Origin of the sequence: Novipirellula galeiformis, assembly GCF_007860095.1 — a bacterium.
Lineage (GTDB): Bacteria > Planctomycetota > Planctomycetia > Pirellulales > Pirellulaceae > Novipirellula > Novipirellula galeiformis.
Genome location: NZ_SJPT01000007.1, coordinates 57,672 through 173,014 on the forward strand (window position 1 = coordinate 57,672; position 115,343 = coordinate 173,014).

A 115,343-nucleotide genomic window follows, 5' to 3' on the forward strand; every position below is an offset into this window, starting at 1 on the left:
AGCCGACACCAAATCAGCCCCCCTGTGAGGCTTAACCATGTTCGTCCCTTTAACCTGAGTTTTATCTATGAAATGGCTGCCTGTGATTCTGATGCTCGTTCTATTCACGACGACCAGTTCGCCATCGCTGTGCGCGGACCCACCTGAGCAACCGCCGCAACACCGCGTCTCGGCGCTGATGTTCATGAAGCTCGAAAAATCGAAATCCATTCTAGAAGGTTTAACGCTCGAGGATTTTGAAGCGGTTGCCAAAAACGCCAAGGCATTGAAGATACTGAGCTTGGAAAGTGGCTGGAACGTAATTCAAACGAAAGAATATGCGACTCAAAGCGACGATTTTCGCCGCACCGCGGACATGATTGCCGAAGCCGCCAACGAAAAAAACATGAGTCGGGCGACACTCGGGTACGTATCGATGACCGTTCGCTGTGTGGAATGCCATTCGTACATACGCAAGCACCGGAAGGAAAAGGAATAGCGGCCGTAGTCGCCTTGTGAATAGAATAAAGGGTGGTGTGGTACAGTCAGGATCTTTTATGCGTTTCGATTGAGCCTGTCTTGTTTACATTTTCAAAAGCGTTGTATTAAAAGCATCGGAGAGCGGTAGCCATGCCGAGTGCGAACCAAGGCATTGAGGAAGAGCGGATACGGTTTCTTTGTGAACCGTCGGCGTATCCACATCTCCACGATGCAACCGTCACGATGCACCAAACGCATATCTCGTGGGTGTTTCTCGTCGGTGAATTTGCCTACAAGATCAAGAAACCCATTGCCACGAGTTTCCTTGATTACCGAACGCTGGAGCGTCGACGTCAGTTGTGTGAGGAGGAATTGCGGCTCGACACTCGCTTTGCCAAGGGGCTGTATCTGGGCGTCGTCCCCATCACGCTCGTCGATGGTAAACCGTGTGTGGAGGGGCCGGGTGAGGCTATCGAATACGCTGTAAAAATGCGTCGTTTTCCTGAGGATGCCTTGCTCAGTACGCGATTGAAATCGAGATCGGTGTCATTGCCAGAGGTGCAACAACTGGCGACGTCGGTAGCCCGCTTCCATCAGCAAGCCACACGACTCGATGACGCCGCCCCGTGGGGATCGCCCGAATCGGTTCTGGGCCAAGCGATTGCCAATTTCGAGGAACTCGAGCCAGAGCTCCGCGGCGATGCCTTGGCGACCCTGCGTGCATTGCAGTCGTGGACGCTCACGTATTTCGCAGAACATCACCAAACGTTTCAGCAACGCGTGGCAAATGGTTTCATTCGTGAATGCCACGGCGATCTCCATCTCGAAAACATCGTCGACTGGGACGGACAATGGATGCCGTTTGATGGCATCGAATTCAACGACGAATTTCGTTGGATCGACGTGATGAGCGATGCTGCGTTTTTGGCAATGGATTTTGCGGCCAAAGGGCACCCGCAATGGTGTCGCAGTTTTATCAATAGCTACTTCGACCAAACCGGGGACCATGCATCGCTTGCGTTGTTGCGGTGGTACCTAGTCTACCGGGCCTTGGTGCTTGCTAAAGTGGCAGTGATACGCGCCAAGCAGCCCGGGATATCCCCCAGCGATCAATCATCCGCCTGGGACGATTGCCTAAGTCAGATCGATTTGGCCGAGCACTTTTCGTTACCCGAAACGCCTTGTTTGTGGATCACCCACGGGCTCAGTGGGAGTGGAAAAACGACCCAAAGCGAGCTGATTGTCCAACGCCGAGGTGCGATCCGGCTGCGTAGCGACATCGAGCGAAAACGGCATTTTGGTTTATCGCACCGAGAACACCCGGGCGAGAAAGCGAAACAGAGGATGTATTGCGAATCGGCCAACCATGCGACCTACACTCGCCTTCGTCGACTCGCGCAAGGCATCCTGCATGCCGGTTACTCCGTGATCGTCGACGCCACCTTTCTGAAACGCGATGACCGCCAACGGTTTCAACAGTTAGCCACGAGCGAAGGAGCAACCTTCGCGATTTTGGATTGCCATGCGGATGAGCAAACGTTGCGACGTCGGATTACGGATCGGCAGGTCAACGACGACGATGCGTCCGATGCGGACATCAACGTGCTGGAGTCACAATTGGCCTGCCACGAGCCGTTGACGCAGTCCGAGTCGGCTGACGTCTTGGAGCTCCCCGAGACAGTCAAAACAGCCAACACGCTATAAACCCCGCCCCCCTTTAATTTGAGAGACCGATGAGCATTGATTTAACCACCGACTACGGTGGCTTGAAACTCAATTCCCCCGTGGTGGTTGGCGCGTGTCCGCTGACGGCCGAGGAGCAGAGCCATGGTGCGATTGCGGCAGCCGGCGCAGGAGCGATTGTGCTGCCTTCGTTGTTTCAAGAGCAAGTCCTGCTTTGGAACGAGCGAGTCGGCCATCCGTTTACCGAGCACGATCAAAAGTTATTAGCCAGGTCCAAACGCGTCCCATCGGATGCGTCTGGGCACAATGCCGAGACGTATTTAGCGCTAGTCAATCGTGCGAGTGTCCAATCATCGATCCCCATCATCGCCAGCCTGAATGGAGAAAGCGGTGGCAATTGGCTCGACTTTGCCGGAGAGCTCCAGGAAGCGGGGGCTGCCGCTATCGAATTCAATGTGCATCATCCGCCACCCAATGAATATGCGGGGCCACGCGAACTGGAGGACGCGATCGTTAATTTGGTGGCTGAGATCGATGCAGCAATCACCATTCCGCTGTTCGTGAAGCTCGATCGTTACTACACAAGCCCCAGCCATCTAGCCCATCGCTTGCTTTCGGGAGCGCAGGGATTAGTGCTGTTTGGTCGAGCCCCCGATGTCGACATTTGCCTCGATAGTTTCCAATTGAAAACGTGTTGGGGATTAACGCAGGCCGGTTCGATCGTCCAATCACTGGGAAAAATCATGAGGATTCATAGTTATTGCCCCGCAATGCCGCTGGCCGCTTGCGGAGGAATTGGCACGCCGAGTGACGTGATCCGAGTGCTATTGGCGGGAGCCGATGTGGCGATGGTAACCTCGGCGGTCTATCGCGAAGGCCCCAATGTGATTCGCACGCTTGTTGACGGGCTGAGGATGTTTATGGACAAGCATCACTTGAAGTCGATCCTCGAGCTGGAAATGAAGCGGCCGATCGAGTTCGACTCCGAAGAGCAACGTCAAAATTACATCAAGACGCTTTCCAAGCGGCTCGAGGCAGGCGAAGTACTCCACGACACCGCGAACGCCGTTCAGGGAGATCGTTGGGGTCACTCCAATATGAATCCAGGTAATTCAGACCAATCAAGCTCGGCGTGAGTTGCTTGATTGCACCGCTTCGCACTTAGGATCGCCTCTCTCGAGATCGCCTCTCTCGTAGCGTTCGCAACGTGTACGGATCCGCCATGCAGCGATTCAATTGACGGTGCGTTGCCAAGTGCCGGGGATGACTTTCATCGTGACGGTATCGGCGTCGAAACCGGGGGGAGGATCGTTCACATAGATGCTGTTGTAGCTCAAGTTCAACGATGTGGCCTCGACCTTAATATCTTCTTGGGCGATGACGACACCGGTGATGTTTGAAGTGGCGGAAAATTTCAAGTCTTTGCTCGAATAAACCAATCCCGCTATTTTCGAAGGATACGAGTCCGTATTGGAAAAGGTCGAATTGGAGGTACCGCCGTTCATGGGATACGGCGTCTCGGGTGGATTCAAATTTGTGCCCACATCGGATTCGTTGAAGCCCGCCGAGGCGAGACCAATACGAAGCGTATCGTTGGTCAATAACGCGGGATAATTGAGCACCGCAGGTTCCCAGACCAACGGCCCCTTCACAATCGCATCACCGCCTGGGTTCAAAAAGACGAGCGTTCCCACGATCCGCGAACGGCCCACTTGGACGTCCTTGCCGGCGCAATCGATGATGTAGATCCCCTTGGCATTGGTGCCTCCACCAAAGGGATTGTGCGCCGGGCTGAGCAAGCCGTCGAGCACATACGAACCCGACGGGTAGGTCGTGTTGTCGAGGCTGACCGAATCCATGTAGTAGTCATTGGCATTGTTGATCGCCACACTCACGGTGGCTTGCGTCAACGTGCCCGACCAAACCGGCGTGATGGTACCCACCAACCTTCCCCATTTATTGATTTCCAGTGCAGTCAAGGGTGTTGTGAATGTTTGGGTCCCCGAGTCGGAACTTTCGAGCGTGACGACCGCTTGGGCCTGCGCATTCGCGGTGGGAAAGACATGTAGAGAGACTTGATAGGCATCACCGCTTCGCAGGCTATCCAAGGAAAGATTTTGTGCAGCAACGGCCGCAGAGTCCGAACGCGCCGTGACGCGCAAGGAATAGTTCCCGTTTTTATCCTGCGCGCCACTTCTTTGCAGCGTGCAGTTGCCGTTGGCGTACCAATGCTGCGTATCGGTCTCAAACGTGGTATTTTTCAGAATCTGTGGCTGGGGCCATGTTCTCAGCGCCGAGTAGTGGATGGTGGTCCCCTGCGCCAGATAATAGTCCATGGCATGCAAAGGGTCCGGCATATCTCGTTGCGTCGAACGCCGCTGAGTCGATTTTGTATAGGTCGATCCGTTGACGGATTCATACGCTTCGACATTCGCATTGACGATTGAGCTGCCCCCAGCGTCCACATCGTCGTTGGCGCAAACGGTTTGGTCGCTCGTGAGCGTGGCGTCGAAGATTTCGAGGTCGTCGCCGCTGATCATGGAAACCTCCAAACACGATCCCGTGCGAGGCCCGACTTCCAAACGCACCGAGGTTCGGAACAGCGCATCGGCTTGGCGTCCCGTCCCAGTCAGAATGATGGGGTGGTTGTCACCGATCGTAACATCGTTATCGATGGGATCGATGGCGGAAAGCGAGAAGGAACCGTTTCCGATCGCTTGGTCGCTAACCCAATCCCCGTTGCCCAAATGCGTTCGCCAAAACGAGTCATTTCTAATCTTGAGCATGCCAATCTCGAGTGCCGTTCGGGCATGCACGCGAGCGGCAATGAAGTCGGCACTCTCCTCGGCACTACGCCCTTGCAAACGCATGAGTTGCAGTGAAGCCAAGCCGATCGACGCTACGATTAGCGAAGAAAACAAAACAATCGCAGAAATGCCGCCGCGACGCATTTGTTTGGCGGTTGATCGATGTCGGCAGCTCACCATATCGAGTTCCATGAAATTTGGCTTAGAGGGAAATGACGGCTGTGAGCGCGGAGACTCCGACACCGCCACGGCCGTCATAAACCGTCAAGGTGCACGTGAAATTTCCCGGCGAGTTGTAACGATGAGTGGTGGTGATGCCCGTCCCTGTGTTGCCATCCCCAAAATCCCACACGTAGGACAGATAATCGCCGTCTTGGTCGCTCGAAGCATCGGCGGCAAACTCCGTCGTCTCTCCCACGTCACGAGACAGGTCGGGAGAGGTGGCGACCGCGACCGGGGCATGATTGCCGGTCGCATCCGATGGCGACGGAATCGTCTCGACCCAGCCGATGCTACGGTAGCTCACGAGCGAGTTGATCACGCGTCCGCTCTTTGCAACGGTGACGCGGATTTTCTTTAGCCCCGTTCGCACCGCGGCGGTCGCCTCTAGCGTCGCGGGGTCGGCCCAGCTGACATCGACACTACGGGTCCATTGGCTGAAACCAGGAATCGTCATGCCGTTACGCGACTGGGGCGGCGTACTAACCCAACCGTGAAAATCATCCACATCGTCAAACTGTGATCGATCCCCCGTCGATTCGTTGGGCTCCAAACCAAACGTCACCGCTTCATCGGTTTCCGGTTCATTGTAGGATTGTAACAGAATCTCATTCATCATCGCCCCCGACAACTGTTGTGCGAGCAAGCGGTCAAGGGTCGCAGTTTCGCGTCGTTTGGAAGCCCCGATGGTTTGCAACGATCCCACCATCAAGATGCCAACGAGCATGACAGCAATCACCGAATCGAGCAGACCAAATCCGCTGCAACCGGCGGCGCCCGAGCGAGGAACGTGGCGAGCAATGGTCATGGCTGCGGCTCCATCACCCGGATGCGAGCGTACGAAAACTCGGAAGTGCTGGTATCGGTTCCCAAACAAGCCGAACGATTGGAATCGCTCGATTGGAACGGACTCAACGCGAACGTTCCATATTGGATGTCATTCACACTTAGGCTAACACTCGAAGTGGCGGGTTCGATAATCAAGTGCAAGAGCACCGGTTGGTTCGGTAGCCCCGTAACACTGATCAAACGGCGAGTGGTCGCATCGTTGGATTTAGTCACCAACGTCAATGCTTGGCTGCCATCGGTTTGCTTCTGCAGGTAGGCTCGAACCGGAGCACAGGTGGATCCCGATCGCAGCGCATTGATTTTGAACGTGGCTCCATTACCGCCCACGCTCGTATTCTGGAATTTCACATCGACTACCGTGGTCGTGTCAAAGTCACAATTGGGGGTGGTATTCAACTGAGTCCCGCTGGTTCGCCACACTTCATTGACGAGCGAGTCCTGATCGAAGGTCCCTCCGCCATCGACGGACCAGTCGCCGCTCCCATCTCCATTGACATCCATGCGGGTTGGATTTTGCAAGAATTTCGTGACCCATTGATTCGCCAGTAGCTCGGGATGGTTCAGACAAGCGAGCGTCCACTGTAGCGTCGGCGTGTTGGCCTTCATCTGCAGCGTGACGTCCATCGAGGTCAAATAGGTGCTATTCACCGCTTGGCTGCCGCTAGAGCGAGTGAGTTTGCCGTACATGCGAGAGACCAAGGATTTGCTATTGTGGTAAGACCACGATGCGCCTGCGTTGTCGGTCTTGACCATTCCCGATGCCGCATTTGTGCTTTCGACGGTCAACGATTTCGAGGTGGTTCCATGCTCGAGCACTAAACAAATCGAACCGTCCGACGCGATCGGTTGAATATCCGAAAAATCAAACGAAGGCCACGAATAGTAACTCGGCAAGAGAAGGTTATATAAAGAATGCTGCTCGATGACGGTGCTCTGAGGCGTTAGGTTGATCGTCGCAGGACGCATTTGGACCGTAGTTCTGCTGAACAACGAGGTCCGCTTGGCCCTAAATTCGACTCGCGTCGGGCGCCAAGCATAAGCCCCCGCAGGCAACGTCATTGTGAAATGCTGGCCCACCCAGTCCGAGGATTCAATGTCGTTGTCATCGAGCCCGCTGGTTCCCGAGTAGTCGAGCAACAACGACTCCGAAGCGTCTTCCACCCCCACCGTCGGATAAGTCTCCGACACGCTCTTAAAGCTCGGTGTCAAATTGAATAGCTCGACCGCGTCAGCAATGGTCAGTGGCGCCGCGTCATTGTATTGTCGTGTCAGCGGTCCGCCGGGCGTTCCGGTCCAGGCGTAGCGAATTCGCTCCGCCAAACCGTCGCCGTTGCGGTCGGGCACCGTGAACCCAATCGTCGTAGCGGAACGCTCCGTAATATAAACCGCCGTTTCGAGTTCCGTGGTCAATTGATCGGCAATGCGAGTGCCACGCAGCGCCGAAGCAGTGCTGCCTTGCGAATCCGGCATGCTGCGAATCGCAATCGCTAAACTCGCGTGTAGCCCGGCGATAAGAAGCGTAGAAACGGCCAACGCGACCACCAACTCCAATAACAGCATGCCGTGGCGCGGCGAGCGCGGTCTGCAGCACGAAGCGGTTGAGCACGAACCGGTTGTAACGGAAGGCAACGTCATTGAATCACCGCCGTTCCGGAGATCGCATCCACCGTAATCGTCCGTTCCAAATTGCCTGAGGCGACGATGATATTGCCACCCTTGTCTGGGATGCCAAATCCATCAAACGTGATCGTCTGGGTCCCCGTGCCTCCCCAAACGGAGATCAACGACGACTTATAGGGTGCCTCGCTTAATGTCACCACATAGTCACCCGAGGGACGTTCAAGCGGCTTCACATCTCCGAGGGTGTATTGTCCGCGGCTCACATCAAACGTGACGGTCTTGGTGGTACTCGAACGAAACGCCGTCAATTGGGCGCGTTTCAGATCCGCCACCAACCGGTTGGCCGCATTCGCGACGCGATACCGTTGCAGCGAAGCGACCCAACGCGGGGCCGCAACCGCGACCATGATCGACAGGATCACCATCACGATCGTCACCTCGATCAGCGAAAACCCGGGGCGCATCCGCCCCCCACCGCGCCCACCGCAGCAAACCGGACCGCTCGACAAACGTGATGCTGCCGTACGATTCACAGCCCTCATCGAATTGCCTAGCGAAACAGAGAAAACGGACCTAACGACACCAATAAACCAGGCAACTCTAGCTCGCAATTGACGAACCCGCAAAAAGCTAGCAATGGCTAAGCGGGGAAAGGAGAAACGATTCTTCCGGTTTTTCTGGTCACGCCGGCAATAAGGGTCGATAAGCGTTGTAGCGATGATTCCTGATGTTTAACTTTGACGGGCTAAGAACCGCAAATGACCTTGCCGACGTTGCAAAATTCGAACTCCGGCATCTTCGGTTATCGTGGATTGGGTCACGCACTGGCGATCGTCCTGCTGATCGGAATGGGGGGAGCGAACCCTCCAGCCTTCTCCGCGCCCATTCCCGAGCAAATCCAGCTTAGCGACAAACCATCATCGGATGAGCCTACTGCGGCCAACCCCAGATTGGCTCCGCCGCAGGTCCAAAGGCAACTCGGTGCTGTGCCCGCGCCGGGGCGCCCTTCGATCGTCTGGCCGCCCCCCTCCTCCGCCTCATCCCATGGCGTTGGCGTGAATCCACCCTCGCAGGATGATGGAGCCTTGTACTCGTCGGCGAAAAACCATCGCATCTCTTGCAGCATCAAAGATGCCACCGTTGATAGCGTGCTGAATTTGATCGCCGAGCAACAGGGGCTCAATGTGATTACCAGCGGGGATGTCAGCCAGCGAATCACAGTGAAATTGACCGACGTGACGCTCTCCGATGCGCTCAATTCCATCTTGCCCGCCAACGGTCTGACCTGGACCCAGCAGAAGAACATCATCGTGGTCTCCAATATCATGGGAGAGAACAAGGGACCGGCAAGTCTTCAGGGACGTGAAATGCGGGTCTTTTCGCTGGACTACATCTCCGCCGAGGATGTGCAGAAAGTGGTCTCGGGGATGCTCTCTCCCGTCGGACAAGTGTTCGTCAATCAAGCCCTGACCTCCGATCAACGCCGAACCGAAGAGCAGTTGGTGGTGGAGGATTTGCCGATGTACTTGTGGCGAGTCGAGGAATACATCGCTCAGGTCGATCGTGCCCCACGCCAAGTGTTGGTCGAAGCCCATGTGTTACAAGTGGAACTCAGCGATGATGCCCGACACGGCATCGATTTGAATAATACGCTACGCATCGCCGGTTCGCCGATCACGTTGGAAGCGAAAAATTTCACTTCCGGAGAAACGCCCGCTGGATTGCTTAGTGTCAAGGGACACGATCTCAACGGCGTGCTCGAAGCGATCAAGAGCACGACCGATTCGAAGACGCTGGCCTCGCCTAAGGTGGCAGTGCTCAACGGGCAAGAGGCACGCATTCAAGTGGGAGGGCAAATCGGCTATCGGCTCACCACCACGACTCAAACCAGCACGATGGAAAGCGTCAACTTTCTCGATGTCGGCGTCATTCTTCAGGTGACACCGACGATTACCGCAGAAGGTCAAATTGTGATGCAGGTGCGTCCCGAGGTTTCCACCGGTCGAATCAATACCACCACCAATTTGCCCGAAAGCGAGACCACTCAATTAGAAACTCGCATCATGCTCGCGGATGGCGAGGCGATGTTGATTGGCGGATTGATCAAAGAAACCAACGTCAACACGCAAAGCCGGGTCCCGTGGTTAGGCGACTTGTGGTTGATTGGCAAACTGTTCCAACGCCACGATCGGCAACACAAACGAAGTGAAATCATAATCGCGCTACTGCCACGGATCTTGCCCGACGTACCGGGTTGTCGCAGTTTGCATCCCAGTCAGGTGGATCAGGCGATCACGCCGTTGTTCTATGAAGGCTTGCAGCCTGTTGACCGCCGCATGTGGGAGCCCGAACTACCCGATACCGACAACCAACGACGCCGATCGAGTTCGGCGTCACCCCATCAAGCGACATTGCCGGCCATGCCCGCCAGACGGCTTCGCGTCGACCAGTCCGCGGAGGCCGTCATCGTCGAAGATTATTCGGTGCTCGACGAATCTTATTCCGCTTCGCGTTAGTCATCGACGCCTCGATCCCCCAACCACCCCTAAAACGCAGTAGTGGATTTCTAGAACGGAGTAAACGCAACCATGCCCAACGATCCTGACGTTCCCGAGGAACTCTTGCATCTGCTGGAGAAACGGGACGCTCCCGAACGCCGCAAGCAAGATCGCCGCAAACAAGAGGTGACGCTGCCAAAATCACTCGAACGTCGCAGTTCCAAGCGACGGATAAGATTGCGGCGAAAAAAAGAGTCTTAGGCCGGCGCATCGGATCGTCATGCAAGCTATTGACTGAACGTCGAGTTGACGGCGAATCCAATCTCATCCCATGGTGAGAAACCGGTCATACATGCGGCATCCAAAGGAGCATCGGGATGCTCTCGATTGAATTGACACACGTCATTGATTTCTTCAGCACAATGCATAAACGCCTCAATGATGCGTGCGTCCCATTGTTGTCCTGAACCTGCCTGCAAAATCGCCGTCGCTTTTTCTCGCGGCATTCCCGTGCGATAGGGTCGATTGCTAGTCATCGCGTCATAGGCATCGGCTACAGCCAAAATCCTACCCATCAAAGGAATCTCCTCGCCCGCTAATCCATGAGGGTAACCGCTGCCATCAAAGGATTCATGGTGATGTAAGACACCGGGAAGCGCGAAGTGCAATTGCTTTAAATGCTGCAGTATCGAGACGCCGATCTCGGGGTGCAGTTTGACTTGGGCAAACTCCTCATCGGTTAATCGCCCTGGCTTGCTAAGCACGGCGTCGGGCAGACCAATTTTGCCGATATCATGCAGCAGCCCTGCCATATAGACATGGTGCTCTTCCTGTTTGGGTAGTCCTAATTGCCGCGTCAGCACTCGTGCCATCGCCGCCACGCGATCGCTGTGCCCACGGGTGTAGGGATCCTTTGCGTCGATCGAATTGATCATCGCGCGGATCACTCCGACCACGAGATCTTCGATCTCGCGAAAGGACTGTAGGTTGCTGGCGTGTGCGGCGAGGTTGACGCCGGCGGATTGCAACAATCCAGCTTCAAACGTGCCAAATTCACGCAACCCCAACGCGGTGTCGCCCAAGGCATCCGACGTCGGCTCATCACGGGCGAGCTTATTCACCATCACCAGCCAACCGAAACGCTGCGAATTGATGGCGATCGGAACTAGGACGCAACTCTGGATTCCCTCGAGTCGCTGGCCACCTTGGTCCATGGGAATGGAATTGCGAACCAGCGGATGCTCCATGGCATGGACGCCAAATTGGCTTACCAACGTTGCCATCGACGCGTCACTCACCCCCGTGACCCCAGCGCGGAATGCCAGCGCATCACTCCCGGAATGCGCATCCGTAAGAAACAGAAAAATCGCTTCGACCTGCAGAACGTCGCACAGGGGTGGCAGAATCTCGGTCGCGATGTGGGTCAAGTCGTTGTGCGGATGCCACAATTCGGGCATCTCCGCGAGCGAGCGCAGCCAGGACAGCTCTTCGAAGTCTTGGGTCACTTGGGACGCGTATTCGTTGAGTTGTTCGGCACACAAATCAAGCCGTTGCTGCTGATCAAAATTTTCAATCAAGGTTTGCGCCAAGGGGATCGCCAACCCCGCATCCGCGGCGGCAATCGTTCCTACCAGCGCCAGCTCCGTTTTGTGATGGCAGAGGGGGATCACGAAAATCGTGTTTTCCCCGCAAATCGGCTGTAGATGAAGTTCTCTCGCCGCCAACACCTCTGACAACGAGAAACCATCGGGGAGCTTAGGAGTCGGGCAACGCACCCCATCGGAGGTGATTGCCGGTGTCGTCCCCAGCGGGGTCCCGTCGTGGGTGACCAAATGGAACGGCGTCTGGAAATGTCGCTCTAGAAGCGTCGCGATTTCCCTTGCTCGATGGGTCTGTCTGCGGTCGAGAGCGGGTGTGCCATGGAGCGGGCGGGGATCAATGATTTCGGACATGAGCAACACTCCCAACGGTTGGATGCGTGCGGGTGAATTCGACGATCGACATCCCGCGATAGCGCAAGGTTAGCCCGCACTTTCAACATGAACCGGGAAATTTGCCTGTGAAATATTTACTCGACTTTCGTTGCAATCCTTAAACACGTCCTATGTTTCAAGAGTAAGCCGGGGCAAACGGTCATTCGGCATTTCAATCATATTCGCAGGGGTAGTTTAAAGTGTTCAAGAAACGAGATTCAGTACGAAAGGGTTTTACGCTGGTCGAGTTGGTCGTCGTGGTTCTAATCCTTGGAATCTTGGCAGCGGTGGCCGCGCCTCGCATGTTCGATACCGCCGGTAATGCGCGTGAAAACGGAACGCGACAATCACTTGTCGTTGTTCGCAATGCGATTGATTTGTATCGCGCCGAAAACACCGATTACCCTGCTGCGGCAACCTTGGCGACGCTTCTAAAGCCCTATTTGCAGGGAGCCTTTCCCCAGGCGCAGGTGGGAACCAACCAAGATGCCGTCGTGATTTCGACTAGTGATAGCCCGATTACCGAGGTGAGTGGTTCGGGAGGCTGGATCTACAACGAAGACACCGGCGAATTCTGTGTCAATGATGCGGCATACATTACCAAATGGTAGGTAGGGGCAATGAATCGCCGAATTCCGGCGATTCCACCCTTGATTTAATAAAACGATTCAGCGATTGCATTCACCGATTTCGGCTCGTTGAACGCGGTCTTTCTTTTCAGGCCATTTGAATGAGCGAACCCCAAAGACGAATCTTGGTAGCGGAGGACAATCGCGTTCTCGCCGATGTGCTGCGATTCAATCTCGAGCGTTCCGGTTTTAAAGTCACGGTTGCCTACGACGGCGACATGGCAATTGAGAATCTCGAGTCCGATTCCTTTGATCTGCTGATCACGGACTACCAAATGCCCAAGGTGGACGGGGCAGAGCTATGTCGCTTCGTTAGGCAGAATCCTGCTCTCGATGAGTTCCCCATCATCATGTGCTCTGCCAAGGGCATGGAGTTAAGTATCGAGCAGCTTCAAGATGATTGGAAAATCGCCAAGCTCGTTTTCAAACCATTTAGCGTTCGCGAAATCATCGCGGTGGTCAACGAGCTTCTCGCTCCTAGCGCGGCGACCAATGCCGTAGCTCCGTGATAAAAGTGCCGCCTCTATGAACAATCTCTCCAATGCGCTCCCGTCTCTAAGCAGTCGAATTGTTGACCGCTATTTGATGTGTGGTCTGGCGGCCATCTTTGGCGTGGTCAGCGTTGCGCTAACGCTCGCTTGGCGTGGCGCGTTGACCGAGTCCATTTCGGTGACCGTTGCGGTTCCCTTGTTCTTGCTGTTGGCGGGCAGCTATGTGATGCGTCGATCGGTGCAGGCCAATGAATCGATCGAAAATCAACTGCAACAATTTACCTCTGGACTTTACACGTCGCCGACGGAACTGACCCCTTTGGTCGCATCGACGCCTGTTGCCACCGGTTGGAACAAGTTGCTACAGCAAATCAATGAGCAGAGTACGTTGGCATCACTCGAACAACGACTCGGCGAAACACTTGACGCTTCTGCGGGAAAACGCTGGGAATCGATCTTCAATGCGCTGTCCGAAGGCGTCGCGTTAAGCACCCCAAACGGTCAAATCACATTGGCCAACAATGCGTTGATTGCGATGCTCGGCGTCGCATCATCCAACGACATTCAGGGGCGTGGACTCGACGAGTTACTCGCCATGTCGATTAGCCCAACCAGCGCGGCAGAATTCGTTAACCAGCAGAAAAAATCCAACAGTTTTACACTCGAACTGTTGTTGGGCAGCGAACTTTCCGCGGGCGTTTGGCGATTGAACCGAACCCCGCTGATCGGCAATGCATTCGAGCCGGGCAGCTCGCTGTGGACGCTGCGTGATGTCACGCAACAGAAATTGGCGGAAGAGATGCGCAACCAATTCGTGTTTACCGCAACCCATGAATTGCGCACACCGTTGGCGAATATCAAAGCCTACGCAGAAACCTTGATCGACAACGACGATATCGACGTGGAACGACAAAAAGGCTTCTACAACATCCTAATGTCCGAAGCGACTCGTCTGGCTCGCTTTGTTGACGACCTATTGGATGTCAGCCAGATGGAATCAGGTGCGATTTCGGTGGTTCGGCACGAAACCGACGTCGCAAGATTGATTGACGAGGTGATCGAAAACGTACAACCGCAGTTGCAAGAGAAGGCGTTGACGTTTGAAAGTAAGTTGCCAGCGAAAATGCCAAAGCTGGAAATCGACAAAGATAAAATCGCGGGCGTGTTGGTGAACTTGCTCAGCAATGCGGCCAAATACACTCCCAACGGAGGCACGGTACGGTTGCGGGTCGAAACCGATGCGGAATCGATTCAATTGCAAGTCGAAGATACCGGCATTGGAGTCTCGGCGGAAGAGTTGCCACGGCTCTTTGAGAAGTTCTTCCGCAGTCACGACGCTCGCGTTCAAGAGATCAGTGGCAGTGGTTTAGGCCTCGCGTTCTCGCAAGAAGTCGCGCGTCTGCATGGCGGCGAAATCTCCATTTCCAGCGAACTCAACGTGGGATCACGCTTCACCCTGACCTTACCTCTGAACTAATTGGAGATCATCGAATGTTTCAGTGCTCCAAGCAAGGCAGTGTGTTTGTGCTCTCGGGAAATGATCCGTTGAGCCGTGATCATACGCTCGAGTTAGCAGGTCATTGTGACAATTGCTTTGGTCACGGCCAACCTAAAATTGTCTTTGATTTACGCAACGTGCCGCTGCTTGATAGTGCGGGGCTGGAATTTTTGCTGGACCTTCGAGATCGCTGCCTGCGGCATGGCGGGGCGGTTCAGCTTGCGGCACCCAATCCGCTTTGCCAGGAAATATTACAAGCGACCGAACTCCAACGCGATTTCACGATCTGGGACGATCTGGTCTCCGCCGTGGGGAGTTTCTCGCGATGAGCACAATACTGGCACCTCCGGCTTCATCAAACTTGACGACGAGTGACACTGCGTTGCCACTGGGCGAGCGTTTGGTGCGTGCGGGGGTGTTGACCCGCGATGAGCTTGAAGCGGCGCTGACCGAACACACCGCCAAAGGGGCGCGGCTGGGCGAAACCCTGCTTGAACTCGGCTTGATCGATGAAGGCACGCTGCTGCGATTTTTGAGTCAACAGTGGGGATTCCCCTGTGCGTTACTTCGCGATGGGATGGTCGATCCGGCCGTTGTCAAACTGTTGCCAAAGGCGAAGGCCGAGGCCTTGCAAGCGATCGTGATGTTCAAGGTCCGTGGCACGCTCAGCGTTGCCATGGCCGATCCTCACAATCTCCAGCAAATCGATGAGATAGAACGCGTCACAGGTCTCCAGGTCAAGCCGGTGCTGACGCTGCGTTCGGTGATCGAACGCATGTTGCCTCGTTGCTACGAGAGCGACTTTGCCGTCGATGCGGTGACCGCGGACATGGATCCCGATGCGGTCAACCTAGAAGTCGACCACTTCAATATCGACATTGCCGATCTGCAGTCGCTGGCCAACGGCAGCCCGATCATCAATCTCGTCAATTACATGATCGTCAGTGCCGTTCGTCAGAAGGCGAGCGATATTCACGTCGAACCGGGGCAACGATGTACATCGGTGCGGTTCCGCGTTGACGGTCTGCTGCGTGAGACGCTACGCCCTCGCCGCGATTTTCACCCGGCGATCATTTCGCGACTCAAAGTGATGGCGAAACTTGATATCGCCGAACACCGAATCCCCCAGGACGGGCGCATTCACTTGACCGTCGAAGGACGCGAAATTGACTTGCGCGTCTCGACGCTGCCGACCAATCATGGCGAAAAAGTCGTGATCCGCGTGCTCGACCGCCAAAACGTCACGTTCAATCTCGATGAATTAGGCGTTCCCCCCAAATTGTTAGGCGACATCAAAGGCATGTTGCATCGGCCCCACGGCCTCGTCTTGGTAACCGGACCTACCGGTAGCGGGAAAACCACAACGCTCTACTCCGCATTGGAACTGATCAAATCGATCGAACGTAATATCGTGACAATCGAGGATCCGGTGGAATATGACTTGGACCAAATCGTCCAAGTGCCCGTGGGTGGGAACAAACCGATGTCGTTCCCAGGCGCCATGCGAGCGATTTTACGACAAGACCCCGACGTGATCATGGTCGGTGAGATTCGCGACGTGGAAACCGCGAACATCGCGATCCAAGCGGCACTGACCGGTCACCTCGTGTTAAGCACTTTGCATACCAACGATAGCTTCAGCGCGGTCACGCGGTTGTGCGATATGGGGGTCGAGCCCTTCAAGATCGGGGCGGCGTTACTCGGGGTGATCGCCCAACGGTTGGTACGGATGGTTTGCCCAACGTGTAAGGAATCGTACTTCCCCGCTCCCGAGATGCTCGATGCCTTCCAATACAAGGGAGACCGTCGCCGCACGTTCGTTCGTGGTGAGGGATGTCGCACCTGTTATGACACAGGGTCGCGTGGGCGGACGGGGCTCTACGAAGTCTTATGTGTAGACCGCAAGATGCGTGAGCTCATCTCTGACGGCGCCAATATCGACGCGATCCGCAATCAACATGTCCATCAATCTGGGACGTTTTTGGTGGATGAGGGAATTCGCTTAGCAGAGGAAGGTAGAGTTAGTCTCGAGGAAGTATCACGAGTGGCTTTCGTCGATTAAGCGGGCAAGAAATTCATGATCAAATTCACCTATCGAGCCAAAGAACGAAACGGCAACATTACGACTGGCGACATCGAAGCAAATTCGCTGGCCGAGGCGAGATCCGCGCTGCGTCAAAAGGGATTGTTCCTGTTGCAAATCGGAGTCGACCAGGGCGTTGCGGCACAACGACCAGGCTTCTCGCTGCGGAACCGCATCAAAAAGTCCGACGTGGTCATGATGCTGTCGCAGATCACGATCATGAGCCAATCCGGGGTGGATCTTTCGGAGGCACTAAAATCGGTCGCCACCCAATGTCCTAATCCGGCGTTGCAAACCGTCATGCATCGCGTCAGTGAAGATATCGAGGGAGGCTCGACCTTCGCCAGCGCTCTACGAAAGCACCCCCACGTCTTCGACGAAATGTTTGTCGCGGGGATTGCCGCAGGCGAGCAATCTGGTGCGATTACCGAGGTATTGGAGCGATTGACCAATCTGCTGCGTAGCGATATGCGCATGCGTCAAACGGTGATCTCCACGCTGATGTATCCCTTGGTGCTTTGCGCCGTCACGGTTGTGGTTCTGATCGTATTGTTCTTTTTCATCCTTCCACAATTCGCCAAAGTCTTTGCCGATCTCGAAAAAGCACCGCCACCGTTCACACAGATCATGCTCAGCACAGGCGAATTCGTGCGAGGAAACTTCTTTCTGCTCGGTGGTTTGTTGATTGCTCTCGCCGCGGTCACCTACTCATTGCGGAACGCCGAATTCGTACGCAATGCATGGGATTACGCTTCGCTCAATTTCACCTTTGCCAAGAAAGCAACGCGTTCACTATCCACCGGACGCACCTTTCGATTACTGGGCACCATGCTTAGTAGCGGCGTGCCGCTGGTCGATAGTATTCGCCTATGTCGGTCCGCATCGGGTAATAGTCTGTTTCGGTCCATGTACGAACGATTGGAATCCGAAGTCCTACGTGGAGAAGGTTTAGGCCCCACATTGCTCTCGTCTTCCTTTCTGCCTTCCGGGGCGGCGCATATGGTCGCCACCGCAGAGAAAACCGGAAAGCTCGGGGACGTCCTAAAGATGGTTGGAGAGTACTTCGAAGATCAAGGCGAACGCCAACTTCGAGACGTGGTCAAGTTGCTCGAACCCGTCGTGATTGTGTTTCTCGGTGTGGTCGTCGCCGGGGTCGCGTTCTCTGTGATCCTTCCACTACTAGACGTTTCGTCGATGCCACAATAACTCGGGGGCCTGATATGTCTGTATTAACAAAATTACGTCAGCGGGCGATGACTCCGTTTGCCGCTACTTCGCGGGGCTGGATTGGGATCGATATTGGTAGCCGGTCGATCAAACTTGCTCAAGTCGAACGTGTGGGCGACCAGTTTCATTTCGGTAATCGATGGACGGTGACGCGTCCTGAAAACTTGCTGGCAAGCAACGTGGACATGCCCAACGCGTTGGCAGGAAAACCGTTAGGGCTAGCCGAATTGCGTGAACTGTTCTCGCGATCCGAATGTGCCGCTGCGCTCTCAATGTCGTTCCATACCTTGCGTTCGATTGAATTACCCGCTGCTTCGGCGGAAGAGATGCGCGACATGGTTAACGAGGAATTAGCAGCGGAGGCGAGCAACGCCGAATCAGACTGTGTCTTTGATTTCTGGAACACCCATGAAGCAACCGACGAAGCGGCCCATGTGACCACGCTCAGCATGCCGACGAGCGTGGCCACGGGCGTCGCCAAAGACTTGCTACAGGCGGGTTACGAATGCCAAGTACTCGATGGGCTCCCCTGTGCGCTAGCGCGTGCCGTGACGATGGCCAATGACGATCATGATTCGCCCGTGGCCGCCTTGGATCTTGGCGATGGCGAATTTACGTTTGTATTGATCGCCAGGGGACAGCCGTTGTACACCCGTGTGCTGCGAGGTGGTGGGCTTTGTGCATTGCTACAACCGCTGAAGGACGCTCTGAATCTTTCGCACGAGCAAGCGATGCAATTGCTGATCCGCTATGCCGTTGGCTCGGGCGAACATGGCGGGCGGGCGATGAATTCGGGCCCCGCACAGTTGTTAGAGCAACCGATGATGTTACTCGTGCAAGAACTGAAGCGAACCCTCGACTTTGTTGCTCAACCGGTTCATCGTGAAAAACCGGCGGAGTTGATCTTGTTCGGAGGCGGGGCATCGATCCGAAATCTGTCGTCCTACCTCAGTCAACACTTAGGGCTACCCACCCGAAATTGGCGTTTGCCTTCCTCGACCCCGCAATTCGCCACGGATGATGCCCGCTATGGTGTCGCCGCCGCACTCTCGGTCCTGCGCTGGGAGCAACGCACATGTTCATAAACTTGCTGCCGCAAAAGCTAGTCATCAAGATGCTCATCCGTAGGCGACTGCGGCAATGGGCATTGATTTGGGCGGCGATGTTGATTGCAGGCTTGCTTGTCATGTCAGCCAATTATCGGTCCCTCAAACAATGCCAAGTACAACTCGATAGCTATCGGCAACGCGTCCGGCCCTTAGCGAGTTTGCAGTTGCAGACATCGGACATTGAAAAACGCCTCAAAACATTGCATCGCGAAGTCGAAGTGTTGGAAACGATTTCCGCACCTGACCGTTCGCTCGCCTTATTGGCCATTTTGGGTAACGCAGCCAAGTCGCCGCAATACAAAGTCCAGATTGAACGAATGAGTCTTGCGTCAACCGTAAATCGTGTGGCAACACAAAAACCACCGACTGAACCCTCCCACGCGATGCTCTCGAGCGTCTCGCTTCAAGGGATCGCAGATGGAGACTTCGGATTGGCAAACTTTGTTCAATCTTTGCGTGAATCAAATGTTTTTAGTCAGGTCGAACTGAAATCCTCTCTTCAGTACCAACGAGAGAATTTGACCGGTCGTCAATTCCAAGTGGAGTGCAAGTTCGCAGAGTAAATTGAATCATGAATGATATTTTTCAAACGAACCGATCGACCAATTTAGTGTTGCACGGCATCGGCGTCGTCGGCGTCGTCGCGATCGTCTGCTTCTTGCTCATTCTCCGCCAGGATGTCCACGCGAAGTTGCTAGACACTCATACCGCACGATCCGATGCAATCTCGCTATTAAACAATGGCGAACGCATCCATGCACAGCATCTGGACGGCGTCCACCGTGTTCAGCTTGCCGAGACGCGAGCAACGCAATTCAAAACCATGATTCCCGCCCAAGCGGGTGAGATTGATTTCTTGAGCGAGTTATCCGAACTCGCAAAGTCGACGCAGTTCCGGATTCGTGATTTTCGGCCAGGCGCAGTCGTCGTGCAACCGTTACACAAAGAGATGGAAGTTCGCTTTGTCGGTGAAGGATCCTATTCCGCACTTTGTCGATTCCTTGACGGGCTTCCCCAATTGCAACGCAGCTATCGCATTGCCCAATTGAATGTGACGGCACCTCGCAATGACGACCAAGACTTTTCAGCGGAGTGTCAATTGCGATTGCTGTTTGCCTTGAATCAGGACCTCACAAACCCGAGGAAAAAGAAATGAGTCGCAGCACATTCTTGTCGACATCAAGTCTTAGTCCACAAAAAATGGTGTTGATCTCGTTTTTGATCGGGATCCTAGGCTTTGTCGTGTTTTGGCCGGAGGAATCGAGCTCCGAGCTTGATATACCAACATCGCGTAGCTCAGCACGGCTGAGCCCATCGGCAGCGAACAAAGAAACGTCCGACAGCGAACATCCCCGAGCTCGTTGGCCGGAATATAACTTAGCGACCGTTTTGGCAGCCAATCCATTCGAAACGATTCTTGTCTCCGCTCCGCAACCCACGGTCGTGAAGACTGCTACCCCAAAAATCCCAGCGGCAAAGCCCGAAGAAAATCAGGAACCAACGCCCGAAGAAACCACGGCAATCGCTGAGGTGACAGCACTCGAGTTAACGCACAAAGAAGAACAGCAAGTAACGCCCGAGTTTGTCCCGCATGATAAAGTCGACATCATTTACGAAAATGCAACCGAGCGGGTCGCGGTGATTGATTCACGGCTTGTGCGTGTCGGGGACGTCTTGAGCGAGGGGCGAGTGGTCGAGATCACAGCCGACCACGTCATCATCGAAGTCGCCATGTCGGCCGACTAGTCGTTCCGGCATCCACGCTGGATCAACTCCAATGCTCATTGGGGGACTTCTCTGCCGCCCTCGTTGCTACGCCGTTTTTTCTTGCCTCCGACTGGTGCTCGGCTTCGAACTTCCGATAGCACATCGCTGCGGGGGCGGAGTGGCGATGCCCCGTATCGCTAGCAGCACCATGCTCGATCCGGCCGAAGTGCTCGGTACGGTACCGCGTGGTACACCGCGTCCAACGGGCTTTACATCTGCGGCGAGAATCGCCGGTGCGAAAAGCCGTGCGACATGGACGCAAATGAATTCGCCGCTTGCTCTCCAGCCTGGACTGCCAAATCATTGAGTTTGTCGTGTATTTCGGCTGCCCCTTGCTAGGAATTCAGCAGTCTGGGAACAACTTGCAAAACCCATTATTCTGTGCATCCGTTTCCCACGATGAACCGCACACGGAGCAACTCAAGAATGGCTGATTGGATCGAACCCGGAACCAAGGCACCCGCATTTACGCTCAAAGATGACGCGGGTAACAAGGTCAAACTCGCGGACTTGAAAGGCAAAATCGTCGTGCTGTATTTCTATCCTCGCGATGACACGCCGGGCTGTACGAAGGAAGCATGCAACTTTCGTGATCAATACAGCACGTTGAAGCAATTGGGTGTGGAATTGTTCGGTATCAGCACCGATACCGCAGAAAGCCACGTGAAGTTCCGCGAAAAATATTCGCTGCCCTTTCCGCTTCTCGTCGACGAGGATCACGCAATGTCAGAGAAATATGGTGCTTGGCGTGAGAAAAATATGTACGGGAAAAAGTCGATGGGCATTCAACGCTCCACCTACTTGATCGATGCCAACGGTAAGGTGGCAAAATTATGGAAACGCGTGAAAGTCGATGGCCATGATGCGCAAGTCATCGAGGCGGTCAATCAGCTTGCCTAAAGCAAAACGCAGGCACTGACACCGTTGGCGCACTATCGTGCGCCATCGTGTTAGCACATGGTTAATTTTGATGTAGCGAGCGTCGCACGATGGTGGCCCCCGTTCTGGGTGAACGTAGCTAGGGCTTGAATCCCACGTCATTTCTCAAATGGCTCAAGCCCCAGTAGATCTAGACCCGGTGAATCTAGACCCGGTGAATCTAGACCCAGCTCTCGCACCCAACCGGGGCGAACGCCGGGGCGCAACCCCAGCCGATTATTCTGGCGTCTTCTTGCGGAACACCGCGACCACGTCTTCGACCGGAATCACAAACAATTGATTGTCGTGTTCCAAATCAACAGGGATCATATTCTTGGGATGGAACAAGATTTTGTCGTACTGGCGTAACGGCAATTCTTCGTCGTTTTCCACCACGGCGCTGATCGTCACGATTCGGCCCGTGATTGTGGGGATCTCTGCTGCATCCGGCAACGCGATACCGCCGCGGGTTTCCCGCTTCGGCTCGTCTTTGCGAACTAAAACACGATCTCCGATTGGTTCAACGTACTCGAATGTTGCAGTCGAGTTCTTCTTCGCCATTACGATCCTAAACTAAAGACATGGTGTGAACGGATTGGTTAATCCGGCTTATTTTCACCTCTCCGCAAGGATCCGTCGAGGCGGCAGACGATTTAGCCAGCGTATTAATCGCTGCTAAGCGGTTGCGGGCTGGCCTAGTCTTTTCCTTCATGTTCGATTTGAGGCCAATATTCGTCTTCGAAGGCGTCATCGAGATGGAAATCAGGGCTATTGTCTAGGTCGTGACATTCCATGCACTTTTCCTTGGCTTTGGCCAGGGGCAATTTCATCGCATCACGAAGCAAATCCCGCTCCTTTTCGCCGATCGTCGCTCCAGCCGCCTCGGCCGCCGAATGCTCCGCACCGGGACCATGACAGTTTTCACAGCCGTTGCCCGTCAAATGAGGGGTACCCTCGAGCGACAAGTAACCCGACGTGTAGGGATAGTAGTTCTGAGGATTCCATCCCGTGACATGACAACTCAAGCATTCGGGATCGAAATGACGCGGCACGTCACTCCGCTCTCCAGGATGGACGAGTGATTCGGTCGCGTCAAAATGCGGCGAGTTTTCCCAGATGTCGTAGGCGGTCGTGTGGCACTCACCACATTTTTTACTGCCGACAAAACTGCGTCGCGTCGAGGTCGGAATCGGACGCAGGCCGAGTCCTTCGAGGCCAAGATCCCGCAGTTGATTTTGGTACTCCGCCATCAGACTTCGCATTTCTTTGGCGTCTTCAAATTCATCCGTCAACGGAACTCGGCAGTACTTCATCGGCGCGTTTCGGTACAACCCGACGAGCCCTACGTACATGCCCTTGTTGCCCGTCACCAGCATACGCGTTTTCGTTCCTTCGATCGTTTGCGCTTGATACGTGGGTTCGCCGTAGCCGCCCGCAACGACAACGATGTCGAAGCCTTGGACGTCGCGAACCAATTGTTGCGCCGCAGCCTCTTCACCATAAAACGTCAACACTCGAAATTCGGGCGACGCTTGATTGATGATTTCTAAAGCCGCTTTCGCAGCGGGGACCATTGGGTTGACGGCGACATCCGCAGAAAGCTCCCCTTCGACCGACGCCGGATCCAAGATCGTGGTCACGCCGACCTTCATCCCGCCCTTCTCGAACACTTTTTGTTGCGCCATAAAAGACGGTTCATCCAGTAAAACGACATTTGCCGAAACGTACAAAATGTCGTCGACCGAATCACTCGGTGGATTGGCGACCGAGAGTAACTCGCCCACTCCCAAACGCACATCTTCGGGGCCGAAGCCGACCGATTGGTAGTTCATTCGGCGCAGCGCTTCGGCGGTTCGTTGCAGCTTGATTTCGGCTTGGATACCAAAGCGTCGCACTTGGTTGCCCGCATCCAACGGCGCCAACGTCCAACCTTCTTTTTTCAACTGTTCGATGAATGTATAGCGACGAGCGACGCCCCCTTTTTGATTCGCCAGTCCGGTACAGCCACACGGCTCGATGTAACCATGTTGGTTACCCGAAAGCACCAAGGTGAGATCGGGAACCTTCCATTTGCGGTAATCTTCGGGCCCCAGTGAGTTTTCCGGGCCTTGATTTTTGTTGGGCTCGCCTCCCGCCTGTGCTGCGTTCGCTCCCACCCCCTCGGGTTTGGCGGGCTCAGGTTTAGCAGGCGCTGCGGCGGCCTTCCCAGGCAAGGTCCCAGCTTGGTTTTGCGTCTTGCCGCCATTTTTCATGGAATCACCCTTGCTAGGGCTCGTTCCAGAAACCGCACGGACGCCATCGGGCGTGGGAATGATTTCGATCTTGATCGGCGAGTTGCTACGGGGTGCTTGGGCATCAATCGTCCCAGCCAAGAACGCCATCAAGGTCACCGCACCAATGCCAAGCCCAACCGAACGTAGGCTTGGTTTTGCCGGGCGACCGTCCCGATCCATGGTTTGTCTCTGCTTCGCGTCGCGTGGGGCGGTTGAAAAACCGGACGGATCGGGCAAAGCAGGCTTCCTTACGTGATTCTTCATACGACCCAAATCTGTAATGCAACGAAGGGTTTATTTTGGTTCCATTGAAAATTTGACACCGATGACGAGTTGATCAACGGATTCACCATTGTCCGAAACAATCTGAATTCTGGCGTAATCCTCTTTGTTGCGTCCCAATCGCTGAATCCGCTGCGGTCCCGGAATCAATTTGATCTCCAGCGGACACAACGTCATTGAGGATCGAACGAGGTTTTCGCCAAAGCTTGCCTCGATCACTCCCTCCGGTTCCACACTTTCAATACTGAGCTTCCTATTGTCACGATCGGAGCCCTTTAGCACAACAAAGGTTTTCGCCGTAAAGGGACCTTCGGGGGGAACTTCTCCAAAATCGTAGATGTAGCTTCCACCTTTCGATCCAGTCAACTTGGGATTCGGGATCATCGTGATTGATCCTACGACCTTGCCGGTGATCGGAACCACGAGAGAGCGACGTTCCTCGTTACCATCCTTGTCATCGCCTGTGGTGTCGTCGGAATCACTGTCGGATTGCGGTCGCGTGAAGCTGAACGTGGCATTCTGAGAGACCGCGCCTTGTTTCATCCCCGGCTTGATCGTAATTTCGATATCGAATCCTTGCTTGGCACTGGAACTGGCGCCATCGGCCTCGGACAGATCAAACGGCTCGATTTTCACATCGGTAAACTCGTTGAGTTCGTCACTACTAAATGTGAACGTCGGATTCTCGATTGGCCGATCTAAGTAGCTATAAAGCTTCGCCGTCACGGTCGCCTCCTGATCGGACGAAATGTTTCCGAACGTCAATGCATCGGGAATCATTTCCAATTCGTTAACCACCCGACCCTCGATTTTCAGGTCGATCGCATAGTGCCGGGGATCGTTGGTAAGCAGTTGTGCGGATTGACCAAAGGTTTTTTGGTCCGTCTTCACATTCCACTCCATACGGACCTCGGTCTGTTCTCCAGTCTTTAGAACGTCGTTATCCAACGTTCCGAGCGTGCACTTACACGTCGTCGCTCCCAACCGGAGCCTGAGATCCCCTTCGCCAACATTCTTGATCACAAACGTATGACGGCCCTTCTCTTCAGGTGCCATGGTGCCGAAGTCAAAGGTGTCGCCCCCCGGCAATTCGACGATCGGATTCTTGGTTTGCTTGGCTTGCGCATAAAAGTCACTGATATTTTGGCCGGTGACTTCGCCGCCATAAATCATTTCTCCCATCCGAGCGGGGCGATGGCCAAATTCCGTGTAGTTGATCCCCCATCCGGCTGCCGAACCAGCGACTGCCACGAATGCTAACAGCACCCAAAATCTGCTCATAACTCGACCGTTCTAGTTCATTCGAGGGAAAAAGAGACGAGACCGACCATTGACGGTCATCCGGATGCCGGCCCATCAGCGGCGACAGCCCAGCATCTCCCAATAACAAGGAATCGCCCTACGGTACGTCCGTTAGCGGCGATTGGTTCATCAACAACTCGCTAGCGGGGCGCCGCTGCGGCTCAGTCGCAACTCGGATTCCAAGCGGACGAGCCTCAAGAATCATTTGATTGTCCAGCATTCGCCCCATATTAAATCCAAGTCCGGCGAGCCATTCCGCCCGCTTCGCCATCGTCGTCGCCAATTCTGCATCCCCAGCGGCCTTTGCCACTTCGGCCAATTGAGCTGCCATCCACTGATTCGACGGGCTCCAGCGCGCCGCCTCGGTAAACGTTTGCAAAGCATCCTGCAAATCATTGGGCTGCCCGAACCGCTGATAAACGTGGAGTTGCCCGGTACCCAATTCACGATAAAGACTGGGATCCTCTCCGCCACGCCGCTTGGTCTGCTCGACCAGGGCATGCCAAGTTTCGCGGAGTGCCGCGTTTTCGGGATTCGCGTTGTCCTCGGCCGCTCGCACAATTTGCCAGCGATACACATCTGTCCGCCAACGCGCGGCTTCGGTCGACCAAGGATCCGCCGCCATCGCTTGGCCGAGCAAGCGGTCCAGCGAAGCAAAATCCGCTCTCCCCCGCGTGTTCCCAATCGCACTCAGCAACCCTTGTTGTCGCGAGACCGGCAAAATTGAAACCAGCACAATTCCCCCCAGCAAAACCACCGCCAACACCGGCATCACGGCGTTCCATTTCGTGGATCGATTCTCGTCGCCGGAGCGATTTTCGTTGCCAGAGATTTGCCCAGCGGAACTTGGCTCGCGATCGAGATCGCCCTGCACACGCGTCTCGAATCCCGGTTTCAGCGTTTCACGCTCTCGCACTGCAACTTTGCGACAAATCACCGCGCTGATCAACCAAACTCCGATGGCCACCCCAGGCACCGTCCAACCGCCGGCGATCGTCAGATGAATCATCATTGCCACCAATGCCGCAGCCCCAAGCCAGTGAAGTTCACGGTCATTCATCCCGCTGAGACTGCTCCACGCCAACACCATCGCCGCGACAGACAACGGAATGCTGAACAAATTGGCCTCCAGATCAGGGATGCTCCAGCTCAGGAAACCGATCGCCCAAACCAGTAAAAAACTCAGCCCTGCTCCGAACCAAACGAACCATCCGGCATTGCCCCCACGTTCGCGTGGGGAACCGTCGGTGGCGTGGACGCCATCATTGATTTCTGGGGCCTGGAGATTTTCGCTCGGCTCGTTCTCCGCCAGCAACCGGCGCTGACGAACCCAACACACTCCCACCGCCCCCGAAAGCACGACCAATAATGCCGCCGCAATCCATCCACCACTGGCCAATGTTTCAAAAAAGAAGTTATGTGGCTCGGCGATTTGCTCATTCGCACTCGGCTCACGAAATTGCTCGTAAATCATTTGGTAGTTGCCGGGCCCGGCACCGAAGAGCGGCATCTCCTTGACCATGGCGATCGTCGACCGCCAATACTGCAACCGAAACGCCAATGACGCCGGAGCCTGTTCGAACCACTCGCGGTTACCCCACGTCAAGACTCCCCCCAACACGCCTCCCCCGAGCAATCCAATCGCCATCAACGCTCCGATCACCGTTCGTCGGTGACGCCCCAAATCGACCGAAGACAACAACAAAAACGCTGCCCCCAAAAAGCCTGCCACAATTGCGGAGCGGCTACCGGTCGCGATCAAGGAAGCGAGCAACGTAGCGGTCAATCCAATCCAGCCGACGCGTTGTGCTACCGACATCGAGGACCATCGGAACCACAACCCCGCCAAGGCAATCATCCCTCCCATCACGAGCACCCCCGCCAACGAATTGGCCAAGGCAAACGTGCCGGTGGGGCCGCCATCACGCAAGCGATTTTCGAAAACCATTCGCTCGGATGATCCCGGCGGCGCATCGATGCCAGCCAATTGCAGCATTTGTTCGGGGTTCACCTGATACGCGATTCGCATCTGGGGAAGACTGATAAAATATTGATGCAGTCCATGCACGCCTTGAGCGATCGCGCAGCCCAGCAACAACGTCACGCTGGCACGCACCCACATCGAATGAGCGAACAAGCGTCGTGCTGCATAAAAAATAGCCGCCGCGCTAATCCAGACCCAAGCTTCGTTGGTCCCCAACCGCAAATTCCCGATGTTGCTGCGTCCGAACGCGGCAATCATGATCCATCCACCGAGCAACCACGGCACTAGATCCAAAACGAGCGACAAACGCGACGACGATGCGTTTTGCTTGGGGTCTCGTGCTCCGAGTCGCTCCGCAAACGCAGTGACGATCAACACGAGCAAACAGAACACGCAAAACCAAAGCGCGTCCCCACGCTCGACCGCAACGCTATCGCTGGGGTGATACTGCGCATAAACCAAAACGCCCGCCAACACTGTGGCCGCAATGCCGCCGAACAGCGTCGATCGCACGGGCGTCTTCGAGCGCGCGGGCTTCATCGATGCTGCGGGCACAGCCTGAGAACCACGCTGAAGCGACGCTCTGGGATCCGCAGAAGCCGTCGACCGACCCCGATTCCGCTCGCTGGAACGCTCTATTTTTTGTCGCTTTGCCACTGAGTCGATTCCAAGATAATCACAAGCAACAACATGCACCCCACAATACCGATCACCATGATCGCTTGCGGCAATTCAACATGCGTCAACAAGATCGAGGCCAAACCGCACGTGGCGGTTACAAGATAAATCGTCAACACCGCCTGAGTCCGACTCAATCCCAATTCCACCAAGCGGTGTGAAAAGTGGCTGCGGTCACCCACGAACGGGCTTCGCCCCTGGCGAATTCGGATCCACAACACCGTCGTCATGTCATACAAAGGAACCGCCATCACGCAAAGCGGTGCAAACATCGCATGCGGTCGAGCCACGTCATTCGAAGCGAACGTCGCCATCAACATCGCAACGGCAATCAAAAACCCGATCAAATAGCTGCCTCCATCACCCATGAAAATTTTGGCGGGCGGTCGATTGTGCCACAAAAAACCGAGCAAGGAACCGCATACCACTAACAACAACGCAGCAACAAACAATTGCGGTTGCGAGGTGCCTGGATCGATCGTTGTCAACATCACGATCGCCATCGAGGTTGCAATGATGGCGGCGACGCCACCACTGAGTCCATCCATGTTGTCCAGCATGTTGAATGAATTGATCAGACCGACAATCCAAATCACCGACAAAATCTTCGTTAACCAAGCGATCCCGATGAACGCGGTCAAACCAAAATCCAATCCATAAACAACAAAACTTGCCACCGCAAATTCGACGAGCAATCTCAGCCAAGGATTCACACCTCCCCGATCGTCAATCACGCCCAAGACGGTCAACACCGTTCCGGCCGCCAACAGCCACCACAACGGAGCGACGCGTGACCAGATACCTTCCAAGTGCGGAATCACCTGAGCCGGCAGCAGCGTTTGCCAATCGGCGCTATCTCGCACCATTGCCACTGCGATCGTCCCCAGGGCAAATGTGCCCACGATGCCACACCAAATTCCGATTCCACCGCCCAGCGGTGTGACATTCGTATGGGTGCTGTGTCCACCCGGACGCGCAACCAACCCCAATGCCACGGCAAACCAGCGCACCGGATAGATCGAGAGCATCGAGATCATGAAAGGGGGGACGACCGTCACAGCGATCAACCATCCGAGCCACTGTGAAAGATCGAACAACGAAGGAACCCTATCAAGAAGATTATTGGAGCGACATTAATTTAGAGTATTAAAACATTGCGAAGCTTCGATTCGTAGCCCCGGCGGAGAAGGATTGCCCCCTAACGACACTGGACTGCAGATCGCAGCGTGGTGGGTCGTCTCGCGCGGACAGTTTACCGCGATGGGCGTGGGCTATCGCTGTTAGTACTTCATCTCGATTTGATTTTAGGGCAGCGGAACACGCGTGGGGCTTCGCATCGTTCGACAAGTGCAACGAACGTCTTGACGACTTCCGCTACGTCCCACTCGAATTTTCAATCCTGGCAAAGCACTAATCTCGATCTTCGTCCTTTTCTAACGGAGGCTTGGGCTGCGGAACCGCCGCCGGCACCCGATTCAACTGCATCGCGTGGCCCTGTGAAAACCACTTATGGGCTTCTGGGTTCTGCGTTTTCAATTCGTCGAGATTTTTATATGCCTTGGTCGGTCCCGGTTTGCCTGCGATGGTTTGCGTCACCTCGATACGGCCATCGGCTTTGCCCTCGACCTTGATCGACTTGTTGTTTTCAATCACTTCGACCGACTTGGTTCCGTTGACCACCGTGATCTTCACCGTTCTGCCCAAGCGAGCGGCGCCGTTAGCGGCTCGCAATTGAATTCGAACTGGCCGCCGAACGCCACCGCCACGCGGCATTTGGGCCATTCCCAACGCAGCTGCGATGGCAAGCGGCGGTTGACCTGGTGTAAGTTCGTCGGATGGCTCGAGTAACGTTGTCGCTTGCTTGGAGACGCGTTGGGAATCGCTTTGAGCAAGGGTTTCCAGCGTCGCCCGAGCTTCAAGCTCCATATAAGTATCGGAGCCGTTTAAATGTTGCTCAAAAACACGAAAGGCCCGCTCGCTGACTTCGCGACTCTCGCTATGCGTTGCCTGGGCGAGGCCTGCGATCGCTCGTTTTCCGAGCGAGCGAAGCTGGAGCGTCGCCCGTTCACGGCGTCCGAATTGATCCGAGTCCAATTGCTCGATCAGCGTCGAGACCGGATCCGGAGGGTTCGTTACCCGATACAGTGAATCCGCTGCGGCGCACCAGCGGACTGCGATCCCCGCGAACGGGATCGCCAATAGGAATGCGGTGATGAGTCTCAGTGCCATGAAATTTCTCAATTGAAATTGGAGTCGCGGCGTCCCTTCATTTAACCCGATCGAGGCTCATCACGCCATCTTCGCTCCCGGCTATCTTCGCTCCCGGCCATCTTCGCTCCCGGCCATCTTCGCTCCCGGCCATCTTCGCTCCCAGCGTGGTCAACACGCTTATCGACTCCCGTCGCTCTCCCCCCTCTTTCCCGAATACAGCAGCTTTCCCGAAAACTGCGGCAAACGCCATCCGCTAAGGATTTTCGGATCGATCCTAAGACAACACCCTGGGTTGCAGCGGGAAGACACGTTCGGGATACCACGAAGGGTCGTAGTCCTTGGTCTTTCCGCGAACAATCGCAATCAATCTTCCGTCGGACCGGATTGCGGCAGCCACTTTTTCGTCGGTGGGATTGTACGTCGCCGTGGGACCACGTTCGCCCGACAACGGATCGATTGGCGCATACTCCGCGACGCCAAACACGTTCAACCCATTGATCAATCGCGTTGCTTCGTCAAAGTCCACCGGCAACTGTGGCAGATGCTCGACACCTAACCGCGCGGGATGCAACAACGGCTCGAGCTCTTCATTTTTGACTTGATCGAGCGTGATCGCGTCGGCGATGCGAAACGGGCCCACACGCGTACGGACGAGGTGCGTCATCACCGCATGAGCTCCCACGACCGCCGCCAAATCGACACCGAGCGAGCGGACATACGTCCCCGAACCACACGTGATTTCGACATCAATCTGGGGGTAATCGTAACGCAGGATTTTGAAGGCGTGAACTTGTACCGTACGCGAAGGCACATCCACCTGCTCTCCATTGCGTATTCGGTCACAGGCTCGTTTTCCATCAATCCAGATGGCCGAATAGGCCGACGGCACTTGCTTGACCTCGCCGGTCAACGCGGTCGCCGCCGCCACCAGCGTTTCGAGCGTGGGCCGAGGGTCATCGGGATACAAACGGAGCGGTTGCTCAAGGTCTCCCGATTCACTCTCGGCGCCGAATCGGAATGACGCTAGGTATTGCTTGGGATAATCTTGCACAAACGAGGTCAACCGCGATGCGCGTCCCACTCCGAGTACCAAAACCCCTTCGGCCAATGGATCGAGAGTGCCCGAGTGACCTACCTTGTGAGGACGCACGCGACGCGATGCAACGTTGACAACATCACGTGAAGTCATCCCGGAGGGCTTCAAGCAATTAATGAATCCAAACACGAGGTCGTTTACTTTCCTTGGGGCCGAAACGCGACTAAACGCTCCGTTTTAGTTTCGATCCGAGGACCGTCGATCAAATCAATACAATAAGGGATTGCCGGAAACACAGCGTCCAAGCACTCGGCAATCGCCGACGGTTTACCGGGCAAATTGACGATCAAGCTGGAACCGCGAATGCCAGCCGTTTGCCGTGACAAGATCGCCGTCGGCACGTGTTCGAGCGACACTTTGCGCATCAGTTCACCGAAACCCGGCATCATTTTTTCGCAAACCCGCTCAGTGGCTTCGGGAGTGACGTCACGCTTCGCGGGGCCCGTGCCGCCGGTCGTCACCACCAACGAGCAACGCTCCCGATCACACAATTGAACCAACGCGTCTTGGATCCCCGCGACGTCATCCGAGACGATCCGAGGCACCGGCGTCCATTGGCAAGCAAGGATCTCGGCCAAGTAATCATGAATCGCCGGGCCGCCACGGTCTTCGTATTCACCGCGACTCGCCCGATCCGAAACCGTCAGGATGCCAATACGTATCGATTCCAAAGCGAAGCTTCCTTAGAGCAATTGATTCAGGGGTAAAAAAGACGATGCGCGACCTGCTCGTCCCCGCCTTGACGATCCGACGCCGTGAAGGTCCCCAATGCACCGCTCGGCGAAGCGGAGCCGGCAAACGAGGATGCGATCTCCGCCCCCGCTCGGGTTTGATCAGCGGTCATTTGTTGTGGAACCAGCACCGAAGTTGAGACAATCGTATTCAAGAACACTCGGCGGATCGCATCGTAACCGCGGTCATTCGGATCTTCAACGTTGCTGAAAAACCAATAGTGGGGATCGCGACGGTCGTAATGCGGCCGCCAAAATTGGCGACAATGCGAACCATGGCCGAGAAACGTCGTGTACAGATCAACGACGTGGACATTGTCACGCTGCGACGCGACGTCGCGGATGACTTGGTTGTATTGGGCATGAATCGCCAAGCCATCCGGCCAAGCGGGCAAAAAGATACTCGGAGCGTCACCGACCGCATCGGTAGGGTCATAAATATCGGCAATAAAAATTTCGCAGCCGAGCGGGAAGCGTGCATCGATCTCTTGGAACATCGTTTCCAAACGGGTGCGAAAGTTTGCGATCCACGGCTCGGCTTGCGCTAACGTAGCCGAGTACATGGCGCACTCACGAGCCGGACTGCGACCGTAGTTGTGAATCAAGTCGTTTCCGCCGGAGGTCATCAAGACGATGCCACGAGCATCCTCGTAGGTTGGAATGCGATCTTGAATGACATCGAGATGCGTTTTGGATTCCGAGCCTGAGATCGCGCAATTCTTGACCTTGAGATTCGGCAACACGGCCGAGAGGCAAACTCCCTGCATCTCCGCGAACTCATCGCTCGGGTTGGCAATGATTCGATTAAAAAAGCTGTAATCCGGCGACGTTGCCCCCAATCCCGCCGTGATACTGTCGCCGATCCCAATCACTTGAATCGGTTCTTCGCTCCACGTTTGACGAAATACCACAGCATTGACGGGTGCCCCCGCAGGTCCTTCGCCGATCGGACGCGAGAGATAGAACTCGATGTAGCCGGCCACGCCGAGGCACGTTGCCAACGCAAGCGTCAACAGCACAAAAAGCCGTTTTCGGCTCGATCGGGGCTCAGCCATGTTGCTCGGTCTCGCGTCGGTGCTCCAAAATCCTGCGATTGTAGGCGGCGATGGTTTCTTTACGCCCCAGGAATCCGAGCAACTTGGTGGGGTTTTCAGGGTCAATGACGGGCAATTCGTCCACGTTCAATGTCGTAAACTGTTGCATCGCAACATTCAAGTCGTCATCGGGCGAAACACGATAGAAGTTACTAATCATGACATCGCGGGCATTGGCTAGCCGCCATAATGTTTCGTCGTACAAGTAAGCGCGCACGTCATCAGCGGAAAACAAACCCACCATCGCATCCTGCGAATCGATCACGGGAAAATAATGCTGATTGGTTTCGGCCAAGCGGTGAACGATTTGGTCGAGCGAGGCTCCCTCGTGGATCATGACCAAACGTTGGCCCGAATGAAAGACGTCCTTGACCGCGAGTCCCTCCAGTACATCGACCAGGAAATCACCGCGGTGAGCGGGCGACTCCAACCGCGAACCCACTTGGTGCGTGTACAGAATCCACTTTGACGAAAAGACAAACGTCATCGCGCAGACCAACATGGTAGGCACCAGCAGACCAAAATCGCCGGTCAGTTCGCGGATCAGGATGATCGTCGAGATTGGGGCTCGCGCCACCCCTGAGAAAAAGCCCGCCATGCCGACGACGGCAAACGCGGCGGGATAGGGGACCCACTCGGGAAACAAACTGTGCCCGGCTTGGCCGAACGCCGCGCCCGCGCAACCGCCGATCACCATCAAGGGCCCAAACACGCCTCCCGATCCGCCCGAGCCAATCGATAACGAGGTCGTCAACATTTTACCAAACGCGATGATCGCCAAGACCCCGATCGTGATCCCGCTGCCTCCGGTCAAGGCGTTTTGCAAGCTTCGGTAGCCGGTTCCCAAAACGCCCAAGACTTCGGAGTTATGACCGCTGTAAACAAACAAACCGATGCCGAACAATCCGGCCAGCATGGCGCCGATGGCGGGACGTAGGTGAGGGCGAACCGGAAGCGATTCAAACAGTTTTTGCGTGGCATGAAAGAAACGCACATAAAATGCGGCCAAAAACAACAGCACAATCGCCAGCAACGTGTAGGGCAACAATTCCGCGGGCGAGTGAAGCGTGTGGGCCAAGTCGTTTCCGAAGATCGGTTGGAAGCGAACTTCCGCAGGGATCGATTGCGTGTAAACACTATAAGCCACGATCGAAGCGATCGCGCTGGGCACGATCACATCCGCTTCCATATCCGAATCGCTGTACAAAATCTCGGCGGCAAAAATCGCTCCGGCCAACGGAGCGCGGAACATCGCTCCGACTCCCGCTCCGACGCCCGCGGCCAGCAAGATTCGGCGATCGGTCGCGGACAGACTTAAACGGTCGGCCGTCCAAGCTCCGATGCCGGCACCGATTTGAGCAATGGGACCTTCACGACCTCCCGAACCCCCCGTCCCCAAGGTGACCGCCGAGGCGATCGTTTTGACCCATGGCACGCGCCAATTGATTTGTCCTTTACGGTTGTGAAACGCATCGACAGCCGCGTCCGTCCCCGCGCCACTCGCTTCGGGGGCGAACCAGTACACGAGCATCCCCGAAATCAAACCGCCCAAGGTCATGACCGAAACCACCATCCACGGTGAAAAGACGGTACCGGGAACCTCAAAGAAGTAGTGCTCGCCGACCGAACCTTCCTGCGGATAACCGGCGAATTGAACGAGCGTATAACGCCGCACCGCTTGCGTCATCCATTCAAACGCGATCGAAGCGAGGCCAACGACAAGCCCCACAAATAAGGCGAGCAAGGACCAGCGGCCTGATGCATTGAGTTTCAAGGCGCGAAAGGGCCGAGCGGGAAATTTCACCGAAACAGAGCTGACTATGAGAGGAGACGAATCGTTGGCACGCAGCGAGATCAAGCGAGATCGACGACGCGACCTGCCACTATGAGCGATGAGCCAATTCGACGAAAGGAGCCTTTTAGCGTGAGCGGTCATTTCGCCCGCTCGCCCGCCCGCTGCCGCGTCGCGGGCGCCCAAGACCCGCCAACGAAAATCGGCTATCCTGTGTTGGCAGTTCCCATTCGTTGGCAGCAATGATCGCCGCGGATTGGCCGCGTTTGTTCGATGGTTCTCCCCGAACCGTCGCCGTTGTTCCGGAGCGAAAGTCCGGTAGCCGAAATCTGCCATTTTTGTAAAACGATGCAGCACCGGCGAACCTTGCCCCAACGAGCCCCCAACGATCCGCCTCGCCCGCAAACCGGCCGCCTAGCCTCCAATCACCCCTGGCCCCCAATCCACATCGCCACTTCCCTCCCCCCCTTCCTCTTGCCTGCATTTTCTTGAAGTCCGCCGATGAACAATTCAACCTCTGCCGTCCCATCGTCGTCCCACGAATCGGATCTGCCTGGCGGCCCCAATCCCCCCGGAACGTCCGTCCCGATGCCCTGGTATCGCCGCGAAGACTGGGTAGCAGTTTTCCTCGGTTTGACGCTGTTAGCCGCTGCGGTAATCTGCATCTCGTTCGGACTCACTGAATCGGAGCTCGCTGGAAAGGGGCTCACTCACCCCTGGGGGAAATGGCTCGGCAAGCCGGGTTCGTGGCAATCTGATCCCCGCGATGCGTTCTCGGGCAAGGGGTATGCGATCCTCGGATCGCTGCTGGCTTGTTGGGTCGCATTTACGCTGGCCGCAGGCTTGACCGGCCGAAAAATCGGCCAATTCGCCATCGCATTTCCATGTATTTTTGCCTTGGGCACGTTGGCCTACGCGATGGAAGGGCAAACCACGGTCAAGCACCTGAATCTCTCCTCGGCGCTCTGGGCGATCGTCATCGGTTTGATCATTAGCAACACGATCGGAGTGCCTCGTTGGGTCCGTCCGGCCGTCGCGACGGAGTTGTTCATCAAAACCGGACTCGTTGTGCTCGGTGGTGAGATTCTATTTGACCGCCTATTGGCGCTCGGCATCCCCGGCATTTTTGTTGCCTGGATCGTAACTCCCGTGGTGTTGATCACGACATTTTGGTTCGGTCAACGCGTTTTGAAAATGGAATCAAAAACCTTGAACATGGTGATCAGTGCCGACATGTCGGTGTGCGGTGTTTCGGCGGCCATCGCGGCGTCGGCAAGCTGCAAAGCCAAGAAAGAGGAATTGTCGCTCGCGATTAGCATGTCGCTGCTGTTCACCGTCGTGATGATGATCGTGATGCCGTTTGCCATTCAATGGATTGGGCTCGACCCCATCGTCGGCGGTGCCTGGATCGGGGGAACGGTCGATTCCACCGGTGCGGTGACAGCGGCCGGGAAAGCGCTTGGCGAAGATGCCGAAAAGATCGCGGTGACGGTCAAGATGATCCAAAACATCTTGATCGGCGTCGCATCGCTGGGCATCTCGGTCTACTGGGTCGCCCGCGTCGAACCTCAAAGCGAAGGCAAATCGCCAGGCATCGGTGAAATTTGGCGTCGCTTCCCTCGCTTCGTCATCGGCTTCTTGATCGCGTCGGTGGTCTTCACCCTGCTAAATCAAGTCCTCGTCAACGGCGAAGAGATTATCCACGCAACCACCAAGCAAGCCACCAAGGGACTGCGTAACTGGTTCTTCTGCCTCGCCTTCGTCAGCATTGGGCTCGATACCCGTTTTGCGGACCTGTTGCCTCAGATCAAAGGTGGCAAACCCTTGATTCTTTACCTCTGCGGGCAAACGCTGAACTTAGTGTTGACGCTCGCAATGGCGTACTTGATGTTCGGAGTGATCTTCCGAGAATCGATCGAAGCCATTCTTGCCCAGTAATGTCGCGTCGCGGTTGGCCGCCCCTCGTTCCTCAGGCAATCGCGGGAGCACGAGGAGGTGGCACCGAAGAGATGCCAAGGAATTGCCAAGGAATCATGAACGATAACACCGCCACACCACCGAGTCCCAATGGCGGTCGCCTTCGCTTATTGGCTGCCGTGGTTTTGCTTGTCGTACTTTGGTGCGTCGTATTGCCGTGGGCAGGGACCACGGCATACTTGAAACCGATGATCGATCGCAACGAGCGTTGGGGGATCAATCCGACAGCGTTGTTCTACACCGACGTTGAGCACATGACGTACAAAGACCACCTGCTTCGTCGGCCCAGCGAGGAGGCCGTCCCCGCGAAACGTCCGCGTTAATGAATCGCCGGCGCTAACGCAACGTTTTCAAGGCCCCCGTGCACGCGGTCGTCCAAGGTGGTTTCGTGCTTACGCGTCAGATTATGAAAATCCCATCACAACCCGACGCGAAAGTTTTGAAGTTGCGTTTTTTTGAAGTTCCGGAGGCACAATCGCACTTAGCCTGGGGCGAAAGCCCGGCCGAATACGATGGGGTAGTCCGCAGCGTGAACGCCCCTGGCTTTTCCTGCTAGATTGTTCATGGCGCCGAAAAGGGAGACGCCGTCATGAGCGTTTCGTAGAACCATTGCAAAAAAAGAATGCATCGAACACAAACCATTTGCCTAGTCATCCTGGCGACGATCGCAGTCGGCTTCAGCCTAGCCTACTTAAAAACGGTTTTGCTTCCGTTTGTAATCGCAGCATTCATTGTGATTGGTTGTCGTCCGGTGCTCGAATTCATCGAACGTAAATTGCGGCTTCATCGGTTCTTTGCCTTTGTCGTCACGTTTGCCATCGGTGGCTGCTTGCTCGCCGCGTTCGCGATTTTGACTTGGGTCTCGATCGTGGATTTGTCGACGAACTCCGCCGCCTATGAACACCGCTTGAACAAGATCGCAACTTGGCTCGTGGACCACTTGCCGGACCCAAAGTCCGCAGACGCGCCACCCGACCGACGCGGCGAAGCCGCAATGGACCACGGACGAGCCACCGCCGCGGTGGATGCGTGGGATAAAGCGGTGACGCCCGATGCCATGGACCTGCCGGTGAATCGCGACACCCCGAGCGATCGCCACGGGAGCGTCTCCGACAGCGGAGCAGACACAGGCATGGTTGCTGCTGAGAGCTTGAGCCGTGACGAGCTTTCCAGTGAAGCGCGTTCCCACGAAGAATTGCCGGTCACGGTCACGGTCGCAAGAGACCCTTCGGCAGCGTTGCAAAGGTTGATTGCCGATTCGTCCAAGTATGTCCAACGCTACATGATCGAGATCGCCAGCGGGCTGCCGAATTTGATTTCTTATGCGGCGTTAGTACTGATTTTTGTCTTTTTCTTGCTGCTGGAAACCAGTACCTCGCCCGCTGCGGACATGAATCGGGGGCGAGATCAGCGGCTTGGTTTGCGAGGCGAAATCGAAGAACAAGTGCGTAAGTATTTGTTGATGAAAACGGTCTTGTCGCTACTGACCGGCCTTGCCTTCGGGTTCGTATTGTGGCTGTTTGGCGTCCCGCTGGCCGTCGTGTTTGGCTTCATGGCGTTTCTACTGAATTACATCCCTAACATCGGGCCGCTGCTTAGCTGCGCCTTGCCAGTCCCGTTTCTGGTGCTTAGTGCGGATATCTCACCGACCTCCGCGATCGTTTGTTTCATTCTGATTGCGTCGATCCAGTTCGTCAGCGGCAATGTGGTTGAGCAACGCTTGATGGGCAAATCGTTTGACGTCAGTCCCGTTGTATTACTGCTAGGTCTGATCTTCTTTGGTTTGATCTGGGGCATCGTCGGCATGTTCCTGGCGACACCGATCGTTTCAATCTTGAAGATTGTGCTGCAACAGAGCAAAGCAGGAAAGCCAATTGCGGAACTGATGGCAGGCCGTTTGGACCTTTCTTAGTTCGGCAGCTTATCGCCCACGCTAAGCGTTGCGTGGGGCGTTTGTCGTGAAAACGGCGGCCCATTTTGCGAACCGATGCCTGCCTAGGTGCTTAGCGCGGTGGCGTGTAACGGGTCGGCCCGTATTGAGGAGCCTCGTTTGCTGCAGCGCCACTGGATTGCGGACTGTAGCTCGGATAAGGTCCATAGTTCGCTTGCGGCCCGTTGTTATATTGCGGCGAAGCGGTAAATGGAGGCGCAGTGCTAGGACGCGAATTCGGCACAGGCCCATAATCGTTGTACTGTGATTGATACGGCCCCGATGCGGGATACGGCTGCGCAGTACTGGGATAGGATTGGGGATCGTAAGCGGGCGGATAGCTTTGCTGAGATCCGGGGCTGTTTGGATCGTAGCCCGTGGAATCATACCCGGAGGAATCGTAGCTCGGATTCGCAGCATCGCGTCGATCGAGGAACTCGCGTCCCTTATCAATGGCCCGTCGAGCATCGCTGCGAATTTCAGCGCGGTTGATGTCAATGGTTGTGTGTTCACCGTCACGCTGGATATTAAACCAGCCCGCAGCCGATGCAGCGGCAACAAACATCCCAATGATGATGAGATTACGCATGAGCGATTCCGTTCAAAAGAAAACTGTGAAACATCGTCGATGATCCTCTATCGGACGATCTTAAAGCGAGACCAGTTTCAGGGAAGAGCAATTCAGAATATCAGTTTTGCTAGCGTCCAAGTTACAACAACTTCTTCGCGGTACGCGCCACAGCCTTCATCGTGATACGACTCGAGGAGATACGGCGGCTCTCGATCAAGACACCGCGCTCGATCAAGACACCGCGCTCGATCAAGACACCGCGCTCGATCAAGACACCGCGCTCCATCAAGATATTTCGCTACATCAAGATATCGATGTAGCCTGCGGCGAGTTGTTGCTGCAATTCAACCGCTTGGTTGACGAGCTCGACGGCCGTGTTACCCGAATTGCTGGGGACGCGCGGTCGGTCCGAGGATGGCGAGTCCGCGACCCGATCCTCGCTCTGCTGCGTCAAGCGGCTTTTGGAGATCTCCTGGACCACCGATTTGTGCGGCGGAGGAGGTTTCGGAATGGAGTCGGGACGCTGAGAAAGCCCAAATGAATCGATCATTACAGCACACTCAAAAACGAGAATCACTCCCCGCCGATTGGTGGCGAGGAGTCGACAAAAAAACGGTTTTAAATCCCCATGCTTCTGCTCTCAAATTCTCGCATCGCCCCCGAATTTTGGCTCGGATGCATGCGAAAACTTTACCCGTATTCAAACTCTAGGTCGCAAATGCCCAAGAGGCTGGGAAAAATAAAAAAGGTTTGCGGAATCCATCGCCTCCGATTTCGCAACCTGCTTGCAACTGATGTGATTCGCCCCTCCCTGGCCCCAACACGCAGAGCATGGGTCATACCCCGGTTCTGATCACGCCCTCCCGCTCCGCTGGACCACCGTTGCCCAAATTTGAAAAAGAGCGACCTGAACCGCTGCAGCAATCCCCAAAATAAATCTGCTCCACCCCCGGGGCGCAACGCGCGGGCCGGATCGCCTTCATGCCACGCCATCCCCAGCCGAACGCCATCCCCAGCCGACCGTATCCCCAGCCGACCGTCGACGCCCCCCTCCATCTTGAGACACATCCAACCTTGAGATGCATCGATTTTGACAAGTGCCGATGGGCGGCTAAGATTGGCGAGGCAACATCACGAGCGTCGAATGCCAGCAAATGGGTTCGTTTCGTTTTCAAAAAGTGGCTTTCGGCTCAAGCCAGCCGCACCGGACTTTACGCGACCGGCATCGATCGCTTAAATCGTCACTGTGAGCTCAACAAAAATTTACTTACGCGAAAAGGATCTGAAACGCATGGTTTCTCGAATGGGTTTGATTGTGGCGCTGCCGGCATTGGCACTTGGCACGTTGTTGATCGGCAGTGGTGCGGTCGGCACCGCCACGACGGTTCTTGCTCAAACGCCGGCCGAGGGAGCCCCCGTTTACGTTCAGGTCGACACGACCGAAGGTGCATTCGTGATTGAGTTGAACGCAGAAAAAGCTCCTAAGACCGTGGAAAACTTTTTGAAGTATGCCAAAGAAGGCCATTACAACGACACGATCTTTCATCGCGTGATCGATGGATTCATGATCCAAGGCGGTGGGTTTACTGCGGATATGAATGAGAAGCCTGCCCCACGCATGGTGCGTAACGAAGGTGGCAACGGGCTCAACAACGACCACTACACGGTCGCCATGGCACGCACCCCCGCCCCCCACAGTGCGTCGAGCCAATTCTTTGTGAACACGGCTAAAAATGACTTCTTGAACCGAGCCAACTCGCAAGACGGCTTTGGTTACGCGGTCTTCGGCAAGGTCGTCGAGGGCAAGGAAGTCGTTGACCGAATCGGCAAAGCGCCGACGCAAGCCAAACCCAACCCGAAGGTCCGGGGAATGTTGATGCAAGACGTTCCAACGACTCCGATTGTGATCAAGAGCGTCCAAGTGGTCGAAAAGAAATAAGCAAACTCGCTCGGCACCCTTTGAACGAAAACGCATCGATGCCTCCTATCTCAGCGTGAGATGGGAGGCATTTTTCGTCCCCATTCACAACGCCGTGATCCGCTGGCCCCACAACGCACCGCCCCAACCAACCCCAAGCCGCTGCTACGACCGGTACGACCGTCAAGCTACGCCTGCGGCGCGGAAAGGAACGGCGTTTTGCCCACTGTGAAGAGTAGGTGTCGCTGGCATGCGTGAACTAGACTCAGAAGCGATCATTTTCGCTGAGCTATTTCGCTGAGCCATCGCCAAACCTGGGTTCTGAATCCGAATGAAATTGCCCCTCTTCATTCTACGCCTGGTCTATTCCATCATCCGTCGGCTCGAAATCGCCGATGCGACGCGGTTGCTGTATTTAGCAGCGGGTGATTCAAGCACCACTTCACTGCCGCCTCGGTACGAGTTGCGCACGCCCCAGCCCGACGAACTGTTGGAACTAATCCAATCAGGCAAAGCCCCGCCTTCGATTGGCAGCTCACGAAATCTAACCGAGCGGCGGCGGATCGTTGTCATTGTCACGCCCGAGCAAGAAGTGATCTCGTATTTGTGGCTGGCGACACAAACGGTCGACGCGGCGGACAACTTCTCGCGCTCTCCCCACTTGGGAACTTCCGTCGTTCTGCCGCCACGAGCCGCTTTCCTGTTCAACGCCTGGACCCACCCGGACCATCGCGGCAAGCGACTCATCGGCTGTATGATCTCGCACGTCATCGAGAACCGACTCGCGGGCACCGACACATTGATGACCACAATGGATTGGACGAACGATCGTTCGTACCTCGCGTTTGCCCACATCGGGATGCGGCCCATTGGGACCGTGATTCGACTTGGTCGCGGTCCGCTGCAGCTAAGTTTTCTGCCACGCACCGCAACCCAGTTCGGCTTTGAACTGGCCGGCCAAGCCCCCGGCTACAAGTTTGCTTTCTAGAGCGACTTGATAAATGAAGTGGGGAATCAAGCCGTAGCGGTATTCCCCAGACCGGGGCCCACCGCCGGGAGACGGTAGCTCCATCAAAATTAAAGACGCGTGCCCCAGAGTGGTTACCAATCAACACACCGGGGAAACGAAAGAGACAACTGCACCCGACTCGCTACGCAGCGGCTCGGTGTGCTTCGGGTTGCTGCGGTTGCCGTGCAAACGTATTTTCTTGCGCGATTACCTCATCAGCCAGAGCTCGATAATCAGCCGCACCGTTGCTGTCGGCCGCGTACTCGAAGATCGACTTGCCGAAGCTAGGTGCTTCGGCCAAGCGGACATTGCGGCGAACGCGAGTGTCGAAGAATTTAGCGCTGCGGTAAAACTCGCGTGCTCCCTTACTGGCTTCAAAAAACTCGTCGATATCGGTGCTGACTTCCGCAGCCAACCGTGTGTTGGAGTCGTACATGCACAGCATCACACCGGAGAGTCGCAAATCGCTGTTAAGCCGACGCGAGACGACCTCGATTGTACGAAGCAGCTTGCTCAATCCGTGCAGTGCCAAAAAGTGCGGCTGCAGCGGCAAAAAGACTTCGTTGACCGCAACCAGAGCGTTGACGGTCAAGACGCCGAGGCTGGGTGGGCAATCCAAAATAAAGTAGTCAAACGGCTCGTCATCTGCATCGAGCTTATCACGCAGGATCATTTCACGCCCCACTTCACTGGCTAGCTCCAGTTCGGCGGCGGCAAGATCCAAGTTGGCCGGAATCACACAAAGATTTTCGTTGACCCAGCAACGGGCTTGCGCGATGGTCGCTTCGCCGCAAAGCACCTCATACATGCTCGCTTCGCCATCGACGGCAGTGATGCCGAGGTGCAGCGATGCGTGGGCTTGTGGATCGAGGTCGAGCAGGCAAACGCGCCGGCCTTGGGCGGCGAGTGCAGAAGCAATGTTGACGGAGCTGGTTGTTTTGCCAACACCACCTTTTTGGTTAATCACAGCGATGGATCGCATGGTACATCATCCTTGATGGGCGAGTTAGCGTTCTTGAGCCCTTGCCTGAAAAGCAATCGGACTCGTTTTTTCGATCGTAAGAAAAATCAGCAAGCTGCGACAAGACAGCAATTGGTTTAATTCGAGGCGGCGAGGCTGCCGCTTCGCTGGCCAGCGAGTCGTTGTCGCCTCACCACCGGTAACGGCCCATGGGGGTCGCAGTGGCATTTGGAAGTGGGGCGGTGAACGCCCGTAAATCAAGCCGCTTCGTTGGCTCGGAATTGTTGGTAAGCCAAAAGCACGTCGTAAAGGTCGGCATCGATGCGGACGGTGTCCTCTTCGAAATCGCTAATCCACATCCGGTTGTTTCGTTCGGCATCGATCAACAACGGCACAATATGTTTGAGCGAGACGTCCACCGTTTTCGGCGCCGCGACGCCAGTGATGCGGTCCAGTTCGCGTTCCTGGCGTTCGGCAAGGTGCGGTGGATTGGAATTTTGACTTGCGGGCTTTGACGAGGTACATCCGTTCTCAGAAACAACGCGAAATTTCGATTCAGGCATCAGCTTCAACTTTAGTCGTGGATCAACAGCAGGCATCACCTACCGTCGAGAAACACCAGTGTTGCGTTCACATTGGCTTGGGCATGGCCATCCGTGGCCCTGTTCGGAACCGTCCGCGGTCAAAAGGAGACGCCGTCGGTTCCGTCTTGCTCCCTATCGAGTGATCGACTTTAACGGTTAGGGACTTAAGCCAAACTTTACCAATTTTCCCGGTGATATCGGTGGATTGCGATTTTATCGCTAGCCGCAGTGATTTCCCGGCCTTGGAGTGACTCCAACGGGATCGATCGAGCCATCGCGCTGTGTCGTATTCCCGGAAAAGTCCCGCGACCCCTCCGCCCTGGGACGGGCCTCGTTTCAGGCCAGACCAGAGAGCATAGGGGCGCGGAGAGATGAAGTACCACAGATGCCCCGAATTCCCTTAGCCCAATTCCGCTTCGAATTTGGAATGTCGAGTGGGCGAACTGTACATTCTGGCACGATTAAGGACGTGCTTTTCTTCCGGTTTCACGTAAAGGTAGCGAGTTGGAGCTTGCTCGTAGGTTGACATTTCTGCTCTCCGGCGCTATCTTCGCCCTCCGCGGCGGATCAATTTTTGTTGATCTGTTGATTGAAACTCCAGCAGAGCCGCTGTGAAACACCCAAAACTGCTGGCTTCCAAAATTGAAGGCGATGCTCCGACCCCCAATAATGTGCAGTGGAGACGGCTCCACCACGCTTATTGATCGTGTGCGCGCTAATGAATGAGACCGACTTGCGATGACTGTCGATCTAGAAGCAATTGCCCGCCGAGGGCGTTGCGAAGAATCAAGTTTACGAATTGCGTTGCCGCTACTTGAGCAAGGCTACTCGCCGCCATTTTTGGCGCGATATCGTCGCGACGAATTGAACGGCTTGGATGAGTCCAGTCTGTGGGCACTCGCTGAGGCGTTGCACGCCGAACAGCAGCTCGCTGCGCGACGCGCCGAATTGTTGGAGAGTTGGCGTGCGACGCCCATCGCCGACCCAGCGCTCGGACGTGCGATCGAAAAAGCAAATTCCAAGCGAATGCTCGAACGGCTCGGACGACGCATCAAACTGGAGTCGAGCGAAGCGGTCGATTCGGCGACTCGATTGTCCGTCCGCGTTCTTAATCCTCAAAAAGGGGATGGCGACGACCTGCATGCGATCGCTGAGAGCATGCAAGCGGTCGAGGATGCGAACGAGGCCAGTGCGAAACTCGAAAAATCGCTCGCGGGCCGCTTGGCGGGTGATCCTCGGATGATCAACGCTGCCGTCCAATGGCTCGGCAAAAATGCGAAAATTCATATCATCGAAATTCATGATCCGCACTCCAGTGCCGATCACGCAGACGAGAATTCCGAGGGCGATAGCAAGCCGAGCTCGACTAGCACGAAGGCGATCGACGCCAAAACGCCAGCGAAATCGGACAAATCAGCCAAGTCGCTGACCCAGGTTGCGGACGAAACACCTGCCAAAGCAAGCGAAACCGAGGCGGTCACCGCCAAGGCGGAACCAAATGCAGCGGAACCGAACGCAGCGGAATCAACCACCCCCGAAAGTGCGGGCGACGTAGCGAACTCCGCCGACAACACGGACGCGGAAAAGGTCGAGGCTGTCGCCGAAGCCGCTGGCACCGACGCGCCCGCTGCGGAATCCGACAGCAAGCCTGCGACCGACGCGGCAACCGACGCTAGCGAAACGTCCCCGGCGGCGACCGCCGAATCGTCTGACGCCGAGGCGACGACTGCAGAAACCCCGGCAACCGATAAGGCTGCCGACGAGATCGGATTCACTCCCGATACCACCGCGAAAGCGAAGGCAGAAAAGAAGCCCGAGCCTGCTCCAGCGAAGAAGCAAAAGAAGGTTTCGCCTCGCCAACGTCGACGCCGTTGGTTGATGAGTGTCCTGAAACCGTTGCAAGGCAAGCGGATTCCGGCCAGCAAGCTCAGCTCGTTCCAAACGGTCATGCTCGCTCGCGCTCTGCGTAGCCAAGTCGCCAATTGCTCCTTCGAATACGATGCGAACCGCTTGGTTGCGGAGTTGCAAAGCACCGCCGAGCGAATCAATCCTCGCTTGGCCGATATGCTGCGAAGCATCTTGATTGAAAACGAAGCGGAAATCCGCGCTGCCGCGGAAGCCGCTTGGTGGGATGAGCTGAAAGAACGAGCGTCCAGTCGCTTGTTGGGAATCGCAGCGGATCATTTGCGAATGCAAGTGAACCGTAGCGGTGTCGAAGCCAAAGTGGTGATGTCGATTGACGCCGTCGGTCCTCGAACCGCAGCGACTACGATTGTTTCGAGCGATGGACGACTGCTGCATTGCGAAGACCTGCCTTGCCAATTGTCGGCCGGAATGCGATCCCAGGCCGTCTTACGAATGGGCGAATTGATCCATACGCACCATGTCGATTTGATCGTGGTGAGTAACGGTCCCGCTCGACGTGGATGTTTGGTCGCGGTGAGCGAGTTGGTAAAACAATCGCCTGAGAATTCGATCCGCTGGACCCTGGCCGACCGCAGCGGTGCGGACACGTACGCGGGTAGCCAAGTTGCGGATCAAGAAATGCGAACGACGCCTCGTCGTTTCCGCAGTGCAGCTTGGATCGCGTTTTCGATCCTTCAACCTGCCGGAGCGATCGCAAAAGTCGATCCGTTGAAATTGCGTTTAGGCTCGTTCCAACGTGAACTCTCCGACCAATCTTTGATGGAAGTGCTCGATGACGTCATGGTCAGTGGCGCATCACGCGGTGGCGTCGACGTCAACTCGGCTCCAACATCGTGGTTGTGTCGCCTACCCGGCGTCACGCCCGAGGTGGCAAATGCACTCGACGCCGCTCGCCGAACCGAGCTGTTTCAATCACGAGCTCAGATCGAAGAGCTAGAACAGTGGGGAGATGTCGCGTCGACGCGACAAGCACTACCATTTTTGCGAGTCTTCGGTAGCCAAGAGGTACTCGATGGAACATTGATCCATCCTGAGGACTACCCGTTGGCGAAAAAGTTGGCATCGACTTTGGAGATCGAACTTCCACCGTCGACCCCACCTGGCTACGAAACTCCGAACTTTGACGAAGACGCGACGCCCAACTTGAGCGACGTCGTTGACCCGGCCCAAACCGGCAACGAAGCCGCAGCCGACGCAGCGAGTCAGGTCGAGGAAAAGCCTTTCGGGTTAACCGCCGAAGCGGAAGCTTCGGAGACGGAGACCACCGAGGCGACGAGCGAAGAGGGCCAAGCCGACACGCCACAACCGGCGCCGGAAACTTCGGCTGCCGAAGCCGTGGCGACCTCCGAATTAAGTGCGGAAGCGTCCGATGAAGCCTCGCCGGAGACCGCGACAAGCGAAACGGCTGAAACACCTGAAACGCCGGCCGCGGAAACAAGCGAAGCAGCACAGCCAACCGCCCCAGTCTCGCTGAGAGTCGTTCGCCCTCGCCCTGAAAAAGCGAAAATCGACAAGTGCATCAAGGAATGGCAGATCGGTGCTCGACGCGCACGCCAATTAGTGAGTTGGTTATGCGATCCATTTGGAGATAGCGACGTCGCCGACGGAGCTTCCAATGCCGTGCTGTCGACGATGCCAAACTTGAAGACCCTGAAGACGGGTGACCAAGTGATTGGGGTCGTCGTGGGTGTGATGCCCTTCGGTGTGTTTGTTGAATTGGCCCCCGATTGCAGCGGTTTGATCCATGTCAGTCGTGTCTCGGAACAATTCATCGAGGACCTTCACGAAGCAATCCAAGTCGGTGATGTGATCACGACATGGGTGACCGGGATCGATACGAAACGCCGACGCGTTGCTTTGAGTGCGATCTCACCCGAGCGTGAAGCCCAACTCGAAGAACTACGTCAAAAGAGGAATGAACGTCCCGCTCGCGGATACAACTCACAAAACCGTGGGGGCAACCGCGACGGAGCACCTGGACGCGGGAACGCATCCGGTGGGAACGCTCGATCGGGCGGGGGTCAAGCTGGACAAGCCAACCGTGGCGGCCGCGGTAAAACCGGTGCGGCTTCGGGTGGTGGTGGACGAACCAGCGGTGGAAACGACCGTGGAGGACGCCAAACCGGCGGACAACGGGGTGGTGGACGTGACGGTGGACGCGGTCGCGATAATCGTGGACGCAAACAAGCCGAAACCTACCGCGTCGTTAGCAGTAAACCGGTCGAACCGATCAGCGACGCGATGCTCAAAGGCGACGTTCCGCTTCGTTCCTTCGGCGATTTGATGCAATTTGTCTCCAAGGACAAAGTCGAACCGGCCAAGGCTGAAAAAGCGAAGGCGAAACCAGCCAAAGAGCCTGCCACAAAACCCGAGAACGCTTCAACGGATGAATCCAAGCCGGAAAATCCCGTTGCGGCTCCTGTGGTAAGTGAAAAGGCCGCTGAGGTAACCTCCGAGAAGCCAAAGTTGGAAACGCCAGCAACCGCGGCCGATTCTGCTGGCGATCAGCAAAACTCAACTCCAACGGATCCATCGGCCTGATTTGATGAGCGACGATTTTAACGAAAGGCTCGAGTCTGCAATCCAACGTGGCAAGCAGCGAGCGGAAAAGCAAGCATCCGTCGCGCGTCAACAGGAAATGTCAGCCGAAGAGCTGAGGCGATTGCATACGTCGTATCGATTGTCTCTATCGGAGCATATCGAAAAGGCGGTGCACCGCGTTGCGGACCATTTCCCCGGTTTCCGGACCGAATCACTGTTCGGTGAAAACGGCTGGGGAGGTGCCTGCTATCGCGACGATTTACGAATCGAAGCGGGCAAGCGGAGCAATAACTACAGCCGCTTGGACATGATGGTTCGGCCCTTCAGCGATTTGAATGTGCTCGAACTCAAGGGCAAGGGAACGGTCATGAATCGCGAACTGTTCAACCGCAATCACTTTGTTTCCATTTCGGAAGCCAATGAAAGCGAGTTCCATCGCTTGATTGACACGTGGGCGATTGAGTTTGCCGAAGTCTACGCAGCGAAAAGCGCGTAACCCTCATCATCTTAACACGGGTGGGTGACCGTTTCGGACCTGAGATTGTTCCAATCTCGGCCCACCCCGGTGGTGAGAACCCCCGTCGTCTTTGCGAACGAGACCGAACGATGACCGTAACGGTCCGTCATCGCGGACGGCGGGCCACTTCTTAGCGGGCCACTTCTTAGCGAGGCTTGTTGGGGGCCCAGCCATAGACCTCCGTTAACGCGCCGAGCACAACATCGCATAACTGGTGCAAGCGAATCGGCTTGCTCAAGACTTGATAGGCCTGCATCGACTCGGCTTCGCGACGAATCGCCTCGTCCATCTCCGCCGACATCAGCACACACGCTGGCCGATCGGGGGTGTCAGCTAGCTGACGCATCAGCTCAAGCCCGGTGACGCGTGGCATATGAACATCAACCAACGCCAAATGGACTCGCTTGCTACGAATCACATGCAGTGCTTCGTCACCATCGGAGGCTTCACTCACTTCGAACCCGCGGCGCATTAAACCTTCGCACACGACACGTCGAAATGCCGAATCATCATCGGTGACAAGTAAGTTAGGTACAATCATGGGGACATCCTTGGCTTGCACTGGCGAAACAGACACTGCCACCCAGGCAGCCAACCAGTACACTATTGTAGCTCAGCAACTTTGGTGCCGGTGCCATCACTGCCCTCCGATTATCGCCGATTCGATCAGGACGCCTGTGAGTTCCTCTTCTCCCAATCCCTCTGTAACGACTGTACCGATTCGCGGGGGAGCCTCTCCTGCCGCTGCGGCGGCCGTCGGGGAACTCGCCAAACGCATTATCGGCAATGTCGAATTGGCCATCGTTGGCAAGCGAAAACAGTGCGTTTTGTCGCTGGTGGCCTGGCTTAGCGGCGGTCATATCCTGTTGGAGGATGTCCCGGGGGTGGCCAAAACCATGCTCGCCCGGGCGCTCGCCCGCAGCGTGGGATGCAAATTCAAACGAGTTCAATGCACCCCCGATCTACTGCCTTCGGATGTCACGGGCACCTCGATTTTCAATCAGAAAACGGCGGAGTTCGAGTTTCGCCCTGGACCGGTATTTACGCAAATCCTGTTAGCCGACGAGATCAATCGCGCCACCCCCCGAACCCAAGCGTCGCTGCTCGAAGCGATGGCCGAAGCGTGCGTCACGGTGGACTCGACGACGCATTCGCTCCAACCGCCCTTCCTCGTCATCGCCACGCAAAATCCCGTCGATCACGAGGGCACCTTTCCGCTGCCGGAAGCTCAGCTGGATCGTTTCATGATGCGTTTTTCGCTCGGTTACCCGTCGATGGACGAAGAGTTTCGCATGCTCGAGATGCTGCAAGGCGCTCATCCGATCGACACGTTGAAAGCGGTCGCCGCAGCGGAAGAACTTGTGCAAGCGCAAGCTGAAATCAGGAAGATCCATGTCGATCCCCGCGTTCGCCAATACTTGCTACAGATAGTCCACCAAACGCGACGACACGAGGATCTAGCGCTCGGCGGCAGTCCGCGAGCGACGATCGCTTTGTTCCGATGTTCGCAAGCGATGGCAGCGATCCGAGGGCGAGCGTTTGTGTTGCCCGATGACGTCAAGCGGATCGTCGCCCCCGTGATGAATCACCGCTTGATCGTCCGCCCCGAAAGTCGGCTGCGCAAGGTCACCGCTGAGAAAATCGTTGAAGAGATCCTCAGCGAGATCGCTGTCCCCACGATCGAGGCCGAGTAGGGCCAACGCAATCATTGGCATCCTCTGCAATCAGAAATGGACCAATCCACAGGCCCCTGAATCGTCCGGCAAATTGCCCCCGCAGCAGACTCCTTCTGAGCGGTGATTCAAGCGAGACGCGACTTAATCCACCGCGTTTTTCGAGTTGACCGATCCGCCCCAACCCAATTTGTCTCGCAGGGTCCGATAGTCGTTTTGGCCTGGGACCTCAAGCATCTTAAACGTTTGGTCGGCACGCTCGACGCGCACCCGATCGCCGGCGTGAAGCGAACTTAGAATGCGTCCGTCGACGACCACGCTGGTCGAATCGTAGGGTTCAGTCACCGTCAACTCGAGAACCGTTTCGGCCGAATCGACAACCGGCCGATAGGTCAACGTATGCGGGCTGATCGGTGAAATCACGATCGCTTGCAAGTTGCGCCGCAGGATCGGACCGCCGGCGGAAAGGTTGTGCGCGGTCGAACCGACCGGGGTCGCAATGATCAATCCGTCACATCGGTAACGGGTCGCCAGATGACCGTCGGCGTAGAGATCGATGTCAAGAATGCGATAGGGTGCCCCTCGCAAGATTGCAACTTCATTGAGAGCGAGTTGGTCTGCGACCGCTTCGCCCCCGCGAAACACCGTGACCTTGATCATGATATGGTCGATCACTTCGGATCCACCACGCATCACCTCAGGCCACACGCTCAAAAAGTCGTCGGGCGACAATGCCGCCAGAAACCCCAGTCGGCCGCAATTGATTCCTAGCACCGGGGATTGCGACATGCCCATTTGACGAGCCGCTTGTAAAATCGATCCATCACCGCCCAGCACCACCACTAGGTCGAACCGTTGGTCATTGAAATCGTATGAAAACGTCAGATCTTCGGCGACGATGTTCGCCGTGGCTGCGATCACGGGACGCAAACGCTGCAATTCGGTGCGCACGCGATCGCGATCGGGAGCTCCCAAAATCACCACGTTGGGGCGCCGCCCCTCACGATGCCAATCGACAACTTGGTTCACAGCCATCAGGTTATTGCACCGGAATCGGTTGTGTTCTGGCAGCCTCACGACACAACGCTGCGATCGGCTCGGCGCCGAGGCCGTGTTCGGCCAACAACTCTTCGCGATCGCCATGTTCGATGAATTCATCGCGGAGGGCCACGATGTGAATTTTACGCGTGTCGAGGTGTTCTTCGCAGGCCGCTTCGAGAAACGCCGAACCAAAGCCTCCCATCTTCGCATGCTCTTCGAGCGTGACCACAAACTTGTCTCCCGACATCGTCTCGCGAATCATCTCGCGGTCGATCGGTTTGACAAACCGGGCATTGATGACGCCGACATCCAAATCATCCGCCAACAAATCGGCTGCAGCAAGCGCTTGATCGAGCATCGCACCGTAGGCCACGATCGTGCCATCGCTGCCTTCACGAATACGCTCGCTCTTTCCGATCACCACCTCATCCGGGATGCGATCCAATTCCAGCGCCGATGCCTTCGGATAACGCATTGCCGAAGCGTGATCGTGCTCAATCGCCTTGGCCAACATCAAATCGACTTCGCCCGCGTAGCCGGGGGCCATCACGACCATGTTCGGGAAGACACGCAGGTAACCGATGTCAAAGATACCGTGATGCGTCGGCCCATCCGGCCCCGTCAATCCAGCGCGGTCCATCAAAAACACGACCGGTAAATCTTGCAGCGCAACCTCTTGGAAAATTTGATCATAGCTGCGTTGCAAGAAGGTGCTGTAGATATCGACGATCGGACGCATGCCGTTTTTGCATTGTCCTGCTGCGAAAGCGACTGCATGCGATTCACAAATTCCCACATCAAAGAAGCGATCGGGGAACTGCTCTCGAATCGGCTCGAGTTTGTTTCCTTGGCACATCGCCGCCGTGATGATCGTGACCCGTTTGTCTTGCGACATTTGGCGACGGATTGCATCACGCGCATGAACGGTGAATGGCGGGCAACCCGAACTGCCTAACGAAACCGGTTTGCCCCGCTCGTCTTTGAATGCCGGCGGCGTGTGAAAGAAAACCGGATCCTCCGCAGCAGGCTTGTAACCGTGACCTTTCTCGGTCACCACGTGCAACAACACCGGCCCCTTCATCTCGCGGACCATCGCCAAGTATTTACGCATCATCGTCACGTCATGTCCGTCGATGGGACCGACATAGCGGATATTCAACTCCTCGAACAACATCCCTCCCAACAAGCCCGCCTTGACCCCTTCCTTCATCTGGGCGAGCAAGCGTTCGGTCGGGTCACCGAACATTGGGACGAGATCCAAGAGCCGCGTCACTTCGTGCTTCAGCCCGTTGTAATACGGGTTGGAGCGTAGCCGATCCAAGTACGTCGCCACCGAACCGACTCGCGGACAGATCGACATTTTGTTGTCATTCAAGATGATCGTGAGGTCATCTTCGAGTTCGCCAGCGTTGTTCATCGCTTCGAACACGATGCCGCTGGGAAACGCGCCGTCACCAATCACCGCCACGGTGCGGCGATCGCGGTTCCCCGAAAGCACATCGCCGCTGCGCAGTCCCACCGCGGTGCTGACACTGCACCCGGCGTGTCCGGTCATGAACAAGTCGTACTCGCTCTCGACCGGATTGGGATACCCCATCAAACCGCCGCGGGTTCGAATCGAAGGGAAATCATGATAGCGCCCAGTCACCAATTTGTGAGGATAGATCTGATGGCCGGTATCCCAAATCAAGCGGTCATGGCGAAAATCGAACTCACAATGCAATGCGATACAGAGTTCGACGACCCCCAGGTTCGACGCAAAATGCGCCGTGCGGGTTGCCAACAGATTGCAGAGCACATCGCGAATCTCGGCTGATAAGGCCTTCAATTCGTCACGTGACATCGACTTTAATGGACTCGCGTCCGACAAACTGGCGAGCAAAGGATGGTTCATTGGCGGGGTTGTCGTTGGTTGTGATTCACTCATTATTTCATCCACTCAGTTCTGCGGCCTCGGGCTAGGCCATGGCAACCCAGATCATTGGGTTCGTTCTAAAACATAATCAGCCAAACTTGTTAACCGCCAACCCGCTGGGCCAAAAAACAACGCGTGGCTTCGTGCCGACTCCACCAACTGTTCCGCTTTCGCGCGGGCAGCCTCGATGCCTAAAAGCCCAGGGTAAGTCAGTTTACCTCGGCCGACATCTTTTCCCGTTCGTTTTCCAAGAGTTTGTTCATCTGCCGTAAAATCTAGTAAATCGTCAACCACTTGGAACGCCAATCCCAGATCACTCGCGTAATTCGAGAGCACTTGTCGCGATTTTTGGTCGCCACCGGCCAAAATGGCCCCCATCTCCAGCGACGCCGAGAACAACGCGCCGGTCTTTCGCCGGTGAATCGATTCGAGGTGCTCGACCGTCCCGTTGGCCGATCTCGGCTCCGACGTCGCGGTGCCCCGTTCGTTTTGCTGCTGGCCCCTTTCGGCGGAAAGGTCATCCGATTGGCCTCCCACCAATTGAGAAGCCCCTGCAGCCTGGGCCAGCACTCGGATCGTCTCGATTGCCCTAGCAGGGTCCTTAACCCCCGAGCCGAGGTGGACAAACGCTTGAGCTTGCAACGCATCTCCCACCAAAATGGCTGTCGCCTCGTCAAATTGAATGTGTACGGTTGGACGTCCACGACGCAAATCGTCATCGTCCATGGCTGGCAAATCGTCGTGAACCAACGAATAGGCGTGAATCATCTCTACCGCCACGGCGGCGGGCAACGCCTCGTCGAGCTTGCCGCCACACGCTTCACACGCCATCAATACCAACGCTGGACGCAGCCGTTTGCCGGGTGCCAACAATGCATATCGCATCGCATCGCCCAATCGCGTCGGGCAACCTTCGCCGAAGGAGCAAGCATTTTCAAGGGCGTGCTGGACGAGGGGAAGAAGATCCTCCATTGCAGCGGGATAATTAGCCATAAGTGTGCTCGGACGAATCGCGGCTCAAAGGAGAGAGAATGTTCAACGCCGAAAAGCGACGTCGAGCGGAGAGGTTTTCACAAACGCCCATTAGAAGGTTACCGTGCCGCAGCGTCCAGGTTCACCAAACGCCCGCTCGCCCCCCACTTAGAACAACTCTCCGGAAGTATCGGTCTTTTTCGCAGCTGCCCGGTTTGAGGCCCCAGCATTGCGGCGGCCGGCCTTGCTGGGGGCCGCGTCCACTTTCTCTCCCCCCGCGAAGGGCTCCGTCACGGGATTGCCATCGGCGTCGAAACCCGACAACAGGGTGACCTTCCGCTCGGCGGCTTCGAGTAGGCCTTGGCACTGATTGAGTCGCTGGATACCCAGCTCGTATTGTTTTAGAGACTCGCTCAGGCCGAGATCGCCGCTTTCAAGATTGTCAACAATCTTTTGGACCTCGCCGACCGCGGCTTCGAAGTCGATCTCGGGCGATTCGGCATTGCCGTCTGAATCGGTTGTTGAGCTTTTCTTTTTAGCCATGACTCTCTTTGACAAGCGCAAGCCTGCGACGTAAGTATCAGTACGGGAAATGTTTCCGAGTATCGAAAGTTGCCGTCAAGTTGGATGGGGCACCCTCGCACGGACTGAAATTTTAGCCGCTTCGTCCCTCAAGCGAAACGCGGCTGGTATGACAACCATTACACAACAACTATGCACAGGAAGCCTCGAAAGCGAACCGACCCCAGCGCCATTCGCTCGGACGCGTGTCATCAGGACGCCGCCGGCCGGGGTGACGCCATCGTTCTCGGCGCCGAGAATCTCCATCCACAGTCCGAACCACCTCCCCAACCCGTTCAACCGCAACCGAATCCTGTGGATAACGATCAAGTGAATTGGGAATCCGCAGAATACGTCGAAGATTCAGACTCCGTGGGCGGCACGGGCTCCGTGGGCGAGACGGGCTCCGTGGTCGAGACGGGCCTACCGTCGCAGACGATCCTTGCAGCCATTGATGACAACACGCTGCTGCTGCGTCAATTGATCGCTGACTTCACCGACTTTCAGAAAACCGCCACGACCGCTCCCCGAGTCGAAACGACGTCGCTGCTCGCCGACATCGAGCTGCTAAAACACGATTCCAATCGGTCGGAGACTCATGACACAGCGATGATCGAGTCGCTGCGTGACGAGATCACGGATCTGGAATACGAACTTTCCGAACTAAAACGTCAAAACAGCGATCTCGCTGCCAAGGTCGCCAACGCGAATGTTCGCAAATCGACCAACGACGCCAGCTCCGACTTCACCGAAGCGCTGCCCTGGGAAGAACGCAAAAAATTAATCCTTCGTCAAATGGAAGAGGATACGTTTGACGCCGAGACCTTTTTGGCACAAACCGTTCAATCTCGATTGAATGACGAGCCCGATCAAGTTGATCCGATTGCGTTTGTCAACCAAGTCACCAGCGAAATCGATCGCTTGCAGCAACAGAACGAACGTTTCGAAAATGAAATCAACGAGCTGAACCACCTCCTCGAGCATCGCCCTCCATCGGCTGAGGGTGGATTGGCTATCGGTGCGGCGGCGATTGCACAAATGGTCGACGCCGACGAGTTGATTCAAGAAGAACGCCAACGGCTGCAGGAGCTGCAGGACCATTGGGAAGAGAAGTTCCGGCAAGCGGAAATCGAAGCGTCACTCGAACGGGCCAAACTATCGCGTGAACGCCAAGAGGTCGCCCAAAAATCGGCTGATCTCGAGGAGCAATTGGACCGCATTCGTCGCGATGCCGTGCAAACGCAACATACCGAAGGACATTCTCGAAAATGGCTCGCCAAGCTCGGCTTGGCCGACGACTGAGCAATCTCACTCAGTCAGCTAATCTCACTGAGTCTGCTAATTTCACCGAGCCTGTTAATCTCGCCCAGCCTGCCCAGTTGGCAACGGAACCGCCGAAACTCGCCAAAAGCGACGGCGAACCAGCCACCACCATTTGCGATTCTCCGCAACGGCTTGCCATTCTCGCCGCTGGTTCACACTGCGGAGCGACAATCCCGCTAGCCCCGGGCGTGCTTGCATCTCCTTTCGATTCTTCGGTTGAAAGCCTAAACTGCGGCCTAACGAAAATCGGTACTGGGAATGATCAGTACCTGGAATGAGGACAGGCAGGTTCACTCACCGCCTGTTTTACTCCTGTCAATTTCTCAAACGCCGCAACCTATCAACGAAAGTAGCGAAATCATGAGCGTATTGGTTCAGCAACAAGCCCCGGAATTCAAAGCCAAAGCCGTCATGCCCAACGGCGAATTCAAAGAGATCTCGCTGTCGGATTATCGCGGCAAATACGTCATCCTGTTCTTCTGGCCTTTGGACTTTACCTTCGTCTGCCCCACCGAAATCATCGCCTTCAGCGACCGTGCCGCGGAGTTCGAAAAGAACGGCGTGCAACTGCTTGGCGTTTCGGTCGATAGCGAGTTCACCCACTTGGCGTGGACCAACACCAAACGCAGTGAAGGCGGGATCGGCAAAACCGAATATCCGTTGATCGCCGACCTGAACAAACAAATCGCACGCGACTACGACGTCTTGATCGATGCCGGTGTTGCACTGCGTGGACTCTTTTTGATCGACAAAGATGGCGTGGTGCGTCACCAAGTCGTCAACGATCTACCGCTCGGCCGCAGTGTCGATGAAGCACTGCGAATCGCCAAGGCGCTGCAGTACTTCGAAGAAAATGGCGAAGTCTGCCCAGCAAACTGGCAAGAAGGTAGTCGCACCATCAAGCCTGGCGTTGAATCGAGCAAAGAATTTTTCAGCGCCGAGTATGCAAACTAGTCTGTTTCCGGGCTAACTCATGTTGGTGAACGGGACAGGCATCGACGCCTGTCCCGGCGCCTTACCCCGGAACTCGCTGGTCCCCCAACGCTAACCCACAAGTCGACGAACTCACCCTTCGGTCACTCGCCCTTCGTATTGAACCCCAGAGAACACCGCTATGTGGAAATCCAACGAACTCGGCTCCGCAACCTGGTCCGATGCCAACGCGGTTTGGCGATTCAATACAAGCGGCGGCGCCCAAGGGATTCAAATTGGATTAGAAGGGGAGAACCTGTCCCGAGTTGAATTGACTTCCGTTGCCGACGACACGTTTCCTACCGCAACGGAACAATTCATTCGTGGCGATCAACTGCATGTCCAATTCCCTCAGGACGCCGGATCGTATTCGATCGAAGCGGTTTTTAAGCCGATTCGTTCGAGCGAGAACCAACTGTTAATCGAAGTCACCCTCTCGCTCGAAACTCTCTGGCTCGACACACATCCAACGGTTGACTTGGTCGCACGCGGAGGTGGCGGAAAAGTCGCCTGTGACAATGCCCAGGCCAATGCGAATGCGGATTCGCAAACGGGCCACTGCGCCCCAATCTCACTCGCCAATTCTCAAGCCGAAGCGGTGTCCGTCGCAGTCTTGCTCGGCCAACACGACGCCCCCTTTTCCACCGACTGCTCCACCGACGATGAACTTCGGTTGCGTTTGTTTGGTGAGTTTCTTGAGAAGGGCGTGACCCGCAAGGCGCGGCCCTGGATCGCGCTGTCGAAATCGACTTCCCCGTTCACAACGAGCGAGTTGACCGCCGCCTACGCCGAACTCTGTGCGAGCCCACTACCGCTGACGCCTTAATCGATTTCTCAGCAGCAGGCTGCCCCACAAACACCGGTTGTTGATTGCGTAACCCGAACGCTTTCACTTTGTAGTTGCGAGTTATTCATAACCCGACGCTTAAGCGAGGGAATATTGACATTAACTCAGTCCCTCGCTTACGCGTCGGGTTGTGATTTGCCAGATAAAACGGCAATGACGCAACTTAAAAAACGCGTACGCGAGCGATTCGTTAGCGAGCGTCACAACAACGCGGTGAATCCGCGTTCATCGCCCTTCATGTTCAAATCGCGATCGACAACCTAGCGAGTGATCTTGGGCTGCGCCAAAAAGTCACCGACCGTCGCAACACGTTCGCTATCCGCTTCCGCTTCCGCCTTGCCGCCGAACAGCGAGCTAAAGAACCCCGGTGACTCGGATTGCGGTGACTCAGATTGAGCGGGAAGCCAGTTCGATGGCGAAAGTCGACGAGGATCGAGGACTTCCTTGGTCCGTTGCCAACTCCGCGAGGCGGTTGCCGATACGTCGCTCACCAAACCGTCTTTCTTTTCCTTGATGCGAGCGGTTTCGTCTTGCCCAGGCAGCACGCTTTTGAAGTTTGGCATCTTCCAATTCATCGGGTTCAATCCGCTAAAGAACTCGCCCATCGTCGGCGTCGGTGAAGTGGACGCAGGCGATTCAGCCTTTGCGGCATCGAGTTGGAAAGCCAAAACAAATGCAATCACGCAAACGGCGATTCTTGTTGTTGCCTGATTCATCCCTGAAACTCCTAGTGCGATCAGTATCTGTTAGCCGCCCCCTGCCTTTGGTCTCTAGCAGATTGTGGGGGGGATGGACTTGTAACGAAAGTATCGACTCGGGCTATCCCATTTCGATAGCCTTCGTGGCAAGATCAATTCTTTTTTTGTTTTTTCTTGAAGCTGCTCTCTCATATTGAATCGCCGCCTTCCAACGCAAGCCGGATTTAGAACGTTCGCAGTCACCCCATTGGGCACTCGGCGGCACCCCATTTTCGCCCCGCGGTCTCCTTGTCCCCGATTGTTTGCCCCGCGAGCGAAAACGGCAGCACTCGACGCCTTGGAGACCGCATCGTACAAAAGGCTTTGCTTGCACGACGCATCCCCCGTTCATCCATGCTTCGTCGCCGCGTCACCCCACAGCTCCCCCTCTGTTACTGATCTACGAATGACACAAAAAAAGACAACTCACCTGTTTGGTTCTCACGTTTCGGTAGCCGGTGGATTGGTCAAAGGGGTTGGTCGCGCCGTTGCGGTCGGCTGTGATGTCATCCAAATTTTCACCAAGAACAACAATCAATGGGCGGCGAAACCCTTGGTGCCCGCAGACGTCGCCGCCTGGAAATCGGCGCTTGCCGAATCAGGGATTCGGCACCCCATCGCTCACGCTTCGTACTTGATCAACATGGCAACGCCGAAAGACGAGCTGTTTCAGAAGTCGATCGACTCCTTGGTGATGGAACTTGAACGAGGCAACGAACTCGAACTGGAGGGACTCGTGGTGCATCCCGGCGCGTTCACGACCAGCAGCGAAGCCGATGGGATCAAGCGAATCATTGACGCGGTGACCGAGACGCTCGCGCGCGTCGAAGCGGGATCGTGCCGCTTACTACTGGAGAACACTGCGGGCCAAGGATCATGCTTGGGGCACCAGATCGACCAACTCGGAGCGATGATTGACGGTGTGGGTGACGCAACGCGAGTCGGCGTCTGTTTGGATACGTGCCACGCATTTGCCGCCGGCTATGCGATCAATACCACGCCCGGCTTTGCCGAACTTCGCAAGCAGATCGACGACTTGTTGCCACCAGGTTGCATCTCGGCGCTGCATCTCAACGACAGCAAGAAACCGCTGGGAAGTCGTGTCGATCGACACGAACATATTGGACGTGGCGAGATCGGCTTAGAGGGGTTTCGCAACGTGTTCGGCGATGAGTTGCTGGGCGTGATTCCAGGTTACCTAGAAACGGAGAAGGGAACCGATGAAGAGACGGGAGAAGACTGGGATGTGATCAATCTGCGCGTGCTGCGTGAGTTGGTTGCAGAAATCGCCTAGTGCGTCTCTCGGTAACCCCGAAAGGTTACCGTCATAAAGGCAGCGGACTCACTCGTGTTCTCGGCATGGGGCGTGTGGTTCGCGATTGGATTGAATGATTGGCGATCGACCACGATGGTCAAGCGTCGCACCGCGTGCCCCACTCGATTTTGAGAGCGATTGGGTTTGAGACACACTCAGCTCCTTTGGCACGTCGCTTGCTTAAGTTGACTCCGCTTACAAAATATGGGCTTGGAGTCAGCAAAAAATGGTGCAGCAATTTTGTTCCGTTTGCGAGAACGTGCTCGGCGCGATCGGTCGAACGCCGCTTGTGAAATTGAAACGCTTTCTGGACCGGTCGGATGTCGAGTTATTGGCCAAGCTCGAATCCAATAACCCAGGAGGCAGCGCCAAAGATCGGCCCGCTCGGCAAATGATCGAGTCCGCTATGGCGGCCGGCGAAATCGGGAAAAACACCACGATCATCGAGTCGTCCTCGGGCAACATGGGCATCGGTTTGGCTCAGGCGTGTCGCTACTACGGCTTGAATTTCATCTGTGTCGTCGATCCGCGTACGCAGACTCAAAACGTGGCGATCATTGAAGCGCTCGGCGGCCGAATCGAAATGGTACAGCCACCGCCGGGTGGTGATTTCTTAGCAGCGCGGATTGCCAAGGTCTGTGGTTTGTTGGAAACGATCCCCGGCAGCTATTGGCCTAACCAATACAGCAATCGCGAGAATCCTCGCTCCCATTTCGAGGGCACCGTTCGTGAAATCGACGAGGCGCTCGACGGACAATTCGATTATTTGTTTGTCGCAACGAGCAGCACAGGAACCGCTCAAGGTTGCCGTGACTATCTACGTTCGCGTGGTCGAGATGTGCACGTCGTGGCGGTGGATTCCCTTGGCAGCGTTTTGTTTGGCGGCACCCCGGGACCACGCCGCATTCCGGGTTTGGGCGCCGGCAAAGAACCACGACTGGCCGTCGGCCAATCGTTCGACACGATCGCCAAAGTCAGCGATCTGGATTGTGTGGTCGGTTGCCGCCGGGCAGCACTGCGTGAAGCGATGCTCGTGGGTGGATCCGCCGGCGGGGTGCTGGAAACGGTCCGCAACATGTCCGATCAATTGAGCGGCAAACGCTGCGTCGCGGTGCTGCATGATTCCGGTACAAGGTATTTAGAAACGGTATTCAATGACGATTGGGTTCAGCGGTCACTAGGCTGCTCGCCCGAACGGCTAAACGAATTGGTATCTGGCACAAATTTGGAGGCGGTAGCGTGATCAAGAGTAGCCAAATGGCCCCCCGACTCGAATCCGAAATGAGCACCCCGGATAAGCCCCCCCAAGCTACATTGCGACTCGCGATCATTGGTTGCGGGCCGCGTGGACTGCAATGTCTGGAGGCATTGTCGCGTGCCCTGTCGCCGGAGCAACTCTCGCGAATGGACATCACCGTCTATGATCCAAATGACAAACCGGGTGCGGGACGAATTTACGATCCGACGCAACCTCATGTGCTGAAGATGAATTTCGCAACGCAACATATCGACTTTTGGAAGACGGCCGCTGACAAGACGACGCCGCAATCCACCTCGTTGATCGGTTTATTGAACCAACATTATCCGAACATTGCCGCACGCGATCAGTTCGTCCCACGCGCGATCGTGGGCGAGTACTTGCATGAATGCTTTGAGACCGTCAAGCAGCGTCTGCGCCGCGACGCTGCCCTCACCTGCTTGCAGCGCCAAGTAGAAAGGGTCCGGCGTGTTGATGGGCGTTGGCAAGTTTACGACGGAGCCAGCACTCGAATGTTCGATCTAGTCGTGCTCGCCACCGGTCATGAAGGGCTGCGAGCGTCCGCCCCACAATCACCGCAAGCCGACGATGCGTTCGTTTTCCCTGTCGAAACCAACCTCTCGCAGCAACGCATTGCGGCGGGCACAAACGTCCTCGTTCGCGGTTTCGGGCTAACGGCGATCGACGCCGTGTTGATGTTGACCGAAGGCCGCGGCGGGACGTTCGAAGAGGGCGAGGGGTTACTGCCTCGATACAATCGCAGCTCGAACGAACCGAGGCGGATCGACATTCGCTCGCGTTCGGGACGGCCGATGCTGGCCAAACCGACCGCGACAATGGAACCGATCAGCGAATCATTCTGGATACCCTATCGAGAACGACTGGAGCGTTTGTCAGCCAAACATGGCGAGCTAATGTTTCACCAAGACATTTGGTCGATTATCACCGAAGCCGCCGGAGCCTTATTGCAACAATCCTCTGGGATGCACGAGGTTCGCGACGTCGACAAATGGTTCCGAGGTTGGTCACGATACAAGATGGGGCCCGCGGAAGCCAAGCATGCGATGTTGCAATCGTTGGCAGTCGCGCGTAGCAGTCGCCCCATCGACATTCCGTTTGCGTTAGGCGAGTCATGGCGGAAGCTTTATGCTCAACTCGTCTCACGGATTAGCTTCGGCGGACTCGCCGAAGGCCAATGGGAATGCTACCTTCGCACGAGTCGCGAAATGGAACGGATCGCATTCGGCCCGCCTGCCGAGAATGTGGCCAAGTTGTTGCGTTTGATCCGCGATCGCGTGGTCACCTTGGGTACCTCCGATCAAACAGCCCCAAACTATGATGCGATGCTCCACGCGGTGATCGCTTCCCCCACGGAGCGTGATCCGGGCGGCCCGTTGGCAAAGTTGATTGCAGAGGGCCTTGTTCAAGTCGACCCGACAACGGCGGCGGTCCGCATTGGACAAGATGGGTTTGTGGTCGGTTCTGAGCACGGACTTGCGATTTTCGGTCGGGCTACAGAAGGATGGATCATTGGAAATGATACCTTGTCGCGGACCCTGCATCCCCATATCGAATGCTGGGCCAAAAGTGTAGCCGAGTTCCTGCCGACCTCCGCTGTTGATGCTCCTGTCCTGAGAACCAAAGCGACCTTCGCGTGATCACCATCGAATCGCTACGTAGTGGATGCCGAGGCGAATTACCGCTCGATGCACGGCTCGAACCATGGATGACCGAACTGATGCAAGCCAATGCATTGGCCGCCCACGTCCATCGGTTTGGATCTCCATTGAACGTGATTTCCACATCACCGATGTTGCGGAACATCGACGGCCTTCGCCGGGTTGCGAACCAACGCGATGTTGACTTGCAAATCTTTTTCGCTCGCAAATCGAACAAGTGTTTGGCGTTTGTCGATCAAGCCATGGCCTCCGGCATCGGAGTCGACACGGCCAGCGAGAATGAAGTTCGCCAATCTCTCGCGCGAGGTGTCGATGGCAGCAAGATCCTTTGCACGGCCGCCATCAAGAGCGAATCGTTGCTCGAATTATGTATCGCGAACCAAGTCTGTGTCACCGTCGATAACACCGACGAACTAGGGTTGGTCCTCGAGAGTGCTAGCTCCCTCGGATCGACCGCCGTGATTGCCCTCCGGCTCGGTGGTTTTCATCATCACGGCCAGAAGCTGACGACACGCTTTGGCTTTGACATCGACCGTGACCTTGAAATCATCACACAACTCGATTCGCCATCGCTGCGGGTGATGGGCGTGCATTTCCATCTTGATGGGTACGACGCTGATCAGCGAGTCAGCGCGATTGGCGAATGCCTTGATTGGATCTCACGACTCCGCGAAGCAGGCCACTCGCCTACTTTCCTGGACATGGGGGGCGGCTTCCCGATGAGTTATCTAGACGACCGCGCCCAATGGGATTCCTTCTGGGAACAACATGAGTCCGCCCTACGAGGTGAGCGAGACGCAATCACCTATCGCAATCACGGGCTCGGTCTGCTCAACACGCCCATGGGAATCGTGGGACGTCGCAACACCTACCCCTACCATCAATCTCCTACGCGAAACGAGTGGCTGGCAAAGGTGCTGGATTCCGATTGGAAGGGCCGACCGCTGGCGGATTATCTGCGCCAAGCCAGCTTACAATTGCGTTGTGAACCGGGACGCAGTCTGCTAGACGGTTGCGGCATGACGGTCGCTCGCGTGGAGTTTCGCAAACGGAATGCCGAAGACGACTGGTTGATCGGACTCTCAATGAACCGGACGCAGTGCCGAACATCGAGCGATGACTTTCTTGTTGATCCGATCTTGGTTCGTTGCAATGACACAGCAAACGGCAACACGGCAAACAGCCCAATGTCTGGTTTTCTCGTGGGGGCGTATTGCACGGAATCTGAATTGCTGTCGCTTCGCCGATTGCATTTTGCGAAGGGAGTTCGCCGTGGTGACTTGATCGTGTTCCCCAACACAGCCGGCTACTTCATGCACTTTCTCGAAAGCCGATCACATCAGTTTCCCTTGGCGAGAAATATCGTGTACACGCCCGATGCGCCGATCCGACTCGATCCGATTGATGAGTCAACCGCAATCTAAGCGAGTTTACCCCAAAGGCGTCGGTGTGCGGGTTGGCCATTTTCCTACCCCCGCTTGCGCAAGCGAGGGAATCGCGACCTCGACACGATCCCTCGCTAACGCTTCGGGGTGTTGATTTGCGGAAAATGAAACGGCACTAGTGCAAGCCCGAACCTAATGCGGCGAGGAATCACGGGCTCCGACCCGCTTGAATTCCCCTGGCCTCCCAAGGAATGGCCCCCCAAGGAATGGCTGCCCCAGGGAAGCGACCGGTATACCGCGACCGGCACGGAGATTGCTGCCCTTGCCTTTGATACGGCCACAAAACGCGAGTTTGAGCCGCACTCGTCTACGCCCTCCGATCGAGCAACTGACATGGACTTTTTAAAACAAATCTTTGCTGAATTCTCTAAAAATCGCTGCACCACGTTGGCGGCGGCGCTGGCTTATTATACCGCGTTCGCATTGCCTCCGTTGCTGTACTTGCTGCTCACGATTTTGACGTTCGGAATGTCGATGATGTACGACAGCGACCAAGCCGAAGCGAAGGCGACGGCGATGCTTCAGAGTCAAGCGGCTCAGATGATGGGCAACCCGGCAGCGAGCGATCAGATTGCGACGATCTTGGAAAACAATCAAAAAGACGATGGCAAGTGGTGGAAAACGCTCCTCAGTTTCGCTGGCATTATCGTCGGTGCGACTGGCGTCGTCGCTGCACTACAAGACGCGTTGAATCAGGTTTGGGAGGTTAAACCCGACCCAGAAACCACCGGCATCATGGACATCATCGGCAAACGGATACTCTCGTTCGCCATGATCCTGGGGCTAGGATTCCTGCTACTCGTATCGTTGATCGTCTCCTCTGTCTTAGCCGGTCTCGGTGATCAACTCGGTGGCTTGATTGGCATGTCGGAAACGGTGGCCAGTGCGGTGAATTTTGCGATTCAGGCGATCGTGGTCTACGTCATCTTTGCTGCCATCTTCAAGTTCATGCCGGACGCGCAGGTGCGTTGGCGTGATGTCGCCGTGGGGGCGGCGGTGACGACCGTCTTGTTTCTGCTCGGTCGGTTCGCGATGCAGATGTACTTTTCGTTCAGCGAACCCGGTGCACAGCTCGGAGCGGCAGCCGCCTCGTTGGCAGTCTTATTGGTGTGGGTTTATTACACCGCCATGATTGTATTGCTCGGGGCCGAGGCGACTCAGGTCTATGCGGTGCGACTAGGCGGCGGAATCGTTCCCGAGCCTTCGGCCGTTCGAGTCGTTGAGCAGATCAAACGTACCAACGAGAGTACGAAGCACAGAGCCACCTAGGGCAAACACTCATCGAACGCACTTGTGTGTTTGTTGAGGCATGCAACCCAGCTCATCACCCGACGCATCAGCCATAGACTCCATGAAGTTTCTCTCGCAGACGCTTGGTGTTATGAAATATCCCGCTTAGCCGCCGTCACCGCGCGGGCAGCCAACCAGATCGACGCAACCACGTAGAACGCGGGATAGATCAATGATGCCAACGTCAACCCAATCGGAGGATGGGGGTAGTCGTAAAGCATCGCTAAAATCAAACACGCCCAAACGCCCGCACCACTAAGTAACCAAAGTCGCCAAGGCCGCGGAGCGAGATTGGGATAGATCAATCGCACGGGTGCGACGGTAAGTCCGGCAAGGATCCACAACAAGATCGCGACTTGCCAAGGCCCGCTGAGCGTGTACAGGATGCCTGCGTAAAACGCAAAGATGTTCCAATAAGAGGGGAAGCCACGAAAGAATCCGCCGGTTTCATCCTTGGCATCGCGATGAGCAAACCCAAATAGACTTGCGGCCATCGCGAACGTCACCGTCCATCCCAAACCGTCGGGCATCCAATTCATTCGCCACACCAACATCAAAGGAATGAAGGCAAACGTCAGGTAGTCGAGCAGGTCATCGATGGTACGACCGTCGATCGTATCGGCGTAGCGTTTAACGTGAAAACGGCGGGCGAGCGGTCCATCGATGGCGTCGATGAGCGTGGTCAACAACAGATAAAGAAATACGATGCTCGGCTCACAATCGGCCGCGGCAACTTCACGCATCGCGAGGGCTGCGGGGATGATCCCTGAGGCGGTCAGACAATGAACAGCGTGGGCTTTGATTGAATTCATAACTTCGATGGATGGTAGCCGAGCTTGTGCCCAAACCGTTTCTCCAAAAGCGACGGGGTACAATTTCGACGACTCTATTCCGTCGTGGCTTCGCGGACGGATTCGACGTCCAAGCCGAGGTCTTCTTCGGCTCGGTCGATTCGCTCATCTGCTTCGCCTGCGTCGCTCGCCTTCTTGTCAAGCGGTTCTTGGTCCTCTTTCGCAGCCGGCTCTAATTGCAAATCGATGAAGATCGGAAAGTGATCCGACCCCACATGTTCCAATCGCTTCATGTCACGAATGGTGAAATGGGTCGAATGAAAGACGTGGTCCAACGGGAATCGCATCCAGCGACGATCGGCGTGAAACGAATTAAAAAAACCTCGCCCTCGACGGGGATCGAGCAGTTCGCTGAGCCGTAGAAACAGCCGTGTCGATTGAGACCAAGCGACATCGTTCAAGTCACCTCCGATGACAATCGGTTGATTGTCTTTGGCGAGCTCTTCGCCCCACAATACCAACTCGGCGTCTCGGGCGGTGGCATCGTTGTCACGGATCGGTTCGGGAGGACGCGGATGCACCCCTACCACTCGCACTCGGTCACCGCTGGGCATCTCAATCATCGCGTCGATCGAAGGAACATCGTCTTGCACGAGAAAACGTAACTCGCTGTCGATGATCGGTAGACGCGAGATCATCGCCAAGCCATACCAATTGTCTTGCGGGTAGATGATTTGATGGGGGTACGCCGATTTCAGTTCCTCCAACGTCGCCTGCCAACGCTCGTCCACCTCCGCCACGATCACCACATCGGCATCGCAGTCGCCCATAACATGCTTCCATCGGGTGAATTGGTCGTTCTCCATCTCGACGTTGCTGATCAAAACACGCAGTCGATGCGGATCACTCTCGACCGCGTCCGCCGGCGGGTTCCATGCTTTCGCTTGCGTTGGCATCAGCGGCGTGTAGGGAAGGATCCGGAACAGATGCCACCCAGCGATCAGCAGCGCCAAACCGATCATCACCGAGAACGCGACACGATTTGGTCGCCCAACCACCACGTTGACCGCTAAGAACGCAACGATTGCGACAATCGCGATTGCCACGATTTGGACGCGTGGATAGTCCCAACCGCGAATGAACCAATGCGGGCTTGATGATAGCGGCAACAATGACCCCACCACCAACACGCCGAAGAGGATTACGACAAAAAGGTTAAAAGCGGTAAGCATGGTAATTTCTTTGCTACGCTGAATCGGGGGTCAAAGACGATTGAATCGAGGACGCAAAGGGCGTTCCAGCGGCGACGTCTCGATTGGGAGTGTCGCTGGGATTGTCGCTGGGATTGTCGTGATCTGGACTGGTTGCCTGCGTGGCAATCGAACTCGGCCCCCCGTTTTCGAAATCAGCCCCGTATTCGAGATCAGCCAAATTGGACATCGGCGCCCTGGTATCGACTGGACGGGCACCTTCGCCGGGCGGTCGCCGCACCTGCACCATCGCCGAGTATCCCGGTTCACGTGAGCGCGGTTTTGCTTCCTGTGAATCACTCGACGTTTGCCGCAGCCTCGGTTACTAAGTCGAACATGGTCGGCCAAACAGGGCCGCCAAACAGGGCCGCCAAGCAGGGCCGCCAAGCAGGGCCGATCAACTCGAGAGTAGACTGACCTCGGTCCCAGCGAAGTCGGATCGTTGATCTCGATAAAGCGACTTCACTGATACGTGCGATGGAGTCGCAAGATTCCACCGCGTTCCGCTGCGGCTAGCACGCAAGGCAACTTAATCGACTAACAAATGCACGATAGTGTTGCATGCCGCCCCGCAATGACTAACAATGGGTCCTTGAGACGAGCGGGGGATTACTTAACCGATAACGTCCCACGCATCCCACCTGAGCGAATACCTACCTCGACTGATGGCTCCACTACGCCGTGGTGTCGTAAGTTCACCCGCTTGCTGCTGTAGCAAATACAGACAGCGATCAACGAAAGCTGGAGTTGCTGATGCTTGCTCTCCGTTCGAGTCATTCCCCATGCTACGGCATGGATCGCCGAGGATTTTTGCGAGTCGGCGCGGCGGGCGTGGTCGGAACGACGCTCCCCGGTCTTGCGGCAACGGCCAATGACAGCCCTACTTCTCGCGAAGGCTTTGGTCGCGCTAAGTCGGTTTTGATCGTGATGCTTAGCGGAGGGCCAAGTCAACTCGATATGCTCGACCCGAAACCGGAAGCGCCCGAGGAAGTCCGTGGCGAATTTTCTCCCATCCCGACGACGATTCCGGGGGTGAACGTCTGCGAGCACTTGCCAAAGTTGGCTCAGCAAACCGATCGCTGGTCATTGGTACGCACTCTGGCGCACCGAGAACACAACCATTTGTTGGCGACTCACGTCGCATTGACCGGACGCCCCACTCCGCTACCACGCGGCGGATCCGATTTGGATCGAGTGGAAACTCGCAACGACTTCCCCAATTTCGCAGCAGCGCTCGATTTTGTGCGGCCCCGAACGGACGGGATTCCGACGGGAGTGTCGCTGCCCAACTACATGATCGAAGGACCGTTGACATGGCCTGGGCAACACGCCGGCTTTCTCGGCCCGAAACATGATCCGTGGCAAATCCAAGGAGACCCCAATGACAAAGATTTCCGTATGCAAGCCCTGGCGATGCGCGACGGCATGTCCCCGGCTCGCCTGCAATCGCGAAGACAGTTGCTAGACGAGTTGAATCACGGTCGCAGTGCAATGCCTGGGGTGGAGACCGATTCGCTGCGTGACCAACAACAAATTGCATTCAACTTGCTGACCTCGGGCAAAATGACTCAAGCGTTCGAGATCAGTCTGGAGTCCGATGAAACTCGCGATCGCTATGGACGCAACAAATTTGGTCAATCGTTGCTAATGTCGCGTCGCATGATCGAAGCCGGAGTTCCGATCGTGCAAGCGACCATGGGGATCGTGCAAACATGGGACACGCACACGGATAACTGGGGCAAACTAAAAAACACCCTGCTGCCTTGGTTGGACCAGGGGTTGGCGGCGTTAACCGATGACTTAACGGCATCGGGATTGATGGACCAAACACTGGTGATCGTGATGGGCGAGTTTGGACGAACCCCCAAGGTCTCGACATTGCCCGGCCAGACTCTTCCTGGTCGAGACCATTGGGCTCACGCCTACTCCGGCATGTTTGCGGGAGCCGGAGTCAGAGGCGGACAGGTGGTTGGGCAAACCGATGCTCAAGCGGCTTATCCGGTAACGCGATCATGGTCGCCTGCGGATATTTGTAGCACGGTATTCAACTCGTTGGGGGTCGATCCTGAAGTTCGGATCAACGATCTGCTTGATCGCCCGCATCACCTGCTCAACGGAACTGTAATATCACCTCTCTATACGGGGCGAGCGACATGAGTCGAAACGGATGTAGTGGCAAGTCAGGACATTGGGGCCACGAAGGCGTCTCGCGCCGCCAGGCATTGCAGGTAGGAGCGATCGGGATTCTCGGTCTTGGCACCAATCACCTAACCGGATTACGTGAGGCGTATGCCGCTAACGGGGTCACGCCCCATGGAAAAGCCAAGTCGTGCATCTTCATTTTCCTCTCCGGCGGGCTGGCTCAACACGAGAGCTTTGATATGAAACCGGAGGCGCCAGAGAACATTCGTGGCGAATTCCGTCCCGCAGCGACCAAAACACCAGGCTTGCAAATCTGTGAACACTTGCCGATGCTCGCCGAGCGCAGCAATTCCTGGGCGCTATGCCGATCGTTAACGCACAATATCAACGAACATTCCGCAGCCCACCACGTGATGCTGACCGGCCACTCCGAATTGCCGACCGGTTTCAGTCCCAACACCCCGAGTCGAACCGACCGCGCTTCGATCGCCGCGATTGCGGGCTACGCAACTCAGGCTCGCAACAATTTACCCACTTCCGTGGTTTTGCCCGAGCGGTTAGTGCATTCGAGTGGGCGAATCGTTCCCGGCCAACACGCCGGCAACATGGGGTCACAACATGATCCGTGGATGATCGAGGCCTCTCCGTTTCACAGCACGTCGTATGGAGCCTTTCCCGAATATCATTTCGACCATCAAGATCGCGGCAAACCCGATGACCGCTTGTTCGAAGCTCCACAACTCTCGCTTCCCGAGGGGCTGGGAATGCGAGACATCAATGGACGTTTAGCGTTATTGGAAACGTTGAAACATCAGCGTCAGCAATTAGCTCAGTACGAGAAGGTCGCCAATTTTGATCGTCTGCGTCAGGGCGCAGTCTCGCTGATGACCCAATCGTCGGTTCACGAAGCGTTAAACGTGACTCAAGCGGATGAAAAATCTCTTGAACGTTACGGTCGCAATTCGTTCGGTTGGTCGTTGTTGATGGCGCGACGGTTGGTGACCGCAGGAGTCAATCTGATTCAGGTCAATTTGGGCAACGACGAAACGTGGGACACTCATGGGAATGCATTTCCGCACCTGAAAAACAATCTATTTCCACCGACCGACCGAGCCCTTTCGGCGCTGCTAGACGATTTGCAATCGACGGGCGAGTTGGACGAAACGTTGATCGTGGTAGCGGGCGAATTCGGCCGTACGCCACAGATCACGTTGCTCGAAAAACATTACAAACAACCTGGCCGCGATCACTGGGGCGCGGCCCAATCGGTGTTGTTCGCAGGCGGCGGGATTAAGGGAGGTAATGTCGTCGGAAAAACCGATGCACATGGAGCCTACCCTGCGGAGCAACCGGTCAAGCCCGAGAACTTCGCTGCAACGATTTACAACGCCTTAGGGATTCCCGCCACCGCCGCCTGGCTCGACGCTCAAGACAGACCGCATCACATCTACGATGGCGAACCCATCGCCGGCCTGAGTTAACCGCGAGAAAGAGTGAACGTCGAGAGGGGCAAAATGCCCGTTTCTGGTTACGCAGACGCCTTCCCAAGCCATCCTCCTTCCATCAGACCCGCCATGCGTTTTCATACCTTTGCAATTTGTGTAACACTGGTGATTGCCGCGCCAAAACTCAACGCGCAAAGCATCACCTCGATCCAGCCGCGAAGTTGCAAGCCGGGGCAAACAGCGAAATTGATCGTGCATGGTAAAGAGCTTAACGATTCGCTGAAGTTCTTAACGAGCTCGAGCGACATTCAAACGCGAATCGAAAGTATCGAGGCGACGCAAGCGGTGATCGAATTGACCTTGGCTGCCGACACGCCCTTGGGTCCGTTTGGATTGTCAATCGCCGGGGGAAATGGGCCGTTGATGCAAGCGACGTTGTTGGCGGACGATTTAGAGGTCGTGCAAGACAATGGCAACAACCACTCTGAGGAAACCGCACAACCGATCACGTTGTTATCGTCCGTCGAAGGAACTTGCGAAGCCGGGAAAAGTGATTTTTACAAAATCAATGTCAGCGAAGGCCAACGTGTTGCCTTCGAAATCCTCACTCAACCGCTGCAATCCGCAATGGATCCGGTCGTCCGCATTCTCGCTGCCGATGGCCAAACGCTGCATTTAGATGACGATGGACCGGTGGGCCCGGACCCTCGCTTCAGTCATCGTTTTGCGACCGCAGGCGATTATTGGATCGAGGTGCACGACAACCGCCACACCGCGACGGGAATCTACCAGCTACGAGTTGGAGACTTCCCCGTCGTTAGCCATGCCTATCCGTTGGCGATCCAGGCGGGCCAGACCACGCCGATCGAGGTGGTCGGCACCGATAGCGAAGGAATGTCCCCGCGTGACTTCAGCATGCCCGCCGAGGCGATCGGGCATGTGAACGTGAACGCAAAAATGAAAGACGGAAAATCGTCGGCTTGGGTGCCGGTTGCGGTCAGCAAGCATCCGCAAGTGATTGAAGCCAATGCAACGCAACCGCTCGCGATTCCGGTGGGGGTTAGCGGGGGTTTAACGCACCCCGGCGAAGTCGACTCCTATCAATTGATTGGCAAAAAGGGGGAACTCGTTCGCATCCAATCCCAAACGCGAAGCCTTGGCTGCGCAACGCTGTTAAAGATGCAGTTGTTCAATGCCGCCGGAGCGATGCTTGCCGAGACCAAAGTAACCGACAGCGACGAGTGGAGTTTGGATTTCACATTCCCCGAGGCGGGCGACTACCGACTCGATGTCGCTGACCTACTCAAACGCGGTGGACCGGGCTTTGGCTACGCCATCGAAGTCGCCTCGGCAGGGTCCTTCTCGGTGGCACTCAAAGCGGATGTGAAAGGGCGTCAGGAATTCGCCATCGAGCCCGATCATGGTGCTTGTGCGATCGACTTGACCATTGCGAGATTTGGTTACGAGGGTGAAATCGAGTTGTCGCTCGCCGAGCCGGTCGAGGGTTTACGAATTCTCAATCCCCGGATCGCTGCAAAGGTCGCGGAGTCGCGTGTGTACCTTGCTTCGGATACCAAGTGGACCGCTGGCAACCTCGCCAACGTGCGATTGCGTGCGACAGCGGTGGGCCAGCCCGAGAATTACTGCATCGTTGACAGCCGATCACTGCACCGGATCAAATCGCCCTCCATCCTTCGCCCGCTGAGTTGGAACGATGGGGCGATCTTCCTTGCGAGTGCCGCAAAGACGGAATCCCCCTTTGCGTTACAGACCGCTGCGCCGATCCAATTGGCGCGTCCCTTGAAAACCCACACCGCGACCTTGACGCTCCAGCGTGTGAACGAAGGTTTCAAAGATGCCGTCGTGTTGCTCGGCAATGCCTTGCCAAGTGGGTGGAGTGTTGCCGCCACCGCGGAAAAAGACACGCTCACAGCCACACTGACCGACGCAAACGCTGAGTCGTCCGCCGTCGCTGAACTGCCGCTTCTCGTATTCGGCGAGTTTAATGGTCGTGGACGGATCGAAACCTATCCGTTGGCGGTGCAGTGGATTGATCCGGTGGGGGTCTCGCTTGAGTTTCCTGAGCCGCTTGTCCGTGGGGGCCGAGCGAAAGTACGAGCGAAGATCGTTCGACAGGGCAAGGATCCTCAACCGATCACATTGAACTTTGCGCCAGCGGTCGCAGGCGTGACAGGACCGGAATCGATCGCCGTCGCTGCGGACCAAACGCAAGTGGAGTTCGAGTTGGCATTCTCGGCGGATGTGGCAGACGACACCCGCCTGAGTCTCACTGCGACGACCACGTTCGGAGGTCAAAACGTTTCGGTCTCGTCGGAGCCCACTCCGCTACCGATCATCGACAGCCCCGTGGCGTTGACGGTTTATCCGCAGCAAGTGGAGCTCGACGGTCGGCGTAGTCAACAACGGATTGCCGTGACGGGATTGGACGCGAATCAGTCGTCACGTGATTGGACCCGTTTCGCCCGAATGACCTCCGCGGACCCCGCGATTGCAGAAGTGGTCGCAGGGGTAATCCTCCCTAAAGCGGATGGCAAAACCGAGATACTCGTCGAAGTGGGGTCGATACATCAACGGATTGCAGTGGTGGTTCAGCAGATGGCGGTTGAGCGCCCCATCGCCTTCGAAACCGAGTTGCTCGTCGCCCTCTCAAAACAAGGATGCAACTCCGGAGCGTGCCATGGTTCGCCGAGCGGGAAAGGTGGTTTTCGCTTGTCGCTACGGGCATTCGACCAGAAGCTTGACGAATTAACGCTGGTGCGTGAGGACTTTGGTCGCCGCACCAACTCGCTGGATCCGCAACAGAGTCTATTGTTGCTAAAGCCGCTGATGAAAGTTGCCCACGGTGGCGGTAAACAGTTACACAAAGAGGATGCTGCGTATCAGGTCATTCTCGATTGGATCGCCGGCGGTGCTCAACTCGATCCCGAGGGCACGCCACGAGTCGTGCGGTTGGAGGTGTTTCCAAACCAGAAACAAATATTGAGAGTCACCGATGGCGGACAACAACTGGCCGTGACCGCACACTTCGCGGACGGTACTAGACGTGATGTGACCAAGTTAGTGGCCTACGAAACCTCCGATACAAACGTGGCCACGATTGATGTCCATGGCTTTGTGACCCCTCACGATCGCGGCGAGATCGCCGTTTTAGTTCGCTTTTTGGAGCATATCGAGACGTTACCGCTGATGTTCATTGAACCCAGCGATGCGTTCCAGTGGAAGTCCCCCCCCGCGAACAACTACATCGATGAACTCGTCAACGCGAAGCTAAAACAGTTGCAGTATTTACCGTCCGAGACCTGCAGCGATGCTGAATTTATCCGACGTACCAGTTTGGACGTGATCGGTATTCTGCCAACGGTGGAGCAAACCCAGGCGTTCCTGGCCGACGAGAGTGCAGACAAACGGGCCAAATGGGTCGACGCGTTGTTGGAGCGAGAGGAATACGCCAAGTTCTGGACGCTCAAATGGGGCGATTTGCTGCGGATGACGAGTAAGTTGGTGGGGGACGATGGAGTCTACAAATACCATCGCTGGGTCGAGCAATCGCTTCGTGACAACATGCCATACGATGAATTCGCGAAGCAATTATTGACCGGTAGCGGCAGCACCCTTGCCAACCCGCCTGCGAATTTCTATCGCACGGCGACCGATATGAACGAGTGTGTCGAGACAATTTCACAGGTCTTCTTGGGAGCACGGTTGCAATGTGCGAAGTGCCATAACCATCCATTCGAACGATGGACGCAAGACAACTATTACGGACTTGGTGCCTTTTTTAACCGTGTCCAACGACGCAACACCGAGCGTCCCGGTGAGATGTTCGTGTACACCGGCTTCGAAGGAGATGTGATTCAGCCACGCACCGGCGCGGTGATGGCCCCGTGGTTGCCGCAGGTCGGTAGCATCGAAGCCAACAACGATGAAGATCGTCGGATTGCCTTTGCTCAATGGTTGACCGAACCGAGCAATCCTTACTTTGCTCGCATCGAGGCCAATCGCATTTGGAGCCAACTTTTTGCACGCGGCATTGTCGATCCGATCGATGACTTTCGCGATTCCAATCCTCCCACCAATGCGCCGCTGTTGGACGCATTGGCCAAGGACTTTGTCGAAAGCGGTTACGACCGCAAACACTTGTTGCGAGTGATCTTGGGAAGTCGCACGTACCAGGCCAGCTATTTGGCGAATTCGTTCAATGAATCGGACGACCAATACTTTTCGCATCAGCAACCGCGGCTGCTGAGTGCCGAGCAGTTGCTCGACGCGATCAACCAAACGCTTGGCTTGAGCCAAACGTTTGGAAGTTTGCCGGCGGGAACGTTGGCGACCCAATTGCCGGCACCCGATGTTGTCAAAGTCGATTTCTTAAAAACATTTGGTCAACCCGAGCGAAGCACCGTGTGCGCGTGCGAGCGAAGTGATGATTCGAATCTCGGAATGGCGATTGAATTGTTCAATGGCCCGATGATGCACGGCAAACTACGTGACGAGGCGAATCGCTTCCGGACGCTGATCGCCGATGGAAAAAGTGTCAAAGAAACGATCGCGACATTGTATTTAGCCGCCGTCTGCCGTCCTCCGTCGGAGTTGGAATTGAAAGTGGCTTTAGAGCACTGTGCCAAAAACGAAGATCCCGCTGCAGGCATCGAAGATGTTTGTTGGGCGTTGTTTAACACCGACGAATTCTTATTCCAGCATTAGTTGACGGTGGATGTTGTCAGACGTGATGCGAATGTTTTGAAGTTGCTTTATTGCCGTTTTCACCAACAAATCATAACCCGATGCGTTAGCGAGGGACCGAGTCCATTGCAAGATTCCCTTGCTAATGCTTCGGGATATGAAAAACTCATTCGCCGCCCAACTCTCTCACCCCAGCTCGCTCATCCCATCTCGCTTCACACGATAAAACTTTATGAGACACATCACATTGCTCGCTTTGCTGCTGCTTGGATCGCCCATCGTGGCAGCGGACTCCGCGGTGAGTTTCCGTAGTGACATTGCGCCGATCTTGCTCGAACATTGCTTAGCGTGTCATGGTGCCAAGAAGGCCGAAGGCGGTTATCGTGTCGACAATTATGACGAGTTACTAAAGCCAGGCGACTCAGGCGAGTTGCCAATCGGTAAAACCAAAGACGAGCCCAGCGAATTGTTACGGCGGCTGACTTGCGATGAATCCGAGCGGATGCCTGCGGAGAGCGAACCGCTTACGGCGGAACAAATCACGCGGTTCAAACAATGGATCGAAAGTGGGGCGGTATTCGATGGCGAAGCAAGTCACACGCCCTTGGATCTCGTCATCCCCTCGCGCACCTATGCCGATCCGCCGCAATCGTATCGCCATGCAATTCCCATTACCGCCACGGCGTTCTCGCCCGATGGAACGCAAATCGTGGCGGCCGGTTATCACGAATTGACGATTTGGGACCCCACTCAAAAGAAGCTTGTTCGCCGAATCAAAAATGTCGGGCAACGCGTGCTCGCCCTCGCGTTCACCCCGGATGGGAAAACATTGGCCGTGGGCTGTGGCGAGCCGGGCAAGAGCGGAGAAGTGCGGTTGCTCGACTTTGCCAGCGGGGAAATTAAAAATGTGATCGCACGAACAACCGATGTGGTGCTCGATGTGGCGTTTCGCCCCCACAGCGATGAACTCGCGGTAGCCTCTGCCGACAGCATGATTCGTATCTACAACACCCAATCGCTCGAAGAAATCCGCGTCATCGCCAGCCATGCCGACTGGGTCACCGCCGTCGCCTGGAGTGACGATGGGAACCGTTTGGCGTCGGCCAGTCGTGATAAGTCAGTCAAGGTCTACGATGGCACCACGGCGGAGTTACTGGCGACGTACCTGGGGCACGGGGCCGCGGTGCGGGGAGTGGCGTTCTTGGCCGATGGCAAACAAGTCATCTCCAGCGGCGGCGATAACAAACTGCATCGCTGGAATATCGAAGGGGCTAAGAAGGTCGCGGAAATCGGCTTCGGTGGCGAAGCGTTTAAGCTGATTCGAGGCGACAATTTTGTACTCGTGCCCTGTGCGGATAAACGCTTGCTACGTATCGACCTAGGCAACAACACCATTGCTCAGGAGTTCAAGGGGCATACCGACTGGGTCATCTCAGCAGCCCTCAAACCCACGGAGGCGGAACCGCAAGTGGTCAGCGGCTCGCTCAATGGCGAGGTCCGACTTTGGAAGCTGGCCGATGGCGTGCTCTTGCAAGCTTGGATCGCCAAACCGTGATCCCGAGCGAATCGAATCCGACCGAGAGCGGCTCGATTCTAGAACGTGGATAAGGCAACCGTTGACGCCCCGTGATCCGAACCGATGGGACTGTTTTGGAGTTGCGTGATTGCAGTTTTCCCCAGCAAACCATCCCCCAAAGCGTCAGCGAGGGACTGAGTCAAGGATGGCATTCCGTCGCTTACGATTTGGATTTTAAAACTCGCCACTTCAAAACAGGGCGGCGGCGGTTACCAACCCGCTGCATCGCCGGAAGTGACCAACCCAACCTTCAACATCATGCCCAAACGAGAAATGAGAACGATGGCGATCAAAGCGTACCGTGTTGGATTTCTGTTTATTTTGTTGGTGTCGCCCGCCGCCAATCAAGCCGCAGCGGAGCAACCCGTCCGACTGAGCGTGCTCAGCTACAATATTCACCACGGTGAAGGGATCGATGGCAAACTCGATCTGCAGCGGATTGCCGGTGTGATTAAGTCGGTCGATCCCGATCTGGTGGCGTTGCAAGAGGTCGACAAGAAGGTGAAACGAAGTGATTCGGTCGATCAACCCGCTGAATTGGCACGGATAGTGGAAATGCAGGTCGTGTTCGCTGCCAATATTGAATTACAAGGAGGGCATTACGGCAACGCGGTGCTGTCACGGTATCCGATCGTACACCATCACAATCATTTGCTTCCCCGTGTCGACAATGGAGAACAACGCGGCTTGATTGAAGCGGAAATCCAAGTTCCGCGTCTGAACGCCCCGCTGCTGTTGTTGGCAACCCATTTGGACCACCGCCCTAACGATCGTGAGCGAATCGCATCGACGGCAGTGATCAACCAACGCGTTAGCAACCAAGTTCAGCGACTGGCCCTCTTGGCGGGCGACATGAACGCGGTTCCTGAGAGCAAAGTGCTTGCCGAAATCGGGACAAAATGGATGTCGGCTAACAGCGTACCGCAGCCCACCGTGCCGGTTGGAAAACCGGTGAAGCAGATTGACTACATTCTTGCTCATCCCCGAGATCGCTGGAAAGTCGTCGAATTCAAAGTCCTCGATGAAGCGGTCGCATCAGATCATCGAGCCGTCTTTTCCGTACTAGAACTGCTGCCCCAGCAAACGAGATAGCCGCGTCGGCGTCCGTCGCGACGCCCAACCTCCGTTGGCATCAGAATGAATCGAGCAGAACGCTACTGATGGCCCGAAGCACTTGTCTCTGATCACCTCGCTTGAAGCTGGTGGCAAGCGTTGAACCGCACGGGGCAATGACTCGTCCTACGATGCCTTGTCCTACGATGACTCGTCAATCCAATGCAATGCATTGCCGATTCACAGGCAACTCATCGCACAAGTTTCTCGCTCGGCGTTCGGATTTACGAAACCATGACGTTGCCCATTCCGTAGCAACGGGCGTAGTTCGTTCTTCCGGATCGCTTGCGATCGGATCGAAACGATTGCAACTCCCGCTGCATCGTTGATCACGCTTCGAATTGTGGGCGAAACGAGCACGGTCGCGATCGCGTGTTTGGCTACCGAATTGAAGCGTCGGAGCGAGTTCGGTTAAGCAAGACCGCTTGTTGCGAACGAATCGTTGCACAAGTAGCACCACGCTGGTTGCGCATTGCTGCCTCCCCATGCAGAGGTGGAAAGCCACTCCGATGTAACTAATCGCAAATTTTTTGCGTACTTTTTGCGCAACTTTAGGTGAACACAATAGTGAACGTCACTGGCAACTGATTTTTCACGCCTACAATTAAAGCAGTCAGTTTTAACGACCCACTTTACTCACAAACAGTTCAATATCGATGAGTGCTAATCGAAACATCACACGGATTGACCGTGAAACGTCTGGAGGGTTTCTTGTTCGCTTGATGCGAAAGGGAAAGAAGCACACCAAATTCTTCGCTGACAACGAATATGGCGGAAAACGCAAGGCATTGGCTGAAGCCAAGAAGTTCCGCGATGACTTGGAAGGCAAGCTAAAGGGGTACACACCTCAACAATTGTCCAAAATTGTTCGCTCGAACAACACATCGGGTGTCGTTGGGGTTCGGCTTGTCGAAGAGGTTGATGCGCGTTGGCCCTCCAAACCGACCTACCAATATTGGGTCGCTCAGTGGAGCCCCAAGAAAGGCGTGCGTAAGACGCAACGTTTTTCCGTCGAGAAGTATGGCAACGACGAAGCCTACAAGCTTGCTGTGAAGGCGCGAAAGAAAGGCGTTGCAAGCATGAAGCCATAGGGCTTGGAACGCTTGCACTCGCTGCTTCCCAAAGACCTGTCGTCGCCGACGACAGCTAGAGTTGCCATGCTTTCTAGGGGCATTAGAGCATGGGCCAACCCGAGGGGGAGAGGCTGAAGATTCAGCAGTAACACGGGCGAAATCAACGCCCAAAAGCGGCTCCCGACGGCACCCCATCCGGGTGCCTCGTGGAACCCAGACAGCCAATTCAGGTCATTGTCTTCTTTTCCGCATGGGCAAAATGCGTCTCCGCAGGGGCAAATACGTCACCACATGGGCAAAATGTGCGACGTGAATGAGATGATGTGGGCCGGATAGGGTCCTTTTAGGCCCCGTTTTTGCCAAGACTCCCATTTTGCTATTATATTCAATGGATATCCCATGGATAATTGAGTCTTACCCTAGGGGGAAGCGTCGAGGTGCAGTGGTGAACGCGCCGCGCTTCTCATGATTAGCATCGTGCCTGCGATGTCTAGGCGTCCCTTCTTTGCTGCCGCTGCTTTTGTGGGCTCGATTTGAATGAGCCGAGCAGCCGAGGGTTCAAAGATCAAGACTCGAGAAACGCATGAGCATGAAGATTCACGGTATCGGAACGGCCTTACCTAGCCATTCCGTCACCCAAGAGATATCCGCTGAAATCGCCAACGAGATTTGCTGCGAGACCGATCAACAGCGTCGTTTGCTTTCGACGTTGTACCGTCGCACGGGAGTGAAGTCACGGCACAGCGTGCTGTTGCAACCGGAAGCCGGTCAAGACGATTCCGTGATGACGGCAACGCCATCGAGTTTGGAGAGAGGATCTTCGCAGCAATCCGAAACCTCGCCGCTGACCGAATCCACGGCATCCTCCGCAACGACCGTGTTGCAACAAGCGAATCAGACTTTTTATTGGCCAGCAAACGATGTGCATGATCGTGGGCCCACCACCGCCCAGCGACTGGAGGCCTACCGTGATCATGGCGAAGGCCTAGCAATCGTCGCGTCCACCAAGGCGTTTGACCAGTGCGATGTTCGCCCTGATGAAATCACTCACTTGATCACGATTTCCTGTACTGGATTTCACGCTCCCGGCGTCGACATCGCCTTGATCCGTGAGCTGGGGCTACCCGCTTCGGTGGCGCGGACGAATGTGGGATTCATGGGCTGCCACGGAGCGATGAATGGACTTCGCGTCGCCAAGGCTTACGCCGATGCCGACCCGCAGGCTCGCGTTTTGGTGGTTGCGCTTGAGCTTTGCAGTTTACATCAACAATACGGCTGGGATCCTCAACGAATCGTTTCGAATTCGTTATTCGCCGATGGAGCCGCTGCGGTAATCGCATCGGGCACGAGCGAGCGCCGGAGCCCTGAGAGTCTCACGCTTTCGAGCAGTTTTTCGGCAATCATTCCCAATTCGGAGGAGATGATGTCGTGGGCGATTGGGGACAATGGCTTTGAAATGTACTTGTCGGCCGAAGTGCCTGACATCATTCGTCGTTCGACTCGGGCCCCCTTGGAAGCTTGGTTGAATCAATCGGGTTTGTCGCTCGCGGAGATTCAATCATGGGCCATTCATCCCGGGGGTCCCAGGATCCTCGATGCATGTGCGGAGTCCTTGTCCTTGGACGAGGCGGATCTTTCAGCCTCGCGCAGCGTGTTGAGCCGGTTCGGAAATATGTCATCCCCAACGGTTCTTTTTGTGCTTCGCGAATTGCTTGACCAGCAACACAAGACGCCAACATTGATGCTCGGGTTTGGCCCCGGTTTGGCCATGGAAGCGGCGTTATTCGAATAACCCGGCAAGAGTTTGCACGCGGGCGACATTAACGCATCCCACGCGACTAGAGTCGTTCACGGATCAAGAATCCGAGAATTGCCCCGACGAGCAGACTAATCGGCACCGCGATTGCCAACGTCAACAGTACCGTCATCAGCGAGTTTCTGCCTTGCTGAGGATTGGCAAGCGTCGTCGATCCGTGCGGTATGGGCGGCGGTGCCGCGTTGCTAAAGTGCCCATCCGATTGGCTGGTCGCCCCCGAGCCTTGGCTCAGAGTTCCCGAGCCATGGCTCAGAGTGCCCGAGCGTTGATTTAAGGTCCCCGAGCGTTGGCTCAAGGTGCCCGAGGCGCTCAAGCCACTCATTTCACCGCTTTCACGCGAAAGCGATGGTTCTTTGGGAGGCGGAGGTGGGGTCCACGAACGTCGATCGATTGGGCGATCGACAAAGTCCATGGCGTTGTTAGACCATGGCTCGAGTCGCTCAACGACTTCCTCGGCCGATTGGATCCGTTTTGCAGGATCCTTTTCCATCATATCGGCAATCACGTCGACGAAGTCTTCGGACAAATCGGGGGAGAACTTCCGCGGATGCCAAGGCGTTTGTTCACAGTGGCGTCGGCACTTCGTACGTGTATCGCCACCCGGAAAAGGGACCTTGCCGGCAACCACGTAGTACAACGTGCAGCCGAGCGAATAGATATCGCTTAACGGCCCAACCTGAGAGGGATTCAAAATTTGTTCAGGGGACAAGTAGTCCGCGGTGCCGACGATTTTACCCGCCCGCGGATCGTCTTCGTTGGACGCGTAACTGTAGGCGGCCAAGCCGATGTCGGAGACCTTTGCCTGGCCATCGGGAGTCACCAAAATATTCCCTGGCTTGACGTCGCGATGGACCAAGCCCAGGTTGTGAGCGTATTGTAACCCCATCGCCGCTTGCGAAATCACCAAGGCGGCATGCTCCATCGTCAAGGGTCCGTTGCTGCGAACCAATCGTCTCAGGTCGGTGCCGGGTACGTACTCGGTGACCAAGTAATCGACCTTTCCATCTTGGCCGGCGTCATAAGCGCGTACCACATAGGGACTGTCCAAGCCAGCTTGCAAACGAATTTCACGCATGAAGGCCAAACGCGACTCGGAGGTCATCTTTTCCAACGGCAACGTCTTCACCGCACACTGGCGTCCCATCACGCTGTGCACCGCTTTGTAAACTTGCCCCATCCCACCTTGGCCGATCCAATCGGTAATCAGATAAGGCCCCAGGTTGAACTTGGTGCGACCGGCACGCAATTGCCTTGCTTGGTATTCGCTGATCACTCCACTTTGGATCAACTCAGCGGCCATGGCGTCATCGTCCGCGCTGCCACCGGTCTCCGAAACGGCTTGAGCGACACGCTTCCATTTCTTTGGCGTGATCAACCCGCTTCGAATCGCAGCCTCTCGAAAATCGAGCATTGGCTTGGAATCACTGCTGCCCATTGGAACGATGTTTCCCATGAAAGGACACGCCTTTATGCATCGAATTGAATCAAAACATCGACCACTTCGTGCCCCGCGACAGCGATTTTCACGAGATCGTGGGTAAACTCCAAACCGGGAGCTTCGGCGTGTGCTGCTAGCTGCTTGTGGAGCGCGTCGGCATCGACGGCAACTCGCTCTCGGAGCTTGACCGCTTGAGAAACGCCTCGACAGAAGCGAACCGTGGCGTTACACGGCTGAGAGCGTGTTTGCACCAATCGCACGATGCCCAACAAGCGTCCTTGGCTGTCTTGAACGCATTGAACGTCCGCGACCAAGATCGTGTTCGGCGCCGCATGAATCAACCAACCACGTGACGCCGCCGATTCGACTCGTTGGACACTCAATTCCGTGGGAACGCTCAACACACTTCGCGCGGCCAACAAAGGACTTGGAACGTCGAACCCGTAATGCAGCGAGAACTCATGCTGCGTCTCCCCTTGGACTTGCAAAAGCGTGTCGAGAAAACGATCCTCGACGCGACGATGGTAGGCCAATCCGGCAGAGGCGACCAAGGTGTGACGCTCGGATTCATCCATCAAGATGCCCAGAGGCGCGACGATGCGCCGGCTGCTGGTGCGGTGCATCTTGTCACGCATGATCACTCGGTAGGAAACCGCTTCGCTGGCAACCGCGGATCGCGCCGCGAAGTAATGTTGCCATGGATTGCCCACCAATTTTGTTAACACGTCGAGCTTGCCGCTGACATGGAGCATCCGACTGCCGCGTTCGATTTGATAATCGATTTCATACGCTCCCACTTTCGCCCCCTGGGGGTCAGACAAGTGCCCGCTTGTGCGAATCACTCCACGCTCGCCTTTTGCCACCATCGTTGTCATTTGATCGCATGTCATCGATGATTCATTCACCGACGATTTCTTCCCCGTCCCCGCGACGGCGACCAAACGCATTGAAAACCGATTGCCACGCGAAGTGCCGCTGTAGGCCCCTTTGATGCCGCCGGACTGAGGATCGATCACCACTTCGAAGAAGGCATTTTGTAACACCCCCTCGTCCGCACACGGTTTCACTCCCGTGCGCAACGCTTCGCGGATTCGTCGCCCCAGCGAGCGTCCGTTGGCAAGCTTCGATGATTCATTGCGAGCGACGGAAAATCCAAACGCAGGAACGTCGACGGTGACGATCGATTGATTGCCGCAACCGTGGGTCGCATAGATATGCTCTTCCTTGGCGGGATTCCCATCCATCGTCACGGTGTAGCGGAGCGGGCAAGGTGTGGAGTTGATCAAACAAACGTTCGATCGACTCTGACTCGCTTTGAGCCCGATGGCGTGAACGACCGCAGGATCGCCCGCAGGACTGGCCGCGTGGGAGTCCACGTTTGTCGCCGAGCCTGATGCCAATGCGATCATCGCTTTCAAATTCGCTTCATTTTGTTTAGCGATCGATTGTTGGGTTTGTTTGACAATCCTCGACAACGAATCCGATTGCCCGTCAGCAACTTGCGACACCAAAGCCATCTCGGCCCCGCTCGCAGCGGCGCTGGACGAGTCATGGTGGTAGGGTTGTTCGCCCGTACGGAAGTAATCGGCAAGATTCCAAAAACGTCCCAACACCAAGCTCCAGGAAGCGACACGGCGGACGTCGCGGTAACTATCGCTTTGGTAACCCGGCCAATGCACGAGCAAACCGGTGGCGATTTCCCCGCTATCGATCGCTTCGCCCAAGCGTGGTCCGAGCGCCAAAAAAGCGGAGTCGCCCGAGGCATCGATTGGTTTTGCCGTTAACGCATGGACTTCCAATCCGCCGCTTTGACGCAACACTTTGGCTTCGTCACCGTAGCCTGTGCCGTTTTCAAAATCGATCGAAATCATCCCGTCGACCCCAAGCGATGCGATCACTTTGGTCATATCCGACGGGGTCGTGCCAGAATATCTCGCGTACACCGGAGGACGCGATCCGATCAACGAGGCCGTTTCATCAAACGCATTGGCGATCGCGTTCTCGGTATCCGAGTACGTCATCGTTTCCAGGCTAACGTCGCCGCCGAGTCCTCCACCGGCCCAGCCCAGCGAAGCGTTGTCCAATCGGTTGCGAAGCAAGCTCCGGTTTTCCTCGCTCGCACTGGCAATCGCTGCCGCCATCGGAGCATCGATCAATACGTTACACGGCGTGCCAAGCACTCCGTTGGAAGCCTCCGACTGACTCGCGGGATGAGAATCAGCGGCGCCATCACCGCCGTTCGTTTTTAACGTCTCAAAGAATGCCTCGAGCGTTGATTTGGAGATCAACGTCAAATCAACTAAGTGGGGATCTGACGAGAAATAGTGGTCACGTTCCTGGGCGAGCGCATCAAAGCAATCGTGGAGGGCTGCGGCACACGCCTCCGCGTCGTCGGCGACAAAGGCATCCGCCGCACTGACCAGTTTGGTTTGGAAATGAATCTCATCGAGATTGCTGGTGTAACGCAGGCGCCGCGTCATGATCTGAGTTTGCAGCATTGCGTAGCCGAGCGCGAAAAAGTCTTCCGCACTGATCGTTCGATGTTCGGTCTGTAGCGATGAAGCAGACTCTAGCAGCCCTAGCGATTGTAGCATTTCGTTTCGGTCCGCACCGCTGATCCACTGGATCGAAGCGTTCTCGCGACACTTCGCCTCAAAACCGTCTGGCAATTCCGCAAGGCTTGGTGTCGGAACGGTAATGACTCGGCTGCCACGCTCGAGCTCGGGGGGACCGTCGGCGCGATACCAGGTGGGCGTTTGCTGCGATGCCGCTACCAACCGGGGGTGCCACAGCACGGTCCAAGCCGCCAGCAAACTGCGGGCATCATCATCCGAAGCGTCCTTGGGGAAATCCTCCAACGTTGAGACGGGGATCAAAATACAACACTCGTCGATGCTCGCCATAACAAACTAAATTTGAGTTAAAGAGGGGTCGTTTCGCTGCGATCACGTTATCTTAGTCCGCAGTTTGGCCAATCGTTGGATCGATTCCTGGGAAGGCGTGGTTGAATCGGGTTCCGTTTCGCTTCCTGCAAGTTGCGTTCGCCTCAATTCTTGCCGAATGCCTGAATTCTTGCCGAATGCCTCGTTTCTTGCCAAACCTATTCTTGCCGGAAGACGCAAGTTGCGACACCGAGCACCGCGAATTTCTGCGTTGGCAATGCGTGCCCGAATCACGGCGTGCGATGAATTGCAGAGCTTACCAAATACCGGGCACGTCAATCGAGCTGGATTGAATCTGCAGCCAATCGGCCCTCCCGCAGCACGGCGTCCCACAGCGACGAGGCGTTTGGAAACTCCAGCGGGAAGATCCGGAGCGTGCCCGAACGGGAGCCTGCGCATGGGAGGCGTCGCACGGCTACCGATTCGACGATGAGGCATCCACGCTGCAAAAATGCAATCGGCTCCCCCTTTCTGCAAACATCCATTGCTGATGGAACACTTGGAATCGTTGAAGACAAGAGATCTCCCCACGATTTCGCGAGCCACTGAGATTTCGCGGGCCACTGAGATTTCGCGGGTGATTTATTCGGTGCGTTAACTCCCGTTGTTCGGCACAACCGACACGACTCGCCCAAACGCCCTAGCCCCTTTCATGGTGCGTGCACACCACCCCAACCAGGTAGTCAAGCTGATTTTCCGAACCGGTTACCACGGCGTTCGCGATGCCCAGCCCCCGATCCACCTGTCGCCCCTTCCTCAGCCCAAAAGAACGCCGCCCCTAAGAACGTTGTCCTAAAAGCGCTTTCCACCACGACGGTGCCCGGTCCACCACGACGGTGCCGGATCGTGTCAATTCGGTCGCGTCAATTCGGTCGCGGTCCCCAAATGTCCCCGAATGTCCACGGGGTGAACGGCGCGAGCGCTGCGGGGGACCAATAATGACGCCGCGGAGTGGCTTGTTCGGGAAACAAAGACGAGAAAACGTCCCGAAACACAGTGCAATACAAACGACGAGCCTTTACAATAGGGAGCGGATGCAAATGCGCAAATTCGCAGCCGCCCTCTCCGATTGACTCGGGACACGTGGCGCTGACCGACACGCGGCTTCGCACTTGTGACGGGGTCGACATCGAGCCACCGCGCATCCTCTTTTTTAAGTTATCCTTTTCTTTGACACTTATCGTCTTCGACGCAATCCACGAGAAAGATTAAATGGCTTCTAGCTCTGGCGTATGGGGAATCGAGATTGGCCAATCGGCGCTCAAAGCGTTGCGTTGTTCGATCGTGGATGATCAGGTGGTCGCCGATGCGTTCGATTTCATTGAATATCCGAAAATCCTGAGCCAACCCGAGGCGGTTCCCGAGGAATTGGTTGCCGACGCAATCACCCAATTGCTCGAACGCAACGATGGTTTCAACGAAAAGGTTGTGATCAGTGTTCCCGGTCAAACCGGTTTGGCAAAGTTTTTCAAACCGCCACCGGTGGAACTGAAGAAAGTTGCGGACATCGTTCGCTACGAAGCGCGCCAACAGATTCCGTTTGATCTGGCCGACGTGATTTGGGACCACCAAATGATGCCGGGCAGCGTGATCGAGGAAGGTTACGCGTTGGAGAGCGAAGTGGGGCTGTTCGCGATGAAACGCGACCAGGTCTACAAGCAGCTACAACCGTTCGTCGATGCCGATATTGAAGTGGACCAAATTCAACTGGCTCCGCTTGCGCTCTACAACATGATTGCGTTTGACCGGCTGCATGAACGCTTGGCGAACGAAGCATTTGATGTCGACAATCCTCCCGATTCGCTTGTCCTGCTTTCGATCGGTACCGATTCGAGCGACTTGATCATCACCAACGGTTTCCGAATCTGGCAACGGAGTATGCCAATCGGAGGCAACCATTTTACGCGTCAATTGACCAAGGATTTGAAGTTAACGTTCGCCAAGGCAGAGCACTTGAAGCGGAACGCACGCGAAGCGGTCGATCCCAAATTGATCTTCCAAACGATGCGTCCGGTGTTCAATGACTTGGTGACCGAAGTCCAGCGATCGATCGGATTTTTCCGCAGCATCGACAAGCAGGCCAACGTGGCTGGGATGGTCGTCGCGGGTAACACGGTCAAAATGCCCGGTTTGGCGGCATATTTGAGCAAGAACCTCGGTTTTGAAGTCGACACCCTCGATCGATTCAATCGCTTGACCGGTGACGATGTGTTGGCGATCCCAACCTTCCGCGATAACGCCCCCACGTTCGCGGTCTGTTACGGGCTTTGTTTGCAAGGACTCGATCTGGCCCAAGTTCACGCCAGTTTGGTCCCTCAGGAAATCTTGACCGAACGAATGATTCGGGCCAAGAAACCTTGGACGCTGGTCGCCGTGGCCGCCTTGTTACTCGGATTGATCGGGCACTATTTCTTGACCGAGAAGAATTGGGAGGTCACTCATCCCGATTTGTGGGACGGGGCGGAAAGCGTGGTCCAGCAAATGTCGAGCTACTCCAATCAACATAAGACCGAGGACCAGAAGCTCGAGGCCAAGTTAACGTTCCTCAATGCCCTCGGCAAAGAGGTCTCCGGAAATGCCGAACGCCGCTTGGTGTGGCTAGAAGCGTTGCGCGCGATCAACGGGATGATCCCTCGCGAAACCTTCCCCGATGGGGAGATGCCCGATGCGAAAAATCGCAAACCCTACGAAGACCGTACGGCGATCCATATCACGCAAGTGGAAACCAAGTACTTCGAAGACCTTGCGACGTGGTACACCGAACCGTTGAAACAACGTTATGAGGAAGAAATCGTCAACTGGGAGGCCATCACGCGGCGCAAGGTTTCCGAGGAAATGAAAAATGCTCCCGGCCCCAGCGGTCCCGGTTGGGTGATTCAATTGACCGGATTTCACTACTACAACAGCCCTCAGCGAAAGGGGCGAGAAGGGAGTAACCATGTGCGCAACCTGATGACCACCAACTTCCTAGAGAAGCCCATCGTGTTGCCCGATGGCGAGGGCAAATTGATTAGCTTTACCCCCCAAGAGTTCGGGCTGTCCTATCCGCTGTTGCTCAACGATGACAAGCCCACGACCGTAACGATCGCCAATCCGGCGTATGACGCCGAAGAAGTGCTCAAGGCCCAAACCGCCATCGCCGAGCGAGATTTCCCCGAAGGCAAAACGCTTTCGGACCTCGAGGAGATTGTTGCTACCGAACCGACGCTGCAAGTGCTCCGACTCGACTTCGATTACCAAGTGGTTTGGCAACCGAATATGTTGACCGACCGAATCGAAGCCAAATTGAAGGCCGAGGAAGAGGCCAGAGAGGCCGCAGAATCCGAGGCGCCCGCGGAAACGCCAGCCGACGATTCGGTAGCAATGGGGTCGCAGTAAGGACTGCTGGCCGCCGCGTTCCCGCTGCACCTTCGCCACACAGCGGATCGATCCACTTGATCGATCCACTTGATCGATCCACTTGATCGATCCAACCCGATTGTCCAAAGTTCGCTGGCGTCGCTCAACATCGCGTCATTTGAACTTTCCTTTTCTTCATCCGCTCTTCGCTACGAAAACAAACCCTCGAGTTTCCAATGGGCCAACTTAAAGAACAACTTGCCGGCGTGTTGCGATACGGATTCTGGATCGGTGTCGGTTTTGTGACGATCGCATCGCTGCTGGTTTGGTTTTTGGCGTCGTCCACTTTGCAAAAGGAGGCGGATGAGCAGCAATCCAAGATCAACACGGCGTTCACGTCCGTTGCTAGTCTGCAAGGCGAGTTGTCATCGCACCCCAATGCGGCTTCGCATGCGAAAATGGAGTCGCTGATCGAGACGCGTGAAAACGAAGTGCTGAAAGCTTGGACCGATATGTATGCCCGTCAACGGAATTTGTTGACTTGGCCCAAAGAGCTTCAGCAAGACTTTGTGGATGAATTCAAGGACCTGATCCCAATTGAGCGTTACGTCCATTTTCCTGCCGAGGAAGGGGAAGAGAAACCGCCCTACATGCTCAACCTCTATCGATACTACATCGGGATGATCCTACCGGAGATCGCGACGATCGCTCGAGCGGAGTGGAAAGCTCCCTTTGACCCGACGTTCAATCCATCGATGGACGATAAATCAGGGATTCGGAACCTCACCAAAAGGCGGATCAATATCTCGGGAACCGAGAACAAACCACTGGTCGAATGGAGCGCCGGTAGCCAGCAGCAATTGTTGGCCGACTTGTTCCCTTGGCGTGGTTCGCGGCCTTCGACGCTGCAGGTCTATTATTCACAGGAAAACGTGTGGATTTTGAAGCAAATGCTGCAAATCATTGACACCGTCAACATCGATGCGAAGGAAGCATTCGAGGCCAAAATCCGTGAAATCAAGACGATCAAAATCGGCCGCTCGGTGCAGTTCAATCCCGCCATTTTGAAGCAAGTCGCCTCGCAAGCCGGCGGCCAGGGAATGGGAATGGGTATGGGTATGGACGGATTCGGTGGTCCTGGGATGGATGGTGGCATGGGAGGAATGGGTGGCATGGATGGAGGCATGGGAGGAATGGGCGGCATGGATGGCGGTATGGGAGGAATGGGGGGCATGGATGGTGGCATGGGTGCCGTCGAAGCCTCCGATCCTGGCGACAACCGTTACGTCGATACCGATTACCTTCCGATCACTGGCTCGGCCCTTCGCGCCGCACTCGATAGCGATTCCCCCGCGGACGTAAACCTGGCGGTTGCCAAACGGGTCCCGGTCATGATGGCGTTGCGAATGGACCAACGCATGGTTCCTCGTTTGCTAGCCGTTTGCGGCAATGCACCGCTGATGATTGAAGTCAAGCAAGTGCGTCTGCTTCCAGTGGGTGGCTCTGCAGTGCCATCCAGCGGTGGTGCCGGAGGCATGGGAGGCATGGATGAGATGGGCGGAATGGGCGTCGGTGGCGGAGCGGATGCTGGCGGATTCGGTGGCCCCGGCATGGGTGGCCCCGGGATGGGAGCCCCCAGCATGGGTGAAGCTGGCATGGATGACGCTGGAATGGGAACCGGGTTCCGAGGCGGAGGGATGAACCGGACCGCCCAAACCCCCGCGATCGAGAATCCCTACGACATTGATGTTGAGGTCTACGGGCTGATTCAGATCTACAACCCACCCGACAAAAAGAAACTTGGCGTTGACCAAGTCACACAAGAAACCGTGGTCGAAGGCCTCATTGGCGATAAACCGACATCGACAACCGAAACGTTGCCGACGCCTGCGACGAGCGAACCGGCAGCGCCCGCGGCCCCAGCCACCCCTGCGACTCCAGCCACTCCCGCTGGGGAGCCCGTGGCTCCAGAAAACGGACCTGCGGCGGTCGATCCGGCCGCAGGACCACCGGGATAGCGAGAATCCCTACGTCGCACGTCGGTCGAAACAGCCGACTTTAGACGTCGCGTGGCTGATCCCAGATTGGCCGCGCTGCGAGACAAAACATGGTGGTCTGCAACAGACCTTGATATATTGCATTAGCGCTTGATTGGTATGTACCACCGACCCCTTCGCGACTGCTCCACTCTTCTTAACGGCTCACTTTCGGGGAACAGACATGGATTCAAACAAAATCAAAGACATGGCCATTCGGCACGTCGAAAAAGTCGTGCTTGGAATCTTTGTCTGCGTCTCTGGATTTCTTGTTTATCAAGCGATGCAGTTGCCTGATTTTACGAAGCAACCCACTCGACTTCGCGATGACGCGAACCGCGTCAAAAACGAGGTGGATGATGATCACACCGACGAGATCATTCCGCTGCGGGAGCTATCGAACTTTGATATTTTGACGCGTACGAAAAAGACGCTCGAAGCGGTCGATCCCGTGCCGACTTACGATCTGGCCGAATGGCAAGAGATCCCTCGCAACGATGCCTTCAAGCGACGGGACCCTCAACTCTACGCGCCGTTGGCATTAAAGATGAGCGGAGTGATCGGCACGATGGCAATTCGCTCCAAGGACGGACAATATGAGTTGGCGGAGCTTGAACCCGCCGATCCCGTGGTCGTCGTGGAGGAGAAAAAAACGCGTCCCAAACGCAAACCCAGACGTTCTCGCCGTGGCGGTGACCCATCAATGGAAGGGATGGGGATGGAAGGGATGGGGATGGAAGATATGGGCCTCGGAGGAGAGATGGCCGGGATGATGGACGGCGCCGAGGGCGGCATGATGGATATGATGGGCGGAATGACGCCCGCGGGACCTCCGGTACGGAGACTCGACCCGCAAGACAATATGTCGATCTATCAGGTTCCGGCATCGTTGTCGGACTTTAAAACCGGCGCTCCCATGAAAGCGGCTCCGATGGTGGCGCGGTTTATCGCGGGCACCGCCGTCATTCCCCACAAAGCGATTTACAACGCCTTTCGTACCGCATTGGCGGATTCCACCAACTACCGGCCTCAAGACCGTGACACTCCCAAGTATTGGAACTTTCAAGTTCAACGGGCGGATGTCACCGACCGACCGGTGGATCAAATCGCCGAAGGGGATTGGGTGGTGCGAAAAGATCGTGTTTTCCACACCCAAGTTGCGGCCGTCGTATGGGCGGGTACCGCCCCTGAGCTCGTGCCCAGTGACTACCGCGATGATTTATTGACGATGTGGATTCCTCCCATGTTGTTGGACGACTACTCGAATTTCGTCTTGCATCCGATGATCCCCATGATCTCGAAACTCGAGCTCGAGTTACAGAACAAACCGATCCTCGAAACGGTCAACCCGTTCGAACGCATCAACGAAGACGGCACCTTCAAAGGGATCGATATCAATCGCACGGATGTCAATTTGAATGCGACCACAGGTAATCCAATGATGCCTGGAATGCGTGACATGGAGGGGATGGCGACCTCTTCGTCTCCTTATGGTTTCGCCGGAGTGGAAGCGAATCCAGTCGAACATAAGTTGATTCGTTTCTACGATTTTGACTATTCGTTTGACAAAGACTCCCCTAAACCTGGACGCAAGTACGTCTATCGGATTCGTGTTTCGGTGAAGGACCCCAACTTCCCCGACAACCCGTTGCTGCAACCGCTTGCTAAAACGTTGCACCCCGAGTCCTACGAACGCGTCAGTGCGTTGCAAGCGAAAGCAGAGAAGGACTACGCTCCTGTGCGAGCACGTGGGGGGCGAGATCCAATCAGCAAGTTCCGCCAATTCGAACGCTGGACGCCATGGAGCGAACCGAGTGACCCGGTTTCATTACCCACCGAAAACACGGTGCTCGCAGGCCCTGTGGTTCCAGCGGCGGTGAAAACAATGAAGTGGCAAGGTCGAAACGTTCCGTTTGCTAAGAACGAGCCGACTGGCAAAATGGTGGTTTCCAAGTTTGATACCGCATTGAAGACGCGAGTGCCAATGCAAATCGAAGCGACCGAGGGAACGGTGCTTAGCAAGACGGCCGATTCTGCCGATGTGATTGACCCACTGACGCTGGAGATCAAAAAGCTCCCGAAAGCAAAAATCACCAATCGAACGACCGTCATCGCACTCGAAGGTGGCAATCCACTGCAGATTGTGACCAACGATGAAATGAAGGAGCCCGGCCAGTACTTGTTGTTCAAGGACAACGGAGAACTTGACGTTTCCGATGAAATCGACGATATGCAACAGTACCGAATCTATTCGTTTGCCGAGGAAAGGGGCGAATAGCAGCGGCCCCGGCTCGCAGATACCCCGGCTCGCTGACACCCGGCTCGCTGACATCCGGGCTCGCTGGCATCCGGGCTCGTTGGCGTCCGGGAGGGCGCCCGCCGAATCCCTGGGGGCGTCTTCACCAGCTCTAGATAGCGTCCGCGGACGCATCGTTGTCCATGCCGCGATCATGGATGATCCTCGCTCGCGGAGGGCGGCATCTTGTCAACGTCTGAGAGTCTCCGATGACGCCCGAAACCACGCGTTAGCCACGCGCTGCGATCGTGCGCGTCCCGAGCCATGGCGAATCGATGGCGACACTGCGCTCAGGCAGTATCTCCGCGGCTCGGGGCAAGAGTCGCGCCGAGGCAAAACTCGGATGGCCCGACAACAGCAGCGGTAGCATCGGAGGGGTCGCGTCGGCTAACTCGCCAAGCGTCGCGTCGCCCACATGTCCCGTGATTCGAGAATCCAGAATCGCTTGATTTAGCAGGGTTCCAAAGGGCCCATACGGATGTTGCTCTAAGACCGACGCCCGACGCTTCTCGAAATAAGTCTCAGGGGTAACCCGAGTCCCAAATTCAATGTCGATATGCTCCGCCGCCGCCAAATCGAATTGACCGCGGTATTCATAGATGTCGATCAGCAACCCGCGTGGATGGGGGTTTTCGGGCTCTCGAGCCTGCGCACGTTTTGCATCGACAATCGCTCGCTCGATGTTACCCAAGAACCAATACGATCGAGCGTGATCCACTTTGGCGATCACCGACATGGGGTTCAACTGGGTCGCCTCGCGAAGCAATCGCAAAGCGTTCTCCGCGTTGCCGCGAGTCAGTTCGAGCAACCCGTATTGATGACGCACTTGCCAATGGTTGGGGGCGTCAATGAGCAGCTTATCGAGTTCCGCTGCGGCTTCGTCATAGCGATACAACGTCTGCCACAACAGCATCGCGTTGGCCAATCGTGCATCGATTGATTTCTTATCCAAGGCCAACGCATCCGAAACCGAGTTGCGAGCCGCTTGGATCAATTCGAGCGATTCGCTCGATGGACTTTGCCCCGCTAGGGTAATCGACGTCAACGCAATGCCGGCAATGGGTGCCGTGTAACCTTTGTCTTGCCTGCGCGCGGATTGAAAACAACTGAGTGCTTTCCGCATTCCTGCGGGGCTGTCGGGATCGGCTCGCGAAACGCCGTCGACAAGGCAGCTAAAGGCTCCCATGTGCGGCGGTGCGAGTTCCTCGTCCGATGAAGTCAGCGATCGGCCCACGGCGGTCGCCAATTCCGAAGCAAAACGAGATTGCTCAAGCAAACTCTCGCCCGAAGGGGAGAGGAAATTTTGCCCCCACAATTGATTGCCGGTTCGCGACGAGACGATTTGAAGGCGAATTTCGTCGAACGATTTCTGCCCAATTTGAATCGTTTTGAAGCTGCCTGTGACAAGCGCATCGACCTCGAGCTCCGCACCAATGTGTCGGAATTGCTCGGGTTTGGTCGCTACAAGCGGCCGAAACGGCGTCACATTGACGTCCTTCAATCGACTGAGTTCATTGACCAACAACGCCGCTAATTCGTCGCCCCGATCGACCACTTGGTCCCCCAGTGGAAGTCCCGCTGCGTTCACCGCCAAGGTGGTGGATTCACCTTTGGTATCGGTAAACGACAACACGGCCAACGAATTGATTCCACGCAGCGATTCCGTTGGGTCAGGAAAGGCGAGTCCGACCGCCAGTCCCCCGAGTGAACCGCCGGCCAACAATTCCATAAAACGACGGCGTACAAAAACGCCAGCTCCATAGCCTGCGGCACTCTGTTGTTGAATCGGATTGAGCATCGGACCGCGCTGCCGCAATCGCAATGCGATCTCCTCGGCCGAGGCAGGCCGTTTGACGATCTCTTTGTGAAGACACTCACTGATCAAGTCCGCAAGCGCGAGATCGGATCGTCGCACGACGGGGTCTGTATCGGGTACAGCCTCAAGGGTGGATGCATAACGGGCGGTCGGCGTCGCTCCATCGAAAGCACGCTTACCGTAAAACGCTTCGAACAAGATACAGCCCAAGGCAAAGATGTCCGCCGCAGGGCCGGCAACCTCGCCGCGCGCTTGCTCGGGAGCCATGTAGCCGGGAGTCCCCATCACGACTCCCTCGCGGGTTTGCGCATCCGAATGAGGCTTGTCGCCCCCCACCGCGTTATCGAACATCACGCCCGCGGATCGCGAGAGTCCAAAGTCAAATAGTTTGACCATCACCGTTTGGTGCGGTGCCGCGTCCGAGGAGTCCACTGGGGAGTGGAGGGAATCATCTTTGCGGCGCATCACCATGATGTTTTGAGGTTTTAAATCTCGATGCACCACGCCACTTCGATGAGCCACCGCCAGCGCGTCGGCGACTTGAGCCCCGATCTTGCGTACCGTTTCGGCGTCGCAGTTGGTCTTCGCTAAGTATAGATCGAGTGTTTCACCGTCGAGCAATTCCATCACGGCAAATGGATTGGAATCCGAGATGCCGACATCAAAAAGCTCGACGATATTGGGATGGCTTAGGGCCGCAACCGCACGCGCTTCCCGTTCAAAGCGTTCCCGTAACGAGGCTAGCTGTTGAGGGTCGCGTGAGACCCTTTCCACCGCTAGCATTTTAATCGCGACTTTACGATTAAGCCGCATATCCATCGCTTGATAAACAATGCCCATGCCTCCTTGTCCCAATACATTGGTAAGGACATAGGGACCGATTTGGTCGCCCATCGCAAGGGAGGACTTGGTATCGGCAGGCACGCTCGGCGTGGCGAACGTGCTGAACGTCGTCTCCTGTGCCGCGGAAGCCGCATGGGCGATCTCGTCGCGAACCGCGATCAATTCGCTGCGCAATAGATCAGCGTATTTTCCGCCCTGCTTCTCAACGACACTGTCAATCGAAGACGCGTTCCCGGCGCGCAGCGCACATTCGTAATCAAGGCAAATCGCGTCGAGCCGTGCCAACTCAATCGCGGTCAAGTCATTCATGTCCATCAAAATTCTCCAATGTCACTCGAACGATCGCCGCACTCATTGGACATGCGTTCATCTAGGGACTCTCGACTTCCTTGGCTTCGGACCACATCCGGCGAATCAACTGCAATCGTCGCTCCACCGCTCGCTTGCTTAATTCCAAACGTTCGGCGATCTCGTCGACCAGGAACCCATCCATCCGCATGACGGCGATTTGGCGAAGTTGATCGTCGCCCAACTGATCCAGCAACGTCTCGCAGGCCTCGGCAAGCTCCGCTCGGACATCGGGAGAGGTGACATCACTCGCCACATTCCCAATCCCCACCTCGCGACCTTGATCGTTGGGGTCAACGAAGACCGATTCACCACGAATGTTGCCCCCTCCTCGTTTTTGCCGGGTGTGGTGCCGTAGATGCGCATTCACTTTGCGTGAGGTCAACGTGATCAACAGGCCCCAAAGATTCTCCGGCCCGCGAAGATCAGGAAATTGGTCTCGCCGTACTCCCGCGATAAAACTTTGAAACGCAGCGATCGCAATGTCTTCTTCATCCGCCGCTCGTCGCAAATTCGCCGGCATTCGCTTCGCCGCTAAGCGAACGAGACTTTGATAATAGTCATTCCATAACTTCTCCGTAGCCGCCTCGTTCCCGATACGGACCTTTTCCAACAATTCGAGAAACTGTTTTCCTGATTCATCCATACCTCAATGATAGACCGTGGGGGCCTATTATGGGAACGTGGGTTACCGCAAGGAGACAATTACAACCAAACAAAACGCCCCCTTCCACAGGAGGGTGCGGTAGCATGATTCGGGGCCCTTGTATTGCAGCTTTGGCAGGGGGGGCAAGGTTTCGCAGCTTTTTGAACGCCCCATTTTGAACGCCAAGCGATCGCCCCCCGTTGACCGACGCCGTCGACCGACACCGCTTGGTTGTGGAACGGCAAAATGCGGTTCGTTTTAACGCCATCGGCCGCGAACACCGTACCGTTGCCGTCGACCTAAGGGAGCGACGATCGGATCAGTGAAGCATCCCGCGTGCATCCACCGTGGAGTGAGACACGGGTTGGTCGCCGTCGACCAGCACGAGTTCGTTTTGCAGGTTGACGCAGGGGCAAATATGATTGGGCAAAATGCGAACGCGGTCGCCGACCTTGGGGCTCCAGTCGCTTTGCTGCAATTCAATTTCCCCGTGCTCTTCGCTCAGACGCGCCAATTTTGCGCCAGGGTGATCGATCAGGTAGCCCAAACCCGATGTCGGATCGGCGCCGCACAGATCGCTTGAGAACATCTTGCTGCCGGCATCGATGACCGCTTTGCCTTTGACCGCCGTGCTAATCACCGTGGCGTGAACAAAGGCTGCACAATCTTCGAACTCGGCACATTGCCATCGCACGCTGTTCAAATCATTGAAGATATACGTGCCCGGGCGAATCTCTGTGATCTCTGGGATCAAGTGAGTGTATTTAGCCGACGGAGTGGAACCACCCGAAACGATTTTGGGGCGGAGTCCCGCTGTATCAAGGGCATCAATCACGGCGACCAACGTCTCGCGAACGTCTTCCATTCCCGCAGCAACACTTTGGGAAGTCGGCAACACCTGGCCGGGAAAGAACAGGACTCCGTCAAACCGCACGTTCGGCAGTGACTCGATCAATTGTGCCAAGGCAACCGCCTCCTTCACCGAGGCGATGCCGGTGCGATGGTGACCGACGTCCAAATCAATCAACAATCCGAGGGTGGACGTTGAATTCGCGAGCTCGCGAGCCGCGATGCGCTGTGCCGCTTCCACACTGTCAATGCCCACCCGCACGGTGTGATTCTCGGCAAGCGTCTCAAGGAGTCGCAGACGAGGAGGGGTGAACGACGGATAGGCAATCAGAATATCTTCGGCATCGATCGCAGCGGCGAGGGCTTCAGAGGGTTTCGCCGACGTCAAACCAACCGCCCCCATCTCAAGCTGCAACTGTGAAAACAAACGCGACTTGTGCGTCTTGATGTGCGGTCGCAACGCAATCCGGTGCCCAGAGGTGTAATCCGCCATCCCCTGCAAATTATTACGGACGGTTGAGACATCGACACACAACAACGGTGTCGGCAGGTGTTCTATGGGTGAGCTTTGCACGGGAGGGAGATTCTGATCGAGTGAGGAAGGAAACGGGAAAGGTGAGACGAGCATCAACGGGCCGCACTCGTGCGGGTTATCCTAGCACGGCTTCGCCCCATAAACTTGGATCTTCGAGCACTGGATACTCGGGGCCCAGCATGAATGTTTGCCAACCAAGTTCACGGTCAACGACCGCATAATACATGCCGATGCGCGGCTGATCGGTGGGGTCAAATCCCGTCAAGGCACTCGCCGGCACAAACCCTGACATTTGATAACCATCATGTCGCGGGTAAGCCGCGATTTTTAACTCGGTAGGCGATACCGGTTTGGGATTCGCGCGAGCTCGGTTAATGGGAATCCAAGCGGCAACAGGATTCTCGCGTTTTGGCCCGCCCCCCATTGGCATCCATAAAAAGCGATGACAGTACTGAGTCGCCCGGTGAATCCCAGGGCTACAACGGGTGTCAATCCAGAAATGGAATCCATCGCTGTCGTCCAAACGTGAATCACGACACCAAGGCAATTGGCGTTTGCCCACGACGCTGATGTTCAATCCAATCCCGTTAGCGTTCCAAGCCATTCGCACGTCGGCGAACACGGGGCGATCGCCCAAGGCACCAAACGATGGCAAACGACAGGACTCGGGGAGCGTCAATCCCTTGCTCGTCCACGTCATCGCATCCTCTAACAAGCGGATTTCGAAACGGAACAGGAACGAGGGATCCAGCAGCGGCTCGGGTTTCGTTTCGGGGGGGGAATCGCTCAAAAGAGAAACACTTTTCGAGAGTTCAATTGGTTCGGGGCGGACACAACCCTTAAAGCCTAATCTTTCTCTCCCACGGATTCCATCCGCCACCGTTGACCGCAACGCGTTGACGAGCGATGCCATTGACCGCAATGGGTGGTGGGTGATGCGAGTTGGGCACTGCGTGCTGGAGAAGGCGACGATCCCGTACGCACCCAACCAGCGAAAAAACCCCGGCAAGTTTCCCTGCCGAGGTGGGTGTCGCTGCGATCCGGCGAGCAAGCGTCGCGGTCAGCAGTGCTGAAGAGAGCGTGCTCGCAATGAACTCGAATCCACTACCAATTGAAGTCCATTCCGACGTACGCACCGTGAAGCAATAGCGAGTCGTTGGCGTACACACCGCCGCTCGTTTCCACCGCACTGTAATCTTGGTCAAGCGACCCGGTGGAGGTTGCAACCCCCGCAGCACCGAGCATGCGATAGCCACCGCGAACGGTCCAAGCATTGTTGAGACGATAACCGAGGCCCAAGTCGACTTCGCCGAGTCCCGCCAAGACGGTATCGCTCGAGTCGCGATAGACCACATCCGATGGCATGGTCGCTTCATAGGCGAGTGCCGATTGGGTACCGATTCGCTGAGTCATTTCGGCACGGTTACCGTAGACGCCGAACTTGCCACCAATGCCGAGGTTGCAGCGATTGCTTAGGCAATAGGTTACCTTCGATCCGTATTGATAGCCAAACAAGTTGTTTTCAGCATCGACGTTGTAGTACAAGTCGGTCGCTCCATAGCCAGGCATTCCATTGATGTTCGCTGCGAACTCAAACGAATCCTTGAATTGGAACCAGCGGAAACCATGACTCGACGCAATTCGAACGCGACCGCTCGTGCTACGGACCAAGGGGCCAGTCGCTCCGCCGTAACCATTACAGCCACCGCCCAGTCCGAGATTGGCTCCAATGCTGCCCAGTGCACCGGGGGCACAGTCGCCTTGGCTGCACATCGCCGCAGCGCGTTGAGCTCCCATCAAACCGAAGCTGGTCAAATTGACTTCCAAACCTTGAATGTCAACGTCACGTCGTACGCGATAAGCGGCGGCACCATTGTACAGGCTGTAGACGGATGCAGCTCCCGTTCCAGGGTCGACATCGATATTCATCCACGAGTCAAACGGAGCGTAAAGCATACCACTCGTGACAAGCGTCTCCGATTGACTGGGGTCAAAGTTCATGTAGCTGACGCTGAGTCCGTAACGCCCACAATCCAAGTAACGACCGAATGTTAGGTCGTAACCCAAGGTCGAGTCAGGATCCACGGCGCTTGTCGTGGTATGAGTCCCATAACCGGTGTCAAACGCGAGCAGACGACGAGCATGGTTGTTTTCCATTTGCCAAAACAGCAAATTGAATCCACCAAACCACGGTGACAAGTTCGGGCGTGTGCCGGGAGCACAGCTGGCTGCCGAACTGCAACCGGGATCACCGTAGCCTTGAGCGCTATAGCCGCTGCCTTGGTAGGCTTGGGGGCCGTTGAGCTGCGAATAGCCATCGAAGTGATGAGCGGGCGAGTTCGCCGGTGCAGCGAACCACTGCTGTGGTGCCTGATGAACGCCGCTTTGTGAATAACCTTGAACGTTTCCGGGTGGGCAAGCGACGTCACTTTGCGCGCCACCGGTCGTTTGATAAGGAACGGCCCCATGAGTTGGAGCGAGAGTGGGTTGCCCCGGAGCGGGCTTGGGAGCTGCGGGCTTGGGTTGCGGGGCAAGTTGTGGTGCAGGAGGAGCCTGTACCGGCGCTCCCGTTGGCGCCGGCAAGACCTCTGCAGCACTGTTGCCTTGCGATTTCGCTGCACCGCCCATCGAAACGGTGTGCATGTAACCTCGCGGCTGCGCCGTCTGCTGCGGCAAGTTAGGTTGTTGCGGGGGAACGATGTTGAAGTTGTTCCACTTGGAAGGCGCACTGTATTCGCCAAACGAAGGGCCGTTTTGCGCTGTAGCCATGGTACAAACGCTCATGCCAAGGGCAATCGCGACGCACCGCATAAAATTGGTTTTCATCTATAAACTCCTTTTTATAACTTTCACCAAATCATCGAACCGGATGAACGAAACAAGTCCAACTCAATGCATCAGAGCATTTCACTGATCCGGATCGCACAGGTTCTTGATTGTGCGAGCTGATGATCGGCGTGTGGTCCGTTACCCAAAATTGTTAAGTGCGAAGTCGCCATCCAAGGACGATCCGTTTCATCCAATTGCACTCTGAGTGCGCAACGAATCCTTCTTGATCCTTCACGATTTGTTTGCTTTGGACGGCTGACCTCTCCCATGTTTGATCTGATCGTCATTTGGGTGGGTCGTTCTGTGCATCTAATACGGATTGAGACACGCAGTAGCGGTATTGATGACAGCACGACAGTCAAAATGGTTGCGATCCCGATTAAGGGATTATTGCCCTTAAGCAGAGGAGTCGACGCAATCGCTACAGGTTAACCGCGCGAGGCCGGTGCCACCGCCAACATCGTGGTTCAGAGCCCTTAACGGCGGGAGCGGCCCGCGTCCTTACCGGTTGGGACAGCCCGCAGCGGGGACGGCAAACCGCCGGTCGGCACGCAGCGTAGGGCAACAAAAAACGCTTCTCGAATGGTCGAGAAGCGTTTGCGTGCGGGGGGGCGGCGATGGTTGCGAACGGAGTCGTGGCCGCAACTCCATCACGCGTACCGATCATGACGTACCGATCATTCGGAACGCACATCCGCTGTCAGCAATGCTTTCGCCTGAACCGAATTGGCACCCGAAGTGGTGATAACGACCGGTTTTCGCTCATTCCCGGCCGCCGTGGTCGGGGTAAAGGTCGTCTCTAACAGAAACGTGGTATTCGCGGCCGTCGGGCGTGCGAATTCGACGTCCCAACCCTCGCACTCGATCGACTCGATGATCACCGCTTCTTGGCTTCGGATCACCAATCGCTTCGTGATCGATTGCCCCGGCTTGACGCTGCCCAACGCGATCGACTGGGGCGAAATGCTGAGCAAGCTTTCAACTTGGCCGCAAACTCGCAGCGGAACTCGCGGCATCGAACGGTCATTCGTAATGACCGTGACCTCGTCTTGAAAGAAGCCTTGAGGAGCATCTTCCTGAATCACAACGGTAATTTCATAGTCCGCTCGTCCACTACCACGACTGATTTGCTTGAACGAAGGCAATAACCAGGGACTGTTGCTGACCACATCGGTCACTTGCCAATCGTCGCGTCCCGCATACAAAACCTTGGATGTCTTGGATTTCGTCTCCCCTTGAGTCGCCCGGCCAAAGTCGATCTCGCCGGGATGGAACACCATGTCACTACGGATGTAACCATCCACAACCAAGCGCGCTTCCGCATAAAACGGCTTGTCCACCACGACGGTCAACGTCGCTCCCTTCTTGCCACGAAAGGTCCCCGTATTGAAGCGAGCCAAAATTGACCCCGTTTCGCCAGGCTGAATGTATTCGGTTTCAATAATCGGAGTCGTGCATCCGCAGCTCGCACGCACCGATTGAATGTGCATCGGTTGCGGGTACGGATTGGTCACCGGAAATCGAAACTCGGTCTTCGCCGCCACCGCCACGGTGCCAAAATCGTGTTTCTTCACCTTGAAGACTTGGTCCGACCAATCCTGCGATTGTGCCGAGTGGGCATCCAGTAGGCCAACAGCGAACACACAGACACTCAATCCCCCTAACACGAGGGTCCGAGTGAAGTTTCGTTGCAGATGATTGAACATTTTTATTTTCCCGTAATAGCAACCGAGCGAAGGTTTAAGAACCATTCTCGGAACGCTTCTTCGAGGGGGGCGCCGCATGATTCTTCGATAATGAACGAATAGCTCAATATTTGTCAGATTAACGGTGTTTTACGATCAAGCAAGCGAAACTATCCTAATTCCGTAATCAAAAAATGGATTAAGAGGTAACGGTTACATACGCAACAGAGACATAGGCGACATGGAGACAATAGGCACACTGAGTCAATTGCAATTTTTGAGTCAAGATCATTTCCGGCGCCTGCTCCAACCTGCAACGACGATTTCTCGCCTCCCCCCGCATTACGAGGCATCGCAGCCGTTCGCGTCCTACCGCCAATCTCGCCGTGACCGATCCGCCGCACCAGGGAGTTTCATTTAGGGTGTCTCGGAGGAGACTTTGGCAACCGCAGCCGACTTGGCGTTCACGCGATCGACTTTGGCATCATACAAAGCGGTGACAAGGGATTCGTAGCCACGAACCATCGAGTCGAGAGATCCGGTAGCCAAGACATGCTGGCGTCCGATCTGTCCCATTTGTCGTGCCGAGGTGGGATCACCGAGCAGACTTGAGACGGCGTGGGCCATCGCAGGAACATCTTCAGAGGCCACCAAATGGCCCGTTCGGCCTTCGAGCACCGACTCGGAAATCGATCCGACGTCGGTAGCGACCACCGGGACGCCGCATGCCAACGCTTCGAGAATGGAAACGGGCGAGGCTTCGTTGAGGGAGGTCAATGCGAACACATCCAAGCCCGCGACCAATTTCGGCGTGTCATGTCGCGTGCCCAGCAGGTGCACGTGATTGCCAAGCTTGAGCTCATCGCGTCGTTTCTCGATTCCCGCTCGTTCGGGACCGTCCCCGATCAACACCCAATGGGTTTGAGCGAGTCGTGAGTGTGGATTTTGATCGCGGATCAAGGCGGCTGTTTCCAGCAACATCGTATGATTTTTCTCGCTCCGCAGCGCCGCCACCAAACCGACAATCGGTGCCTCGGCGGGAATGTCCAACTCTTGCCGCAGCGATTGGCCTGCGGTGGACGATGGAACAAAACGCTCGCAATCGACGCCGTTGCGGATCACGTGGACTTTTTCCGCAGGAAATCCTTCGAAGGAAGTCATGAATTCGCCATGGGAATCCGCCACCGCAATGAAGCCGTCGGTGATGCCCGTCAATTGACGATTCAGCCGCCCCACGCCATCGGGCCATCCGGTTGAGTGCAATGCCGAGGTGATCACCGGGACGCCAGCCAACTTGGCGGCAAGGCGGCCCCAGAACATCTTGTCTCCGGCGCCGACCGTGACGATGACATCGACCCCGCGACGGTGCATCAAATGAGCCAGCCGCGGCAAGACACGCGGGTCGTATTTCCCCGCCAACAAATTCGTATGAACCTTGAATTCGCTCGCGATCTGATCCCCTAGCGGGCCTGCCTCTTTGAGACAAACGACTTCGGGGATCACGTTGGCGGGATTCATCCGTCGCATCAAATTGACCAGCAACGTTTCGGCTCCTCCTACAGGCATGCTCGTGATCACAAACATGCACCGCAAGGGAACACCTTGACGACGTGCCGACACAGGACGATAGATTTGTTGAAAGCGATGAAGCATAAGATCGATGGTGTTTCTAGTTGAAAATTGAAATTCGATCGCGGCAATCGACGGTCCTTGGGGGGGGATCCATAGATCCTGTACCACAGCCGAATGGAATCGTGATGGCGTTAGTGGTGAGTTCCGTTTGCGATCACAGACCGACCGCAATCCTGTTGATCGCAGTGCCGGCGTTCCCCGAAGGTCGCTGCGACGCGTGGCCACGCGTTAACGTGTATTTCACTTCGGGCTCACGTCGCAATTTGTGTGGATCAAAGCTGAGCCAATTTCGCATGCGAGAGAAATTGGGATCACCATGAAAGCGTCGAATGTGAAACGAGTCGCGGCCGACGATGTTGTACGAACCAAAGGCACTGCAGAATCCCAGCATGCCACAACCGTGAACCGCATCGATGACCGTTTGCGTCAAATGTTGGGGTAAGCCATAGGGGACTGCGAAATAGCGGACCGGACGCCCGATCATTTGCTCAAGTTCGTCTTTGGCCGTGGTAATCTCGTGGTGCACCACGGTGGGATCGGATCCCTGTGAAAAATCGACATGATTGCGGGTGTGCAGACCAATCTCGATTCCCGAATCCGCGATGTCACGCAGTTGCTGCAAGGTGTTTGGGGCGAGCGGGACCCCCGCTTGGACATCATGCGGAAAGGGCCGTCCGTATTTGACGTGGTCGATGGCGACGAAATAGACACACGGAATTTGACGTTCCGCCAACAAAGGCAGCGCGAAGTCACAGTTCTCGGCATAGCCATCGTCGAACGTAAACGTGACCGTGGCACGCGTGCAATCACACTTGTCCACTCGGCGTTGCAATTCATCGAGTCCGATCAATTCAAACGACGCTTGGCAATAATCGACGTGACGCGAGAACTCCGCTCGCGAAAGTGTCCAATCGTTTGGATGGGTATCGGCAACGCGGTGATAGAACGAGACGCCCATCGGCGACTTGCCTTCCCGCGAGAGCTGGCGATTGCGTAGCGACCGAACGGGAGCCGCTAGCTCGGCTCGCGCCAGCAATGCTGCCGATTTCAATAGATTCATCGATCCGTTTACCTTGGAGGCCGTCGTAAAAAAGTCGGAACCCATTCCGTGTCACTCTCGTCTCTCTATAGAGGGTCTAGCCCACAGACGGGCGATGCACGCACAAACAACGGGTTTGAGCGAGGGGAAGCTGACGCATCGAAACGGTCGTAAGGTTGGCACCGATCGTAACGACGGCCGCGTTCCCAAGAGATCGTCCGAGTTTTCGACGCTCGGTTTACGCTGGCGACCGCGAAACGACTCACGCTCCGCCGTAATGGCAGAACCTTCATTGAGGGGAGGTGGCCTCTTAAAGAGTGCGTTTCGAACATGCGGAATGCCCAAAATTTGCGAAGACTTCCCTGGCGGTTCCTGAGTGGCGGGAATTCCTACTCCAATCATCCCACGTGCTTGCCACGCTCAAAAACGGCGGACGCTCGACGCGTTGTGGATCTCGTCATCACGAGCAGGGGACGCCGGGCAGGAGGGGAGGAGCGTAGTCCCCCCACAAGGCGTCGGAGCCGAATTTCTTGAGAAATCTTCGCCTTGCCCCCACCCAGGCGACCCCTTTACCTTCTCCGGAATTCAGATTGGGAGTTCGTTGCCACGCCCCCCTCCGACTGGCTTTGGAGCGGCGTGAAGAGGCTGGTTTAGCTCAAAAAACGACTTAAACGACCAGGACGAATCGACGCTCACTGACAAGAACATCCATTTTCGCCGTCCCACTGACCTTGAAATTCTTGTTATTCTATGGATGTTTCTTGTTATTCTATGAGTGTGATAACCGGCACTTGTGTTCAAAACGAGCGTCGATAAACCTGATACGTTCCCACCTTCACCAATCCCCCCCCTATTTCTCTCTACCGCCGAGGCCTGAAATTCGCATGAATCACCCGACGAACTCCACATCAAAAGCTTGCTCGCAAGAGCCACTACCCACACGACGCAAATTCATCAAGAAAAGCGGTGCGATTTCTGCCGGGGTTGCTTCCACTTTCGCGGCCACTCGCGTGTTGCGTGGCGACGAGCCAGCGGAATCCAAACCGGAACCGATCCGTTTGGCGATCGTCGGTGCGGGAGGACGTGGAAGCGGTGCGGTGAACGATTCTTTGACAATCAACGAAGGCGTCAAATTGGTCGCCATCGCCGATTTGGAAGAACGCAAATGCCAAAACCTTCGCAAATCGCTGTCGAACCGTTTCCCCGACAAGCTCGATGTGAAAGACGGCGACTTGTACCATGGCTTGGACGCTTACAAGCGAGTGCTCGACAACAAAGACGTCGATGTGGTGATGTTCGCCACTCCGCCCGGTTTCCGCGCTCCCTACGTACTCGATGCGGTCGACGCAGGGAAGCACGTCTTTGCAGAAAAGCCAACCTGTGTTGACCCGGCTGGATATCATCAGTGTCTCGAAGCGGACAAGAAGGCGCGAGCCAACAAGACCGCGATCGTCACCGGAACTCAGTACCGACGTCAAACCAACTACGTCGAAGCGATCAAACGAATTCATGATGGCGAAATCGGCGACATCGTCAGCGCGACCTCTCGCTACTGCTCCAACGGCATTTGGTATCGTCAACGCAAAGAGGGTATGAGTGACGCCGAGTACCAACTTTACAATTGGATGCACTTCATTTGGCTCTCCGGTGACCAGATTTGTGAGCAAGCGGTTCACAACATCGACACCATCAACTGGGTGATGGGTGGACCGCCGGTATCGGCCTACGGTGGTGGCGGACGCTTCACGCGTCCGGACGACAGCGAAATGTGGGACAACATGGCCGTCGACTACGTCTACCCCGGCGACAAAGTCGTCTCGTTCATCTGCCGTCAAATCCCTTCGACCAAGTCGGATAACAGCAATGTGATCTACGGCACCAAAGGAACCTGCACCATCTTGGGTGCCAACTCCGGTGCGTCGATCAAAACGCGTGACGGCGAAGTCACTTGGGAAATGGGCGGCAACATTGGCGATGCGTACAAGCAAGAGCACAAGGCGCTCGTCGATTCGATTCGCGAAGGCAAGCCGATCGTTGAATTCGCCGAAACCGCCGCCAGCTCGCTGACCGCGGTACTGGGACGATTGGCGGCCTATACCGGCCAAGCGGTCACTTGGGACTTCGTGACCAACGAATCGAAAATGGATATCGTTCCCAAGGATTTGGATATCAAAGGCCCCGGTGCCCTCCGCGGTGTGGCAATCCCCGGCAAAGAAGAGCTCGTCTAGCGTTCGCTTCTAATCTCGTAGCCTAGGCGTCCACTCGGTCCAAATGGCCGTTCGTCTAGGCTACGCAGAGCCTCCTACCCTTCTTGCGGACGCCGTGGTCACGCCCCCTCGTTGTGATCGCCTCCTCTTCATCCAACGTCAATGACAACGCCCTCGGCATCTCAGGCTTATCCACGAAGACAACTTCGACGTCAAACTCAGCGGCCTGAGTCGCCTTCATGGCGGCAATCGATGTACGACATCATCTTCGAGGCTGACACTCCGGCCGGGCGATGGTTCGATATCGGTTTACTTGTGGCGATTCTCGCCAGTGTGTTGTTTGTGGCTTTGGAGACGCTCCCCGAGCTACATAAGCCGAGTGGCAAAGACACCCTCGCTGCGCTCAGCACCGCCGAATGGTTTCTCACCTTCCTGTTCACGATCGAATATGGGCTGCGACTGCTCTGTTCTCGACATCCGCTCCGCTACGCGTTTAGCTTTTGGGGCATCATTGACTTGTTGAGTGTACTGCCAAGTTATTTGACGCTCATCGCGGGCAGTGGATCGCGCTCCCTACTAACGCTCCGCAGCATCCGGCTACTACGTGTTTTTCGAGTGCTAAAACTCTGGCGGATGATGAACGAAGCTGATGAGCTTGCGTTTGCTGTTTGGAATGCACGGAACAAGATCGTGGTCTTTCTAGCCGTCGTGCTCGTCGCGGTCACGATCAGCGGCGCATTGATGTATCACGTCGAAACGTTAATGTTCGATGTAGACAAAACAAGCGGTGTCAACGAAGCCAGCCAGTTCACTTCGATTCCCCAAGCGATGTATTGGGCAATCGTGACGATGACCACCGTTGGCTACGGCGACATCGTTCCCAAAACCTCCATTGGAAAACTCATTTCAGCACTCCTGATCCTGCTCGGATACAGCTTGATCATCGTGCCCAGCGGGTTTGTCAGCGCCGAGTTAATTGGTTTAAAAACCGACACATCCCGCCACCAAGAGCAGCACGCTTGTCCGGTATGTGAAGTCTCGATCCATTTGAAAGATGCGCAATATTGCCACCGCTGCGGAGCCCCTTTGCGATAGCGTTGCGAAGCGGGTTGCGGACCGCTCACCGATCCCCAGACGTTCCGTTTCACACCGGCAATCGCGTCCCCTAACGTGGCTTGCTCCGGCGCAACGCTGGCTCCGCCTGACTCGCCCCCACTCGCCTTACCGCCCCCACCGCGAAACGATCAGCAACGTGCAGATCCAAATCGCGATCGAGCATTTGGCGATGCGTCTGCAGCACGAGCTCCGGACGATTGTTGTGTTGGGACAAATGCCCAAGGCAGGCCCATTTTAAACGCGAGCCCGCTTTTCGGTTTATCAGGTCCGCACATTCCTCGTTGGACAAATGACCGAGCGAGCCGCGGATGCGGTCCTTCAAGTGCTCTGGATAGGGGCCATCGTGAAGCATCGCCGGATCGTAGTTGCTTTCTAAGATCATGGCATCAAGCGTACCGACCACGTGCTCGAGATCGCAATCGACGTGACCGATATCGGTCAAGATTCCGAATCGGTTAGTGCCATCGTCCACGACGAACGCAACACTTTCGCAGGCGTCATGCGGCGTGCAATGGGTTTCGACACGAACGTTTCCGAAAGCCAACGTGCTGCCGGCGCGAAAGTGATGCACGTCATCAACACGGCCGAGCCCAGATTTCTTGGCCGTTGCCCGCAACGTTTCGGCGGACACATGAATGGGTAACCCAAACTTCCGCTGATACACCCCCATACATCGAGTGTGATCGCTATGGTCATGCGAAATGATCAATGCGTCGACATCACGAATGTCCCGGCCATGAGCGGCGAGTCGCGTTTCGGCTTGGACACCACTGATCCCAGCGTCAAACAACAATCGAACTCCGTCGGCTTCGACGTAGACACAATTTCCGTTGCTTCCCGATTGCAATGTGATCACTTCCATGGCGGCATTCTACCGCTGCGGACATCGAGTTCTAGTCCCCGCCGCACGACGCGTGCGTTGCGCCGTCGGCATCGGTGGGCCAGCATCGTTCAAACCCAACGCCCCCCGGTGGCGCCTCCACATCGGTATCTTTTTGCAAAACGCGGCCGGGAACACCGCGATCTGTGACACCCGTCGCGCCCGGTGGTACACTTGAGGAAGGAGCCATTCGGAATCCACTCCTGCGACACCATTGATGGAACTGCTGTTTGGACGGTAGCGATTTAGCCACCATTTCGGTACACCACGCACATGGTTTTCACATGACAATTGACCACCACAATCCTGAAGTTCTGACCACAGTCGCTGACGATGTCGAAGCGGCCGTGATCACCGCCGCATTATCGGCGCGTGGCATCAAGGCCACCGCGACAGGCGGTTTCACCGCAGGCTTTCGCACCGAAGTGCCGGGACATATCGATGTGATTGTCAGGCACGAAGACCTTGCTCGCGCAAAACAAGTGCTATCTGAAATCGAGCAAGAGCAAAGCCACGTCGATTGGTCCAAGGTCGACGTCGGCGACCCCGAAGACAATTGAACCTTCCCGCGATCCCGCGATGCTCTCGTAAACGCTTTGTGATCAAGGCGTTACGCAATTTTGGAGCGAAATGACGGAATCAAGATCATCCCACGATGCGTAAGTTTTGAAGCTGCGTTCTTGGGCTCGGCTTCCAATCCCAGCGTTGCGATGTATGGCCCGTGGATCAAATTCGCAGGCCCATGCACTTCACGCTCGTAGTTCTCCCCCCAGCGGTGCGTTTCGGGGGTGCTTGATGCCTGCCGTGATCCCGCAGAATGGGTTAAGATGCGTCACGAAACGAGGGACGAATGCTTCTCGACCTTTATCCTGCCGCGCCCCTACATCATCGCTTACCGATCTTATGACCTCAGCCGAAATCTTTAATCGTCTCGACGAACAACGCTCCAATCCTGGCGAAATGCTTGAACGAATGGTCGTCCACTTTCGTGAAAAACGGCAGCCTATGGAGTTATTCGAAGCGCTGAAGATGCGCGTTCGCCATCAACTCGGGCTGCAGCTCTTGAGCACCGAATCCGAACCGGTTCGCGCCGATGAGGTTGAGCGTCAATTGGAATCAGGCTTGCTCGACGCCTGTCGCGAAGCAGGGGTGATGTTGATCGAAGATGGCAAGGTCGGCGAGGGGTGGATGTACTTGCGACCGACCGGCGACCTTGAATTGGCTCGCAAGCTGATCGCCAAAATTGACATCAATGACGAGAACTACGATGCCATGATCCAAGTGCTGCTGCATGAGGGCGTCGATGTTGCACGTGGCTTTCAAGCGGTGATCGATCATCAAGGCACCTGCAACAGCATCACCTTGTTCGAGCAAGCGGTACAGCAACGCAGCAAAGCGGATCGGCGTGCCGCTGCGTCATGCTTGCTTGAGCACCTTTATCACGAGCTGGTTGTTTTGGTTCGCGGCGACATTGTGCGCCGGGAAGCTCCTGCGGACGAATCCGAAACGTTGTCCGAGATGATTGAAAAACGAAAATGGATTTTGGATGAGGGCGGCTACCATCTCGACACCACTCATCTCGCATCAACCGTTCGCATCGCCGCAATCCTCACCTCCCCAAGCCAGCTTCGCAAGGCGTGGGAATTGACACAGTACGGGCGTCGATTGGATCACCAGTTCCAGTACCCCGGCGACGAACCTTTCGTCGATTTCTATCCGGCCTACTCGGCCTATTATCAAGTCTTGCTCGGTGAGAATGTCGAGGCTGGTTTGAAGATGTTCGAGCGCAAGGCGAAGAGCGTCGATGCGACTCAACATGGTACCGCTGCGATCGAGAGCTATGTCGAGCTGTTAGACCGCGTCGGTCGCCAAAAGGAAGCCATCGAAGCGGCCGTGACCTTGGTTCCCGATGCCGTCCCGTCCCAACGAATCGTGCCGCTGCTATTAGAAATTGCCGCGCGTGCGAATGACCAAGGCGTCTATGAGCCGATCCTCGACTATTGCCGTAAACACAACGATATCATCGGCTACGCTGCAGTAACCCACGTCGCAACGTCGTCGTAGGCCAAGTCGCAGGTCTTCATTGCAGAGGGCACTTCCCCATCGCGCTGACGGGCGATGGGATTCCCCGCCTCGCGATTGCATCGATGCCCATGTGCATCCTGCCCGTGTGTATCGATGTCCGTGTGCGTCGATGCCCGTGTGCGTCGATGTCCGTGTGCATCGACGCTGCGCAACGTCATTTGATCGCGAACGAGATCCCCCAAACAAACGCGATACAGAAGCGATCTACAAATACATACCGACGAAGCCGCCCCCAGAATCGCTTTGTTCTTCGATCGCTTTGATCCGCTCTTCGGTTTTCTTTAGATCCCCTGCCGCGATGTAGCGATTAAATTCGACCATCACCGCATGCTGCACACTTTCGGCAAAACTGGTGACCATCGGTTCGGTCAGCCACTCACAGGTTTCTCGGATCAGTTCGACGTTGATTTCAAGCGCCTTGGTCTTGAGATCCTTTTGGCCCGTCATCACGGTCCCCTCAAAGGCGAACTCGAGCATTCCGATCAACGGATCGTTGGTTAGGTAGTAGCGGCAAATACCGCGATGCAAGTAATACGTATTGTGGGTTCCATGACGCTGAAAGGCGGCTTTGACACGCAACACAAATTGCTCGTAGACCGGTGACGCATCAACGGGCGCATCCATTCGCGAGACCGTGCGAAGCGGCAAACAATCAAACTCGACTTCAACCCATTTTCCAAACATTGCATTTTCCTATCCTGTTGGAACGCTCATTTCCAGCATACCACGCTGGTGAATCGGCTCCGGCCACAGACGCAAACATAATCGATCGAGCCGATGCCGACAATTCGCGGCAATACCACCATCGTCCTGCCGTCCGTATCGCGTCCCTGTCACACCCTAAGCAGCACCTTGTCTCGCTACGGTTCGCGATTACAAATCGTGCCGGTCACAGCGACTCAGCGTGACGAAAATCAACCGTTCCAATAGAGTGGCGTTCAAGTCGTTCTTACTTGCGAACTCATCCGCACCGGCTTCGACACAGGCCATGCCGAGCTGTCCATCTTCCTGGCCCGTCAACACGACGATCGGAATCGAGGGGGACGACTCACGGAATTGCTTGACCGTTTCCACACCGCTACTGTCGGGCAACTGCAAATCCAAAAGTACTATGTCCAACGACGCGCTGCGACGACTTTCCTTGATCGCTTGCTCCAGTGTGAACGCCTTGTGAACGACAATCGACTTGTTCATCCGGCGCAGCATCTCGACCGTTAAAAACAAATCGTCTTGATTGTCCTCCACAACCAACACTTCCACCGCATGCTTGGCGGACTCGCCCGATTCAAGCGGACGTGCCGACTCAAGTGCGGCAACCACTTCGGACATCGATTGAAAACGCCCCTCCGGTTGATAGTCCACCATCCGATTCCAAATCGCAGCCAGCGAAGCGGGAACGAGGTCCTGGGGACAATTCTCAAGCGTCTTGTCAACCAATAGACTCGTCAGCTTCTCATTCAGCGAGGATCCTTGGACTCGCGACCGCCCGGTCAACAGGTAGAACCACGTCGCGCCAAGTCCGTAGACATCCGACACTTTGGTTGCCGCGGCAAGCGAACGGGCTTGCTCGGGCGCCATAAAATCCAAGGTGCCCGCGACCGACTCAACGCCGGTTTGAAATTTCTCGACACTGGCGACATTGCGGTCCGCCGTTAACGTCGCTAACCCAAAATCGGTAATTTTGATTCGCTGGCCACCGTCACGCAGTAAATTCCCCGGTTTGACGTCTCGATGAATCAAACCGCGTTGATGAGCATGCTCTAACGCTCGCGCGGCTTGCAAAATCACCTCAAGCGAATCCTGCCATCTCAACGGTCCATGTAAACGAACATAAACATTCAGATCGGGGCCCGACAATTCCTCCATCACAATGTAAAGCATTCCCGAGTGCTCGCCGACTTCATACGAAACGACAATATTGGGATGGGCAAGTGTTTCAACCAGTTCCATCTCGCGACGAAAACGCTCACTCACTTGAATATCGCGAAGCACCTTGACCGCAACCACGGCACCGCCATTAATCGTGGTCGCTCGGTAGACTTGACCGCTGCCTCCCTCGCTTAACAATTCTGCGATCCGATAATCGCCAAGCTGGGTTCCATTAACAAGATTGTAAAACGACCAACTTGTCTCCGATTGGCTTGCCAACACGGCGGCGATTTCATCTTCGACCAACTTCAGTTGCGCGTGTGAGAAACGCTCGCTGCAGCGCAGTCGCTCAACCACCGTTCGCTCCAGCAGCGATTTCTTGATCACCTTGGTCGGCGATGGCTCGATGGATTGAGATGGATCGACATCGGCGGCCAACTGCAATGGATCCCCATAGGGGGCTTCGCCGTTGCTCGATTTGTGTTTGGGTTGTTGATAGACTCCCGAACTGGAGATGAACGAACTCGTTTGATGGACCTGCTCAATCGGCAACTCATCCGATTGGACCGGAGCATGATCAAGCCCTTGTATGTCGTCCCCCGAATCGGAATCGTTGACTGTCTGCGACTCCCAATTTCGGAACAGCACGATCGCAGTGATGCAAGCGAGTGTCACTGAGTGACGAACCCCACCGAAACGATCCACACCACCCCAAATCAGCGGCAGCACGAACCCCGAAACCGCCACCACGAGCACCCACTTAAACAG

At 55.9% G+C, this 115,343-nt stretch carries 92 protein-coding genes (2 of these 92 cut by a window edge); 48 read left to right on the plus strand and 44 right to left on the minus strand.

Annotated features, from left to right (window positions below; translation table 11 throughout):
- From Pla52o_RS18425 to Pla52o_RS18440, 4 genes are all read left to right on the plus strand, one after another.
- Positions 1-28, plus strand: partial view of a helix-hairpin-helix domain-containing protein gene (locus tag Pla52o_RS18425; RefSeq protein ID WP_146596105.1) — the 3' portion only. 944 nt of this gene lie to the left of the window's left edge; the window shows 28 of its 972 coding nt (coding positions 945-972); its start codon lies beyond the left edge, outside the window; it ends in the stop codon at positions 26-28.
- Between the two features lie 39 nt (positions 29-67).
- Entirely contained in the window at positions 68-478 is a 411-nt protein-coding gene (locus Pla52o_RS18430) for a hypothetical protein (RefSeq protein WP_146596106.1), read from the plus strand.
- A gap of 131 nt (positions 479-609) precedes the next feature.
- Positions 610-2,163, plus strand: a complete 1,554-nt coding sequence (locus Pla52o_RS18435; protein WP_146596107.1) for a bifunctional aminoglycoside phosphotransferase/ATP-binding protein — start codon at positions 610-612, stop codon at positions 2,161-2,163.
- Positions 2,164-2,192: 29 nt separating this feature from the next.
- Complete coding sequence (locus Pla52o_RS18440) at positions 2,193-3,278, plus strand: dihydroorotate dehydrogenase-like protein (protein WP_146596108.1); 1,086 nt, start codon at positions 2,193-2,195, stop codon at positions 3,276-3,278.
- 96 nt (positions 3,279-3,374) lie between these two features.
- Here the strand turns inward: Pla52o_RS18440 and Pla52o_RS18445 are convergent, their stop codons facing one another.
- The 4 genes from Pla52o_RS18445 to Pla52o_RS18460 all read right to left on the minus strand — a co-directional run bounded on the left by Pla52o_RS18445 (position 3,375) and on the right by Pla52o_RS18460 (position 8,170).
- A complete protein-coding gene (locus Pla52o_RS18445; protein ID WP_197169350.1) occupies positions 3,375-5,141 on the minus strand; it encodes a carbohydrate binding domain-containing protein in 1,767 nt (588 codons plus the stop codon).
- A gap of 10 nt (positions 5,142-5,151) precedes the next feature.
- Positions 5,152-5,976, minus strand: a complete 825-nt coding sequence (locus Pla52o_RS18450; protein ID WP_146596110.1) for a PKD domain-containing protein — start codon at positions 5,974-5,976, stop codon at positions 5,152-5,154.
- On the minus strand, positions 5,973-7,577 hold the full coding sequence (locus Pla52o_RS18455; RefSeq protein WP_146596111.1) for a hypothetical protein: 1,605 nt from the start codon (positions 7,575-7,577) through the stop codon (positions 5,973-5,975). The genes Pla52o_RS18450 and Pla52o_RS18455 overlap by 4 nt, the downstream gene beginning before the upstream one ends.
- A gap of 71 nt (positions 7,578-7,648) precedes the next feature.
- The gene (locus tag Pla52o_RS18460) at positions 7,649-8,170 is read right to left on the minus strand and encodes a GspH/FimT family pseudopilin (protein ID WP_197169351.1); all 522 of its coding nucleotides are present in this window, start codon (positions 8,168-8,170) and stop codon (positions 7,649-7,651) included.
- Between the two features lie 225 nt (positions 8,171-8,395).
- Between Pla52o_RS18460 and Pla52o_RS18465 the strand changes: the two genes are divergently transcribed.
- The gene (locus tag Pla52o_RS18465; RefSeq protein WP_146596113.1) at positions 8,396-10,153 is read left to right on the plus strand and encodes a hypothetical protein; all 1,758 of its coding nucleotides are present in this window, start codon (positions 8,396-8,398) and stop codon (positions 10,151-10,153) included.
- A 72-nt stretch (positions 10,154-10,225) separates the two neighbouring features.
- Positions 10,226-10,396 carry a hypothetical protein gene (locus Pla52o_RS27045; RefSeq protein ID WP_197169352.1) on the plus strand — a complete coding sequence of 57 codons (171 nt, stop codon included), beginning with the start codon at positions 10,226-10,228 and terminating at the stop codon, positions 10,394-10,396.
- A 26-nt stretch (positions 10,397-10,422) separates the two neighbouring features.
- Here the strand turns inward: Pla52o_RS27045 and Pla52o_RS18470 are convergent, their stop codons facing one another.
- Positions 10,423-12,087 (minus strand): HD-GYP domain-containing protein, encoded by a 1,665-nt coding sequence (locus Pla52o_RS18470; RefSeq protein WP_146596114.1) that lies wholly within the window; start codon positions 12,085-12,087, stop codon positions 10,423-10,425.
- Between the two features lie 221 nt (positions 12,088-12,308).
- On the opposite strand from Pla52o_RS18470, the gene Pla52o_RS18475 reads away from it, so the two are divergent.
- From Pla52o_RS18475 to bcp, 12 genes are all read left to right on the plus strand, one after another.
- The gene (locus Pla52o_RS18475; RefSeq protein ID WP_146596115.1) at positions 12,309-12,719 is read left to right on the plus strand and encodes a prepilin-type N-terminal cleavage/methylation domain-containing protein; all 411 of its coding nucleotides are present in this window, start codon (positions 12,309-12,311) and stop codon (positions 12,717-12,719) included.
- Between the two features lie 119 nt (positions 12,720-12,838).
- Complete coding sequence (locus Pla52o_RS18480; protein WP_146596116.1) at positions 12,839-13,246, plus strand: response regulator; 408 nt, start codon at positions 12,839-12,841, stop codon at positions 13,244-13,246.
- 16 nt (positions 13,247-13,262) lie between these two features.
- Positions 13,263-14,705, plus strand: coding sequence for a sensor histidine kinase (locus Pla52o_RS18485; protein WP_146596117.1), 1,443 nt, complete (start codon positions 13,263-13,265; stop codon positions 14,703-14,705).
- Between the two features lie 14 nt (positions 14,706-14,719).
- On the plus strand, positions 14,720-15,055 hold the full coding sequence (locus Pla52o_RS18490) for an STAS domain-containing protein (RefSeq protein ID WP_146596118.1): 336 nt from the start codon (positions 14,720-14,722) through the stop codon (positions 15,053-15,055).
- Positions 15,052-16,788 (plus strand): GspE/PulE family protein, encoded by a 1,737-nt coding sequence (locus Pla52o_RS18495; RefSeq protein ID WP_146596119.1) that lies wholly within the window; start codon positions 15,052-15,054, stop codon positions 16,786-16,788. The genes Pla52o_RS18490 and Pla52o_RS18495 overlap by 4 nt, the downstream gene beginning before the upstream one ends.
- Before the next feature lie 15 nt (positions 16,789-16,803).
- The gene (locus Pla52o_RS18500; RefSeq protein WP_146596120.1) at positions 16,804-18,015 is read left to right on the plus strand and encodes a type II secretion system F family protein; all 1,212 of its coding nucleotides are present in this window, start codon (positions 16,804-16,806) and stop codon (positions 18,013-18,015) included.
- Positions 18,016-18,029: 14 nt separating this feature from the next.
- A complete protein-coding gene (pilM, locus tag Pla52o_RS18505; RefSeq protein WP_146596121.1) occupies positions 18,030-19,121 on the plus strand; it encodes a pilus assembly protein PilM in 1,092 nt (363 codons plus the stop codon).
- A 29-nt stretch (positions 19,122-19,150) separates the two neighbouring features.
- On the plus strand, positions 19,151-19,708 hold the full coding sequence (locus Pla52o_RS18510; protein WP_197169353.1) for a PilN domain-containing protein: 558 nt from the start codon (positions 19,151-19,153) through the stop codon (positions 19,706-19,708).
- A gap of 8 nt (positions 19,709-19,716) precedes the next feature.
- Entirely contained in the window at positions 19,717-20,301 is a 585-nt protein-coding gene (gene pilO / locus Pla52o_RS18515) for a type 4a pilus biogenesis protein PilO (protein WP_146596123.1), read from the plus strand.
- Positions 20,298-20,891: a hypothetical protein gene (locus Pla52o_RS18520; protein ID WP_146596124.1), complete on the plus strand. Its 594-nt coding sequence runs from the start codon at positions 20,298-20,300 to the stop codon at positions 20,889-20,891. Before pilO ends, Pla52o_RS18520 begins: the two co-directional genes overlap by 4 nt.
- Before the next feature lie 145 nt (positions 20,892-21,036).
- Positions 21,037-21,219, plus strand: a complete 183-nt coding sequence (locus tag Pla52o_RS18525; protein ID WP_146596125.1) for a hypothetical protein — start codon at positions 21,037-21,039, stop codon at positions 21,217-21,219.
- 119 nt (positions 21,220-21,338) lie between these two features.
- Complete coding sequence (bcp, locus tag Pla52o_RS18530; RefSeq protein WP_146596126.1) at positions 21,339-21,812, plus strand: thioredoxin-dependent thiol peroxidase; 474 nt, start codon at positions 21,339-21,341, stop codon at positions 21,810-21,812.
- Between the two features lie 255 nt (positions 21,813-22,067).
- Here bcp and Pla52o_RS18535 read toward each other — a convergent pair whose 3' ends face one another.
- From Pla52o_RS18535 to Pla52o_RS18580, 10 genes are all read right to left on the minus strand, one after another.
- Positions 22,068-22,391 (minus strand): co-chaperone GroES, encoded by a 324-nt coding sequence (locus tag Pla52o_RS18535; RefSeq protein ID WP_146596127.1) that lies wholly within the window; start codon positions 22,389-22,391, stop codon positions 22,068-22,070.
- A 134-nt stretch (positions 22,392-22,525) separates the two neighbouring features.
- Positions 22,526-24,340 (minus strand): multiheme c-type cytochrome, encoded by a 1,815-nt coding sequence (locus Pla52o_RS18540; protein WP_231612465.1) that lies wholly within the window; start codon positions 24,338-24,340, stop codon positions 22,526-22,528.
- Between the two features lie 57 nt (positions 24,341-24,397).
- Positions 24,398-25,666, minus strand: a complete 1,269-nt coding sequence (locus tag Pla52o_RS18545) for a DUF1573 domain-containing protein (RefSeq protein WP_146596129.1) — start codon at positions 25,664-25,666, stop codon at positions 24,398-24,400.
- 118 nt (positions 25,667-25,784) lie between these two features.
- On the minus strand, positions 25,785-28,184 hold the full coding sequence (locus tag Pla52o_RS18550; protein WP_197169354.1) for an O-antigen ligase family protein: 2,400 nt from the start codon (positions 28,182-28,184) through the stop codon (positions 25,785-25,787).
- 122 nt (positions 28,185-28,306) lie between these two features.
- On the minus strand, positions 28,307-29,386 hold the full coding sequence (locus tag Pla52o_RS18555; RefSeq protein WP_146596328.1) for an MraY family glycosyltransferase: 1,080 nt from the start codon (positions 29,384-29,386) through the stop codon (positions 28,307-28,309).
- 373 nt (positions 29,387-29,759) lie between these two features.
- Positions 29,760-30,578 (minus strand): hypothetical protein, encoded by an 819-nt coding sequence (locus Pla52o_RS18560; RefSeq protein WP_146596131.1) that lies wholly within the window; start codon positions 30,576-30,578, stop codon positions 29,760-29,762.
- Between the two features lie 256 nt (positions 30,579-30,834).
- Entirely contained in the window at positions 30,835-31,785 is a 951-nt protein-coding gene (gene truB, locus Pla52o_RS18565) for a tRNA pseudouridine(55) synthase TruB (RefSeq protein WP_261343357.1), read from the minus strand.
- 8 nt (positions 31,786-31,793) lie between these two features.
- Positions 31,794-32,327 (minus strand): molybdopterin adenylyltransferase, encoded by a 534-nt coding sequence (gene mog / locus Pla52o_RS18570; RefSeq protein WP_146596133.1) that lies wholly within the window; start codon positions 32,325-32,327, stop codon positions 31,794-31,796.
- 26 nt (positions 32,328-32,353) lie between these two features.
- A complete protein-coding gene (locus tag Pla52o_RS18575; RefSeq protein ID WP_197169355.1) occupies positions 32,354-33,442 on the minus strand; it encodes an SGNH/GDSL hydrolase family protein in 1,089 nt (362 codons plus the stop codon).
- Positions 33,435-35,285 (minus strand): chloride channel protein, encoded by a 1,851-nt coding sequence (locus Pla52o_RS18580; protein ID WP_231612466.1) that lies wholly within the window; start codon positions 35,283-35,285, stop codon positions 33,435-33,437. Before Pla52o_RS18580 ends, Pla52o_RS18575 begins: the two co-directional genes overlap by 8 nt.
- A 489-nt stretch (positions 35,286-35,774) precedes the next feature.
- On the opposite strand from Pla52o_RS18580, the gene Pla52o_RS18585 reads away from it, so the two are divergent.
- From Pla52o_RS18585 to Pla52o_RS18595, 3 genes are all read left to right on the plus strand, one after another.
- On the plus strand, positions 35,775-37,211 hold the full coding sequence (locus Pla52o_RS18585; protein ID WP_146596135.1) for a YeiH family protein: 1,437 nt from the start codon (positions 35,775-35,777) through the stop codon (positions 37,209-37,211).
- A 95-nt stretch (positions 37,212-37,306) separates the two neighbouring features.
- On the plus strand, positions 37,307-37,573 hold the full coding sequence (locus Pla52o_RS18590; RefSeq protein WP_146596136.1) for a hypothetical protein: 267 nt from the start codon (positions 37,307-37,309) through the stop codon (positions 37,571-37,573).
- A 299-nt stretch (positions 37,574-37,872) separates the two neighbouring features.
- Positions 37,873-39,162 (plus strand): AI-2E family transporter, encoded by a 1,290-nt coding sequence (locus Pla52o_RS18595; RefSeq protein ID WP_146596137.1) that lies wholly within the window; start codon positions 37,873-37,875, stop codon positions 39,160-39,162.
- A 91-nt stretch (positions 39,163-39,253) separates the two neighbouring features.
- Here Pla52o_RS18595 and Pla52o_RS18600 read toward each other — a convergent pair whose 3' ends face one another.
- The 3 genes from Pla52o_RS18600 to Pla52o_RS18605 form a co-directional block, all read right to left on the minus strand.
- Positions 39,254-39,769: a hypothetical protein gene (locus tag Pla52o_RS18600; RefSeq protein ID WP_146596138.1), complete on the minus strand. Its 516-nt coding sequence runs from the start codon at positions 39,767-39,769 to the stop codon at positions 39,254-39,256.
- Between the two features lie 121 nt (positions 39,770-39,890).
- Positions 39,891-40,037 carry a hypothetical protein gene (locus tag Pla52o_RS27050; RefSeq protein ID WP_197169356.1) on the minus strand — a complete coding sequence of 49 codons (147 nt, stop codon included), beginning with the start codon at positions 40,035-40,037 and terminating at the stop codon, positions 39,891-39,893.
- Positions 40,038-40,049: 12 nt separating this feature from the next.
- Entirely contained in the window at positions 40,050-40,301 is a 252-nt protein-coding gene (locus Pla52o_RS18605; protein ID WP_146596139.1) for a hypothetical protein, read from the minus strand.
- 741 nt (positions 40,302-41,042) lie between these two features.
- Here Pla52o_RS18605 and Pla52o_RS18610 point away from each other — a divergent pair.
- Positions 41,043-41,690, plus strand: a complete 648-nt coding sequence (locus tag Pla52o_RS18610; RefSeq protein ID WP_146596140.1) for a peptidylprolyl isomerase — start codon at positions 41,043-41,045, stop codon at positions 41,688-41,690.
- A gap of 310 nt (positions 41,691-42,000) precedes the next feature.
- On the plus strand, positions 42,001-42,657 hold the full coding sequence (locus tag Pla52o_RS18615) for a hypothetical protein (RefSeq protein WP_146596141.1): 657 nt from the start codon (positions 42,001-42,003) through the stop codon (positions 42,655-42,657).
- A 163-nt stretch (positions 42,658-42,820) separates the two neighbouring features.
- Here the strand turns inward: Pla52o_RS18615 and Pla52o_RS18620 are convergent, their stop codons facing one another.
- Both Pla52o_RS18620 and Pla52o_RS27515 read right to left on the minus strand, forming a co-directional pair.
- A complete protein-coding gene (locus Pla52o_RS18620) occupies positions 42,821-43,660 on the minus strand; it encodes a ParA family protein (RefSeq protein ID WP_146596142.1) in 840 nt (279 codons plus the stop codon).
- Between the two features lie 236 nt (positions 43,661-43,896).
- A complete protein-coding gene (locus Pla52o_RS27515) occupies positions 43,897-44,202 on the minus strand; it encodes a hypothetical protein (protein WP_231612467.1) in 306 nt (101 codons plus the stop codon).
- Between the two features lie 759 nt (positions 44,203-44,961).
- Here Pla52o_RS27515 and Pla52o_RS18630 point away from each other — a divergent pair.
- Together Pla52o_RS18630 and Pla52o_RS18635 are read left to right on the plus strand one after the other, a co-directional pair.
- Positions 44,962-48,690: a S1 RNA-binding domain-containing protein gene (locus tag Pla52o_RS18630; RefSeq protein WP_146596143.1), complete on the plus strand. Its 3,729-nt coding sequence runs from the start codon at positions 44,962-44,964 to the stop codon at positions 48,688-48,690.
- A gap of 4 nt (positions 48,691-48,694) precedes the next feature.
- Positions 48,695-49,186 (plus strand): hypothetical protein, encoded by a 492-nt coding sequence (locus Pla52o_RS18635; protein WP_146596144.1) that lies wholly within the window; start codon positions 48,695-48,697, stop codon positions 49,184-49,186.
- 166 nt (positions 49,187-49,352) lie between these two features.
- Here the strand turns inward: Pla52o_RS18635 and Pla52o_RS18640 are convergent, their stop codons facing one another.
- Positions 49,353-49,748, minus strand: coding sequence for a response regulator (locus Pla52o_RS18640; RefSeq protein WP_197169357.1), 396 nt, complete (start codon positions 49,746-49,748; stop codon positions 49,353-49,355).
- Positions 49,749-49,926: 178 nt separating this feature from the next.
- Here Pla52o_RS18640 and Pla52o_RS18645 point away from each other — a divergent pair, with 178 nt between their 5' ends.
- On the plus strand, positions 49,927-50,901 hold the full coding sequence (locus Pla52o_RS18645; protein WP_146596332.1) for an AAA family ATPase: 975 nt from the start codon (positions 49,927-49,929) through the stop codon (positions 50,899-50,901).
- A gap of 123 nt (positions 50,902-51,024) precedes the next feature.
- On the opposite strand, the gene Pla52o_RS18650 is transcribed toward Pla52o_RS18645, so the two are convergent.
- The 4 genes from Pla52o_RS18650 to xseB form a co-directional block, all read right to left on the minus strand.
- Positions 51,025-51,915: an NAD(+)/NADH kinase gene (locus Pla52o_RS18650; RefSeq protein WP_146596145.1), complete on the minus strand. Its 891-nt coding sequence runs from the start codon at positions 51,913-51,915 to the stop codon at positions 51,025-51,027.
- Positions 51,916-51,919: 4 nt separating this feature from the next.
- Complete coding sequence (dxs, locus tag Pla52o_RS18655; RefSeq protein WP_146596146.1) at positions 51,920-53,848, minus strand: 1-deoxy-D-xylulose-5-phosphate synthase; 1,929 nt, start codon at positions 53,846-53,848, stop codon at positions 51,920-51,922.
- Between the two features lie 51 nt (positions 53,849-53,899).
- Positions 53,900-54,829: a polyprenyl synthetase family protein gene (locus Pla52o_RS18660; protein ID WP_146596147.1), complete on the minus strand. Its 930-nt coding sequence runs from the start codon at positions 54,827-54,829 to the stop codon at positions 53,900-53,902.
- A 147-nt stretch (positions 54,830-54,976) separates the two neighbouring features.
- Positions 54,977-55,351 (minus strand): exodeoxyribonuclease VII small subunit, encoded by a 375-nt coding sequence (xseB, locus tag Pla52o_RS18665; RefSeq protein ID WP_146596148.1) that lies wholly within the window; start codon positions 55,349-55,351, stop codon positions 54,977-54,979.
- Between the two features lie 171 nt (positions 55,352-55,522).
- Between xseB and Pla52o_RS18670 the strand changes: the two genes are divergently transcribed.
- Positions 55,523-56,671, plus strand: a complete 1,149-nt coding sequence (locus tag Pla52o_RS18670; protein WP_146596149.1) for a hypothetical protein — start codon at positions 55,523-55,525, stop codon at positions 56,669-56,671.
- Positions 56,672-56,725: 54 nt separating this feature from the next.
- Here Pla52o_RS18670 and Pla52o_RS27055 read toward each other — a convergent pair whose 3' ends face one another.
- On the minus strand, positions 56,726-56,890 hold the full coding sequence (locus Pla52o_RS27055; protein ID WP_197169358.1) for a hypothetical protein: 165 nt from the start codon (positions 56,888-56,890) through the stop codon (positions 56,726-56,728).
- A gap of 162 nt (positions 56,891-57,052) precedes the next feature.
- On the opposite strand from Pla52o_RS27055, the gene Pla52o_RS18675 reads away from it, so the two are divergent.
- Together Pla52o_RS18675 and Pla52o_RS18680 are read left to right on the plus strand one after the other, a co-directional pair.
- The gene (locus Pla52o_RS18675) at positions 57,053-57,646 is read left to right on the plus strand and encodes a peroxiredoxin (RefSeq protein ID WP_146596150.1); all 594 of its coding nucleotides are present in this window, start codon (positions 57,053-57,055) and stop codon (positions 57,644-57,646) included.
- Positions 57,647-57,806: 160 nt separating this feature from the next.
- On the plus strand, positions 57,807-58,490 hold the full coding sequence (locus tag Pla52o_RS18680; RefSeq protein ID WP_146596151.1) for a hypothetical protein: 684 nt from the start codon (positions 57,807-57,809) through the stop codon (positions 58,488-58,490).
- Positions 58,491-58,771: 281 nt separating this feature from the next.
- Here Pla52o_RS18680 and Pla52o_RS18685 read toward each other — a convergent pair whose 3' ends face one another.
- Complete coding sequence (locus Pla52o_RS18685; RefSeq protein WP_146596152.1) at positions 58,772-59,227, minus strand: hypothetical protein; 456 nt, start codon at positions 59,225-59,227, stop codon at positions 58,772-58,774.
- A 427-nt stretch (positions 59,228-59,654) separates the two neighbouring features.
- Here Pla52o_RS18685 and Pla52o_RS18690 point away from each other — a divergent pair, with 427 nt between their 5' ends.
- The gene (locus Pla52o_RS18690; protein ID WP_146596153.1) at positions 59,655-60,542 is read left to right on the plus strand and encodes a deoxyribonuclease IV; all 888 of its coding nucleotides are present in this window, start codon (positions 59,655-59,657) and stop codon (positions 60,540-60,542) included.
- Here the strand turns inward: Pla52o_RS18690 and Pla52o_RS18695 are convergent.
- Positions 60,539-60,718 carry a hypothetical protein gene (locus Pla52o_RS18695; RefSeq protein WP_146596154.1) on the minus strand — a complete coding sequence of 60 codons (180 nt, stop codon included), beginning with the start codon at positions 60,716-60,718 and terminating at the stop codon, positions 60,539-60,541. The genes Pla52o_RS18690 and Pla52o_RS18695 overlap by 4 nt on opposite strands.
- Before the next feature lie 71 nt (positions 60,719-60,789).
- Here Pla52o_RS18695 and sbnA point away from each other — a divergent pair, with 71 nt between their 5' ends.
- The 4 genes from sbnA (at position 60,790) to Pla52o_RS18715 (ending at position 66,214) form a co-directional block, all read left to right on the plus strand.
- The gene (gene sbnA / locus Pla52o_RS18700; protein WP_146596155.1) at positions 60,790-61,806 is read left to right on the plus strand and encodes a 2,3-diaminopropionate biosynthesis protein SbnA; all 1,017 of its coding nucleotides are present in this window, start codon (positions 60,790-60,792) and stop codon (positions 61,804-61,806) included.
- Between the two features lie 38 nt (positions 61,807-61,844).
- Positions 61,845-63,479, plus strand: a complete 1,635-nt coding sequence (locus Pla52o_RS18705) for an FAD/NAD(P)-binding protein (RefSeq protein ID WP_231612469.1) — start codon at positions 61,845-61,847, stop codon at positions 63,477-63,479.
- The gene (locus Pla52o_RS18710; RefSeq protein WP_315852965.1) at positions 63,476-64,924 is read left to right on the plus strand and encodes a Y4yA family PLP-dependent enzyme; all 1,449 of its coding nucleotides are present in this window, start codon (positions 63,476-63,478) and stop codon (positions 64,922-64,924) included. The genes Pla52o_RS18705 and Pla52o_RS18710 overlap by 4 nt, the downstream gene beginning before the upstream one ends.
- Positions 64,925-65,278: 354 nt before the next feature.
- A complete protein-coding gene (locus Pla52o_RS18715) occupies positions 65,279-66,214 on the plus strand; it encodes a YihY/virulence factor BrkB family protein (protein WP_146596156.1) in 936 nt (311 codons plus the stop codon).
- A 110-nt stretch (positions 66,215-66,324) separates the two neighbouring features.
- On the opposite strand, the gene Pla52o_RS18720 is transcribed toward Pla52o_RS18715, so the two are convergent.
- The 3 genes from Pla52o_RS18720 to Pla52o_RS18730 form a co-directional block, all read right to left on the minus strand.
- On the minus strand, positions 66,325-67,047 hold the full coding sequence (locus tag Pla52o_RS18720) for a CDP-alcohol phosphatidyltransferase family protein (protein ID WP_146596157.1): 723 nt from the start codon (positions 67,045-67,047) through the stop codon (positions 66,325-66,327).
- 74 nt (positions 67,048-67,121) lie between these two features.
- Positions 67,122-68,258 carry an endonuclease/exonuclease/phosphatase family protein gene (locus Pla52o_RS18725; RefSeq protein WP_146596158.1) on the minus strand — a complete coding sequence of 379 codons (1,137 nt, stop codon included), beginning with the start codon at positions 68,256-68,258 and terminating at the stop codon, positions 67,122-67,124.
- A 13-nt stretch (positions 68,259-68,271) separates the two neighbouring features.
- The gene (locus Pla52o_RS18730; protein ID WP_146596159.1) at positions 68,272-68,466 is read right to left on the minus strand and encodes a hypothetical protein; all 195 of its coding nucleotides are present in this window, start codon (positions 68,464-68,466) and stop codon (positions 68,272-68,274) included.
- Positions 68,467-69,029: 563 nt separating this feature from the next.
- On the opposite strand from Pla52o_RS18730, the gene Pla52o_RS18735 reads away from it, so the two are divergent.
- From Pla52o_RS18735 to Pla52o_RS18765, 7 genes are all read left to right on the plus strand, one after another.
- Positions 69,030-70,433, plus strand: coding sequence for a DUF1501 domain-containing protein (locus tag Pla52o_RS18735; protein ID WP_146596160.1), 1,404 nt, complete (start codon positions 69,030-69,032; stop codon positions 70,431-70,433).
- Positions 70,430-71,899, plus strand: coding sequence for a DUF1501 domain-containing protein (locus Pla52o_RS18740; RefSeq protein WP_146596161.1), 1,470 nt, complete (start codon positions 70,430-70,432; stop codon positions 71,897-71,899). The genes Pla52o_RS18735 and Pla52o_RS18740 overlap by 4 nt, the downstream gene beginning before the upstream one ends.
- Positions 71,900-71,992: 93 nt before the next feature.
- A complete protein-coding gene (locus Pla52o_RS18745; protein WP_197169359.1) occupies positions 71,993-76,588 on the plus strand; it encodes a DUF1549 and DUF1553 domain-containing protein in 4,596 nt (1,531 codons plus the stop codon).
- A 211-nt stretch (positions 76,589-76,799) separates the two neighbouring features.
- Positions 76,800-78,122, plus strand: a complete 1,323-nt coding sequence (locus Pla52o_RS18750; protein ID WP_146596163.1) for a WD40 domain-containing protein — start codon at positions 76,800-76,802, stop codon at positions 78,120-78,122.
- A gap of 279 nt (positions 78,123-78,401) precedes the next feature.
- Complete coding sequence (locus Pla52o_RS18755; protein ID WP_146596164.1) at positions 78,402-79,235, plus strand: endonuclease/exonuclease/phosphatase family protein; 834 nt, start codon at positions 78,402-78,404, stop codon at positions 79,233-79,235.
- Positions 79,236-79,912: 677 nt separating this feature from the next.
- Positions 79,913-80,347, plus strand: coding sequence for an AP2/ERF family transcription factor (locus Pla52o_RS18760; RefSeq protein ID WP_146596165.1), 435 nt, complete (start codon positions 79,913-79,915; stop codon positions 80,345-80,347).
- Between the two features lie 565 nt (positions 80,348-80,912).
- The gene (locus tag Pla52o_RS18765) at positions 80,913-82,121 is read left to right on the plus strand and encodes a type III polyketide synthase (protein WP_146596166.1); all 1,209 of its coding nucleotides are present in this window, start codon (positions 80,913-80,915) and stop codon (positions 82,119-82,121) included.
- Between the two features lie 46 nt (positions 82,122-82,167).
- Here Pla52o_RS18765 and Pla52o_RS18770 read toward each other — a convergent pair whose 3' ends face one another.
- Positions 82,168-83,598 carry a serine/threonine protein kinase gene (locus Pla52o_RS18770; protein WP_146596167.1) on the minus strand — a complete coding sequence of 477 codons (1,431 nt, stop codon included), beginning with the start codon at positions 83,596-83,598 and terminating at the stop codon, positions 82,168-82,170.
- Between the two features lie 14 nt (positions 83,599-83,612).
- Positions 83,613-86,486 carry a hypothetical protein gene (locus Pla52o_RS18775; protein ID WP_146596168.1) on the minus strand — a complete coding sequence of 958 codons (2,874 nt, stop codon included), beginning with the start codon at positions 86,484-86,486 and terminating at the stop codon, positions 83,613-83,615.
- A gap of 1,251 nt (positions 86,487-87,737) precedes the next feature.
- On the opposite strand from Pla52o_RS18775, the gene pilM (Pla52o_RS18780) reads away from it, so the two are divergent.
- From pilM (Pla52o_RS18780) to Pla52o_RS18790, 3 genes are all read left to right on the plus strand, one after another.
- On the plus strand, positions 87,738-89,903 hold the full coding sequence (gene pilM, locus Pla52o_RS18780) for a type IV pilus assembly protein PilM (protein ID WP_146596169.1): 2,166 nt from the start codon (positions 87,738-87,740) through the stop codon (positions 89,901-89,903).
- 197 nt (positions 89,904-90,100) lie between these two features.
- Positions 90,101-91,882: a hypothetical protein gene (locus Pla52o_RS18785; RefSeq protein ID WP_146596170.1), complete on the plus strand. Its 1,782-nt coding sequence runs from the start codon at positions 90,101-90,103 to the stop codon at positions 91,880-91,882.
- Between the two features lie 202 nt (positions 91,883-92,084).
- Positions 92,085-94,178 (plus strand): hypothetical protein, encoded by a 2,094-nt coding sequence (locus tag Pla52o_RS18790; protein WP_146596171.1) that lies wholly within the window; start codon positions 92,085-92,087, stop codon positions 94,176-94,178.
- 247 nt (positions 94,179-94,425) lie between these two features.
- Here Pla52o_RS18790 and Pla52o_RS18795 read toward each other — a convergent pair whose 3' ends face one another.
- The 8 genes from Pla52o_RS18795 to Pla52o_RS18830 form a co-directional block, all read right to left on the minus strand.
- Positions 94,426-97,170, minus strand: a complete 2,745-nt coding sequence (locus Pla52o_RS18795) for a serine/threonine-protein kinase (RefSeq protein WP_146596172.1) — start codon at positions 97,168-97,170, stop codon at positions 94,426-94,428.
- 55 nt (positions 97,171-97,225) lie between these two features.
- On the minus strand, positions 97,226-97,849 hold the full coding sequence (locus Pla52o_RS18800) for an ECF-type sigma factor (protein WP_146596173.1): 624 nt from the start codon (positions 97,847-97,849) through the stop codon (positions 97,226-97,228).
- A gap of 319 nt (positions 97,850-98,168) precedes the next feature.
- Positions 98,169-99,272, minus strand: coding sequence for an alanine racemase (locus Pla52o_RS18805; protein WP_197169360.1), 1,104 nt, complete (start codon positions 99,270-99,272; stop codon positions 98,169-98,171).
- Between the two features lie 76 nt (positions 99,273-99,348).
- The gene (locus Pla52o_RS18810) at positions 99,349-99,888 is read right to left on the minus strand and encodes a hypothetical protein (RefSeq protein WP_146596335.1); all 540 of its coding nucleotides are present in this window, start codon (positions 99,886-99,888) and stop codon (positions 99,349-99,351) included.
- Between the two features lie 449 nt (positions 99,889-100,337).
- Positions 100,338-102,059: a hypothetical protein gene (locus Pla52o_RS18815; RefSeq protein ID WP_146596175.1), complete on the minus strand. Its 1,722-nt coding sequence runs from the start codon at positions 102,057-102,059 to the stop codon at positions 100,338-100,340.
- Between the two features lie 680 nt (positions 102,060-102,739).
- Entirely contained in the window at positions 102,740-103,768 is a 1,029-nt protein-coding gene (locus Pla52o_RS18820) for a DUF1573 domain-containing protein (RefSeq protein WP_146596336.1), read from the minus strand.
- A 396-nt stretch (positions 103,769-104,164) separates the two neighbouring features.
- The gene (locus tag Pla52o_RS18825) at positions 104,165-105,331 is read right to left on the minus strand and encodes a glycosyltransferase (RefSeq protein WP_146596337.1); all 1,167 of its coding nucleotides are present in this window, start codon (positions 105,329-105,331) and stop codon (positions 104,165-104,167) included.
- A 202-nt stretch (positions 105,332-105,533) separates the two neighbouring features.
- Entirely contained in the window at positions 105,534-106,439 is a 906-nt protein-coding gene (locus tag Pla52o_RS18830) for a polysaccharide deacetylase family protein (RefSeq protein ID WP_231612470.1), read from the minus strand.
- A gap of 863 nt (positions 106,440-107,302) precedes the next feature.
- On the opposite strand from Pla52o_RS18830, the gene Pla52o_RS18835 reads away from it, so the two are divergent.
- Both Pla52o_RS18835 and Pla52o_RS18840 read left to right on the plus strand, forming a co-directional pair.
- Entirely contained in the window at positions 107,303-108,646 is a 1,344-nt protein-coding gene (locus tag Pla52o_RS18835; RefSeq protein WP_146596176.1) for a Gfo/Idh/MocA family protein, read from the plus strand.
- Positions 108,647-108,787: 141 nt separating this feature from the next.
- Positions 108,788-109,720: an ion transporter gene (locus Pla52o_RS18840; RefSeq protein ID WP_146596177.1), complete on the plus strand. Its 933-nt coding sequence runs from the start codon at positions 108,788-108,790 to the stop codon at positions 109,718-109,720.
- Between the two features lie 70 nt (positions 109,721-109,790).
- Here Pla52o_RS18840 and Pla52o_RS18845 read toward each other — a convergent pair whose 3' ends face one another.
- A complete protein-coding gene (locus Pla52o_RS18845) occupies positions 109,791-110,603 on the minus strand; it encodes an MBL fold metallo-hydrolase (RefSeq protein ID WP_146596178.1) in 813 nt (270 codons plus the stop codon).
- Between the two features lie 302 nt (positions 110,604-110,905).
- Here Pla52o_RS18845 and Pla52o_RS18850 point away from each other — a divergent pair, with 302 nt between their 5' ends.
- Together Pla52o_RS18850 and Pla52o_RS18855 are read left to right on the plus strand one after the other, a co-directional pair.
- Positions 110,906-111,181 (plus strand): DUF2007 domain-containing protein, encoded by a 276-nt coding sequence (locus Pla52o_RS18850; RefSeq protein ID WP_146596179.1) that lies wholly within the window; start codon positions 110,906-110,908, stop codon positions 111,179-111,181.
- A 343-nt stretch (positions 111,182-111,524) separates the two neighbouring features.
- Positions 111,525-112,685, plus strand: a complete 1,161-nt coding sequence (locus Pla52o_RS18855) for a hypothetical protein (protein WP_146596180.1) — start codon at positions 111,525-111,527, stop codon at positions 112,683-112,685.
- Positions 112,686-112,910: 225 nt separating this feature from the next.
- On the opposite strand, the gene Pla52o_RS18860 is transcribed toward Pla52o_RS18855, so the two are convergent.
- Complete coding sequence (locus Pla52o_RS18860; RefSeq protein ID WP_146596181.1) at positions 112,911-113,390, minus strand: hypothetical protein; 480 nt, start codon at positions 113,388-113,390, stop codon at positions 112,911-112,913.
- Positions 113,391-113,579: 189 nt separating this feature from the next.
- Positions 113,580-115,343, minus strand: the 3' portion of a protein-coding gene (locus tag Pla52o_RS18865) for a protein kinase domain-containing protein (RefSeq protein ID WP_146596182.1). It continues 150 nt past the right edge of the window; only the last 1,764 of its 1,914 coding nucleotides appear in the window; the start codon falls outside the window, past its right edge; its stop codon occupies positions 113,580-113,582.

What these genes read in the sequence shown, in the direction of transcription:
- Pla52o_RS18430 (WP_146596106.1), top strand. Translation starts at nt 68, where the DNA reads ATGAAATGGCTGCCTGTGATTCTGATGCTCGTTCTATTCACGACGACC.
- Pla52o_RS18435 (WP_146596107.1), top strand. Translation starts at nt 610, where the DNA reads ATGCCGAGTGCGAACCAAGGCATTGAGGAAGAGCGGATACGGTTTCTT.
- Pla52o_RS18440 (WP_146596108.1), top strand. Translation starts at nt 2,193, where the DNA reads ATGAGCATTGATTTAACCACCGACTACGGTGGCTTGAAACTCAATTCC.
- Pla52o_RS18445 (WP_197169350.1), bottom strand. Translation starts at nt 5,141, where the DNA reads ATGGAACTCGATATGGTGAGCTGCCGACATCGATCAACCGCCAAACAA.
- Pla52o_RS18450 (WP_146596110.1), bottom strand. Translation starts at nt 5,976, where the DNA reads ATGACCATTGCTCGCCACGTTCCTCGCTCGGGCGCCGCCGGTTGCAGC.
- Pla52o_RS18455 (WP_146596111.1), bottom strand. Translation starts at nt 7,577, where the DNA reads ATGCTGTTATTGGAGTTGGTGGTCGCGTTGGCCGTTTCTACGCTTCTT.
- Pla52o_RS18465 (WP_146596113.1), top strand. Translation starts at nt 8,396, where the DNA reads ATGACCTTGCCGACGTTGCAAAATTCGAACTCCGGCATCTTCGGTTAT.
- Pla52o_RS27045 (WP_197169352.1), top strand. Translation starts at nt 10,226, where the DNA reads ATGCCCAACGATCCTGACGTTCCCGAGGAACTCTTGCATCTGCTGGAG.
- Pla52o_RS18470 (WP_146596114.1), bottom strand. Translation starts at nt 12,087, where the DNA reads ATGTCCGAAATCATTGATCCCCGCCCGCTCCATGGCACACCCGCTCTC.
- Pla52o_RS18480 (WP_146596116.1), top strand. Translation starts at nt 12,839, where the DNA reads ATGAGCGAACCCCAAAGACGAATCTTGGTAGCGGAGGACAATCGCGTT.
- Pla52o_RS18485 (WP_146596117.1), top strand. Translation starts at nt 13,263, where the DNA reads ATGAACAATCTCTCCAATGCGCTCCCGTCTCTAAGCAGTCGAATTGTT.
- Pla52o_RS18490 (WP_146596118.1), top strand. Translation starts at nt 14,720, where the DNA reads ATGTTTCAGTGCTCCAAGCAAGGCAGTGTGTTTGTGCTCTCGGGAAAT.
- Pla52o_RS18495 (WP_146596119.1), top strand. Translation starts at nt 15,052, where the DNA reads ATGAGCACAATACTGGCACCTCCGGCTTCATCAAACTTGACGACGAGT.
- Pla52o_RS18500 (WP_146596120.1), top strand. Translation starts at nt 16,804, where the DNA reads ATGATCAAATTCACCTATCGAGCCAAAGAACGAAACGGCAACATTACG.
- pilM (WP_146596121.1), top strand. Translation starts at nt 18,030, where the DNA reads ATGTCTGTATTAACAAAATTACGTCAGCGGGCGATGACTCCGTTTGCC.
- Pla52o_RS18510 (WP_197169353.1), top strand. Translation starts at nt 19,151, where the DNA reads ATGCTCATCCGTAGGCGACTGCGGCAATGGGCATTGATTTGGGCGGCG.
- pilO (WP_146596123.1), top strand. Translation starts at nt 19,717, where the DNA reads ATGAATGATATTTTTCAAACGAACCGATCGACCAATTTAGTGTTGCAC.
- Pla52o_RS18520 (WP_146596124.1), top strand. Translation starts at nt 20,298, where the DNA reads ATGAGTCGCAGCACATTCTTGTCGACATCAAGTCTTAGTCCACAAAAA.
- Pla52o_RS18525 (WP_146596125.1), top strand. Translation starts at nt 21,037, where the DNA reads ATGCCCCGTATCGCTAGCAGCACCATGCTCGATCCGGCCGAAGTGCTC.
- bcp (WP_146596126.1), top strand. Translation starts at nt 21,339, where the DNA reads ATGGCTGATTGGATCGAACCCGGAACCAAGGCACCCGCATTTACGCTC.
- Pla52o_RS18535 (WP_146596127.1), bottom strand. Translation starts at nt 22,391, where the DNA reads ATGGCGAAGAAGAACTCGACTGCAACATTCGAGTACGTTGAACCAATC.
- Pla52o_RS18545 (WP_146596129.1), bottom strand. Translation starts at nt 25,666, where the DNA reads ATGAGCAGATTTTGGGTGCTGTTAGCATTCGTGGCAGTCGCTGGTTCG.
- Pla52o_RS18555 (WP_146596328.1), bottom strand. Translation starts at nt 29,386, where the DNA reads ATGATCTCGATGCTCTCGATCTATCCGGTGCGCTGGTTTGCCGTGGCA.
- Pla52o_RS18560 (WP_146596131.1), bottom strand. Translation starts at nt 30,578, where the DNA reads ATGGCACTGAGACTCATCACCGCATTCCTATTGGCGATCCCGTTCGCG.
- Pla52o_RS18575 (WP_197169355.1), bottom strand. Translation starts at nt 33,442, where the DNA reads ATGGCTGAGCCCCGATCGAGCCGAAAACGGCTTTTTGTGCTGTTGACG.
- Pla52o_RS18585 (WP_146596135.1), top strand. Translation starts at nt 35,775, where the DNA reads ATGAACAATTCAACCTCTGCCGTCCCATCGTCGTCCCACGAATCGGAT.
- Pla52o_RS18590 (WP_146596136.1), top strand. Translation starts at nt 37,307, where the DNA reads ATGAACGATAACACCGCCACACCACCGAGTCCCAATGGCGGTCGCCTT.
- Pla52o_RS18595 (WP_146596137.1), top strand. Translation starts at nt 37,873, where the DNA reads ATGCATCGAACACAAACCATTTGCCTAGTCATCCTGGCGACGATCGCA.
- Pla52o_RS18600 (WP_146596138.1), bottom strand. Translation starts at nt 39,769, where the DNA reads ATGCGTAATCTCATCATCATTGGGATGTTTGTTGCCGCTGCATCGGCT.
- Pla52o_RS27050 (WP_197169356.1), bottom strand. Translation starts at nt 40,037, where the DNA reads ATGGAGCGCGGTGTCTTGATCGAGCGCGGTGTCTTGATCGAGCGCGGT.
- Pla52o_RS18605 (WP_146596139.1), bottom strand. Translation starts at nt 40,301, where the DNA reads ATGATCGATTCATTTGGGCTTTCTCAGCGTCCCGACTCCATTCCGAAA.
- Pla52o_RS18610 (WP_146596140.1), top strand. Translation starts at nt 41,043, where the DNA reads ATGGTTTCTCGAATGGGTTTGATTGTGGCGCTGCCGGCATTGGCACTT.
- Pla52o_RS18615 (WP_146596141.1), top strand. Translation starts at nt 42,001, where the DNA reads ATGAAATTGCCCCTCTTCATTCTACGCCTGGTCTATTCCATCATCCGT.
- Pla52o_RS18620 (WP_146596142.1), bottom strand. Translation starts at nt 43,660, where the DNA reads ATGCGATCCATCGCTGTGATTAACCAAAAAGGTGGTGTTGGCAAAACA.
- Pla52o_RS27515 (WP_231612467.1), bottom strand. Translation starts at nt 44,202, where the DNA reads ATGCCTGAATCGAAATTTCGCGTTGTTTCTGAGAACGGATGTACCTCG.
- Pla52o_RS18630 (WP_146596143.1), top strand. Translation starts at nt 44,962, where the DNA reads ATGACTGTCGATCTAGAAGCAATTGCCCGCCGAGGGCGTTGCGAAGAA.
- Pla52o_RS18635 (WP_146596144.1), top strand. Translation starts at nt 48,695, where the DNA reads ATGAGCGACGATTTTAACGAAAGGCTCGAGTCTGCAATCCAACGTGGC.
- Pla52o_RS18640 (WP_197169357.1), bottom strand. Translation starts at nt 49,748, where the DNA reads ATGATTGTACCTAACTTACTTGTCACCGATGATGATTCGGCATTTCGA.
- Pla52o_RS18650 (WP_146596145.1), bottom strand. Translation starts at nt 51,915, where the DNA reads ATGGCTGTGAACCAAGTTGTCGATTGGCATCGTGAGGGGCGGCGCCCC.
- dxs (WP_146596146.1), bottom strand. Translation starts at nt 53,848, where the DNA reads ATGAGTGAATCACAACCAACGACAACCCCGCCAATGAACCATCCTTTG.
- Pla52o_RS18660 (WP_146596147.1), bottom strand. Translation starts at nt 54,829, where the DNA reads ATGGCTAATTATCCCGCTGCAATGGAGGATCTTCTTCCCCTCGTCCAG.
- xseB (WP_146596148.1), bottom strand. Translation starts at nt 55,351, where the DNA reads ATGGCTAAAAAGAAAAGCTCAACAACCGATTCAGACGGCAATGCCGAA.
- Pla52o_RS18670 (WP_146596149.1), top strand. Translation starts at nt 55,523, where the DNA reads ATGCACAGGAAGCCTCGAAAGCGAACCGACCCCAGCGCCATTCGCTCG.
- Pla52o_RS27055 (WP_197169358.1), bottom strand. Translation starts at nt 56,890, where the DNA reads ATGCAAGCACGCCCGGGGCTAGCGGGATTGTCGCTCCGCAGTGTGAAC.
- Pla52o_RS18675 (WP_146596150.1), top strand. Translation starts at nt 57,053, where the DNA reads ATGAGCGTATTGGTTCAGCAACAAGCCCCGGAATTCAAAGCCAAAGCC.
- Pla52o_RS18680 (WP_146596151.1), top strand. Translation starts at nt 57,807, where the DNA reads ATGTGGAAATCCAACGAACTCGGCTCCGCAACCTGGTCCGATGCCAAC.
- Pla52o_RS18685 (WP_146596152.1), bottom strand. Translation starts at nt 59,227, where the DNA reads ATGAATCAGGCAACAACAAGAATCGCCGTTTGCGTGATTGCATTTGTT.
- Pla52o_RS18690 (WP_146596153.1), top strand. Translation starts at nt 59,655, where the DNA reads ATGACACAAAAAAAGACAACTCACCTGTTTGGTTCTCACGTTTCGGTA.
- sbnA (WP_146596155.1), top strand. Translation starts at nt 60,790, where the DNA reads ATGGTGCAGCAATTTTGTTCCGTTTGCGAGAACGTGCTCGGCGCGATC.
- Pla52o_RS18705 (WP_231612469.1), top strand. Translation starts at nt 61,845, where the DNA reads ATGAGCACCCCGGATAAGCCCCCCCAAGCTACATTGCGACTCGCGATC.
- Pla52o_RS18715 (WP_146596156.1), top strand. Translation starts at nt 65,279, where the DNA reads ATGGACTTTTTAAAACAAATCTTTGCTGAATTCTCTAAAAATCGCTGC.
- Pla52o_RS18720 (WP_146596157.1), bottom strand. Translation starts at nt 67,047, where the DNA reads ATGAATTCAATCAAAGCCCACGCTGTTCATTGTCTGACCGCCTCAGGG.
- Pla52o_RS18725 (WP_146596158.1), bottom strand. Translation starts at nt 68,258, where the DNA reads ATGCTTACCGCTTTTAACCTTTTTGTCGTAATCCTCTTCGGCGTGTTG.
- Pla52o_RS18730 (WP_146596159.1), bottom strand. Translation starts at nt 68,466, where the DNA reads ATGTCCAATTTGGCTGATCTCGAATACGGGGCTGATTTCGAAAACGGG.
- Pla52o_RS18735 (WP_146596160.1), top strand. Translation starts at nt 69,030, where the DNA reads ATGCTTGCTCTCCGTTCGAGTCATTCCCCATGCTACGGCATGGATCGC.
- Pla52o_RS18740 (WP_146596161.1), top strand. Translation starts at nt 70,430, where the DNA reads ATGAGTCGAAACGGATGTAGTGGCAAGTCAGGACATTGGGGCCACGAA.
- Pla52o_RS18745 (WP_197169359.1), top strand. Translation starts at nt 71,993, where the DNA reads ATGCGTTTTCATACCTTTGCAATTTGTGTAACACTGGTGATTGCCGCG.
- Pla52o_RS18750 (WP_146596163.1), top strand. Translation starts at nt 76,800, where the DNA reads ATGAGACACATCACATTGCTCGCTTTGCTGCTGCTTGGATCGCCCATC.
- Pla52o_RS18755 (WP_146596164.1), top strand. Translation starts at nt 78,402, where the DNA reads ATGCCCAAACGAGAAATGAGAACGATGGCGATCAAAGCGTACCGTGTT.
- Pla52o_RS18760 (WP_146596165.1), top strand. Translation starts at nt 79,913, where the DNA reads ATGAGTGCTAATCGAAACATCACACGGATTGACCGTGAAACGTCTGGA.
- Pla52o_RS18765 (WP_146596166.1), top strand. Translation starts at nt 80,913, where the DNA reads ATGAGCATGAAGATTCACGGTATCGGAACGGCCTTACCTAGCCATTCC.
- Pla52o_RS18770 (WP_146596167.1), bottom strand. Translation starts at nt 83,598, where the DNA reads ATGGGAAACATCGTTCCAATGGGCAGCAGTGATTCCAAGCCAATGCTC.
- Pla52o_RS18775 (WP_146596168.1), bottom strand. Translation starts at nt 86,486, where the DNA reads ATGGCGAGCATCGACGAGTGTTGTATTTTGATCCCCGTCTCAACGTTG.
- pilM (WP_146596169.1), top strand. Translation starts at nt 87,738, where the DNA reads ATGGCTTCTAGCTCTGGCGTATGGGGAATCGAGATTGGCCAATCGGCG.
- Pla52o_RS18785 (WP_146596170.1), top strand. Translation starts at nt 90,101, where the DNA reads ATGGGCCAACTTAAAGAACAACTTGCCGGCGTGTTGCGATACGGATTC.
- Pla52o_RS18790 (WP_146596171.1), top strand. Translation starts at nt 92,085, where the DNA reads ATGGATTCAAACAAAATCAAAGACATGGCCATTCGGCACGTCGAAAAA.
- Pla52o_RS18795 (WP_146596172.1), bottom strand. Translation starts at nt 97,170, where the DNA reads ATGGACATGAATGACTTGACCGCGATTGAGTTGGCACGGCTCGACGCG.
- Pla52o_RS18800 (WP_146596173.1), bottom strand. Translation starts at nt 97,849, where the DNA reads ATGGATGAATCAGGAAAACAGTTTCTCGAATTGTTGGAAAAGGTCCGT.
- Pla52o_RS18815 (WP_146596175.1), bottom strand. Translation starts at nt 102,059, where the DNA reads ATGAAAACCAATTTTATGCGGTGCGTCGCGATTGCCCTTGGCATGAGC.
- Pla52o_RS18820 (WP_146596336.1), bottom strand. Translation starts at nt 103,768, where the DNA reads ATGTTCAATCATCTGCAACGAAACTTCACTCGGACCCTCGTGTTAGGG.
- Pla52o_RS18825 (WP_146596337.1), bottom strand. Translation starts at nt 105,331, where the DNA reads ATGTTTGTGATCACGAGCATGCCTGTAGGAGGAGCCGAAACGTTGCTG.
- Pla52o_RS18830 (WP_231612470.1), bottom strand. Translation starts at nt 106,439, where the DNA reads ATGAATCTATTGAAATCGGCAGCATTGCTGGCGCGAGCCGAGCTAGCG.
- Pla52o_RS18835 (WP_146596176.1), top strand. Translation starts at nt 107,303, where the DNA reads ATGAATCACCCGACGAACTCCACATCAAAAGCTTGCTCGCAAGAGCCA.
- Pla52o_RS18840 (WP_146596177.1), top strand. Translation starts at nt 108,788, where the DNA reads ATGACAACGCCCTCGGCATCTCAGGCTTATCCACGAAGACAACTTCGA.
- Pla52o_RS18845 (WP_146596178.1), bottom strand. Translation starts at nt 110,603, where the DNA reads ATGGAAGTGATCACATTGCAATCGGGAAGCAACGGAAATTGTGTCTAC.
- Pla52o_RS18850 (WP_146596179.1), top strand. Translation starts at nt 110,906, where the DNA reads ATGACAATTGACCACCACAATCCTGAAGTTCTGACCACAGTCGCTGAC.
- Pla52o_RS18855 (WP_146596180.1), top strand. Translation starts at nt 111,525, where the DNA reads ATGACCTCAGCCGAAATCTTTAATCGTCTCGACGAACAACGCTCCAAT.
- Pla52o_RS18860 (WP_146596181.1), bottom strand. Translation starts at nt 113,390, where the DNA reads ATGTTTGGAAAATGGGTTGAAGTCGAGTTTGATTGTTTGCCGCTTCGC.